Consider the following 115,343-nt stretch of genomic DNA (forward strand, 5'->3'; position numbering starts at 1 on the left):
GGACGTCGAGCACGCGATCGAGCGCGCCGCCGTCGATGATCGACGCTTCGGCGCCTGCGCCTTGCAGCACGAGATCGTCGTCGACGTCGAGGTCGCCGCTCGCCGCCGCATCCTCGTCGCTGCCCGCGCGCGTGAGCGCGTAGGTGCTCGCGTCGAGCACGATCGTATCCTCGCCGGCGAGCGCGTTGCTCTCCTGTATCGCCGCGCGCAGGCTGCAATGGCCGCCCGCGTCGGCGCAGAAGCCGTCGCCGGGCATCGCGTCGACGGTGTCGTCGGTCGTGTCGGGTGCGAAGGTGGCGGCGCAGGCGCCGCCGCTCGCGAGTGCGACCGCGAGCGCGTGGATCAGGTGTCGCTGCTGGATCATGTCCTCCTCCTGGCGCGGCGGCGCCTCGCGTCAGCATGACGGAATCCGGCGCTCGAACCCGTCACGCGTGCAGCCCTCGAGTGGGCTCAGGGGGTTCGTTGCGGCGAGAGGGCCAGAAGGATGCCGACGAGGTGGCCGGCATCGTGCAAGGACCAGGCGAATGCAAGGCCGAGCCGGGAGAATGATGCTGCTCGTGTCGAACGCAGCCTGCGTCAGTGGCCGGGGTCAAAGCAGCCCATGGGATTGGAGCGCGCTCAGGGGGCGGAGTTGTGCACGGACGCGAGCGAAGAAGTCGTCCGGACGAGGTAATGGCAATTGGAGGGTGCCCCGGGTTCCGCCCGCCAATCCGTTCGCGCTGAGCGCAGCCCGCGTCAGCGGGCGGAGTCGAAGCGCCTGCGCGGTCCCTTCGCCAGGTGACGAAGGGCATCCCAGTCGCCGCGGACATAGGCGAGCTTCTTCGCTCGGCTCCAGCCTTTGAGTTTTCGCTCGGCGGCAATGGCTTCGTAGCGGGTCTCGAACGGCTCGGCATGAAGGATGTTCAAGGGGCGGCGCGTTGCCGTATAGGAGCCGTCCGTGCCCGCGTCGTGCTGTTGCATCCGCAGGTCGAAATTGTCGGTATGGCCGACATACAGGCTGTGGTCGGCGCATTCGAGGATGTACACGGTGAAGACCATGGCGCTCCTTCGCACAGTCCGATGTGGTCGTCCGGGGCCATATGATGACGACGAGATTGGCGCTTCGTCGGCGTGGAGGCCCTTCGACTCCGGCCTTCGGCCTGCGCTCAGGGCGAACGGAAAAAATCCTTCGCGCTGATCGCAGCGGTCACAGGTTCTGGTAGTTCGGACCGCTGCCGCCTTCCGGCGTGGTCCAGGTGATGATCTCGTACGGGTCCTTGATGTCGCAGGTCTTGCAGTGCACGCAGTTCGCCGCGTTGATCTGCAGGCGCTTGCCGGCGCCGTCGGCGACGATCTCGTAGACGCCGGCGGGGCAGAAACGCTGGCAGGGATTGCCGTATTCCTCGACGCACTTGGTGATGCAGATGTTCGTGTCGGCGACCTTGAGGTGGACCGGCTGGTCCTCGTCGTGCTCGGTCGCGGCGAAGTAGACGCCGGCGAGGCGGTCGCGCGGCGCGAGCGTGCGCTCGACGTAGTCCGGTTGCGCCGGCGAAGGCGCGTTCGCTCCCGGCTGCGTCGCCGCGGTCGCGGCATCGATCGTGTCGAGCGAACTCCAGTCGGCGTGGTTCTTCAGCGTCCACGGCGACAGGCCCTGCGTCACCGTTTCCCAACCCGCGTTGGCGAGGCCGAACCAGAGGCCCTTGTTGAAGCCGGGGCGGATGTTGCGCACCTTCTTCAGTTCCGTGCCGACCTTCGACGCGCGCAGCTTCGCGTCCCAGCCCGCGCTCGCGTTCGTCGCCGCGACGTGATCCGCCGCGAGCATGCCCGAGCGCAGCGCCTGGTGCGTGCCCTTGATCTTCGGCACGTTCATGAGCCCGGCCGCGTCGCCGACGAGCAATGCCCCCGGCATCTCGACCTTCGGCAGCGACTGCCAGCCGCCTTCGATCAGCGCGCGCGCGCCGGCCGACACGATCGTGCCGCCGTCGAGCAGCGGCTTGACCAACGCATGGTTCTTCAGCTGCTGGAACGCCTCCCACGGCCGGAACAGCGGGTCGGCGTAGTCGAGGCCGGTGACGAAACCGATCGCGACGCGATCCTTGTCGAGGTGGTAGATGAAGCTGCCGCCGTAGGTCGCGGTGTTCAGCGGCCAGCCGAGCGTGTGCATGACCTTGCCGGCTTCGGCGCGGCCCGGCGGCAACTGCCACAGTTCCTTGATGCCGATGCCGTAGGTCTGCGGGTCGCTGTCCTTGTCGAGCGCGTACTTCGCGATGAGCTGCTTGCTGATCGAACCTCGGCAGCCTTCGGCGAGCACGGTCAGCGGCGCGCGGATGTCGATGCCTTGCGTGTAGCCGGGCTTGTGGCTGCCGTCGCGCGCGACGCCCATGTCGCCGACGCGCACGCCGCACACCGCACCGTGCTCGTCGAACAAAGCCTCGGCCGCGGCGAAACCCGGGTAGATCTCGACGCCGAGCGCTTCGGCCTGCGGCGCGAGCCATGCGCAGAGTGCGCCGAGCGAGACGATGAAATTGCCGTGGTTGTGCATCTGCGGCGGCGTCATCGGCGACTTCGTCGCGCGCACCGCGTCGTGCAGGAACCAGAACTCGTCCTTCTCGACCGGCACGCAGATCGGCGGCGGGTTCTTGCCCCATTCGGGCAGCAGTTCGTTGAGCGGTTCGGGCTCGATCACCGCGCCGGAGAGGATCTGCGCGCCGACCGTAGACGCCTTCTCGATCACGCAGACGCGGATGTCGGGCTTGAGCTGCTTGAGCCGGATCGCGAAGGCGAGTCCGGCCGGGCCGGCGCCGACGGTGACGACGTCGTACTCCATGATGTCGCGTTCGCTCATTGGCGGGCTCCGAAGCGCTGGCTGGATGGGCGCGCTATTGTCGGGGTTCGGCACGAGGGCGGCAAACGCGTGTTGCGCGCGGCCTGCGGGGCGCGGGCATAATCGGCTTCCGACCATGGAAGATGCCGATGATGGACGCGCTCACCGACTCGAACCTGCGTGGCGCCGCCGCGTTCCAGCAACTGCACTGGTTCGCCAGCGGGCGCATCGACGCCACGCATCTCACGCACGCCTACGCCGCCGCGATCGCGCGCGAGAACCCGCGCCTGAACGCGTACCTCGCGCTCGATCCGCGCATGGAGGAGCAGGCCGCGGCGAGCGACGCGCGCCGCCGCAGCGGTGGCATGATCGGTCGCCTCGACGGCCTCGCGGTCGCGATCAAGGACAACATCGACGTGTCCGGCCTGCCGACCACCGCCGGCCTGCCGACGCGCCGCGCGCACGTCGCGCCCGCCGACGCGAGCGTGGTCGCGCGCCTGCGCGCCGCCGGCGCGGTCATCCTCGGCAAGACCAACCTCGACGAAGGCGCGCTCGGCACGTTCTCGGCGAACCCGCATTTCGGCGCCGTGCAGAACCCGCGACGCGCGGGCTACACCGCGGGCGGATCGTCGGGCGGTTCGGCCGCCGCGGTCGCGGCCGGCCTGTGCAGTTTCGCGATCGGCAGCGACACGCTCGGCTCGGTGCGCATCCCGGCGAGCCACTGCGGCGTGTTCGCGCTCAAGCCGACGCACGCGGAGATCTCCACGCGCGGGATGGTGCGCGGCGCGCGGCGCCTCGACTGCATCGGCATCCTCGCGCGCGCGATCGAGGATCTCGCGGTCGTCGTGCAGGTGCTCGGCGCGCACGACCCGGCCGACCCGCGCTCGCGCCGCCGGCGCGTGCCGCTCGCGACGCCGGACTGGGAGCCGGGCAACCTGCGCAGTGCGTTCGCGCGCGACCTCGGCGCGCTCGGTGTGTCGACCGAGGTGCACGCGGTGTTCGATGCCGCGGTCGCGCGCATCGGCGACGCGTTCGGTCGCCGCATCGACATCGATTTCAACGACCACGACCTCGGCCGCACGCGCCGCGCGGCGCTGCTCGTGATGGAGAGCGAGCTCGGCGTCGAATTCGCCGACGATCTCGCCGACGCGTCGCATCCGCTGTCGCCGCGGTTGCACGGGATGCTCGACTACGCGCGGCGCAAGTCGGCGGTCGACTACGCCGCGGCCGACCGTGCGCTCGACGCGACCGTGCTGAAGGCGCGGCGCGTGTTCGAGGACATCGACGTGCTCGTGCTGCCGACCGTGTCGCACGGCCCGTATCCGCTGGCGGACGGCGAGCGCGCCAACGACGCCGACCTCACCGCGTTCGCGAGCCTCGCCGGTTGTCCCGCGGTGAGCCTGCCCATGGGCACCTTGCCCGACGGCATGCCGGTCGGCCTGCAGCTCGTCGGGCGACCCGGCGCGGACCTGCGCCTGCTCGAACTCGCGGCGATCTGCGCTGCCACGCTCGACAGCGCCCCGGCCTATCCCGTCGCACCCTGAGATCCGTCGATCGAGGCGGGCCTCCGCCTGGAGGCGGAGCGCCGGCGCGGGTATTCCCGCATCCTTACGATCTTTTTCCATTGGTCACAATCTCAGCTGGCCTGATCTTTGCCTTAGGCCTGTAGACTCGCGAAAAATGTGAGCCAGTCGATGTTCCGGTCCGCCGTCGAGGCGTATTCCGGTCCGGGCGTCGAGTGTCGTCGGCCGACTGAAGGGGATCCAAGATGCTGATTTCGAGCGGCCGCGTCGCGGCGCGGGAACGGTTTTCGTTGTCCGGGGCTACAGCACAGCTTCAAAAGCCGCTTCGGCACTCGATATCACTGAGTAAATCCCTTCGACGCATCGGTATGGGCGGCCTCGCGGCGCTGCTGGTCGGCATCACGTCTTCGGCGAATGCGGCCTATGTGCAGCGCTATTCGACCACGACGCGCGGCGCGATCACGTTCGTCGGCAATTCGCTCGGTCTGAGCCGCGCGGCCGGCAACGGCGGCCTCACGGCACCCGGCACGGCCGACTCGATCGGCGCCCTGAGTACGACCAATACCGCGCTCCAGGTCGGCACCTACCCGGCCGGGACGACCGCTGACTGGCACCTGGACGGTTCCAGTGCGATTCTGACAATTCCTGCGGGCAGCACGATCATCCACGCCGAGTTGATCTGGGGTGGCTCGGAAGTCGGTGGTGCCGACGACGTCACGGCGTCGATCGATACGCCGGTGACCTTCGCGATGCCGGGCGGCACGACGACGACGGTCGGTCCCAATGCGGCGGCATCGCAGGTCGGCGGGGGTCGCTACATCCGTGCGGCCGACGTGACCGACCTGGTGGTCGCCGCCGGGACCGGCACCTACACGGTCTCCGGCGTGCCGGCGACGCGCGGCAACACCGACACCGACAATGCGGCCGGCTGGACGCTCGCGGTCGTCTACAGCAACTCGACGCTCGCCGTGCGCAACATGACGATCTTCGTCGGCGCGGAGATCGGCGGTGCGGGGGCGGCGAGCGTGAGCGGGTTCTGCACGCCGTCGTCCGGCGCGCTCAACGGCCGCGTGCTGGTGACCGCGATCGAAGGCGATGCGAGCCGCACGGGCGACACGTTCCTGTTCGGCACGAGCGCGACGCTCACCAACGCCAATCGCCTGTCGGGTACCAACAACCCGATCGGCAACTTCTTTGCGTCGCAGATCAACGGCGACACCGGGGCGCTGGTCACGACCGGCACCTTCGGCACGCGCAACCACAACGCGGCGGCGGGAACCAACATCAGCGGCGGCCGCCAAGGCTGGGACATTACCAATGTCGACGGCTCGGCGCAGCTCGTCAACAACCAGACCATTGCGTACGCGCAGGGCACGACCACGGGCGACCAGTACACGGTCGCCGGCCTCGGCCTGCAGATCGACGTGTTCGCGCCGTCGTTCCCGGTCACGGTGAAGCAGGTCGACCGCACCTCGACTTACGTCGGCGACACGATCACCTACACCGTCACGCTCAACAACAACGGTGGTTCGACCGCGAACAACATCGTGTTCAACGATCCGGTGCCGGCGAACACGAGCTTCGTCGCGGGCAGCTTCAAGATCGACGGCGTCACGCAGGCCGGCGTGCTCTCGCCGGTCGGTGTCGCGATGGGCTCGATCGCGAACGGCGCGCAGAAGGTCGTCACGTTCCAGGTGCACGTCGATTCGTTGCCGGCGAGCCACGAAATCACCAACTCCGCCAACTGGACCTACAACTACACCGCGTGCAGTTCGACGCTGCCGGGCTCGGTGACCACCAACGAAGTCAGCACGCCGATCCCGGTCGCCGATCTTTCGATCACCAAGACCGACGGCAGCGCGACCGCGACGCTGGGCGGTCCGATCAGCTACACGATCGTCGCGTCCAACGCGGGCACGGCGACCGCGACCGGCGCGATCGTGAGCGACACGATCCCGGCCGCGATCCTCGGTGCCACGTGGACCGCCGCCTACGCGGGTGGCGCGAGCGGCCCCGCGTCGGGCAGCGGCAACATCAATGCGAGCGTGAACCTGCCGACCGGCGGCACGGCGACGTTCACGGTCACCGGTACGGTCGACCCGGCCGCGACCGGCACGCTCGCGAACACGGCCGCGATCGCCGCGCCCGTGGGCATCACCGATCCGAACACCGGCAACAACAGCGCGACCGACACGGACACGCTGTCGGCACAGGCGAACCTCGGCATCACCAAGACCGACGGCGCCACGAATGCGACGCCCGGCGCGCCGATCACCTACACCATCGTCGCCAGCAACGCGGGCCCGAGCACGGCGACCGGCGCGACGGTGGCCGACACGATTCCCGGCAACATCACGGGCGCGACCTGGACCGTCGCCTACGCCGGCGGCGCGAGCGGCCCCGCCTCGGGCAGCGGCAACATCAATGCGAGCGTGAACCTGCCGTCGGGCGGTACCGCGACGTTCACCGTGACGGGTACGATCAGCGCGAGCGCGACCGGCACGTTGAGCAACACGGCGACGGTCACCGTACCCGCCGGCGTGACGGATCCGACGCCGGGCAACAACAGCGCGACCGACAGCGACACACTGAACCCGAGCGCGAACCTGTCGGTCTCCAAGACCGACGGCAGCACGACCTACACGCCCGGCGCGTCGATCACCTACACGATCGTCGCCGGCAACGCGGGCCCGAGCATCGCGAACGGCGCGACCGTCAGCGACACGATCCCGGCGAGCATCACCGGCGCGACGTGGACCGTCGCCTACGCCGGCGGCGCGAGCGGCCCGGCGAGCGGCAGCGGCAACATCAACGCGAGCGTGAACCTGCCGGTCGGCGGCACCGCGACGTTCACCGTGACCGGCACGGTCGGCGCGGGCACCACCGGCTCGCTGTCGAACACCGCGACGATCGCCGTGCCCGCAGGCACGACCGATCCGACGCCAGGCAACAACAGCGCCACCGACCTCGACACGGCCAATCCGCAAGCGAACCTCGGCATCACCAAGACCGACGGCGCGACGAGCGCGACGCCGGGTTCGCCGATCAGCTACACGATCGTCGCGAGCAACGCGGGCCCGAGCACGGCGACCGGCGCCACCGTGACCGACACGATTCCCGCATCGATCACCGGCGCGGCATGGACGGCCGTCTACGCGGGCGGCGCGAGCGGCCCGGCTTCGGGCAGCGGCAACATCAATGCGAGCGTGAACCTGCCGGTCGGCGGCACGGCGACGTTCACGGTCACGGGCACGATCAGTGCGACCGCGACCGGCACGCTCGCCAACACCGCGACGATCGCGGCACCCGCGGGCACGACCGATCCGACCCCGGGCAACAACAGCGCGACCGACTCCGACACCCTCAATCCGTCCGCGGATCTCGCGATCACCAAGACCGACGGCGCCGCGAATGCGACACCCGGCAATACGATCAGCTACACGATCGTCGCGAGCAACGCAGGCCCGAGCACGGCGACCGGCGCGACGGTGTCCGACACGATTCCCGCGAACATCACGGGTGCGACCTGGACGGCCGCCTACGCGGGCGGCGCGAGCGGCCCGGCGAGCGGCAGCGGCAACATCGCCGCGAGCGTGACGCTGCCGAGCGGCGGCACCGCGACGTTCACGGTCACCGGCACGATCAGCCCGACCGCGACCGGCAGCCTCGCCAACACGGCGACGATCGCCGCGCCTGCGGGCGTGACCGATCCGACGCCGGGCAACAACAGCGCGACCGACACCGACACGCTGAACCCGAGCGCGAACCTCGCGATCACGAAGACGGACGGCGCGACGAGCGCGACGCCGGGCAATGCGATCACCTACACGATCGTCGCGAGCAATGCGGGTCCGAGCACGGCGACCGGCGCGACCGTGACCGACACGATTCCGGCGAGCATCACCGGCGCGACCTGGACCGTCGCCTACGCCGGCGGCGCGAGCGGCCCCGCGAGCGGCAGCGGCAACATCAGCGCGAGCGTGACCCTGCCGAGCGGCGGCACGGCGACGTTCACGGTGACGGGCACGATCAGCGCGAGCGCGACGGGCACGCTCGCCAACACCGCGACGATCGCGGCGCCCGCGGGCGTGACCGATCCGACGCCGGCCAACAACAGCGCGACCGACAGCGACACGTTGAACGCGAGCGCCGACATCCGCACGGTCAAGACCGGCCCGGCTGCGGTCGGTTACGGCGGTGCGCTCAACTACTCGGTCGTCGTGACGAACCTCGGTCCGAGCGACGCGAACGGCACGACGTTCAGCGACGTGGTGCCAGCGAGCATCACGGGCGTCAGCGCGAACTGCAATACGCCGACCGGTGGCGCGGCGTGCGGCGCGGTCAACCTCGCGGGCAACACCGTGACGAGCACGATCACGACCTTGCCGAGCGGTGCCAGCGTCACCTTCACGATCGCCGGCACGGCACCGACCAGCGGCGCGTCGGTCACCAACAGCGCGACCGCGAATCCGCCCGCCGGCACGACCGATCCATCGACCGGCAACAACACCGGTTCGGCGACGACGAACCTGCTGCAGCCGCAGCTCACCGTGACGAAGGCGGCGACGCCGACGCCGTTCATCGTCGGCCAGCCGGCGAGCTACACGATCACCGTGTCGAACGGCGGCGCCGGCCCGACCGCGGGCAACATCACGATCGCCGATACGCTACCCGCAGGCATCACGCTCGCGAGCGCGAGCGGCACCAACTGGAGCTGCAGCGGGACGGGCACGCTGAGTTGCACCTACACCGGCACGATCGCCGCCGGTGGCAGCGCGACGCTCACGCTCGACGTCAACGTCGGCGCCGGCGCGGCGAACGGCAACAACAGCGCGACCGCGAGCGGCGGCGGCGACCCGACCTGCCCGGCGCAGTCGCGCTGCACGGGCACGACGACGGTGCCGGTGAACCCGAGCGCGGACATCGCGATCGGCAAGAGCGTGGACAACCCGACGCCGAACGTCGGCGACGCGGTCACGTTCACGGTCACCGCGACCAACAACGGTCCGAACGCGGCGACCGGCGTGGCGGTCAACGACGCGCTGCCCAGTGGTCTCGCATTCGTCTCGGCGACGCCGTCGCAGGGCACCTACGACAACAACACCGGCGTGTGGGCGATCGGTGCGATCGGCAACGGCGCGAGCGTGACGCTCGACATCGTCGCGACGGTGCTCACGCCGGGCGCGATCACCAACACCGCGACGAAGAGCGCGGGTGACCAGTTCGATCCGAACGCGGGCAACAACGCGGGTTCGGCCTCGCTCAACGCGCAGCCGTCGGCCGACCTGCAGGTGAGCAAGACGGTCAACACCGCGACGCCGAACCTCGGCACCAACGTGACTTACACGATCACGGTGGTGAACGCGGGCCCGAACGACGCGACCAACGTCAGCGTCGACGACCTGTTGCCGGCCGGCCTCGTGTTCGTCTCGGCGACGCCGTCGCAGGGCGTCTACGACGACGGCGTCGGCCTCTGGACGATCGGCAGCGTCGCTGCAGGCGACACCGTCACGTTGCAGATCGTCGCGACCGTGACCCTGCCGGGCGACATCACGAACACCGCGACGGTCGATGCGGACGAGCACGATCCGAACACGACGAACAACACCGGCGGCGTGACCCTCAACGGCCAGTCGGCCGATATCCAGGTGCTCAAGGGCGTCGACAACGCGAACCCGGTGCGCGGCGACACGGTCACCTTCACGATCACGGCGACCAACAACGGACCGAGCGCGGCGACCGGCGTCGTGATCAGCGACCTGCTGCCCGCGGGCCTCTCGTTCGTCTCGGCGACGCCGAGCGTGGGCACCTACGACAACCTCACCGGCACATGGACGATCGGCGGCCTCGCCGCGAGCGGTGCGGGTGCGACCGCGACGCTGACCGTCGTCGCCGACGTCGACACCGACAGCGGCTTCACCAACACGGCGAGCCTCACCGCGATCGACCAGACCGATCCGAACCCCGCCAACAACAGCGCGAGCGTCGTCGTCACGCCGATCGCGAGCGCGGACCTGTCGATCACGAAGACCGACGGCAGCGCGAGCGCGACGCCCGGCGCGCCGGTCACGTACACGATCGTCGCGAGCAACGCAGGCCCGAGCCCGGCCAATGGCGCGACGATCATCGACACGTTGCCGGCCCAGATCAGCGGCGCGAGCTGGACCTGCGTCGGCGCCGGCGGCGCGTCGTGTGCGTTCGCGAGCGGCGTCGGCGACATCAACACGCTCGCCGACATCCCGGCGGGCGGCAGCGTCACCTTCACCGTGACCGGCACGATCGCCGCGAACGCGAGCGGCACGCTCGCGAATACCGCGACGGTCGCGCCGCCCGCAGGCACCAGCGATCCCGACAACGGCAACAACAGCGCGACCGACAGCGACACGCTGAATGCGAGCGCCAACCTCGCGATCAGCAAGACCGACGGCAGCGGCACGGCGACGCCGGGCTCGCCGATCACCTACACGATCGTCGCGAGCAATGCGGGCCCGAGCGACGCGAACGGCGTGACCGTCACCGACGCGATCCCTGCGAGCATCACGGGCGCAAGCTGGACCTGCGTCGCGACCGGCGCCGCTGCGTGCACGAGCCCGAGCGGCAGCGGCAGCATCAACACGACGGTCGACCTCCCGGCCGGCGACAGCGTCACGTTCACGGTGATCGGCACGATCGCGCCGACCGCGACGGGTACGCTCGCCAACACGGCGACGATCGTGCCGCCGGTCGGCACGACCGATCCCGATCCGAACGACGACACCTCGACCGACAGCGACAGCCTCACGCCGCAGGCGGACCTCGCGATCAGCAAGACCGACGGCGCCACCAGCGCGACGCCGGGTTCTCCGATCAGCTATACGATCGTCGCGAGCAACGCGGGCCCGAGCACGGCGACCAACGCGACCGTCACGGACGCGGTTCCCGCGGCGATCCTCGGCGCAACCTGGACCTGCGTCGGCGCCGGCGGCGCGACCTGCCCGGCGAGCGGCAGCGGCAACATCAACGCGAGCGTGACGATCCCGTCGGGCGCGAGCGTGACATTCACGGTGACCGGTACGGTCAGCGCGGCCGCGACCGGCACGCTCGCCAACACCGCGTCGGTGGCGGCACCGGCCGGCACGACCGATCCGAACGGAAGCAACAACAGCGCGACCGACAGCGACACGCTGGCAGCGAGCGCGAACCTCGCGATCAGCAAGACCGACGGCGCGGCGAGCGCGACGCCGGGCTCGCCGATCACCTACACGATCGTCGCGACCAACGCGGGACCGAGCAATGCGGTCGGTGCGACCGTTGCCGACACGATCCCGGCGAGCATCGCCGGCGCGACCTGGGCCTGCGTCGGCGCGGGCGGCGCGACGTGCCCGGCGAGCGGCAGCGGCAACATCAACGCGACCGTGAACGTCCCGGTCGGCGGCAGCGTGACCTTCACGGTGAGCGGCACGGTCAGCGCGAGCGCGACCGGCACGCTCGCGAACACGGCGACGATTGCGCCGCCGGCGGGCACGACCGATCCGACCCCGGGCGACAACAGCGCGACCGACAGCGACACGCTGACACCGAGCGCGAACCTCGCGATCAGCAAGACCGACGGCAGCGCGAGCGCGACGCCGGGTTCGCCGATCAGCTACACGATCGTCGCGAGCAATGCGGGTCCGAGCACGGCGACCGCTGCGGTCGTCGCCGACACGATCCCGGCGACCATCACGGGCGCGACCTGGACCGCCGCTTACGCCGGCGGTGCGAGCGGCCCCGCGTCCGGCAGCGGCAACATCAACGCGACGGTGAACATCCCGGTCGGCGGCACGGCGACGTTCACGGTGAGCGGCACGGTCAGCGCGAGCGCGGCCGGTTCGCTGAGCAACACGGCGACGGTGGCGCCGCCCGCGGGCACGACCGATCCGACGCCGGGCGACAACAGCGCGACCGATACCGACACGCTGACGCCGCAAGGCGACCTGTCGATCAGCAAGACCGACGGCAGCGCGAACGCGACCCCGGGTGCGTCGATCACCTACACGATCGTCGCCGGCAACAGCGGCCCGAGCAACGTGACCGGCGCGATCGTCGCCGATGCGATTCCCGCGAGCATCACGGGCGCGACCTGGACCTGCATCGGCGCGGGCGGCGGCACCTGTCCCGCGGGTGGCAGCGGCAACATCAATGCGACGGTCAACCTCCCGGTCGGCGGCACGGCGACGTTCACGGTGAGCGGCACGGTCAGCGCGAGCGCGACGGGCACGCTCGCGAACACGGCGACGATTGCGCCGCCGGCAGGCACGATCGATCCGACCCCGGGCAACGACAGCGCGACCGACAGCGACACGCTGACGCCGAGCGCGAACCTCGCGATCAGCAAGACCGACGGCAGCGCGAGCGCGACGCCGGGTTCGCCGATCAGCTACACGATCGTCGCGAGCAATGCGGGTCCGAGCACGGCGACCGCTGCGGTCGTCGCCGACACGATCCCGGCGACCATCACGGGCGCGACCTGGACCGCCGCCTACGCCGGCGGTGCGAGCGGCCCCGCGTCCGGCAGCGGCAACATCAACGCGACGGTGAACATCCCGGTCGGCGGCACGGCGACGTTCACGGTGAGCGGCACGGTCAGCGCGAGCGCGACCGGTTCGCTGAGCAACACGGCGACGGTGACGCCGCCCGCGGGCACGACCGATCCGACGCCGGGCGACAACAGCGCGACCGATACCGACACGCTGAACCCGAACGCCGACCTCGCGATCAGCAAGACCGACGGTGCCGCGAGCGCGACGCCGGGTTCGCCGATCAGCTACACGATCGTCGCGAGCAACGCAGGCCCGAGCAACGCCACGGGCGCTACGGTCGCCGACACGGTGCCGGCGACCATCACGGGCGCGACCTGGACGGCCGTGTACGCCGGCGGCGCGAGCGGCCCCGCGTCGGGCAGCGGCAACATCGCGGCGACCGTGAACATCCCGGTCGGCGGCACGGCGACGTTCACGCTCGCGGGCACCGTGAGCGCGAGTGCGACCGGCAGCCTGGCCAACACCGCGACGATCGCGGCGCCGGCGGGCACGACCGATCCGACCCCGGGCAACAACAGCGCGACCGACACCGACACGCTGAATCCGCAAGCCGACCTCATGGTCAGCAAGACCGACGGCAGCGCGACGGCGACGCCGGGCAACACGGTCACCTACACGATCGTCGCGAGCAACGCAGGCCCGAGCAACGCCACGGGTGCGACCGTCGCCGACACGATCCCGGCGACCATCACGGGTGCGACCTGGACCTGCGCCGGCACCGGCGGTGCGACCTGTCCGGCGACGGGCAGCGGCAACATCAACGCGACGGTGAACATCCCGGTCGGCGGCAACGCGACCTTCACCGTGACCGGCACGCTCAGCGCGACCGCGACCGGCACCTTGAGCAACACCGCGACGGTCGCCGTGCCCGCCGGCACGACCGATCCGACGCCGGGCAACAACAGCGCGACCGACACGGATACGCTGAGCCCGAATGCCGATCTCGCGATCAGCAAGACCGACGGCAGCGCGAGCGCGACGCCGGGCTCGCCGATCACCTACACGATCGTCGCGAGCAACGCGGGCCCGAGTGCGGTCACCGGTGCGACCGTCGCCGACACGATCCCGGCGACGATCACGGGCGCGACCTGGACTTGCGTCGGCGCGGGCGGTGGCACGTGCCCGGCGAGCGGCAGCGGCCCCATCGCGGCGACGGTGAACCTGCCGGTCGGCGGCACGGCGACGTTCACGCTGAGCGGCACGGTCAGCGCGAGTGCGACCGGCACGCTCACGAACACGGCGACGATCAGCGCGCCCGCGGGCACGACCGATCCGACCCCGGGCAACAACAGCGCGACCGACAGCGACACGCTGTCGGGCAGTGCCGACATCGAAGCGCACAAGACCGGTCCGGCCAGCGTGACCGCCGGCGCGGCGATCGCCTACAGCGTCGTCGTCACCAACCACGGTCCGAGCGACGCGAACGGCACGACCTTCAGCGACGCGGTGCCGGCCGGCATCACGGGTGTCACCGCCAGTTGCGGTACGCCGACCGGCGGTGCCGTCTGCGGAACCGTCAACGTCGCGGGCAACAGCGTGACGAGCACGGTCACGACCCTGCCGAGCGGCGCGAGCGTGACCTTCACGATCGGCGGCACCGCACCGGCGGATCCGGGTTCGCTCGGCAACACGGCGAGCGCGCAGCCGCCCGCGGGTATCACCGATCCGGTGCCCGTGAACAACAGCTCGAGCGTGTCGACGACGGTCGACGCCTCGGCCGATGTCGCGATCGCGAAGACCGGCCCTTCCACGGTCGCTTCGGGTGCGCCGATCAGCTACACGCTCGTGGTCTCGAACGCGGGCCCGAGCGCGGCCGACGGCACGACGTACTCGGATGCGGTGCCTGCCGCGATCACCGGCGTGACCGCGAGTTGCGGCTCGCCGAGCGGTGGCGCGACCTGCGCCGCACCGACGATCGCCGGCAACACCGTCTCCGGCAGCGTGCCGACCCTGCCGGCCGGCGGCTCCGTCACGATCACGATCAGCGGCACCGCATCGTTCGGCGCGCAGTCGTTCACCAACACGGCGACGGTGACGGGACCGGTGGGCGTGCCCGACCCGAACGGCGCGAACAACAGCTCGAGCGTGACCACGTCGATCGGCGCGGCCGCCGACATCGCGCTGACCAAGACGGTCGACAACACCGCGCCGAACGTCGGCCAGACCGTCACGTTCACGATCACCGCGAGCAACTCCGGTCCGAACGACGCGAGCGGCGTCGCGGTCACCGACAGCCTGCCGTTCGGTTTGGGCTTCGTCTCGGCGACGCCGTCGGTCGGCACGTACGTGCCGGCGACCGGCCTGTGGACGATCGGCGCGCTCGCGAACGGCGACAGCGCGACCCTGCTCATCGTCGCGAGCATCGACGTGCCCGGCGCACTGACCAACACGGTCGCGGTGAGCGCTTCCGACCAGCCCGATCCGAACACGAGCAACAACTCGGCAGGCGCGTCGGTGAATGCGGGAGCGAGCGCGGACATCGCGGTCGCGAAGACGGTCGACGACGCGACGCCCAACGTCGGTGCGACGATCACCTACACGATCACCGCGAACAACGGCGGCCCGAACGACGCGACCGGCGTCGAAGTCACCGACAACCTGCCGGCCGGCACGACGTTCGTCTCGGCGACGCCATCTCAGGGCACGTATGCGGGCGGCGTCTGGAGCGTGGGTGCGCTCGCCAACGGCGCGAGCGCGACGCTCGCGATCAGCGCGACCGTCGACGCAGCGGGTTCGATCGTCAACACCGCGACGATCACGCACGAGGATCAGTTCGATCCGGTCGGCGCGAACAACCAGGCCGGCACGACGATCAACGGTCAGCAGGCCGACCTCGGCGTGACCAAGACGGTCGACGATGCGGCGCCGGACGTCGGCGACAGCGTCACGTTCACGGTCACGGTGCACAACAACGGCCCGTCCGACGCGACCGGCGTCGCGCTCTCCGACGCGCTGCCGGCCGGCCTCGTGTTCGTCTCGGCGACGCCGTCGCAGGGTACGTACGACAACCTCGCGGGTGTCTGGACCGTCGGCACGCTGACCGCCGCGGGCTCCAGCTCGGGCGCGACGCTGACGATCGTCGCCGATGTCGCGGCGGCCGGCGCGATGACCAACACGGCGAGCGTGAGCGCGTCCGACCAGCCCGACCCGAACGGCGCGAACAACAGCGCGAGCGCGTCGCTCAACGGCAATCCGCTCGCGGATCTCGTCGTCGCGAAGACGGGCCCGGCCACGGTCACGCCGGGTGACGACATCGCCTACACGATCGTCGTCACCAACGACGGCCCGAGCGACGCGACCAACGTCGTCGTCGCCGATCCGACGCCGGCCGGCCTCGTGTTCGTCGCCAACGCGGGCGCGTGCACGACGACGTATCCGTGCACGCTCGCCTCGCTGGCGAGCGGTGCGAGCGCGACGATCACGACGACCTACACCGTGCCGGCCGACTACGCGGGTGCGAATCCGATCGTCAACACCGCGAGCGCAACGGCGACCGAGCCCGACCCGAACCCCGCGAACAACCAGAGTTCGGCGAGCACGGGTGTCGGTCCCGGCAACGCCGACCTCTCGATCGTCAAGACCGGTCCGTCGGCGGTCGCGTCGGGCGGCACGGTCGCCTACACGCTGCTCATCACCAACAACGGCCCGAGTCCGGCGAACGGCGCGAGCTACAGCGACGTCGTGCCCGCCGGCATCACGGCCATCGTCGCCGCCTGCGGTGGCGAAGCCGGCGGCGCCGCGTGCGGCACGCAACCGGTCGTGAGCGGCAATACGGTGTCGGGCACGATCGGCAACCTGCCGAGCGGCGGCAGCGTGCTCGTGACGATCGACGGCGTCGCGCCGACCGGACCGGTCGCGCTGAGCAACACGGCGACGATCGATCCGCCGGCCGGCGTCAACGATCCGAACCCGGCCGACAACAGCTCGACCGTCGTCACCAACGTGAGCCCGGCGAGCGCCGACCTCGCGATCGTGAAGTCGGGTCCGGCGAATGCGGTCGCGGGCGGCAGCGTGACGTACACGCTGAGCGTGACCAACAACGGCCCGGACGTCGCGACGGCGACGCAGATCACCGACCCGACGCCGGCCGGGCTCACGTTCGTCTCCGCGAGCATCCCGTGCGCGGGCGGCTTCCCGTGCGTGCTCGGTGACCTCGCGCCGGGTGCGAGCACGATCGTCAGCGTGACCTACACGGTCGGCGCGGGCGTCACCGGGTCGGTCACCAACACGGCCACGGTGGGCAGCGCCACGCCGGATCCGGATTCGGCCAACAACACGAGCAGCGCGACCACGCCGGTCGTGCCGGTCGCGACGTCGGCCGACCTCATCCTGGCCAAGACCGGCCCGGCGACCGCGACGCCCGGCGAGAACGTCACGTACGCGCTGCAGGTGCAGAATGCGGGTCCCGACACTGCGGTGAACGTGGTGCTCGCCGATCCGACGCCGGCGAACCTCACGTTCGTCAGCGCGAGCGCACCGTGCGCGAGCGGCTTCCCGTGCAACCTCGGTTCGATCGCGAGTGGGGCGGGCACCATCGTCACGGTCACCTATGCCGTGTCGCCGACGGCGACGGGTGCGGTCACCAACAGCGCGTCGGTGTCGAGCACGACGCCGGATCCCGATCTCGGCAACAACGCGAGCAGCGTGACCACGCCGCTCGTCGTCGCCGTGACGAGCGCGAACCTCGCGATCACCAAGAACGGTCCGGCGACCGCGATGCCGGGCGACACGATCGCCTACACGGTCGTCGTCGGCAACGCCGGTCCCGACGCCGCCGCGAACGTCGTCGTCCAGGACGCGACGCCGCCTGGCCTCGTCTTCGTCGGCAACAGCGGTGCGTGCACGACGCCGTATCCGTGCGCACTCGGCACGCTGGCGAACGGCGCGAGCGCGACGATCACGAGCACCTACCTCGTGCCGACGTCGTACGCGGGTGCGAATCCGATCGTGAACCTCGCCGGCGTCGTCAGCGCGACGCCCGATCCGGACGGCACCGACAATGTCGCGACCGCGAGCACGCAGGTCGTCACGCCGGCGCTGTCGGCGGATCTGCGCATCGCCAAGAGCGGTCCGGCGCGCGCCGCGGCGGGCACCGTGGTGACCTACACGCTCGTCGTGAGCAACGAAGGTCCGGATGCGGTCGCCGACGCAGTGCTGACCGACCCGACCCCGGCCGGGCTCGCGTTCGTGTCGGCGAGCGCGCCGTGCAGCGGCGGCTTCCCGTGCACCTTGCCCGCCCTCGCGAGCGGCGCGAGCACGACACTGACGGTCACCTACCTGGTGCAACCGGCGTTCACCGGCAACATCACGAACGTCGCCTCGGTCGCATCCTCGACCGTGCCGGATCCGACGCCGAACAACAACGCGAGCACCGCGACGACGGTCGTCGCGGGTGCGCCGGTCGCGGCGAACCAGGTGCCGGTCGACTCGCGCTGGATGCTGCTGCTGATGTCGGCGCTGCTGCTGGTCGTCGGTTCGGCGGCTGCGCGCCGGCGTCGCTGATCGATCGCGCCGCCTTGCCCGCGAGCGGGCAGGGCGGCGCGCCACGGCGCTGCGTCCGGGCGTGCGATGATGCGCGCATGGCTGCGTCCGACCTGTTCGACGACGATCGCGCATCGTCTCCCGACGCCTCTCGACTGCGTCCGCTCGACCTGGCCGGTGCGGACCTCCGCTACGCCGAGCGCGCATGGCCGCGTGCGGAGGCCGACGCGCTGTACGTCGCGCTGCGCGACGAGATTCCGTGGGCGCCGCATGTGCTGAACATCTTCGGTCGCGAAGTGGCGGCGCCGCGCCTGTCGTGCTGGATCGGCGATGCCGACGCGGTCTACGTCTACTCCGGCGCGCGGTTCACGCCGCTCGCCTGGACGCCGACGGTCGCGCGCCTGCGCGACATGCTGCGCGAGCGCCACGGCCTCGTCTTCAACAGCGTGCTCGCCAACCTCTATCGCGACGGCCGCGACACGGTCGGCTGGCACAGCGACGACGAATCCGAACTCGGCGCCGAGCCGGTGATCGCCTCGGCGAGCTTCGGCGCGCCGCGCACGTTCCGCCTGCGCTCGCGGCGCACGCGCGAAGCGGCGCTGTCGGTCGAACTCGCGCACGGCAGCCTGCTCGTCATGGCCGGCGCGACGCAACGCCTGTACCAGCACGCACTGCCGCGTCGCGCAGGCGTCGCGGCGCCGCGCATCAACCTCACGTTCCGCCGGATCGACGCGCGCGCCGGTTGAGCGCAATCGCATGCACGCGGCGGCGCGGCGATCCGCGCTAGCATCGGTTCGCTCCTGGCCGCCATGGTGCCCGCATGCCCCGTTTCGTCGCCTTCCTCCGCGGCGTCAGTCCGCAGAACTGCAGGATGCCCGACCTCAAGCGCTGCTTCGAGGCGGCCGGCTTCGACGACGTGAAGACGCTGCTGTCGAGTGGCAACGTCGTCTTCACGACGCGCGCGGCGAGCGCGACCGCGCTCGAACGCAAGGCCGAGCGCGCGATGGAGTCCGGCCTCGGCCGCAGCTTCGGCACGATCGTGCGACCGGTCGACGCGCTGCAGGCGCTGCTCGACGCCGATCCGTTCGCGTCGTTCCGCGTGCCGCCCGCGGCGAAGCGCGTGGTCACGTTCCTGCGCGAGGACGCGCCCGCGGTCGCGTTGCCGATCGAGCGCGACGGTGCGCGCATCCTCGCGCGCGTCGGCGCCGAAGTGTTCACGGCGTACGTGCCGAACGAGAAAGGGCCGGTGTTCATGACCCAGCTCGAGCGCGCGTTCGGCAAGGACATCACGACGCGCACGCTCGACACGGTGAGGAAGTGCGCGGTCGCATGAACGCGCCGGTTCGCCTGGGCGGCGTGGCGGCGTACCATCCCGACTTCGTTGCCAGGCGCGTCCGACGATGACCGACGATTCCGAATACCTCGTGCTGTCGCGTGGCCAATGGGACGCCGACGCGCGACCCGAAGACATCCAGCGGGCGATCGATGCGTTCTACCTCTGGCTCGACGGCCTCGTCGCCGCGGGCAGGATGAAACGCGGCCAGCGGCTCGCGCCGGCACGGCGGCTGGTCACGCGCGGGCACGGCGTCGTCGACGGCCCGTACGGCGAGGCGAAGGAAGTCATCGGCGGCTACTGGTTCGTGATCGCCGCGAGCCTCGACGAGGCGGCCGCGATCGCAGCCGGGAATCCGTGCCTGCGCTACGGCCTGTCCTACGAGATCCGCCCGATCGAGCACGCGCCCGCGCGCGCCGAGGCGATCAGCTGCGAGACGCCCGCGCGCGGCGGTTAGGCACGCCGTTCGGCAACCGTTGCCATCTGCGGTTGTAAACGGCGTAGCATTTGTCGCATCGACGACGAGGCCCCCGTGATGCCTGAACGCGAGCCCGGGATTCGAGCGGATGCGAGCGCGGCGGATGCCGCGCCGGTCGTGTTCGTGGTCGACGACGAGGAACACATGGGTACCGCGTTGCGCCGCCTGTTCGCCTCGGCGGGGCTGTCGGCCGAGGTGTACGCGACCGGCGAGGCGTTCCTCGCGCGGCCGCAGCTCGACGTGGCCGGCTGCGTCGTCCTCGACGTCGGCATGCCGGGCATGGGGGGGCTCGAGGTGCAGGCGCGCCTGCACGCGCGCGCGGCGGACCTCCCGGTGATCTTCCTCACGGGCGCGGCGGAAGTCCCGGTCGCGGTCGCGGCGATGCGCGCGGGCGCCGCCGATTTCGTCGAGAAGCCGTTCGACAACGACGACCTGTTGCGCCGCGTGCGCGGCGCGATCGAGCGCCAGGCCGTGCAGCGGGGCGAGGCGCGCCAGCGCCGCGAATTCGCGCGCCGCCTCGACACTCTGACGCCGCGCGAATGCGAAGTGCTCGAGTGGATCGTCGCCGGCAAGACCAGCAAGGAGATCGCACGCACGCTCGGCGGCAGCCACCGCACGATCGAGATCCACCGCGGCCGCATCATGGAGAAGACCGCGGCCGAAAGCCTCGCCGACCTCATCCGCATGCGCCTGCTCGTCGGTGCGCCGCGGCCTCGGCGGAACGGCGGCGAGGGGTAGGTGAACGTACGTATACGCAGTCGCCCGCATTACGGCCGAGAGAGGCGCGGCCGTAGCATGGCGATCTGTGTCGTGGGCGCGCATCCGGCGCGGCGACGGACCGAGGGCGTGATCCATGTCGACTGCCATTGCTTTGCACGCGCCGATCGAAGCGGCGTCGAGGGCCGCGCGCAGCGCGCCGGCCGCGGACGCGGCGCGCGCTGACGCCATGGAAGCGACCCTGCGCGCACTCGTCGATGCGGTGCCGACGGCGACCCTGCTGTTCGATGCCGACCAGCAGGTCCGCTACGCCAACCCGGCCGCGCGCGTGCTCGCGCGCCTGTGCGCGCCGGACAAGGCCGATCGCCCGCTCGCGGTCGTCGGCGACTGGCACCCCGAGCTGCTGAACAGCGGCGCGCTGCACCTGTGCAGCATGCACGGCAGCTGGAGCGGCGAGGTCATCCTCGGCGTCGGCCGCGGCCAGCACAAGATCCTGCTCCTCCACCTGTCGCGCGTCGGCGCCGACCTGTTCGGCATGACCGTGCGCGACATCACGCAGGACAGCATGCGCGAGTCCGAACTGCACGCGCGCAACGCCGAACTCGAAGTCGCCTACGCCAAGCTGCAGGGGGCGCAGGAGCAGGTGATGCAGTCGGAGAAGCTCGCCTCGATCGGCCAGCTCGCCGCGGGCGTCGCGCACGAGATCAACAACCCGATCGGCTACGTCAACTCGAACCTGAGCACCTTGCAGCGCTACATCTCGCAGCTGTTCTCGGCGATCCAGTCCTACGAAGCGGCGCTCGCCGGCGGTGCCGGTGCGACGGAGGCGGAGTCGATCCGGCGCAAGCTCGATCTCGATTTCCTCGTCGGCGACGTGCCTCAGCTGCTCAGCGAATCGCGCGAGGGCATCGACCGCGTCTGCAAGATCGTGCGCGACCTCAAGGATTTCGCGCGCAAGGAACGTTCCGAGGACTGGATCAAGGCGGACATCCACCGCGGCCTCGATTCCACCCTCAACATCATCTGGAACGAACTCAAGTACAAGGCGCAGATCGTCAAGACGTTCGGCGAGCTGCCGCCGGTCGAGTGCCTGCCGTCGGAACTCAACCAGGTGTTCATGAACGTGCTCATGAACGCGGGCCAGGCGATCCGCGACCAGGGCATCATCACGGTCACGACCTCGGTCGCCGGCGAGCGCGTGCGCGTCGACATCGGCGACGACGGCGAAGGCATCCCGCCCGACGTGCTGCCGCGGGTGTTCGATCCGTTCTTCACGACCAAGCCGGTCGGCAGCGGCACCGGCCTCGGCCTCGCGATCTCCTACGGCATCGTCTCCAAGCATCACGGCACGATCGAGGTCTCGAGCACGCCCGGCCAGGGCACGCTGTTGCGCATCGAGCTGCCGATCGCGCAGCCGCGCTGACCACACCGGAGGCCAACGATGTACCGCATCCTGCTCGTCGACGACGAACCGAACATCCTCAGCGCACTGCGCCGCTGCCTCGCCTCGATCGACGTCGGCGAACTCGACGGCGAAGCGCTCAAGGTGGAAGCGTTCACCTCGCCCGAGCAGGCGCTCGAGCGCAGCGAGGAACAGGACTTCGACCTCGTCGTCAGCGACTACCGCATGCCCGGCATGGACGGCGTCGAGTTCCTGTCGGCGATGATGGAACTGCAGCCGGCCGTGCCGCGCATGATCTGCTCGGGCTATGCCGATCGCGACGCGATCATCGCCGCGGTCAACGAAGTGCAGCTCGCCCGCTTCATCGGCAAGCCGTGGGTCGACGAGGAACTCGCCGCTGCGGTCGTCGCGCTGCTGCGGCCGGGCAGCGCGCGCGCGCGCGCGCCAAAGGCGCTGCGTGCGCAGGCGGCCTCCGCGCGCATCACGCGCGTCGAGCAGGACGACGACGGCGCGATCGTGCTGCGCAGCGACGATCCGGCCTGAAGCGCCGCGCGCGTTCGTCGCATAGGTATTGTTACGCATACGTAGGCGACCGGACTGGATCGTGCCGCGCGCGGGCGTAGCATCGATCCCCGAAGTTCGCGGTCGATCGGGGTTTGCATGAAGGGCGTGCGCAACAGCGGAATCCTGAGCGTCGCAGCGTTGCTGCTGGCGGCGGGGTGGTGCGATGCACGCGCCGGCGCGGTATTCGAGCAGTTGTCGGTGAGCCTGACCCTCGTCGATGCCTGCACGGTTTCCGGCATCGATCGCGAGGTGGCGACCGACGCTTCGCGCGGCCGTGCTTCAGGTCCCGTGCATGTCGCATGCACGGGCGGCGCCGCCCCTTCGGTGACATTCGCGCGCGTGCCGCGCGCGATGGCCTTCGCCGCCGGCATTGCCCCGCCGGCCGGCGAAGGCGCTTCCCACGCGGAGCGCGTGGATGTCGGCGGCGAGGCGGTCGTGCGCGCGACGGTGATGTTCTAGCGGCGCGTCAGGCCGAGGGCGGTGCGCCGTCGCCGGCCGTCGTGCGCGGCCGATAGCGCTGGAACGCGTCGCGCACCTGCTCGCGCAGGAGGTCGTCGTCCCACGGCTTGGTGAGGAAGCGGAACACCGCGCCGCGGTTGACCGATTCGGTGACGACGTCGATCTCGGTGTAGCCCGACAGGATGATGCGCATCGTCTCCGGATAGAGATCCTTCACCTTGCCGAGGAACTCGGTGCCCGACATGCCCGGCATGCGCTGGTCGGAAATGATCACCTGCACCGCGTTGAGCGAAAGCACGTGCAGTCCTTCGTCGCCGCTCGCCGCGGTCAGCACGCGATAGCCGTCGCTGCGCAGCATGCGCGTGAGCGCAGTGCGGATGCCGGGTTCGTCGTCGACGACGAGCACGGTGCGGCGTTCCTCGTCGGCACGCGGCGCCAAACGGATGCTGCGGCCTCCGCGCAGGTAGTCCTCGAACATCTCGGCAGCCACCGCGGGGCTGAAGTAGTAGCCTTGCATCTCATCGCAGCCCTGCATCGACAGGTAGTTGAACTGCCCCTGCGTCTCGACGCCTTCGGCGACGACCTTGAGTCCCATGCGGTGCGCGATCGCGATGATCGCCGAAGCGATCGCCGCGTCCTCCGCGCTGTGCGTGATGTCGGCGATGAACGTGCGGTCGATCTTCACGCGCGTGAACGGGAAGCGCTTGAGGTAGGCGAGCGACGAGTGGCCCGTGCCGAAGTCGTCGAGGGCGAGGCCGACGCCGAGCTCGCGCAGTCCGCGCAACACCTCCGCGGCCGCTTCGGGATCTTTCATGACCGAGCTCTCGGTCAGCTCCAGGTGCAGGTGGCGGGCGAACAGCGAATGGCGCGCGAGCGCGTCGCGCACGGTGCGCACGACGTCGCTGCGGTCGAGCTGTACCGACGAGATGTTCGCGGCGATCGGCACCATGCCCGCGCCCGCCTTCAGCCATGCCGCCTGCTGCGCGCAGATCGCGTCGATGACCCACGCGCCGATCGGCACGATCAGCCCGGTTTCCTCGGCGAGCGTGATGAACTCCTCCGGCGGAACGAGCCCGCGTTCCGGATGCTGCCAGCGGATCAGCGCTTCGGCGCCGACGACGAGCCCACTGACCATGTCCACGCGCGGCTGGTAGTGGAGCACGAACTGCCCTGCGGCGACGGCCGCGTGCAGCGCCGCCTCGGCGTCGAGGCGCGCGGCGATGCGGTGGCTGATCTGCGCCGAGTAGAACATCTGGCGCGCGCCGCTCGACTTGGCCAGCTTGAGCGCGGCCTCGGCGTGCTTGAACAGGCTGTCGTCGTCGTCCGCGTCGTCCGGATAAAGCGCGATGCCGGCCTGCCCGCTCACGGAAATCGACTGCCCGCCGACCTCGAACGGGTCGCGCAGCGCGTCGATCACCTGCTCGAGCAGTCGCGTCGCGACGCGGTCGCCGCTGCCCGGCCGCGCGATCGCGAACGTGTCGGCGCCGATGCGGCCGAGCGCGTACGGCTCCTCGAGGCGCTGTTCGAGTCGTTGCGCGACCGCACGCAGGACTTCGTCGCCGCATTCGCGACCGAGGCTCTCGTTGAGGCGGGTGAAGTGTTCGAGGTCGACGATCACCGCGCACACCTTGCCGTGCACGCTCGGTGCGGCGGAAACGAACTGCGCGAGCCGGTCGCGGAACAGCGCCGCGTTCGCGAGGCCGGTCAGCGCGTCGAAGTAGGCGAGGTGCTGCAGACGCTGCGCGTTGTCGATGTGCTCGAGCGCGTACGACAGGTCACCGGTGATCCAGCCGAGCAGGCCGAGTTCCTCGTCGTCGAAGAAGTCGCGTTCGCGTGCGAACAGGACCAGCGCGGCGACGACTTCGCCGTTGGACGACAGCGGGAACGCGGCGCCGGAGCGGCATTCGTGTGCGACCAGGCGATCGCGCACCGGCGCGAACGTCGCGTCGGTCGAGAAATCGTTGATCACGACCGGCTTGCGCGAGACCAGTGCACGCACCGAGAAATGGTCCGAGCGCAGCGCACGCAGGTTGCCCTCGATGAACCCGCGCGCGCGTTCGTCGGCGACGGCGAGGATCGAGGGCGTCTCGCTGCCGCGTTGCGGGCCGGCCACCCAGGCGATCTCGAAGATGCCTTCGACGGTGGCCATGCGACACGCTTCCTGCAGCAGCGATTCGCGATCGGGCTGGCGCAGCATCGCCGAGTGCAGCGCACCGATGACGGCGCGGATACGCGTGAGGCGCGCGATCTTGCGCTCCTGCTCCTTGCCTTCGGTGACGTCCTCGGCGAGGCCGGCGATCTGCTCCAGCCGGCCGTCCTTGTCGAACACCGGGAAGCTGCGCGAGCGGATCCAGCGGATCGAGCCGTCGGGCCGGGCGATGCGGTACTCGAAATCGAGCTTACCCTTCGGGTCGATCGGCTGGCCGTCGCGCAGCATCGGGTTCGGGTCGCCCGGCACGATCGCCTCGAGCCAGGACGCCGGCGAGCGGTACACGCTCTCGCGGCTGCGCCCCCAGATGCGCTCGTAGGCGGGGCTCACGTACAGGCATTCGCCGGACCGCACGTTTACCAGGAAGAACACCGCGGGGATGTGCTCGGCGATCTGCCGGAAACGCTTCTCGCTCTCCTCGAGCGCGGCATGCAGGCTGCGCCGCTCGGTGATGTCCTCGAGCATGCCGACGAGGAACTGCGGGCTGCCATCCGCGTGGCGCACCAGCGTCGCGGTGAGCAACGCCCAAACCTCGCCGCCGTCGCTGCGCCGGTAGCGCTTCTCGATGCGGTAGCGATCGATCGTGCCGGCGAGCAGGCGTTGCGCGAGCACGTCCTGCAGCAACGCGTCGTCGGGATGGCTCACGTCGGCCACTGCGAGGCGACAGAGCGCCTCCGATGTATAGCCGAGCATGTCGGCGAGAGCGCGGTTGCAGCGCACGAAGCGCCCGCTGTGCACGTCGACGAGTGCGATGCCGACGCCGGCCTGCTCGAAGATCGCGCGGAAGCGGTCCTCGCTGCGGCGCAGTTCCTCTTCCGCGCGGCGTCGCTCCGTCACGTCGCGGATCATGCCGAGCAGGTTGCCGTCCGGCATGAGCGTGGCGATCACTTCCGCGGGGAAGGTCGTGCCGTTCTTGCGCCGGAGCGACCACTCGCGATGGTGCGCGGCACTGCTGCGGATCGCCTCGATCGCCGGTGCGATGTTGCCGATTTCGGCGGGTGCGACGATATCGCTCGCGCCGAGACCGACGAGTTCGTGCCGTTCGTAGCCGAGCATGCGGCACGCGCTCTCGTTGGCCTCGAGGTAGACGCTGTCGGCATCGGCGACGACGATGCCGTCGGGGGCGCAGTCGAACAGCGTGCGATAGCGCTGTTCGCTGACCTCGTGCTCGCGCTCGGCGCGCACGCGTTCGGAGACGTCGATGCCGATGCTGACGAGGCAGCGGTGGCCGTCGAATTCGACGCGCTTGCCGGTGAAGAAGTAGGGGATCTCGCGGCCGTCGCGCGTGAGCAGCGGCGCTTCGAACGAGGACGCGCCGAACGCGAGCACCTCGGCGATGTTCGCTTCCAGCGACAGGCGCTGCGCGGCCGGGAAGAACGCGCGCGGGTGCATGCGCGCGATGTCCGGCGTGGCGTAACCGGTCACCTGCTCGAAGTGGCGGTTCCAGCGCAGGAAGCGGCCGCGCGCGTCGTGCAGGTAGAGGATGCCGGGCATGCTCTCGACGAGCGCTTCGGCGAAACGCCGCTCCAGCCGCGTCGCTTCCGCCTGGCGCGCCGCATCGTCGAGCGGGCGCACGATCGCGGCGAACCGCGGTGCGTCCTCTCTCGCGCGCGCGCCGGCGTCGACGCGCCGGCCGAGGTCGCGGTGCAGCGCGAACTGCCGGCTCGCGAGCTCGCGCAGCGCGGCGAGCGCGCGCGTGGCCGCGGCGTCGCTGCAACGGAGGTCGAGCACGCCGACCAGGCCGACGGGGTCGTATTCACCCGCGGGCAGCATCGCCGCCGCGGCCCGGCGGAACGCGGCCGCGTCCGGCAATGCAGCGACGACGACACCTTCGGTTCCGGCGATCGCGGCCGGGCCGGCCTGCGCGGCCAGCTGGTCGAGCAGCAGTGGGATCACGTCGCGCCACGCCGCATCGGCGACGCCGTCGGCGGTCGCGACGAACAGCCCCTGTTCCGGCCAGGCGACGAATCCGCTCGTGCCGTCGCAGGCGGCCGCGGCGGCCTCCGCGAGCTCGCGCAGCGCCTCGTTCGGTGCCGGCGGCGACCAGCCCCCGCCACGGCGATCGATCGATGTGAACGTCTGGGCCATGGATCGCGTTCGCGCTCCCGGGGTCGGTGTCGAGAGTGCTACGAGATCGCGACGGCGTCCAGCGAGGTCGTGCGCGGGCTTCGGCTTCCCTTCAGATGAGGAACAGCGTGGCCAGGCCGAGGAAGATGAAGAAACCGCCGCTGTCGGTGATCGCGGTGATCATCACGCTCGAGCCCATCGCCGGGTCGCGGTCGAACTTCAGCAGGGTCATCGGGATCAGCACCCCCATCATCGCCGCAAGCAGCAGGTTGAGGGTCATCGCCGCGGTCATGACGAGGCCGAGCGACACGTTGCGGTAAAGCAGCCAGGCCACGACGCCGATCACGCCGCCCCAGATCAGCCCGTTCAGCACGGCCACACCGAGCTCCTTGCGCAGCAGCCTTTTCGCACTCGTGGGGCTGATCTGGTCGAGCGCGAGCGCGCGCACGATCATCGTGATGGTCTGGTTGCCCGAGTTGCCGCCGATGCCGGCGACGATCGGCATCAGGGTCGCGAGCGCGACGAGCTTCTGGATCGAGCCTTCGAACAGGCCGATCACGCGCGAGGCGACGAACGCGGTGACGAGGTTGATCGCGAGCCAGGCCCAGCGGTTGCGCAGCGACTTCCACACCGAGGCGAAGATGTCCTCGTCCTCGCGCAGGCCGAAGCGCTCGCGCACCTCGGCGTCGCTCTCCTCGCGGATGACGTCGACCATCGCGTCGATCGTGACGCGCCCGATCAGCTTGCCGTTGGCGTCGACGACCGGCGCGGTGACGAGGTCGTAGCGCTCGAACGCCTGCGCGGTCTCGGCGACGTCGTCCTCGGGGTGGAACGTATTGGCGTCGCTCGCCATCACCTCCGCGACGTCCTTCGCCGGGTCGTTGACGAGCAGCCAGCGGATCGGCAGCACGCCGGTGAGCACGGTGTCCTGGTTGACCACGAACAGCTTGTCGGTGTGCTCGGGCAGTTCCTTCAGGCGGCGCAGGTAGCGCAGCACGGTCTCGAGCGTGACGTCCTCGCGGATCGTCACCATGTCGAAGTCCATGATCGCGCCGACCTGGTCGTCCTCCCACGACATCGCCGACTGCACGCGCTCGCGCTGCTGCGCGTTGAGGCGGTGCATGAGTTCCTGCAGCACGTCCTCGGGCAGGTCCTCGGCGAGGTCGGCGATCTCCTCGGCGTCGAGCTGTTCGGCGGCGGCGATCAGCTCGGGCTTGTCCATGTCCGCGAGCAGCGACTCGCGCACCGCGTCGGACACCTCGAGCAGGATCTCGCCGTCGCGGTCGGCCTTGACCAGGTTCCAGATCTCGAGGCGCTCCTCCGGCGGCAGCGCTTCGAGGATGTAGGCGAGGTCGGCCGGGTGCAGGCCGTCGATCTCGCGTTGCAGCTCGGCCACGTGCTGGCGGTGGACGAGGCTCTCGACGAGGTCGTGGTGGTCGCCCTGCTGGCGGTGCGCGAGGTTCTCGACCAGGTGCTGGCGGCGCAGCAGCTCGCCGACCCGCGCGAGCTGGCCCTGCAATTGGCTGTGCGGATTGCGGGTTTCGACTTCGCTCATGGCCGGCGCGACAGCAGGTGCGCCCCCGGTCGGAACCGGGCGCGCAGGAGACGGATACGGGTGGGGAGCGCGGCTCCCCGGGCGCTATTGTCGCCGTTGCGGCGCGCGAGGGGAACCGGTGGCTGGCGGCCATCGCGTCGGCGGTGGGCCGGGTCGGCCGGACACGCCCGCGCCCGGCGCATGTCCTCTCGCGCCACCACAGCGGCACCTGCGGTGCACAGCACCGCGCGACGCGGAGGATGTAGGGCGGGTAGAGCCGTGCAGCGGCGAATCCCGCCGTCAGCCCTTGTTCGCGACGTGCGCCGCCTCGCCCGCGCGCAGGCTCCAGTCGACGAGCTGCGGCACGAGCTGGTTCAGCGCGGCCTCGAACGCGGCGAACGCGGCCGCCGCATCGCTGCCTCGCGCCGGGGCTTCGACGCTGAACGCCTGTGCCGCGAGCACGCGGTTGGTCGTGTAGTCGAGCAGGCGCGCCTGCAGGCGGACCACCGCGTGCGCGCCGCCGCCCATCTCGAGCTGGAAGTCGTGCAACGCGATGCCCAGCGCGTAGTCGGCGCGCAAACCCGAGGCCGAGCTGCCGACGCCGGTGATGCGGCGCGAGTTCTCGAAGCCCTGCACGATGAGGTTGCGCAGCAGCGCCGGCGCGCTGTCGCTCCAGCGCGCACCCGGGTAGACCTCGATCACCCCCGGGCTCGGCATCACGACGATGCGCACGGTGTCGAGCGCGTCGCTCGCCAGCGGCGTCTCGACCGCGAGTTGCCAGTCGACGCGTGCGGCGACTGCGTCCGCCGGCGCGGCGAGCTTGGGCGAGTAGATCGTGAACGGGGTGCGCTGCACGTTGAGCAGCGACGAACACGCCGCGAGCGGCAGCGCGAACAGCAGCGCGGGGAAGCGGAGGCGGGCATTCATTTCTGCTGGAACTCCTTGGGCTGGTCGCGGCCGAGCAGCAGGCTGTCCGAGGCGCCGAGCTTGTCGCTCAGCTGCTTGAGCGAGCGCAGCGTCTCGCGCAGCTCGAGCACGGTCGGGCCGATCTGGCGCAGACCCTGGTTGCTGAACGCACCGATCGCGGCGCGGTTGTCCTCGACCAGCAGGCCCGCCGACTCGGCCATCTTGTTGACCGAGGCGAGCGCGGCGTCGGCGGTCTGGATGAGCTTGCGCGCGTCGTCGCGCACGAGCGCATTGGTCGAATTGGCCATCGTGTCGATCGTCGCGAGCGTCTTCTTCATCGCCGCGGTCGCCTCGGCGAGTTGGTGCACCGCTGTGCCGATGTCCCCGCGCTGGTCGGCGAGCGCTCCGCTGAGCTGATCGAGGTGCTCGAGCGTCGCCGATACGCGATCGACGTTCTCCGCCGACAGCATCTCGCTCATGCGCAGCAGCAGGTCGTTGGCGGTGACGACGATGTCCGAACCCGAGGCGAGCAATTTCGACAACGCCGATTCCTCGGACGGGATCACCGGTACCGGCCGCTCGCGCGTCGGCAGCAGCGGCGGACTGCTCGGCGCGCCGCCGGACAGCTGGATGAACGCGAGCCCGGTCACGCCCTGCAAGGCGAGCTTCGCACGCGTGTCCTGCCGCACTGGCGCATTCGCGTCGAGGCGCACGCGCGCGATCACCTTGCGCGGGTCGTCGGTGGCGAGGTGCAGTTCGCGCACTTCGCCGACCTTGATGCCGTTGTACTGCACGAGCCCGCCGACGGACAGGCCGGTGACCGCTTCGCTGAAGACGATGTCGTAGTCGGCGTAGCGCTTGTCGACGCCGCTCTTGGACATCCACAGCACGAACGCGAGCGCGAGCAGGAATGCGCCGATCGTGAAGGCGCCGATGAGGACGTGGTGGGCGCGGGTTTCCATGCGGTGTCTCCGTGCGCGGATCAGCCGGGCGCGGCACGGCCGGGCGGCGCCGGTTCCGTGCCCGACGGGCGAACGTGTTGTGCAGCCGAGCGTTCGCTCGCCTGCATCGCCGCGCGTCCGCGCGGGCCCTGGAAATACTCCTGCACCCAGGCATCGTCGCAGCGTTCGACCTTGTCGAGCGTGTCGGCGATCAGCACGCGCTTCTGCGACAGCACGGCGACGCGGTCGCAGATCGTGTAGAGGGTGTCGAGGTCGTGCGTGATGAGGAACACGGTCAGGCCGAGGCTCTCGCGCAGGGTCAGGATGAGCTGGTCGAACGCGGCCGCGCCGATCGGATCGAGGCCCGCGGTCGGCTCGTCGAGGAACAGGATGTCCGGATCCAGCGCGATGGCCCTGGCGAGCGCGGCGCGCTTGACCATGCCGCCGGACAGCTGCGACGGGAGCTTAGCGCCGGCGTCGGGCGGCAGTCCGGCGAGTGCGATCTTCAGCGCGGCGAAGCGCTGCATCAGCGCGAGCGGCAGGTCGTGGTGCTCGCGCATCGGCACCATCACGTTGTCGGCGACCGACAGCGACGAGAACAGCGCGCCGTTCTGGAACAGCACGCCGCAGCGGCGTTCGACCGCGACGCGCTGTTCGTCGCTCGCGTTCATCATGTCGGTGCCGAGCACCCTCACGCTGCCCGCCGCGGGCCGGTTGAGACCGATGATCGAGCGCAGCAGCACCGACTTGCCGCTGCCGGAGCCGCCGACCACGCCGACGATCTCGCCGCGGCGGATGTCGAGATCGAGACCGTCGTGCACGACCTGCGCGCCGAACTGGTTGCGCAGCCCGCGCACTTCGATGACGCGATCACTCGCCGGTGCCGGCGCCGGCGCGTTCATACGTCGATCTCCATGTAGAAGATCGCGGCGAGCGCGTCGACGAGGATCGCGACGAAGATCGACTGCACCACGCTCGACGTCGTGTGCGTGCCGACCGACTCGGCGCTGCCCGACACCTTCAAGCCCTCGAGGCAGCCGATCGAGGCGATCAGGAACGCGAAGATCGGCGCCTTGCTCATCCCGACCCAGAAGTGGCGCGTCGCGGCGAGGTCGTGGAAGCGGGTGACGAACATCGTCGGCGAGATGTCCATGCTGAACGCGCAGACGAGCGCGCCGCCGACGATGCCGGCGAGCATCGCGATGAACGACAGCGCCGGCAGCGCGACCAGCAGCGCGAGCAGGCGCGGCAGCACGAGCACCTCGACCGGATCGAGGCCGAGCGTGCGGATCGCGTCGATCTCCTCGCGCGACTTCATCGAGCCGATCTGCGCGGTGAACGCGCTGCCTGAGCGGCCGGCGATGAGGATCGCGGTGAGCAGCACGCCGAATTCGCGCAGGAACGAATAGCCGATCAGCTCGACCGTGAAGATCGTCGCGCCGAAGTCCTTCAGCACGGTCGCGCCGAGGAACGCGACGACCGCGCCGACGAGGAAGTTCAGCAGCACGACGATCGGTACCGCGTCGAGGCCGGTCTGCTCGAGGTGGAACGCGAGCGAGGTGACGCGCCAGCGCCGCGGCACGAACACGCAGCGCGCGAGCGTCTCGAGCACGAGGCCGATGAAGCCGAGCAGCTGCCAGGCGTCGCGCGCGACCTGTTCGGCCGCGGAGCCGGTGCGCGCGAGCAGCGCGACCAGGCCGGCGTCGCCCTTTGGCGGGGCCTTCGCCGCGACGTCGGCCTTGGCGACCGCGTCGACCAGCGCGCGGCGCGTCTGGTCGAGGCCGTCGACGCCGCGGTCGCCGGCGAGATCGAGCAGCAGGCGCGCGCCCGCGGTATCGAGCCGGCCGATGCCGCTGGCGTCGACGCGCAGGCGTTCGCCGTGCGTCCGCGCGAGGGCGGCGACCTGCGCGGCGAGCGCGGGCGCGGCCGCGATCGTCCAGTCGCCGGCGGCGGCGACGACGTCGCCGTCCTTGCCGTGGCGGAGTGTGGCGGTCCCTGCGGCGCTCATCGGGCAAGGCTAACAGGCTCGCCCGTGATCGCAAATGCACGGCAGGCGGGAGCGCGGGAGCGCTCGCCAATCGACGCGTTCGCGCGGCATCATTGCGCGATGGACATGGCAGGGTTCACGCAACGCATCGGCGGCGACGCCGAGCTGAAGACGCGCATCGGCTTCGTGGTCGAGCTGTCGCGCCGCCTGCACGAGTACGGCACCACCGCGCCGCGCCTCGAAGACGTCGTCAACCTCGTCAGCGCGCGCCTCGGCCTCGCCTGCAACGTGCTGTCGACGCCGACCTCGATCGTGATGTCGTTCTCCGACCCGTCGCACGGCGACGACCTTGCCGAGACGACTCAAGTCGTGCGCGTGCCGCCGGGCGAGGTGAACCTCAAGCGCCTGTGCCAGGTCGACGAGATCGCCGACCGCGTCATCGCCGGCCAGCTCGACTTCGTCGAGGGGCGGCGCCAACTGCGCGCGGTCGGCGAGCGGCCGGCGAGCCGGATCGGCGACCTCGCGGGCGTGCTCAGCTTCGGCGTGTCGTCGGCGGCGATCGCGACGATCCTGCACACCGGCTGGCACGAGGCCGCGGTCGCCGGACTCAACGGCTTGCTTATCGGCGCGATCTCGCTCGCGCCGCGGCGCTGGCCGTCGTTCGCGCCCGCGCTCGAGGCCGCCGCGGCGTTCCTCTGCACGCTCGTCGCGATCGCGGTCGCGCAATGGCTGCTGCCGATCGCGTTGCGGCCGGTCGTGCTCGCGAGCCTGATCGTGCTGATGCCGGGCATGACCCTGACCACCGCGGTGCGCGAATTGTCGAGCCAGCACCTGATTTCCGGTACGGCGCGCATGATGGGCGCGGCGACGACCCTGCTCAAGCTCATCTTCGGTACCGCGGCGGCGTTGCAGCTCGGCGCACTGCTCGGCATCGCGCCGCCGGCGACCGATTCGATCCCGCTGCCGGCGTGGGCCGGCTGGTGCGGCGTCATCGCCGCGGCATTCTCGTTCGCGGTGCTGTTCAAGAGCCCGCTGCGCTTCTACCCGGTGGTCATCGCCGCGCCGATCCTCGGCTACGCGTGCACGCAGATCGGCGGCGCGCACGTGCCGCCCGCGTTCGGCACCTTCGTCGGCAGCCTCGTCGTCGGCGCCGCGAGCAACCTGTTCGCGCGCATCATGCAGCGTCCCGGCGCGCTCGTGCGGGAGACCGGCATCATCCTGCTCGTGCCCGGCAGCGTCGGCTTCCGCAGCCTCAGCTACGTGCTCGACCGCGAGGTGCTGCTCGGCATCGACACCGCGATCACGATGGCCGCGCTGCTCACGGCGATCGTCGCGGGCCTGCTGTTCGGCGACTTCCTCGTGCCGCCACGGCGCAAGCTGTGATGTTCGCCAGGCTCCCGCGCTGGGTGCTCGGCGGCGGCGCGCTGCTCGCGTTCGTCGCCGGCATCGTCAACGCGTGCGGCTTCCTCGGCGTGCAGCACCAGGGCATCACGCACCTCACCGGCACGACGACCCTGCTCGGCATCGCGTTCGGCGAGCGTGACGCGGCGGGCATCGTGCATTTCACCGCGCTGATCGGCGCGTTCATGGCCGGCTGCGTCGCGAGCGGCGCGATCGTGCAGGATTCGACCCTGCGCCTCGGCCGTCGCTACGGCGTCGTGCTCGTGATCGAGGGCGCGCTGCTCGCGCTCGCGGTGCCGCTGCTCGCGCGCGGCGACGTCGCCGGCGACTACCTCGCCTCGGCCGCCTGCGGCCTGCAGAACGCGATGGCCAGCACCTACAGCGGCGCGGTGCTGCGCACCACGCATTTCTCCGGCACGCTGACCGACCTCGGCATCTTCATCGGCCATCGCCTGCGCGGCCTGCCGGTCGACGCGCGGCGCGTGCGCCTGCTGCTCGCGCTCGTGCTCGCGTTCCTCGGCGGCGCGGTCGCCGGTACCGGGCTGTTCGCGTACCTCGGCTACGCGGCGCTGTACGTGCCGGCCGCGGTGACGGCGACGATCGGGTTCGCCTACGGCATCTACCGGCACCTGCGCCCGCACCGCGTCGACGCGGGCGCGGGCGGTTGACGCGCCGCCGGCCGAAGCCGGCGGCGGCGTGCCTCACTTCAGCAGCGAGCGCAGCATCCAGGCGGTCTTCTCGTGTTCCTGCATGCGCTGCGTCGCGAGGTCGGCGGTCGGCTGGTCGTCGGCCTTGTCGGCGACGCGGAACACGTCGCGTGCAGTGCGCGCCACCGTCTCGTGGCCCTCGACGAGCTGCTGCACCATCGCCTTCCAGTCCGGCACGCCGGTCTCCTCGCCGATCGCGGTGAGCTTGCCGAACTGCGTGTACGAGCCCGGCGCGTAGACATCGAGCGCGCGAATGCGCTCGGCGATCGTGTCGGCCGCGGTCCACAGCGCGTTGTACTGCGTCTCGAACATGAGGTGCAGCGTGTTGAACATCGTACCGGTGACGTTCCAGTGGAAGCTGTGCGTCTTGAGGTACAGCGAATACGTGTCGGCGAGCAGGCGCGACAGGTTCTTCGCGATGCTCTCCCGGTCCTTCTTGGCGATGCCGATGTCGATGGCCATGCGTCGACTCCTGGGATGGGGCGCCTAGGCTAGCGCGTCCGCGCGCCGGCGTGAAATCGAATCGCGCGATCGACGCGATAGCCGCGCGATATCGCGTCGCGCGCCTGATCCCGGACTCGCATCGCGCGCGCGCATCGCCGACAATTCGCGCATGTCCGATATGAAATCCCTGCGCGACGCGCTCGATACGGTGATGGCGCGCGACGTCGGTCGCCTGCTCGCGCGCTGGCGCCGCGTGTCCGCTCGGCCGCAGGAAGGCGAGATCGCCGCCTTGCGCGAGGCGATCGCCGCTTCGGCGACCGAGCGCGCTGCACGCGCCGCGCGCGTGCCCGCGATCGCGCTCGACGCCGCGCTGCCTATCAGCGCGCGCGCCGACGAGATCGTCGCCCTGATCCGCAAGCACCAGGTCGTCGTGCTCGCCGGCGAGACCGGGTCCGGCAAGACGACGCAGTTGCCCAAGCTGTGCCTCGCCGCGGGCCGCGGCAGCGCGGGCCTGGTCGGCTGCACCCAGCCGCGCCGCATCGCCGCGCGCAGCGTCGCGCGCCGCGTCGCCGCCGAACTCGGCAGCGAAGTCGGGCGCCTGGTCGGCTTCCAGGTGCGCTTCGCCGACCACGTGTCGGACGAATCGCTGATCAAGTTCATGACCGACGGCATCCTGCTCGCCGAGACGCAGGGCGATCCCTGGCTCGGCGCGTACGACACGATCATCCTCGACGAGGCGCACGAACGCAGCCTCAACATCGACTTCCTGCTCGGCTACCTCAAGCGCCTGCTCGCCAAGCGACGCGACCTCAAGCTGGTAGTGACCTCGGCGACGATCGACACCGCGCGCTTCGCCAGGCACTTCGGCGATGCGCCCGTGGTCGAGGTCGAAGGGCGCACCTATCCGGTCGAGGTGCGCTGGCGCCCGGGCGGTCGGCGCGGCGAGGAGCGATCCAGCGAAGCGGTCGCCGCGGCCGACGAGCCACGCCGGCGTCGCCGCGACCCCGAAGCGGCCACGGAGGCGGACCCGCTCAGCCTCGCCGAGCAGGTCGTCAGCATCGCCGACGAGATCACGCGCGAGGATCCTCGCGGCGACGTGCTGGTGTTCCTGCCGGGCGAGCGCGAGATCCGCGACGCCCACCTCGCGCTGTCGCGGCGCAAGTACCGCGAGACCGAAGTGCTCGCGCTGTACGCGCGCCTGTCCGCGGCGGAGCAGGATCGCGTGTTCCGGCCCGGGCCGCAGCGGCGCATCGTGCTCGCGACGAACGTCGCCGAGACCTCGCTCACCGTGCCGCGCATCCGCTATGTGATCGACACCGGCACGGCGCGCGTGAAGCGCTACAGCCCGCGCAACCAGCTCGAGCGCCTGCACGTCGAACCGGTCTCGCAGGCGGCGGCGGACCAGCGCAAGGGCCGCTGCGGCCGCGTCGGCCCCGGCGTCTGCTATCGCCTCTACGACGAGCAGGATTACCTGCAGCGCGTGCGCTACACCGATCCGGAGATCCTGCGCTCCTCGCTCGCCGGCGTGATCCTGCGCATGCTCGCGCTCAAGCTCGGTGATCCGGCGCAGTTCCCGTTCGTCGAGGCGCCGTCCGACCGCGCGATCGGCGACGGCTATCGCCGGCTCGCCGAGCTCGGTGCCGTCGAACCCGTGCGCTCGTCCGTGATCGCGCAAGATCAAACAGCGGCCATCCCTGGCCGCACTTCTCCAGGAGAGCAAACGGATCACGGGCCGGCGTGGAGGCTGACGGCGATCGGGCAGGCGCTCGCGAAGCTGCCGATCGACGTTTCGCTCGGCCGCATGCTCGTCGAAGCCGATGCGCGCGGCGTGCGGCGCGAGCTGCTCGTGCTCGCGTCGTTCCTCAGCGTGCAGGATCCGCGGCAACGCCCGGCCGAGGCGCGCCAGCAGGCGGATGCCGCGCACGCGGAGTTCGCCGACCCGAAATCCGACTTCAACGCCGTGCTCAAGCTGTGGGCCGCGTACGGCAGTGCGCACGAGGATCTCACGCAATCGAAGTTGCGCGACTGGTGCGAGGCACGCTTCCTGTCGTTCCTGCGCATGCGCGAATGGCGTGAGCTGCATCGCCAGCTGTTGCTCGCGCACGAAGAATCGGGCGGCAGCGATCGCGTCGCGGACGAAAGCGGTGCAGGCGCGCGCCCGCCGCGTCCGCGCGCCGGCGCAATCGCGCGCCCCTCCGCCCCGACGCCCATCGAAGCGCAGGCGGCTGTCGTCGACAACTACGAAGCCGTGCATCGCTGCCTGCTCTCGGGCTGGCCGACCCAGGTCGGACGCAAGGACGAACGTGGCCAGTATCGCGGCACGCGCGAGCGCAAGTTCGCGATATTCCCGGGTTCGGCGCTCGCGAAATCCGCTCCTCAATGGCTGCTCGCCGGGCAGATCCTCGACCTGCAGAAGGTCTATGCGATGTCCTGCGCGAAGGTCGAGCCCGCGTGGATCGAGCAGCAGGCCGCGCACCTCGTGCGCAAGAGCTGGCGCGACGCGCACTGGTCGCGCAAGCGCGGAGCGGTCGTCGCGCACGAGCAGGCGACCCTGTTCGGGCTCGTGCTCGCCGACCAGCGCACCGTGCTGTTCGGCCGGCAGGATCCCGCGCTCGCCCACGCGATCTTCCTGCGCGAGGCGCTCGCGCGCGGCGAGATCGATGCGCGCGCCGACTTCGTGCGCGCGAACGCGCGCGTGCTCGCCGAGGCGCGCGAGATCGAGGCGAAGCGGCGCCGCGCCGGCCTGCTGCGCAGCGAGGACGACCTCGCCGCGTTCTTCGCCGGCAAGCTGCCCGCGGACGTCAACACGTCCGCCGCGCTCGATGCGTGGTACCGCCGAGCGACACCGGCGGAGCAGGCTGCGCTGCACTGGTCGCTCGCCGACGTGCTCGGCGAAGCGGCCGGCGTGGGCGTGCGCGAATTCCCCGTGCGCCTCGACGTGGCCGGTCACGCGCTGCGCCTCACCTACCGCTTCGTGCCCGGCGATCCCGCCGACGGCGTCACGCTGCACGTGCCGCTCGCGCTCGTCAACGCGGTGCCCGCGGCGCGCTGCGAGTGGCTCGTGCCGGGACTGCTCGCCGAGAAGGTCGCCGAAGCGATCCGCGGCCTGCCCAAGGCGCTGCGTCGCAACTTCGTGCCCGCGCCCGATTTCGCGCGCGCGTTCGTCGAGGCCGAGGCGCCGCGCGACGAACCGCTGCACGGCGTGCTCGCGCGCTACCTGCAGCGCGTCACCGGCGTCGCGATCGGCGCGGCCGAGTTCGCCGGCGCCGAGCTTCCCGCGCACCTGGCGATGAACTTCCGCATCGAGGACGAGCACGGCGGCGTGCTGGTCGAGAGCCGCGACCTCGCGGCGATCCAGGCGCAGTGGACCGGCGCCGCGCGCGTCGCGTTCTCGCGCCGCGCGGACGTCGAGCTCACGCGCGAGGACGTTGCCGACTTCGACTTCGAGGACATTCCCGGCAGCGTCGTGTCGAGTGGCGGGCTGACCGCGTTCCCGGCCCTCGTCGACCTCGGCGAGAGCGTCGCGCTTCGCGTGTTCGAGCGGCGCGACGAGGCGCTCGCGCAACATCGCCGAGGCGTCGAACGGCTGCTGCGCCGCGCGCTCGCCGAGCGCATCAAGCAGGCACAGCGCCAACTCCCCCTCAAGAACGATCTCCTGTTGAGAAGCGCGGCCATGGAAGGCCGCTTTTCCGCACTTGCGACCAAGGACGATCGCAAGGGCCAGCCGGGCGTCGTCGACGCGCTGCGCGCCGATATCGTCGAGGGCGCATTGCGCGAGCAGTTCGCCGCGCTCGACCTCGACGTGCGCACGCGCGCGGCATTCGTCGCGACGCGCGATTCACTCGCGCGCGGCCTGTTCGCGGCCGCGGTCGAACGACTCGCGCTGGCCGAGGCGATCCTCGCCGCGTTCGCGGAACTGCGTCCGTTGCTGCAGCCGCCGCTGCTCGGATTCGCCCGTGCGAACTACGACGACCTCGAGGAGCAGCTCGGCGAATTGCTCGCGCCGGGATTCCTGCGCGACACGGGTTCCACGCGCCTCACGCAGTTCCCGCGCTACCTGAAGGCGATGCGCCTGCGCGCGGAGCGGTTGCGCCAGGATCCCGCGCGCGACCAGGCGCGCATGCTCGCGGTACAGCTGTACTGGCGCGACTACCTCAAGTTGCGCGTCGCGCACGGCGGCGACGCGCAACTGGAGGAACTGCGCTGGCTGGTCGAGGAATTGCGCGTGTCGACGTTCGCGCAGGAGCTGCGCACGGCGGAACCGGTGTCGCCGAAACGGCTCGCGAAGCTCGTGGAAACGCTGCGCGCGCGTTGAAGGCGCGCGCGGTGGTGGCCGCGGTCCGTCTACTTGACGCGCTTGACGCGCACGCTGCAACCGCAGCCGTCCACGTACATGAGCCAGCTGCCGAGCAGCATCGGCTTGATCTTGACCTTCGGATTGCTGAACTTGCCGGTGTCGCGCGCGCCCGACTCGGCCTGCGCCCATTCCTGGCCGTTCTCGAGCGTGAAGACCGTGTGTCCACGCCAGCCTTCGAACGTCCCGACGATGTTCGATTCGATGTTCTCGCGCGCACCTTCGTCCGGGTAGAACACCGGCGCACCGCTCGACGATACGTACTTCACGTTGCCGCCGCCGTGTGCCTCGATCCAGGCGTTGAGCTGGGCGAGTTCCTGCGGCGAGAGCTTGTCGAGACCCGCGGCATGGAATTCCGCCTGCGACATGCGCTCCTCGAGGGTGGGCGCCTGGGTCTGCGCGCCGGCCACGGAGGCAGCAACGATTAAGGTGAGTGCGAGGCAGGGGATCAGGCGCATAGTTTCGTCGGCAGGTGGGCAGTCTGTGACCGCAACCGCAAAAATCCTTGACTTACGGGAACTTAACACGTGCACTTGAGCTCGCATCGGGATACAATGCGGCGGGCCCAAGTGTAGCATGAGCCGTCCGGATTTGGTCCGGCGACTCCAGCTGGGTGCGGTCGAACGAAGCCGTTCATGGTTCGTATAAGCGACGCGGTGGCAAGCGGATTGCGCAAACAGAACCAGAACTCCGTTCCAGGTGAGAGTAATCGAGAGATGTCCGTAAAGAACGTGTACCCCGCAACGATCGTCGCTGCACTGCTCCTGTCGACCACCGCGGCCGCTTCGCCGGCCCTCATCATCAACGATGGTCAATCCATCGACGTCCTGACCCCGCCGGGCTTCACCTACGTGGCCAGTGCGGGCGGTGCCTCGAGCGTGCTCGACGTGACCACCGAGGGTTACGCGATCTGCGCGAACGTCGGCCAGTCGGTGGCGACGCCGGTGTCGATGCAGGCGCACCACCCGCGCTGGACGATGCCGATCGCGAACGACGTGCGCAACGTCAGCTACACGGGCGGCGTGCTGCGCGTGAACAAGGGCATCGGCGCGTTTTCACCCGAGGGTTCGCTCGGCTGCCAGGTGCGCGGCGCCAAGGGCGAGCTCTCCTCGCCGTTCAGCGGCTTCGGCGACGGGCTCTTCCGCGACAGCTGGGAAGGCTTCGCGTCGGTGCAATTCGGCAACCTCGTCAACTGGCTGGCGGTCGACGGCTTCTCCTGGTCCACGCCCGACTGGCGCGTGGTGCCGAACGATTCGTGCACGTGGGACATGGACCCGAACGCGCCGCAGACCGCGGAGAATTCGCTCTGCGCGGCCGCGGCGGGCGTGCGACCCGTCGCAGGCGGGTCGCAGAACGACGCCCGCTACGGCGATCGCGCGCCGACGATGTGGACCGCCACGACGACCAGCAATTTCATCTATCTCGCGCGCATCGACGCACGCTTCGGTGCGCAGAGCGGGGCACCGAACAGCCACTTCCCGATCGGCACGCCGCAGCGGCCGGACCAGGGCCAGTCGAGTTCGGTCGACGTCGCGATCCGCGACGCCTACGACTCGAACTACCTCTCCGCGAACGGCACGTACTGCCTGTTGCGCCAGTTGCCCGCGGTGCTCGACGACAATGTCTGTTCGGGCGGCGACGTCTACTACGCGCAGGGGCTCGTCGACCAGGACAACCCGGGTGGTTTCGTCAACGAACGCATCCCGCTCGTCGCCGGCTTCAACACCGCGGCGTCGCTGTACGTCGCCGTGGTGCGCCAGAAACTCGCGGGCGGCACGTCGGCAGCCAGCTGTCAGCCGTACGCCGCGATCGCCGCGATCAGCGATCCGGGCGTGGCACGCAACGAGAACGGCGACGAGTTCATCGGTGACGACGTCGTGTTCGGTTTCCGCAACGCCGACAGCTTCGAATGGATGGGTTGCATTCCCTGACCCGAAGCGTTCGCACACCCTTGCATCGGCGCCTGCGGGCGCCGATGTCTTTTCCGAGGTTCGTGACACGCGGGGTGTGGCGCCGAGACCGTGAATATGTCCGTTGAAGCCGCCATGTCGCTGGCGACGTGGGCGGCGCAGCTCGAACGCAGTGGCAACGACGGTGTCGCCGCGCGTGCGTGCCGCCTCGCCGCGTCGCGCACGCCGCCGACGGCCGCATGGCTCGCCGTGCAGCCGGAGCTGCTCGCGACGATCGCGCTGCTCGGCGAGCTCGGCGTCGGCGAGGAGGCGCAGGCGGCATGCCTGCTGCACGCGCTGATGCTCGCCGATCCCGCGGTGGACGTGGCCGCGCTCGCCGGCTTTCCCGACGGCACGCGCGCGCTCGTCGAAGGGCAGCAGGCGGCCGAACGCGTCTGGGCGCTGTACGCGGCGCACGGCACGGTCGGCGGCAGCGAAGGCCTGCGTCGCCTGCTGCTGGCGATCATCCGCGATCTGCGCGTCGTGTTCATCCTGCTCGCGCGCCAGCTCGTGCGCATGCGCGGAGCCACGCGCGCGCCCGAAGCCGAACAGCGCGCGCTCGCGCGCCTCAGCGCCGACATCCACGCGCCGCTCGCCAACCGGCTCGGCATCTGGCAGATCAAGTGGGAGCTCGAGGATCTCGCGTTCCGCTTCCTCCAGCCGGACGTGTACCGGCGCATCGCCGGCCTGCTCGACGAACGCCGCGGCGACCGCGAGGCGTGGATCGGCGACGCGAAGACCAGGCTCGGCGACGCGCTGCGCAGCGCAGGCATCGATGCCGAGATCGCCGGGCGGCCGAAACACATCTATTCGATCTGGCGCAAGATGCAGCGCAAGGGCGTCGAGTTCTCCGAACTCTACGACGTGCGCGCGCTGCGCCTGCTCGTCACCGACGTCGCCGCCTGCTACGCGGCGCTCGGCGTCGTGCACACGCTGTGGCCGTACATCCCGGGCGAGTTCGACGACTACATCGCGAACCCGAAGGGCAACCACTACCAGTCGCTGCACACCGCGGTGATCGGGCCGGGTGGCCGCACGCTCGAGGTGCAGATCCGCTCGCACGACATGCACCGGCACGCCGAGCTCGGCGTCGCCGCGCACTGGCGCTACAAGGAAGGCGGCGGCGCCGACGCGAGCTTCGAGCGCAAGATCGCCTGGATGCGCCAGCTGCTCGAGGCGCGCGACGCGTCCGACGACGACGCGGCGCTGCTCGCGGGCTTCCGCACCGAAGTGGTCGAGGACCGCGTCTACCTGCTCACGCCGAAGGGACAGGTGATCGACCTGCCGCGCGGCGCGACCGTGCTCGACTTCGCCTACTCGATCCACACCGACGTCGGCCATCGATGCCGCGGCGCGAAGGTGAACGGGCGCATCGTGCCGCTGCCATTCCAGCCCTCGAGCGGCGACCGCATCGAGATCCTCACCGGCAAGACGATCGAGCCGAAGCGCGACTGGCTCGCGCCACAGCACGGTTACCTCAATACGCATCGCGCGCGAGAGAAGGTGCGTGCCTGGTTCAAGCGCGTCGACCTCGCGCAGAACCTCGCCGCCGGCCGAACGCTGCTCGAGCGCGAGCTCAAACGCCTCGCACTGCAGCCGCCGAACCTCGACGACCTGCCCGAACGCTTCCACGTGCGCACCCATGACGAGTTGCTCGAGGCGCTCGCGCTCGGTGACGTCAGCACCGGCCAGCTCGCTCGCGCGCTGCACGAACTCAGCGCGCCGCCGCCGGAGCCGGTGCCGGTGCAGGCGCCGCACCCGGCGCAGCGGCCCGTCGCGGACAGCGGCGCGATCGTGATCGAAGGCATCGGCAACCTGCTCAACCAGCTCGCGCGCTGCTGCCAGCCGCTGCCGGGTGACGCCATCGCCGGCTACATCACGCGCGGGCGCGGCGTGTCGGTGCATCGCGCCGACTGTGCCCAGCTCGCCAAGCTGCGCGAACGCGATGCGAGCCGCGTCATCGCGGTCGAATGGGGACGCCGGCGCGAAGCGAGCTACGAGGTCGACGTCATCGTCAAGGGCTACGACCGCAAGTGGCTGCACAAGGACGTCACCAACGTGATCGCCGCCGCGAACGCGCACGTGATCGCGGTCGACGCGCGCGTCGACGAGCGGCGCGGCACGGTCGAGATGAACTACGCGCTCAAGGTGTCCGGGTTCGACCAGCTCAGCGCCTTGCTCAGCCAGCTGCTGGCGATCCCCAACGTGATTGAGGCGCGCCGGATTGCGTGAGGGGTTTCTCGTCCGGGTGGAGGCCTGGCCGGCGCAGCCGGCATGCGCGCCGACGCGCCTGCTGATATGCTCGGGCGCCCGCCTGATGCGCGTTTGCGAGCCCCGCCAGCGTGGCCGGGCGCCGCAGCGGAAGTGACGCGACCGTGATCGAGATCTCCGGATACCGCATCCTGCGCCAGCTCGGCCGCGGTGGCATGGCCACGGTCTACCTGGCGACGCAGGAATCGGTCGAGCGCGACGTCGCACTCAAGGTGATGTCGCCCGCGCTGCTCGTCGATCCGAACTTCGGCGAGCGCTTCCTGCGCGAGGCGCGCATTGCCGCCAAGCTGCATCATCGCCACGTCGTCGGCGTCCACGACGTCGGCCATGCCGGCGACTGCCATTACATCGCGATGGAATACCTCGCCGGCGGCGCCGTTCTCGCGAAGGACGGCAGCACGCGCGACGCCGCGTTCGCGCTGCGCGTCGCGCGCGAGATCGCCGGCGCGCTGAACTACGCGCACGAGAAGGGCTTCGTCCACCGCGACGTCAAGCCGGACAACATCCTGCTGCGCGACGACGGCTCGGCCGTGCTGACCGATTTCGGCATCGCGCGCGCGTTCGATTCCAGCCTGCGCATGACCAAGACCGGCGCGATCGTCGGCACGCCGCACTACATGAGCCCGGAGCAGGCGCGCGGCCGCACGATCGACGGTCGCGCGGACCTGTACAGCCTCGGCATCGTGCTCTACGAGATGCTCGTCGGCCGCGTGCCGTACCACGCCGACGACTCGCTCGCGGTCGGCATCAAGCACATCACCGAGCCCGTGCCGCAGCTGCCGCGTTCGCTCGAGTCCTTGCAGCCGCTGCTCGACCGCCTGCTCGCGAAGGAGCCGGAGGACCGCTACCAGACCGGCACCGGCGTCGCCGCGGCGATCGCCGAGTTCGAGCGGCGCGTGCCGGCCGCCGCGTCGTTCCATGCCGAACGGTCCGCTGCCGGCGAGGACGGCGCGCTGCCGTCGATGCGTCCTTATAGCGATACGCCAGCCATGCCGATGCCGGCGATGGCCGCGGATGCGCACGAGCGTGGCGAACGCAACGAGCGAAACGAGCGCGCTGAGCGAAGCGAGCGCAGTGAGCGCAATGAACGGGTCGAGCGCAACGAGCCGGCGATCGGTCGCATCGACCAGATCGTCGCCGCGCTCGACGCCGAACCGATGCGCGCCGACCGCGATGCGCCGGCCGCGCGCGCGGCACGCCTGCCGCGTCGCCGGCGCGGCGTCGGTGCGCTCGTGGTACTCGCGCTGCTCGTCGCAGGCGGCCTCGCGGCCTGGCACTGGCAGGATGCGCTGCGCCGGCTGCTGCCACGCACGGAATTCAACGACACGCTCACGCGCGCGCAGCGCGCGCTCGACGCCGGTCGCCTCACCGGCAACCAGGGCGACAGCGCGCGCGAGCTGTTCCTCGCCGCGCGTGCGCAGGATCCCGACAACGACACCGCGCGCCGCGGCCTCGACACGGTCGGTCGCAAGCTGCTCGAACAGGGCGAAGCCGCGCTCGCGCGCGGCGACGTCGCCGCAGCACAGGCCTCGCTGGACGCCGCGCGCGACCTGCTCGGCGGTGGCGCCGGCGTCGACCGCCTCGCGCAGGCGCTCAAGGAGCGCGACGCGAAGGGCGACGAGACCGCCCAGGCGCTGGAAGGCGCGGCTGCCGCGCTCGATGCAGGCCGCCTGCTCGGCGCGGACGGCGCCGCCGGGCTGTACCAGCGCGTGCTCGACGGCGATCCCGGCAATGCGCTCGCCCAGGCCGGCTTGCGCAAGGTCGCCGATGCGCTCGCCGCGCAGGCGCGCGCCGCGCTCGCGGCTAAGGATCCCGCCACGGCCGCCGCACGCAGTGCGGAGATTTCCCGCGTGCTGCCGTCATGGCCGGGCCTGCCGCAACTCAACGGTGACCTCGCGCAGGCGCGCGACGCCGCACGCATCGCGCTCGAAGCGACGCTCGACCGCGCCGACGCGCAGGTGCGTGCCGGCGACCTTGCCGGCGGCGACGGTTCCGCACTCGAGCTGTACCGCGCAGTGCTCAAGGAGGACCCGGCCAGCGCGCGCGCGAAGCAGGGCCTGCGCAACGTCGCGCAGGCGTTCATCGTGCAGGCGAACGCCGCGATCGACGACGACAACGCGGGCGAGGCCGGCCGCCTGCTCGACGAGGCGACCCGGCTGGCGCCCGATTCAGCCGACCTGCGCGCCGCTCGCGTGAACCTGCGCGAGCTGCGCGAGCGGCTTGACATCGCTGCGCAACGCGTGCCGATCACGCCCGCGCAGAGCGCGCAGGTGCAGCGTCTGCTCGGCGACGCCACGCGCGCGGCCGCGGCCGGCAACCTGATCCTGCCGCCGGGCGACAGCGCCTACGACAAGTACCGCGCCGCGCTCGCGATCGACCGCGACAACCGCGACGCGCAAGCCGGCCTCGCGCGCCTGCCGATCCACGCCAAGGAACTGTTCGCGCAGGCGCTCTCCGACGGCGCGCCGCAGCGTGCGCGCGCGCAGCTCGACGCCGTGCGGCAGATCGCGCCGGAAGACGCCGCGATCGCCGGCATGAGCGAGAAGCTCGCCAACGCGTTCATCGACCAGGCCGACGCACGCATCGGCGAAGGCCGCCGCGCCGAGGCCACGCGCGCGCTCGACGCCGCGCGCGAACTCAGCCCGGCCAACCCGCGCATCGCGCCGCTCGACGCGCGCCTGCGTGCGATGGACACGCGCGGGTAACGCGTGTGGCCCGGCCGCGCGAGCTCGTTCCCGGCAATTGCTATTTCGCGGTGTTCTACTACGACACCGACCGGCTGCTGCCCTACGTGCAGACGCTTGTCTATCGACGCGTCGACGAACTCGAAGACGGCGAGCGGACCTGGATGTTCGAGGAAGCAGATGACTCCATCCCCTGCGGTTTCCGGGACGACCAGCTCTACCAGGTGCTCGACCTCGATGGTTTGCGTCGAGCGCTGGCGGGATTGGCGCCGGATCATCCATTGAGCGCGCCGTCGGAAGCAGCTTCGCCGGTCGGGATGGACGAGGCGGTAGGTCGCGAACTGCGTGCAAGGGCCGAGGCCTTCATGGCGGATCCGGACGCGCGTGCACTGACGGTGACCGTCCTGTTCACGGACGATGCGTTGTCGCTCAAAAAGCGCCGTGACGGTGGTCTCGAAATCGGCTTCTTCACGCACCCTCGATGCGACGACGAAGACGAACGGCTCCTCCGCCTGTTCGCCGAAGACCATGTAGCGCCGCATGTCGACTACCTCGCGGACAGGGGTAGGACGCGCGTGCTCGAATTCGCGCTTCGGTTCGCCGCGCTCGACGACGTCGTCGACCTGTGCGGAAGGGTTTTCACGGACATCCATGCAATGCGTGAGGACGACACCTTGACCTTTCACATGATCGGCGAGGAATCGTCGTCGAAGGAGGCGTGACATGTGCCTGCTGCTCGTCGCCATCGACGCCGCCCCCGGATTGCCGCTGCTCGTGCTCGGCAATCGCGACGAATTCCATGGCCGCGACAGCGCGGCGGCTGCGCGCTGGGACGAGGACAAGCGCGTCGTCGGTGGGCGGGACCTCGTCGCCGGCGGCTCCTGGCTCGCGCTGCGCAACGACGGCCGCTTCGCTGCGGTCACCAACCTGCGCACCGGCGTGCCGGCGACGGCGCCGAAATCACGCGGCGCGCTCGTGCGCAATTTCCTGCTCGGCGAGGCGACGCCGGTCGTCTACCTCGACCTGCTGCGCACGCAGCTCGCCGACTACGGCCCGTTCAACCTCGTCGTCGGCAACCGCGACGGCGTGTACGCACTCGGCAGCTCCGAGGGGCTCATGCGTCCATTGCGGCGCGGCGTGCACGTGATCAGCAACGGCGCGCTCGGCGTACATTGGCCCAAGACCGAACGCCTGCAGCGGCGCTTCGGCGAACTCGTGCGCAGCGGCCACGTCAATGACGAGGCGAGCGTGCTCGACCTGCTGCTCGACGAGACGCAGCCGGCCGACGAGGAACTGCCCGACACCGGCGTCGGCCTCGACCTCGAACGGCGCCTCGCGCCGGTGTTCATCCGCGGCGAGCGCTACGGCACGCGCGCGGGCAGCCTGCTCGTGCGCCACCACGACGGTTCGGTCGCGCTGCGCGAGCGCCGCTTCGGGCCGAACGGCCAGGCGCAAGGCGAGGATCGCTGGGCGGCGCTGGCGAATGCCGCGTTCGAGCAGACCGCGGCGTTCTGAGCGCGTGCGTCAGCCGGCTTCCTGCGCGCGCAGGTCGGCGTAGTGTTCGAGCAGCAGGCGGCGCAGGCTTTCGTGTGCGCGGCGCGAGGCGACGTCGAGATAGATCGGCGCGCCGTCCGTGCATCGCACGAGCACGATCGTCGCGCGCGTGGCGGCGTCGCGCAGGCCGGGTCCGCGCCACGCACCGATCAGCGTCGCCGTCGATGCCGCTTCTTCGGCGCCGAAGCGCCCGCGCGCGATACCGTCGTCGCCGATGCGGACCCAATCCGCGCCCGCGGTGACGCGCGCGAGCTGCACGTCGTCGAGCGTGGTGACTTCCGCCAGTGGCAGCAACGTCGCGGCGGCGAGGCCGTCGCGCAGCGCGACGACCGCACGATAGTCGTCCGGTAGCGTACCGACGCGCCTCACGGTGTCGTCGACCGCTGCCGGGGATGGCGCGGTCGCATCGACGTCGCGCCAGCGCGGAATGCCCAATTGCAGAGCGGCGAGGCCGTCGACGAGCGTGCGCAGGTCGGACGTCGCCGACTCGGCGAGCACGCGCTCGCGCGCGGCCGCGACGCTGCGTTGTCGCGCTACTTCCATCGCCGCCTCCACGTGGCGCTCGACGAGCCAGGCATGCAGGTCGGGATAGGCAGTCGCTCCTTCGTCGAGGAATTCGATCACGCGGCAGCACGCGGCTCCCGCAGTGTCGTAGAGCACCCAGCCGTCGTCGGCGGACCCGGCGATCACCATCGCGCGCGCGAGCTGCGCGCGCGAGACCGCGTGCTCGCCGCCATCGACATCGGACAGCTGCACCGGCGTGGTGCCGTTGCCGGACATCGCGTCGAGCCACTCTGCGGCCAACTCTCCGCCGCTCACCAGCGCCACCGGTTCGCGCCAGGCGAGCTGCGTGCGCTGCGGTGCGCGCGCGAGGTCGCGAAAGTCGGCCGGCAGCGCGACACCGAGCCGCTGCGCGGCTGCTTCGAACGCATCGTCGGTCGGGATCGGCGGCACCTCGGTCGCCGTCGACGGCGAGCGCGTCGCGTCGAGTTCGCGTGTCGAAGCGGCGATGCCGTCGAGCAGCGCCGGCGTCGCCAGTCGCGACGACGCGAGCTGCTGTGCTTCACGTCGCGCCGCGTAGGCGCGATAACGCGCTTCCGCCGCGCTGTCGACCACCGTCGGTGCCGCCCGCGTGCGCACGAGCGTCGCCGCGAGGTCGCGCACCGCAGGGCTCGCGAACGGCAGTGCGAATGCGGCGACGTAGATCGTGACCAGCCATGTGCGCGTGCGCGGCTGCGGCGGCCGGAGCGCGAGCAGCGTACGCAGGCGGAGCACGCGCACGAAGCGCTGCGCGAGCTTCGCGTGCGGCGTGTCCGCGTCGATCGCGGCGAGCAACCGTTCGTCGAGCGCGCGTCCGGCGCGCGCATCGAAGCCCGCGTCGGCGCGCAGGCCGCGCAGCAGGCGCGCGTCACGCCAATGGTTGCGCAGCGCGAACAGCTGCAGGCCGACCAGCGCGAGCAGCAGCCACCAGTGCAGCGCGACCGCGAGTGCGATGCCGGCGAGCGCGAGGCATGCGACGACCGCCGCCTCGAGGCGCTCCCATCCCCGCGGCAGCAGCGACTGCACGAAATGGCCGCCGTCGAGCGGCGGGATCGGCAACAGGTTGAGGTAGTTGAGGACGAGCAGCAGAGCCGCGGCGAACGTGAGCGTGCCGGGCGCACCCGCGTGGGTGATGGCGACGAGCAGCAGCCAGCCGAGCACGATCCCCGGCAGCGGGCCCATCAGGCTCACCAGCGCGCGGTGGCTGCCGCGCGGATCGGTTTCGACGCCCGTGGTGACGCCGCCGAGCAGGGGCAGCAGCACCATCTGCACGTGGCGGTAGCCGAGCGCGCGCATCGCCAGGTAGTGGCCGGCTTCATGCAGCACGAGGACGGCGGCGATCAGCATGGCGGTCGCCGCGCCCCACAGCGCGCCGCCGAGCAGCGCGAACAGCGCCGTGGTCGCCGCGAGCAGGCCGAACTGCATCGCCGGCGTCGGTGCGCGTTCGCGCCCGCGCTCGAACAGCGCGAACAGCGCGAGCTGGCGCCCGAGCTCGACCGGCGTCGCATCGGGCCGCTGCTTCGACGCGCGCAGCAGACGCAAGTAGAGACGCAGCATCGCGAGCAGGCGCAGGCGCAGCCGGCCGTCGTGATCGCGACGCAGTACGCCGCGAGTTTCGAGGTCGGTGACGAGCGCCTCGAAGCGCGCCGTGCTCGCCGCGGCGATGGTCGCGGCATCGGCATCGGCGTCGTCCGGCGCGCGCTCGGCCGGATCTGCGTCACGCCACGCGCGATGGGCGCGGTACAGGGCGTCGAGGCCGTCGACGGCGAAACTGCGCCGTCGGGAGCGCGCCGTGTCGAAGAACTCGTCGACGACGCTGTAGCGGAAGCTCGACAGCGAACGACCATCCTCGAGCAGCGACGAGAACGTCGGGACGAGGCGATTCGGCTGCGCGAGGTCGACCGGCGGCTGCAGGCTCGCGATCGTGCCGGTCGCGCGGTCGACGAACGTGCGCAGGAGCGTCGGCGGGCCGTGCCCGGAAGCATCCTCGAGCAGCATCCATGCTTGCGGCTCGAAACCGAGCGCGGCGAGCGCGCGCTCGTCCTGTTCGAACAGGTCCGCGTACGGACGCGGGGCCGAGGCGACCGGCGCCGCGCGCCAGCGCCACTGCGGGACGCTGATCGAGGCGAGCTGGCGCAGCACGAGGATCAGCTGCAGGCAGAGCAGCCCGACGACGAGGCCGACGATCTCGATCACGGACGTGCGCGGCCGGTGTCGACGAACAGGCGTTCCACCGCGGCGCGCGCCGCAGCGAACGAGAAGTGGCGCTCGACGTTGGCGAGGCCGTTCGCGGACAGCGTGTTCCACAGCGTTTCGTCGCGGTACAGGCGCACGACGTCGGCCGCGAAAGCGACGGGGTCGTCGGCGACGAGCACGTCCTCACCTACGCGCACGTGCATGCCTTCGACCGCGGCCGACGTCGCCACGACCGGCAGGCCGCAGCTCATCGCCATGTTCACCTTGCCCTTCACGCCGGCGCCGTAGCGCAGCGGCGCGATCGAGACGCGGCAGCCGTCCATGTACGGCAGGATGTCCTCGACGTAGCCGTGCACGATCACGCGATCGTCGGCGAGCGCGCGGATCGCCTCCGGCACGCGGCTGCCGATCACGTGCACGCGCACGTCCGGCAATTCGGTGCGCACGTGCGGGAACACCTCGCCGACGAACCAGGCGACCGCGTCGGTGTTCGGCGGGTGCTGGAACCCGCCGACGAAGACGAGGTCGCTGCGCTCGCCGAACGGACGGCGGCAGCCGTACACCTCGTGCACGTTCGACAGCACCTCGACGCGCGCACCCGGCGCGTCCTGCACGAGCAGCGCCTGCTCGACCGGACTGACGACGAGGGTGACGTCGCACTCGCGGATCAGGCGCAGTTCCTGCGCGCGCGTCGCGGCGGCGTGGCGCGCGAGGGCCGCGTCGCCGGCGAGTTCGGCCGCACGCTGCTCGCGCAGGTAGTGCAGGTCGACCGTGTCGAACACGACGCGCGCCTGCGGCGCGTGCAGGCGCACGAGGCCGAGGTAGGGCGCCGCGACGTAGTGGCGCGACAGGATCACGAGATCGAACTCGCGGCCGCGCTCGCGCAGCAGCTTGAGCGGATCCTGCGCGTACGGCGCGTACAGCGCCTCGACGCCGAGCTCCTGCAGCGCGGCCGTGTAGCGCTCGACGTACAGGCGGTTCTCGGGCAGGAAGCTCGTCTGACAGCCGAGGTCGGCGAGCACGCGCATGAGGTTGACCATGCGCAACGAGCCGGAGTCGTGGTCGGGCATCGGTGTCGTCGCGTCGACGATCAGCACGCGGTGCTTCGCGCGATGGGTCGCGGCGACCGTGATCGGCGTACCCGGCTTCGGCTGGCGCGCGAGCGCGTCCTTCCACTTCCCGACGAACTTGTCGCGGTTGACGACCTGGTAACGCTTGGTTCCGCTCGCGGTGTCGGTGCCGGAGGTGATGCCTTCGAAGTGCACGACGACCGACGCGGGCTCGACGTGCACCTCGAGTCCGGCCGCGCGCACCGCGAAGGCGAGATCGGTGTCCTCGTAGTAGGCCGGCGTGTAGCGCGCGTCGAAGCGGCCGAGCCGCTCGAACAGCGCGCGCCGCAGCAGGATCGCCGCGCCCGAGCAGTAGTCGACTTCGCGGCGGAACGAATAGCGCGGATCATCGGGATCGCCGAAGCGGCCGACGTTCCAGCCCGAGCCGTCGTCGAACACGATGCCGCCCGCTTCCTGCAGGCGCCCGTCCGGATAGACGAGCTTGGAGCCGACCAGCCCCGCGCGCGGCGTGCGTTCGATGCAGCGCACGAGCGCATCGAGCCAGCCCGCGGTGACGACCGTGTCGTTATTGAGGAACAGCACGTATTCCCCGCGCGCTTCGGCCGCGCCGGTATTGCACGAGCCGATGAAGCCGAGGTTCTTCGCGTTGCGGATCGCGCGGATGCCACCGACGCCGGCGAGGCGCTGCGGCGTCGCGTCGCTGGAGCCGTCGTCGACGACGATGACTTCGAACGACGTCTCGCCCGCGTGTTCGCCGAGCGAACGCAGGCAGGCGAGCGTGTAGGCGATCTTGTTGTAGACCGGGATCACGATCGACACGCGTGGCGCGTCGCTGGTCGGCAGCGCGAACGGCGTCGCGTCGTCCTTCGGCTCCGCGTACGTCGTGCGCGGCCTGGCCGGGCCGCGGCCGCGCAGTTCCTGCAGGACGCGCGCGAGCGTGCCGGCGAGGCCGCGCTGGGCGAGGCTGCCGCGCGTGCGTGCGAAGACGCTGCGCAGGCGCGCGCCGCGGAACGCGAGCGACTCGCGCAGCCCGCGCACGCGCGCGTTCGCGCGGCGCAGCGGCGCCGTGACGCGCCACGACGTGCTCGCGAGCATCTGCTCGTGGATCGGCTTGACGTGCTGCAGTTCGGTGTCGAGCGCGAGCGCCCAGCGCGTGCGCGCATCGAACTCGCGGCGCAACTGCGCGAGCTCGCGGTCGAGCGCGTGGCCCCAGTCGCCGCGACGCTCGCTCTCCTTCGTCGCCACGGCGAGCCGGGCCGACAGGTCGTCGCCGCGCGCGCGCGCGCGGCGCGCCGCATCGACCGCGACGGCTGCTTCGAGCAGCGCGGCGTCGGCGTTCGCGAGCGGGTAGCGCAGCGGCGCGCGCGACGGCAGGTGCAATACGCGCCGGTACGCCGCCGCCATCGCATCGGTCGAGTCGGCGACCGCGGTATGCGCGCGCACGCGCGCGAGCGCCGTGCGGTCGGCCGCGAGCGCGGCGACGCGCGCGACGAGCGCGCCGGCGTGCGCATCGACGAGGAAACCGTCGCGACCCTCGTCGATGCGTTCGGCGAGCGCACCGACGCGCGTCGCGACGACCGGGATGCCGAGGCTGCGCAGTTCCGACAGCGTGTAGCTGAAGGTTTCGGCGACGGTCGGCAGCAGCAGTGCCGCGTCAGGCCGGAGGCGTGCGAGCAGCGTCGGCAGCTCGTCGCGGCGGTAGTCGAGCAGCACGTGCACGTCGCGCTCGCCGAACAGCGCGTGCGCGTCGGCGCCCGCGCCGAGGAGGAACAGTTCCGCGTGCTCGCGCAACGCGGGCAGCGCGGCGGCGAGCAGCTGCGCGCCCTTGCCCTTGCGCACGCGGCCGGTCATGACCAGGCGCAAGCGCGCGCGCGCGGGCGGCTCGTCCACGCGCGCGCTGCCGTGCGGCCATGCGGCGAGGCCGTGCGCGACGACGTGCGCGGGTAGTGCGCCGAGTTCCGGTGCGAGGCGCAATTGGTTCGCGAGCGCGGAACGGCTCGGCGCGACGAATGTCGCGCGCGCATCGAGCGCGGCGGCGACGAAACCGTCGCGCAGGCGGCGCCAGTGCGCGGCGTCGCGATTCGCGAACTCGGCGTCGTCGCCCTGCGCGGCGAGATCGGCAGCGCGCTGCGCATCGTCGAAGCGCAGCGCGGTGTCGCCGAAGTCGCGATGCAGGGTCGGCCACAGCGGGTAGTGGTCGTGCACGACGCAGGTCGTCGGCAGGCCCGTGCGCAGCGCATCGAGGCTGTGGCCGATCAGCGAGGAGACGATCACGGCGTCAACGCAGTACGTGCGCGTCACGTCGGCGAGCAGGTCGCGATACGTGCGGTCGGCGAGCGCGGTGTCGGCGATCGTTCGCGGCAGTGGCCAGCGGCGCAGCGGCGGCCCGGCCAGCGCGCCGTCGAGCAGTTCGAGCCACTCGCCGTGGCGGCGGCGCACGAAGCTGCCGCGCGCGACCAGCACGAGATGATGCGCGTGCATGTCGGCGGCGGCGAAGTCGCGCACCCAGCGCTCGGCACCGCCACCCCAGCCATGCAGCACGTGCAGGATCACGGGTTTCGCGTCCAGGCCCGGCTTCCCCGGCGCGATCGTCGTCGCGAGCGCGGCCCCGATGCGCTGCCGCAGCGGGTCGAGCGGTGACGGCGGCGGGGGATCGCGCGGATCGCGTTCGTTCGGATGCGTGCGATGCGATGCGACGCCGCCACCGACGAACAGATGATCGAGCACGACGATGCGCAGGCCGGCCGCATCGAGGGCATCGCGGTCGATGGCATTCCTGGCGCCGAGCCGGGCCAGGCGTTCGCCGTGCCACGCGGAGAGCGGGCTGTCGGCGGACGGCATCGGATCGTCGACCAGCACCCGCTGCGAATGCGCGAAGCACAGCGCATCGATGCGGGCGATCGTCGCGTCGGCTTGCGCTGCTTCAGGGAGCGCGCGGAGCCGGGTGTCGTCGAGCGATCGCGCGCCGACGACGTCGGCGACGTCGAGCGCGCGCAACAGGCGTTCGCAGGCGAATTCGGGCAGCACGGCGTCGGCGCGCACGAGCACGAGGTGTTCACCGGGGAAGCGCCGCGTGGCCGCGTCGAGCAGCGCGGCATCGGTCGAACCCGGGTCGATGTCGGGGATGCGCTCGACGTCGTCCCAGGCGGCCGTCGCGGCACCGCCGCCGAGCAACGCGATGCGCGCCGGCACGGGCAGGCGGGAGCGCAGCGCGTCGAGTTGCGCCGGCGACGCGCCATCGACGGCGTGGATGCACACGCGCACGCGGGCGTCGCGCAGGACCGTGCCGTCGCCGTCGGACGGTGGGGCGGCGAACGGGCTGGCGTGCATCAAGGCTCCGGGGCGCGGGCGTGCGGGGCGCGATTATCGCCTATTCGCCCGTCGCGCCGCGCCCGCGGCCCTTCGCGTTCGACCGGCACGGCCGCCTGCCGCTACACTCGCGCCGCCCTCGGCATGCCCCACCGGAACCGCGCTTGTCCTTCCTGTCCCGTTCGCTCGACGTCCTGCGCGTGACCTGGCGCGTGCTGCGCATCCCGTTCCTGGTCGGCTGCGGTTTCGCGATCGGCTTCCTCGTTCCGTACGCGTGCTACCTCGACAGCGAGGTGCGCAGCCGCTTCGACGACCTGTCGTGGGACTTGCCGAGCCGCGTCTACGCACGGCCGCTGCTGCTCGCGCCCGACCTGCCGATGAACGCGGACATGCTCGGCGCCGAGCTCGCCGCCGCGCGATACGACGAGGACGCGCAGGCGCAGGTGCCCGGCACGTTCCATCGCGACGGCGCGCGCTGGACGATCGCGCGACGCGCCTTCATCTACCTCGACGGCCGCGAGCGCGAGAAGCGCATCGCGCTGACCCTCGCCAATGGTCGCGTCGCCGGGCTTGCCGACGCCGACAACGGTGCCGCGCTCGAGCGCGTGCGGCTCGACCCCGCGCGCATCGCCACGCTCTACGGCGCGCAGCAGGAGGACCGCCGCTACGTCGCGCTCGGCGAGATCCCGCCGCTGCTGCTGTCCGGGCTGCAGGCGGTCGAGGACCGCGAGTTCAAGCATCATCACGGCATCAATGTCGGCGCGATCGTGCGCGCGGCCTGGACCAACCTCGTCGCCGGGCACGTCGTGCAGGGCGGTTCGACCCTGACCCAGCAGCTGGTCAAGAACCTGTTCCTCGATCGCGGCCAGACGTTCTCGCGCAAGTTCAACGAGGCATTGCTGTCGCTGCTCATCGAGGCGCGCTACGACAAGAAGCGCATCCTCGAGGCGTACGTCAACGAGGTGTTCCTCGGCCAGCAGGGCGCGCAGGCGGTGCACGGCTTCGCCGCCGCGAGCGAGTTCTATTTCGGCCGCGACCTGCGTTCGCTCGGCGCCGCCGACATCGCGCTGCTCGTCGGCATGGTGCAGGGGCCGAGCCTGTACGACCCGCGCCGCAACCCGGAGCGCGCGCTCGGCCGGCGCAACGTCGTGCTCGGCGTGTTCCGCGACACCGGCCTGCTCGACGACGCCGCGTTCGCCGCGGCGAGCAGGCAGCCGATCGGCACCGCCGCGAACGCGACCTTGCCGCGCGACCGCTATCCCGCGTTCCTCGAGCTCGTGCGCCGGCAGATTCGCGAAGGCTTTCCCAACGCCGAGCTCAACAGCGCGGGCCTGTCGATCCACACCACGCTCGCGCCGTCGGTGCAGTCGCTCGGCGAGGATGCGATCGACAAGGCGCTCGCGAGCCTCGGCAAGCGCGGCGACGCGGTCGAAGCGGCGCTCGTCGTCACCGGCGCGCACGACGGCGAAGTGCAGGCGGTGATCGGCAGTCGCGACGTCGACGAACCCGGCTTCAACCGCGCGCTCGACGCGCTGCGCCCGATCGGTTCGCTGGTCAAGCCCTTCGTCAACCTCGTCGCGCTCGCGCAGCCGCAGCGCTACTCGCTCGCGACCCTGCTCGACGACGGCCCGATCGACCTGCCGCAGCCCGGTGGCGGCCGCTGGCGGCCGGAGAACGACGACCACCAGAGCCACGGCCAGGTATTGCTCGTCGACGCGCTGATGCAGAGCTGGAACCTCGCGACGATCAACCTCGGCCAGCGCATCGGCATCGATCGCGTGCGCGGCTTCCTCGATTCGTTCCGCCTCGGCCGCGCGATCAACCCGAACCCGTCGATGCTGCTCGGCGCGATCGACCTCAGTCCGTTCGACGTCGCGCGCCTGTACCAGTACCTCGCCGCGGACGGCCATGCATTGCCGCTGCGCGCGGTGCGCGGCGTGCTCGACGCGAAGGGACGACCGCTGTCGCGCTACGAGGTCAAGCCGGGCGGCGGCGACTACACGACCGCGACGCGCCTCGTCACGTACGCGATGCAGCAGGTCGCCATCGGCGGCACCGCGCACGCGATCAGCGACGCCGGCCTCGGCTGGCTGCACGCGGCGGGCAAGACCGGCACCAGCGACACGCAGCGCGATTCGTGGTTCGCCGGCTTCACCGGCGACACGCTAGCGGTCGCGTGGGTCGGTCGCGACGACAACAAGCCGACCGGCCTGTTCGGCGCGACCGGCGGCCTGCGTGTCTGGATCGAGCTCATGAAGCGCCTGCCGAGCGTGCCGCTCGTGGTGCCGCAGGACGGCATCGAACGCGCGTACATCGCGCCGGCGTCGGGCAAGCGCACGGACTCCGCGTGCGCGGGGGCGCGCGAGCTGCCGTTCGCGACCGGCTACGCGCCGACCGAGGAAGAACATTGCCCGATGGACCAGTTGCGCAACTTCTTCGGCAGCGGCGGTTAAGGCGGGCGTGCGAGAATAGGCGGTCTCCTTGGTACCGACCGGCACGCCCGGTCCCGATCGCATGAAATCGCATTGCCTCGTTCCCGCCACGCTCGCCCTCGTCCTCGCCGCCTGCGCCCAACCGGGCCCGCCACCACCGCCACCGCCGCCGCCGGTCGACACCGCCGCCGCCGTGAAGGCGATCCGCGCCGCCGGCGACGGGCTCGATTCCGCGGTGCAGGTGCAACCGCTGCGTGATGCGGCGATCGACGGCTTCATGAAGCGCGCGCGCGAAGCGGAGACGCGCCAGGACTACGCCGCCGCCGCGAGTGCGGCCGACGACGCGCTCAAGCTCGCGCCGGATGCACCGGACCTGCTGCAGTACCGGGCCGAGATCGACGTCGCGCGCGCGCAGTGGAACGAAGCCGAGCGCCTCGCCTTGAAGAGCCACTCGCTCGGTCCGAAGTCCGGCAGTCTGTGCGCGCGCAATTGGCAGACCGTGGTCGAGGCACGCACCGCGCTCAACGACGGCCCGACCGTCGCCGCGGCGCGCCAGCGCCTGCAGGAATGCCGCATCAAGCCGTTGCTGCGCATGTGATCGCGCGACGGCCTTCCGCGGATCGGGATTGGGGGTCGGTCTGAAGCGCTCGCCGCGTCGTTTTCCAAGCGCGCCTCGCGCGTCGACGACGCGCGCGTGGGCGCGCGCGCGCACCCGTGCGGCGCGGCCGATCGCGAGCGCGCCTGCATGTTGAGCGCCGCCGAACTGCTCGGCCCGGAAGGGCCGTTCGCGCGCGAAGTACCCGGCTTCGCGCCGCGCGAGGCGCAGCAGACGATGGCGGCCGCAGTCGAGGAAGCGATCGCCGAGCGGCAGATGCTCGTCGCCGAGGCAGGCACCGGCACCGGCAAGACCTACGCCTATCTCGTGCCCGCGCTGATGTCGGGCAAGCGCGTGATCGTCTCGACCGGCACGAAGGCGCTGCAGGACCAACTATTCCATCGCGACCTGCCTCGTGTGCGTGCGGTGCTCGGCGCGCGCCTGTCGGCGGCGCTGCTGAAGGGGCGCGCGAATTACCTCTGCCTGCACCGCCTCGATCAGGCGCACAAGGAAGGCCGCTTCGCGAGTCGCGAGCAGGCCGCTCAGTTGCAGGCGATCCATGCGTGGTCGCGCCGCACGCTCGCGGGCGACCGCGCCGAACTCGCCGAGATCGCCGAGGATTCGCCGCTGTGGCCGCGCGTGACGTCGACCACCGAGACTTGCCTCGGCGCCGACTGTCCGATGTTCAACGACTGCTTCGTCGTGAAGGCGCGCCGCGCCGCGCAGGAAGCCGACCTCGTCGTCGTCAACCATCATCTGCTGTTCGCCGACCTCGCGATCAAGCAGGAAGGCTTCGGTGAAATCCTGCCCGGTGCGCACGCGTTCGTGCTCGACGAGGCGCACCAGATCCCCGAACTCGCCGGCCAGTTCTTTTCGGTCACGCTGTCGGCGCGCCAGCTGACCGAACTCGTCGGTGACGTGCAAGCCGAGTGCGCGAACGTGAGCGGCGCCTTCGCGGTGCTGCAACCCGTGCTCGAGCCGCTGGCTGCGGCGATCAAGCGCCTGCGCCTCGCACTCGACCGTTTCCCGGCGAAGGGCGCGTTCACGCAGATCGAGCGCGATGCCGACGTCGAGCACGAGCTCGCCGAACTCGCCGGCGCGCTCGGTGCGCTCGCCGAAGCGCTCGACAAGCATTCGGCGCGCAGCCGCGGACTCGCGAGCGTGGCCGAACGCGCGGCCGAGCAGACCGCGCGCCTCGCCCATCTCACCGACAGCGGCGCGCGCGATGCGGTGCACTGGTACGAACTGAGCGCGCACGGCTTCGCATTCCACGCGACCCCGCTCGACATCGCCGGCCCGCTGCGCGAGCTGCGCGCGCAGAGCCACGCGGCGTGGATCTTCACCTCGGCGACGCTCGCGGTGGGTGGCCGCTTCACGCATTTCGCGCGCCAGGTCGGCCTGTACGATCCGGTCGAACTGCGCGTGGACAGTCCGTTCGACTACGCGCGGCAGGCGCTCGCGTACCTGCCGAAGGGCTTGCCGGACCCGGCCGCCGACGACTACGTCGAGCGCGTCGTCGACGCCGCGGTGCCGGTGCTGGAAGCATCGAACGGGCGTGCCTTCCTGCTGTTCACCTCGCATCGCGCGCTGCGGCGCGCGGCCGAGCTGCTGCCGCCGCGCGTGCCGTTCCCGCTGTTCGTGCAGGGCAGCGCGCCGCGCAACCTGTTGCTCGAGGCGTTCCGCGCCTCGGGCAACGGCGTCCTGCTCGGCGCGGCGAGCTTCTGGGAAGGCGTCGACGTCGCCGGCGACGCGCTCAGCCTCGTCGTCATCGACAAGCTGCCGTTCGCGGCGCCCGACGATCCCGTGCTCGTCGCGCGTCTCGATGCGCTGCGCGAGGCCGGCGGCAATCCGTTCGCCGACTGGCAGGTGCCGAACGCGGTCATCGCGTTGCGCCAGGGAGCCGGGCGGCTGATCCGCGACGTGCACGACCGCGGCGTGCTGATGCTGTGCGATCCACGCCTCACCACGCGCGGCTACGGCCGCCTGTTCCTCGCCAGCCTGCCGCCGTTGCCGCGCAGCAGCGATCCGGGCGACGTGCGGCGGTTCTTCGGCGCCGCCGACTGAGCGCGCGCGCGCTCGTTTCCATGCGATTTTCGTGCCTTCCGCACGGCGGCGCCGATCCACGCGCGGATGCAAGCAATGCGCCATCCGCATTCGCTGCGCCGCACAAATCCTTTCCACGAAAGTCGATGTAGTCTCTGGCGTTGGAGTCTCCGCTGCCGGGACAGACACCCTACGGCCGTGATGGCCCGAAGGGAGTGGAAAAGGGGTGGCGATCCAGTCGAAGGTTCCTTAGCGAATCGCATTGCGATGCGGTCGGTCGCGATGGTCGCTTTTGTAGTCATGTACGAAATCCGGAGAGCACACATGGGGAATTCGCTTCGTCTCAAGACGCTCGCTTCCGCGGTCAGCGTCGCCCTCGTCGGCGGCGTGGTCGCATTGCCGGCACATACCGCGTTCGCGGCAGGGCTTGTCGTCGACAAGGTCGCGAACAGCGCGCAGGACCGCCAGACGCTCGCTGAGCGCAAGGTCTACATCATCCGCTTCGCCGAAGAAGGCTTGATGCACTACGCGGGCGGCGTCAACGGCCTCGCCCCGACGGCTCAGGACGGCAGCAAGCGCAAGGTCGACGCGAAGTCCTCCGCGTCGGTCGCCTACCTCGACTACCTCTCGGCGCAGCGCAACGCGCACGTCGATGCGATCAACGCGGCGATCGGCCGCACGATCAGCGTGCCGCACAGCTACGCGGTCACCATGAACGGCATCGCGTCGGAGCTGAGCCTCGCCGAAGCGATCAAGGTGAAGAGCCTGCCGGGCGTGAAGAGCGTGAAGGCGGCCGGCGAGTACCGCACGACGACGTTCCGCGGGCCGGAATTCATCGGCGCCGACACGATCTGGAACGGCACCAACGTGCCGGGCGGCGTCGGCACGCGCGGCCAGGGCGTGGTCGTCGGCGTCATCGACACCGGCTCGTTCGCGGCGCATCCGTCGTTCGCCGACGATGCGGCCTGCGGCTTCAGCGCAGCCAACCACAAGCTGCTCAGCACCGCGGACTGCCTCACGAGCTCGGGTGGCCTGTGCACGGGCACGACGCCGGAAGCGAATTCCGGAAACGGTCACGGCGTGCACACGGCGAGCACCGCCGCGGGCAACACGCTGACCAGCAGCGCGGTGCCGCCGCCGGTGATCCCCGCTCCGTTCACGCAGATGTCGGGCGTCGCGCCGTGCGCGAGCCTGCGCACGTACAAGGTCTGCGCGACCAACAACTGCGACGGCGCCGCGATCGATGCGGCGATCGAGAACGCGATCACCGACGGCGTCGACGTGATCAACTTCTCGATCTCGGGCGGTTCGGATCCCTGGAACGACACCGACCGTCTGTTCCTCGATGCGGTCAACGCCGACATCTTCGTCGCGGCCTCGGCCGGCAACACGCGCGCCGAAACGCCCGATCCGGTCGGCCAGGTGAACCATCTCGGAGCGTGGGTGACTACGGTCGCGGCGTCGACCCATGACGGCAACGTCGCACGTGACGGCGAGCTCACGATCACGGGGCCGGGCACCGTGCCGCCGGCGCTGCAGAATATCTCGCTGAACCCGGGTTCGGGTCCGAACACCGGTGCGGCGGCGACCAACAAGCCGATCGCCACGAGCGCCGCGAACCCGCTCGGCTGTACCGCGAACGGCGGATTCCCGGCCGGCTTCTTCACGGGCAAGATCGCGCTCATCTCGCGCGGTACCTGCACGTTCGAAGAAAAGATCAACAATGCAGCCGCGGCCGGTGCCGATGTCGCGGTGATCTACAACAACGCGGCGGGCGTGATCAACATGAGCGTCGGCGGCGCCTCGCTGCCGGCGTACAGCATCCTGCAGACCGAAGGCCAGGCGATCGTCGCATTCCTCGCGGGCGACTCCGTGTTCGCCGACGGTTTCGACGGACCGGTGACGCCGCCTGATGCGACGGCCGATTTCACGCCGGGCGTGAAGCAGGGCGACGTGCTCGCGGGCTTCAGCCTGCGCGGCCCGAGCGCGCTGACCTCGGTGACCAAGCCGGACGTGACCGGTCCGGGCGTGAACATCTACGCCGCCGTCGATGCGGGATCGGGCAACTACGGCTACCTCAGCGGCACGTCGATGTCCTCGCCGCATACCGCGGGCGCGGGTGCGCTGCTGCGCGCCGCGCATCCGACCTGGACCAACCAGGAAGTGAAGTCGGCGCTGATGCTCACCGCGTTCACCGGTGGCCACAAGGAAGACCTCACCACGCCGTGGGATCCGGATGATGTCGGCAGCGGCCGCATCGACCTGACCAAGGCGGCGAAGACGGGCCTCGTGATGAACGAGACCTACGCGAACTTCCTCGCCGCGAATCCGGCCACGTCGGGCGATCCGAAGACGCTGAACATCCCGAGTGCGCGCAACCTCGCGTGCGACAACGGTTGCGACTTCACGCGCACGTTCCGCAACACGCTGGCGACCGCGTCGAACTGGACCGCCTCGGTGGTCAACCCGGCCGAACTCGACGTCACGGTGAGCCCGACCACGTTCAGCTTCGCTGCCGGCAACACGGCCGCGACGCAGGCGCTGACGATCCACGGTGCGACGACCTCGGACATCACGGTCCCGGCGTTCGCCGAAGTCGTGCTGCACGAGAACGGCGGCCAGTCGCCGGACCTGCACATGTACGTCGCGATCGCGGGCACCGCACCGGTCGGCAATCCGAACATCATCGACAGCGGTCAGCTCGACCTCGCCGTGCCGGCAACGGTCGACGGCCTGTACGTGAACTGGATTTCGCATGCAACCTGTGCGACGAACTGCACGGGCACGGCCTTCAACTTCGACCCGTGGCTTTCGAGCGGCAACCTGTCGTTCTTCTGGCCGAACAATGCCACGAGCAACGAAGCGGGTGTCGTGAGTTCCGGTACGACGTACGCCGTGCTCGCGTCGGGTGCGACCATCGGTCCGGCGTCGACCTTCACGGCCGGTACCGCGACCGCGAACACCTCGGCCTGGCGCGCCGGCGTCACCAACGGGTTCCTCGGCTTCAAGTTCAATTGTCCCGCGGGCGTCTGCTTCGGCTACGCGCAGCTGACCACGACTTCGCCGAACGGCTTCCCGATGACGGTCAACCGCTGGTGGTACGACAACTCGGGTGCGGCGATCACGATTCCGTAGTCGCGGCATCGCATGCTGTCTTCGGAGGCGGGGGAAACCCCGCCTCTTTTTTTTGAGCGGGTGGGTTGCGCGCTCGCCGCTCGCATTCAGAAAGCGCTCATGCGCGCGCATGCCATCATGCGCGCCATGGAGACGCCGGCCGGGTGCTTACGGGGTATCGGTATCGCGCTGTTCGCCGCGATGCTCGGCGCGTGCGCGACATTGCGCACGGACGTTCAGAAGCCGTCGTCGACCGCGCTGCCGGCCGTCGCCGACACGGCGTCGACGCGCTACATCGCCGGCGAAGTCGCCGCGCATCCGGGGCAGTCGGGGTTCCGTCCGCTGCTCGGCAACGCGAACGCGCTGATGAGTCGCGTCGTGCTCGCCGACGCCGCGCGCCATTCGATCGACCTGCAGTACTACATCTTCAAGAACGACTTGACCGGTCGCCTGCTCGCGCAGCGCCTGCTCGCGGCCGCGGACCGCGGCGTGCGCGTGCGGATCCTGCTCGACGACCTCGACATCTCGAAGGAAGACCGCATGCTCGACGCGCTCGACGCGCACCCGAACGTCGAGGTGCGCCTGTTCAACCCGTTCCGCTTCCGCCAGCGCTCGATCGTCTCGAAGGCGGGCCAGTTCCTGCTCGAAGGGCCACGCCTGAACCGGCGCATGCACAACAAGGCGTTCATCGTCGACGGCATGCAGGCGATCGTCGGCGGGCGCAACATCGGCGACGCGTACTTCGACGCCGGCGACGACGTGCATTTCCGCGACCTCGACGTGCTCGCGATCGGCCCGGTGGTGCCGCAGGTCGCCGCGATGTTCGATCGCTACTGGAACAGCGACGCGGCGTTCCCGGTGACTGCCTACAGCGACAACGAGGTCAGCGACGCGAACCTGGCGACCTTGCGCGATCGCCTGCTGCGCGACGCGCGCGCCTTCAAGCAGAGCGACTACGCCGACGTCGTCGCCGAGGACCTGCCGAACGGGCCGAGCGCCGAGCGCAAGGGCGCGTGGTTCTGGGGCGAGGCGCACCTCGCCGCGGACGATCCGGACAAGGTCGATCCCGCGCCCGGCGTCGACGAGCGCCGCCTGCGCCACATCGCGCCCGCGTTGCGGCGCGTGCTCGACGCGACGCGATCGCAGGCGTTGCTCGTGTCACCGTACTTCATCCCCGGCGACGAAGGCGTCGCGCTGCTCACCGGGCTCGTCGCGCGCGGTGCCTCGGTGAAGGTGCTCACCAACGCGCTCGCGGCGACCGACGAGCCCGAAGTGCACGCGGGCTACGCGAAGTATCGCGAAGCCCTGCTCAAGGGCGGCGTCCAGCTGTACGAGCTCAAGGGATTGCGCGGCGTCACCGACCAGCGCGCCTACGGCACCTCGTCGGGCGTGAGCCTGCACGCGAAGACGATGGTGATCGACCATCGCCGCGTGTTCGTCGGCTCGATGAACTTCGATCCGCGCTCGGTCGCATTGAACACCGAGATGGGCGTGATCGTCGACAGTCCCGGCCTCGCCGACGCGATCGAGCAGTTCTTCGCGCACGCGACCGCGCCGGACAACGCCTACCGCGTCGAACTCGACCACGGCCACCTGCGCTGGACCGGCCAGGACGACGGCAAGGCGGTCGAGTTCGACCACGACCCCGGCGCGTCACGCTTGCAGCGCGCGAAGCTGCGCATGCTGCGCCTGTTGCCGATCGAAGGGCTGCTCTAGCGTGCGCAAGCGCCTGCTCGCGTTCGCCGGCGCGCTCGCGCTCGTCGCGGCGGCCGCCGCCGCGTGGCAGCTCGCACCGCGCTTCACCGACGCGACGGTCGCCGACGTGTTCGACACGGCGCAGGCCTGGCGCGGATCGGCGTGGGCGATCCCCGTGCTGCTCGGTGCGTTCGTCGTCGGCGGCCTCGTCGCGTTCCCGGTCAACCTGCTCGTCGCGCTCGCGATCGTCGTGCTCGGTACGCGGATCGGTGCGCCATGTGCGCTCGTCGGCGTGCTGCTCAGCGCGGTCGTGCTGCACGAGATCGGTCGCGCGCTGCCCGAGCGGTTCCACGCGCGGCTCGCCGATCCGCGCTGGCGTCGCCTGCGCGACCGCATCCTCGCGCACGGCATGCTCGCGGTCGCCACGGTGCGACTCGTGCCGGTCGCTCCCTACAGCGTGGTCAGCCTTGCTGCGGGCATGCTGCGCGTGCGGCGCGTCGACTACGTCGCCGGCACCGCGCTCGGCATGGCGCCGGGCATCGCCCTGTACGCGGCGTTCGCCGACCGCGCCGAGGCCGCATTGCGCGATCCCCATCCGCTCGCGTGGCTGTCGTTGTTCGGCGTCGTCGTGGTGATCGTCGCGCTCGCCTGGTTCGCGCGCGCGCGCCACCGCGCGCACGACGGCCGTTGATGCGCATCGCGACCTGGAACGTGCACGAAGCCGTCGGGGTCGACGGCCGCTGCCTGCCCGCGCGCATCGCGCGCGTGCTGGCGGAACTCGACGCCGACGTCGTCGCGTTGCAGGAGTTCTCGCCGCGCCGCGGCACCGTCGATGAACTCACGAAGCAGCTCGAGGACGCCGCGAAGGCGACGCTCGTCGTGATGCCGACGTTCCTCAAGCGCGGCCGCGTGTTCGGCAACGCGCTGCTGTGCCGCCTGCCGATCGTTTCGGTCGACGCGCGCGACCTCGCACTCGAGCGGCGCGAGCCGCGCAACCTCATCGACGCGCGCATCGACTGGGACGGCCGGCCGTTGCGCGTGCTCGCCACGCACCTCGGCCTGCGCCGTGCCGAGCGCATCCGCCAGGTCGAACGCGTCGACGCGTGGCTCGACGACGACGACGCGCCGATCGTGCTGCTCGGCGACTTCAACGAATGGCGCCTGCACGGCTGCCTCGCGCCGATCGAGCGCCGCCTCGCGCGCGTGCCCGCGCCGCCGACATTCCCGTCGCCGGCCCCGATCGCACGACTCGATCGCATGTTCGCCTCGTCCGCCGTGCGCGTCTCGCACGTGCACACGCACCGCAGCCGCAGCGCGAGCATCGCCTCGGACCACCTGCCGCTCGTCGCGACGCTCGAGCGTGGCTGAACGCGGGGCGGTGCGGACAGCCGCCGCTCAGCCTCGCGCGCCTAGCGTGGCACTCCCGATGCCATGGAGTTTCGCGATGATCCGCAAGCTCAAATCCGGCGAATACCGCCTCTATTCGCGCAAGCTCGACCCGCGCACGGGCCGGCGCCGCAACCTCGGCACGTTCCGCACGCGCGCGGCGGCGGAGAAGCACGAGCGCGAGGTGCAGTACTTCAAGCGCCATTCCGCGTAGCAGGCCGGACGCAAGGTAGTACGCGCCTGCGGCTAGGCGGCGTGCGACGCGCTCAGCACTCGATCACGTTCACCGCGAGGCCGCCGCGGCTCGTTTCCTTGTACTTGTCCTGCATGTCGCGACCGGTGTCGCGCATGGTCTTGATCACCTTGTCGAGGCTCACCTTGTGCTTGCCGTCGCCGCGCATCGCCATGCGCGAGGCGTTGATCGCCTTGACCGAGCCCATCGCGTTGCGCTCGATGCACGGGATCTGCACGAGGCCGCCGATCGGGTCGCAAGTGAGGCCGAGGTTGTGTTCCATGCCGATTTCGGCCGCGTTCTCGATCTGCCCCGGCGTGCCGCCGAGCGCGGCGGTGAGGCCGGCCGCGGCCATCGAGCAGGCGACGCCGACTTCGCCCTGGCAGCCGACTTCGGCGCCGGAGATCGACGCGTTCTCCTTGTAGAGGATGCCGACCGCCGCTGCGGTCATGAGGAAGCAGCGCACGCCCTGGATCGTCGCACCGGGGCAGAAGCGGTCGTAGTAGTGCAGCACGGCCGGGATGATGCCCGCCGCACCATTGGTCGGTGCGGTGACGACGCGGCCGCCGGCGGCGTTCTCCTCGTTGACCGCGAGCGCATACAGGTTGACCCAGTCGAGCGTGGTCAGCGGGTCGCGCATCGCCGCCTCGGGTTTGGACGAGAGTTCCGCGTGCAACGCCGGTGCGCGCCGCGCGACGTGCAGGCCGCCGGGCAACGTGCCCGCTTCGCGGATGCCGCGCGCGACGCAGGCCTGCATCGCGCGCCAGATCTCGTCGAGGCCGGCGTCGATCTGCTCGCGCGTGCGCCACGCCAGCTCGTTCGCGTACATGAGCTCGCTCATGCTGAGTCCGCTTTCCGTGCAGCGCGCCAGCAGTTCGTCGCCGGAATGGAACGGGTAGGTCAGCGGCGTCTCGTCGGCGACGATGCGGTCTTCCGCGGCTTCGTCCTGGTTGACGACGAAACCGCCGCCGACCGAGTAGTAGTCGCGCGTCGCGATCACGGCGCCGTCGGCGTCGTACGCGGCGAAGCGCATGCCGTTGGTGTGGAACGGCAGCTTCTGCCGCTTGTTCATGATGAGATCGGTCTTCTCGTCGAACGCGATCTCGTGCGCGCCGTGCAGGCGGATGCGCTTGGTCTTGCGGATGCGCTCGAGCGCAGGCGGGATGAGGTCGGGATCGATCTCGTTCGGCCAGTGGCCTTCCAGGCCCATGAGCACGGCCTTGTCGGTGCCGTGGCCGCGGCCGGTCAGCGCGAGCGAGCCGAACACTTCCGCGCGCACGCGCGCGGTGCGCGCGAGGTCGCCGCCTTCGACGAGCCAGCGCTCGACGAAGCGCGCGGCGGCGCGCATCGGCCCGACCGTGTGCGAGGACGACGGCCCGATGCCGATCTTGAAGAGGTCGAAGACGCTGACGGCCATGGCGATGGGGGGCGGCGATGGAAAACGCGCAGTGTACTCCGACGCCGCGCAGCGCGAGGCGGCGGCCGCCGCGCCGCGTCCGCTACACTGCGCGCGCGGCGTGTCGCCGCAGGCGCGACGGTGCGATACCCGCCATGCATTTCGTCCTCTACCAGCGCGACGATTGCGCCCTGTGCGACCACGCGCTCGCGCTGCTCGCGGCGGCGCGTGCACCCGAATTCGCCAGCGTATGGATCGACGAAGACGCCGCGCTCGAAGCGCGCTACGGCGCGCGCGTACCCGTGCTGCGCGACGAACGCGACGGGCGCGAACTCGATTGGCCGTTCGACGGCGACAGGCTCGCGGCGTTCCTGCGCGGTTGATGTCCGCGGCACCGCCGCTGCGGCGACCACGTCGCGGGATTCCCGTGGGAGCGCGCCCTGTGCGCTACCGCGGCTGCGGGCGCGACGCGACGCTGCGGTCGCCCACAGGGTGGGCTCCTACAACGGCCATGGACGTCGCGGTATTTCCGCATGGACGGCGTGGGATGCCGCTCGACGCCACTGCGTTCCACGGCAACGCCGCGGGATTCCCGTAGGAGCGCACCCTGTGCGCGACCGCTTCGCCGCGCTATTCGAACGAGTCCGCGAAGATGAGGTCGTCGGTGATGCGCGCGACGATGAAGTCGATGTGCGTGATATCGACCGAATTGAGCGCGCCGCCGAGCACGATCTTCGATCCCTGCATCGCGATCGAGTGGAACAGCTGCCCCGACGGCGTGCTCTGTTCGAAGTCGTAGAGGCGCTTGCCGACCGTGCCGAAGCTCGTGTCGGGTGAGCCGTCCGGCAACAGGCGCACGAGCGTCGCGTATTCGTACGCGGGCGGCGCCTGCAGGCCGATCGCGGTGCCTGCGACGTAGAGGCGGCCATTGCCCTGTTCGTGCACCGCGATGCCGTAGTCGGGGCCGTTCGGCGCGAGGTCGAAGGCAATGACCGTCTTGCCGCCGATGCCGAACGTCGCGTCGGGGGAGCCGTCGGGCAGCAGGCGTGCGACGGCGACATCCAGGTTCGCGGTATTCGGATCGGTGTGCGAGGTCGTGCTCGAATCGGCCGCGCCGGTCAGCACGATGCGTTCCTGCCGGTCGATCATCATGCCGACCGCCTGGTCGGTGTTGCCGCCGTTCGCGCCGCCGAGGTCGAACGCGAGCGTGGCGCGCCCGTCGGCATTGAAGTCGGGGTCGGGCTGGCCGTTCGGCAGCAGGCGCAGCACGGCCATGTCGAGGCCGCCGGGCAGGCCATGGTCGGCGAAGCCTGCGGCGACGATGCGACCGCTCGCGTCGATCAGGACCCGCTGCGCCGCATCGCTCTTGTTCGAACTGCCGGCGAGGTCGAAGCCGACCGTGACGCGGCCGGTGAGGTTGAAGCCGGTGTCGCGCGAACCGTCCGTGTTGAGCTGCAGGATCGCGAAATCGAGCCCGTTCGACGCGGTCGCGGCCGAGCCGGCGACGACGATCCGGCCGTCCGCGCGCAGCGCGACGCCCGTGGCGGCGTCGGCGTTGTTGCCGCCGAGATCGAACGCGACGACGGTCTTGCCGGTGCCGTTGCCGAAACCGGCGGTGTCGAGCGTGCCGTCGCTGTTGAGGCGTGCGACCGCGAAGTCCGAATTGGCGCTCTGGTCCGGCGTGGTCGTGCCGGCGACGACGATCTTGCCGTCCGGCTGCACGACGATGCCGCTGCAGGTGTCGCTGTTGCCGCCGAAATCGATCGTCGTGTGGCCGTCGAAGCTGAAGCTCGTGTCGACCGCGCCGTCGGCGGTGAAGCGCGCGATGAAGAAGTCGTAACTCGTGGGGCTCGTGCTCTCGCCCTCGCACAGCAGGATCTTGCCGTCCGGCTGCACGGCCATGCCCGAGGTGAGGCTGGCGTAACCGTCGAGGATCCCGGACAGGCGGAAACCGCCGGCGCCGAAGGTCGTGTCGAGGTCGCCCTCGGCGGCGACGGCGGAACTCGCCATCGCCGCGGCGATGAAGGATGCGCAGAGCCTGCGCCTGGCGTGGACTTGCATGCTGGTTCTCCCTGGTGTGCCTTCGGGCCAGCCGCAAGCCGCGCTGCGGCTAGTCGGTCGGCACGTTGCCGTGGGCGGCTTCCACCGCCGGCGTGCGCCAGCCCGAATGCACGCCCCACACGTAGAACGCAAAACCGACCACGGCCACGACAACGAGATCCCAGCCGTACGGCAGGTAGCCCTGGCCGCCGAAGCGGTCGCTGCCGCCCCAGGAGATCAGCGCGATCACCGGCAGGTAGACGATCAGCCACCACGCGCCTTGCAGCTGGCGGCCGAAATCGCGCCAGCCCGCGCGGGCCTGGTAGTAGAAATAGACCGGCAGCGCGACCACCATGAGCAGGATGATCTCGCCGGTTAGCGGCCATTTCGCCCAGTACAGCAGTTCGGTCGCGAAGATGAACGCGAGCGCGGCGAGCACGGGCAGGCCGGACAGGCGGAACGGACGATGCAGGTCCGGCGCGGTGCGGCGCAGGCTCATCGCGCTGACCGGGCCGGTCATGTAGGAGATGATCGTCGCCACCGAGATCACCGCGGCGAGCGTGCCCCAGCCGCGGAAGAAGAACAGGAAGACGTACGAGACGAGCAGGTTCAACCACATCGCCGGGCGCGGCACGCCCCACACCGGATGCAGGCGGCCGAGCACGCGCGGCATCGTGCCGTTGCGCTCCATGCCGTAGATCATGCGCGCGGTCGTCGCGGTGTAGGTGATGCCGGTGCCGCTCGGGCTCACGAACGCATCGGCGTAGAGCAGGATCGCGAGCCAGTTGAGGTTGACGAGGATCGCGAGCTCGGCGAACGGCGAGCGGAAGTCGATGCCCTTCCAGCCGGCCTTCGCGAGCATCTCCGTCGGCACCGCGCCGATGTAGGCGACCTGCAGGATCAGGTACACGACCGTCGCGAGCGCGATCGAACCGAGCACCGCGAACGGGATGCTGCGGCCGGGATTGCGCGCCTCGCCGGCGAGGTTCACCGGACTCTGGAAGCCGTTGTAGCTGAACACGATGCCGGCGGTCGCGACCGCAGTGAGCACGGCGGCCCAGTCGATCGTGTGTTCGGAACCCGGATGGATGCCGACCGAGAAGTTCTCCGCGTGGAAACCGCTCGCGATCAGCGCGATGCCGGTCGCCGCGGGCACGACGAGCTTGAACACGGTGATCGCGGTGTTCGAGTGCGCGAACAGCTTCACGCTCCAGAAGTTGATCAGGAAGTAGACGATCACCAGCACCGCCGCGATCCATAGGCCGGGCACGGTCAATTCACCGTGCGCGGCGCCTGCGGTGTGCACGTACAGGTCTTGCGCCCACTGCCATGGCCACGACGCCATGTACTGCACCGACGCCTCGGCCTCGACCGGGATCACCGAGACGATCGCGATCCAGTTCGCCCATGCGCCGATGAAACCGACCAGCGAGCCGTGCGAGTAGTGGCTGTAGCGGACCATGCCGCCCGATTCGGGGAACATCGCACCGAGCTCGGCGTAGGTGAGCGCGATCGTCGTGATCACGGCGGCGCCGATGACCCACGCCCAGATCGCGCCGGGACCGGCGAGGCCGGCGGCTTTCCAGGCGCCGAAGAGCCAGCCCGAGCCGATGATCGAGCCGAGGCCCGTGAGCATGAGCGCGAAGGGGCCGACGTCGCGGCGGAGGGAGGAATGGTCGGACATGCAGACACCCCAGTGGGCCGCGGGTGCGGCACGAAGCGGCGATGGTCGCAGGTCGGCCGCCGAAAGTCAGCGCTGGCGGGTCGGAAGCCGCGCCGGCGGCAGGTGCGATGCTTCACGCAAGGCGGCCATCGCCCCGCGCATCCGTCGGCGTGCGGAAGGCTGCGGACCGCCCGCGCGGATCCATCGACGGACCCGCGCACCCTGCGATCAGAGCGTCGTCTCGAAGCCGTCGTCGAAGACCGTGTCGATCACGATGCGGGCGGCGAGGAACTGCGTGTAGCCACCCGCACCGGTGGTGACGCCGCCGATCACCAAATAGCCGTCCTCGATGCGTGCACGCACGGCGGCGTCGAACAGGTTGCCGCCGAGGTCGAGCGGGATCACCTGCTTGCCGGCGAAGCCGAACGTCGGGTCGAGCTGGCCATCGGCGGTGAGGCGCGCGAGCGCGATGTCGGAATTGCCGGGGGCGACCGCGGCGAAACCGACCAGCACGAGCTTGCCGTCCGCCTGCAGCGCCGCGCCGTAGGCAGGGTCGCTGTTCGTGTCGCCGAGGTCGAACGGCACCGTCACCTTGCCGCCGTTGCCGAATGTCGGGTCCGGCGTGCCGTCCGGCAGCAGTTTCAGCGCGGCGAAATCGTAGCCGTTGTCGGTGACGGCACCGGTGAGATAGATCGAGCCGTCGGGGCCGATCGAGAGTTCGAGCGGTTCGTCGTCGAGATTGCCGCCGATGTCGAACGCCACGGTGACGCGACCGTCGCCGCCGAAGTTCGGGTCGAGCGCGCCGCTCGGGGTGAGCCGTGCGATCGCGAAATCGTAGTTGGACTGGCTGCCGTGCGGCGCGATGCCGGCGACAAGGATATTGCCGGATGCGTCGATCGCGACGCTCGAAGCGACTTCGTCCTTGAACGTGGGGTCGAGGTCGAAATGCAGCGTGACGCGGCCGTCGCCGTCGAAGCTCGTGTCGCGGCTGCCGTCGGCATTGAGGCGCACGATCGCGAAGTCGGTGCCTTGTCCCGTGACTTCCGCGTTGCCGACGAGGATGAGCTTGCCGTTGGCCAGTTGTACGCCGTCGAGCGCGCGATCGTTGTTCGTGCCGCCCGCATCGATGTTGATGAACGCCTTGCCGTCGCCGCTGAACGAGGTGTCGAGCGAGCCGTCGAGGTTGAAGCGCACGACTTCCATGTCGCTGTCGTCGCCATTGACCGCGGTATCGGGTCCGTCGCCGATCGTGACGATCTTGCCGTCCGCCTGCACGATCGTGTTGAACGACGTGTCGGTCGCTGCGCCGGCGCCGACCGCGACCGTGGTCTTGCCGTCGAAGCTGAAGCTCGTGTCGGGATGGCCGTCGCGAGAGAGGCGGGCGACCGCGACGTCGGTGCCGGTGGCGGCGCCGCCATCGACGGTGCCGCCGAGGACGATCTTGCCGTCGGGCGCAAGGGCGAGGCCGTAGGCGATGGCGGTGGCGCCGAAGTCGATGATCGTGTAGCCGCCGGTACCGAAGGTGGGGTCGAGGTCGCCGTCGTGGGCGAGTGCGGCGGTGGCGAAGAACGCGGACAGGACGACGGTGAAGCGGGAACGGACATGGGTCATGGTGATCTCCTTTGCACAGGAGAAACGCCAAATCATCCGTTTCCAGTCATGCCGATGGCGGATGTCCTTCGGCATCCCCGTGGTCGCCGGGGCCGTCGGCAAAGCCGCGCACGGCACGGTGGGCCGGGACGGGTTCTCCGTCGGCAACCCTGCGATCGCCTGTCGCAACCCCTGAGACCGCCTCCTGTTGCAATCCCTCCATGCCGCAAGGCATCCGGTCGGCAAGCACAGGGCTTGGCCGGTCGGTCAATGGGAAAGACAGACAGGAGAGCACCACCATGACGCAGAACCTCGTTTCGCTCAGCTTCGACGACGCCCAGCTCCAGGCCGTGGACGCGGCCCTTTCGGAACTGGAAAGCCACCTCGCCGGATTGATCGCGCTGAGTCCCGCCCAGAAGCGCACGATGCGCCGCATGGGCGAGAAGTCCGAGGCGTTCTGCCGGCAGGCCTTGCGCGTGCTGGAGCAGAACCCGCAGATGGTCCCTGCCAACGTCGGCCTCGCCGACGCGCAGGCGGATCTCGCCACGATGGACCACCTGCGCCCGCGCCTGGTGCGCCTGTCCCGCCTGAGCGAACGCGCGAGCGACACGGATGCCGCGCTCGGCAGCGACGTGATGGACGTCGCGCTGCAGGCCTACAGCCTGCTCAAGGTCACCGGCCGCACCGAAGGCCTGACTGCACTGCGCAAGGAACTCGGCATCCGCTTCGCCAAGTCGCCGCGCAAGCCGAAGGAGGTGAAGACCGCGTAGCACCGTCGCACCGGAACACCGATGTGCAAGCCCTTCGAGCCGCAGCGATGCGGCTTTTTTTCGTGCGCGAGTTCCGGTAACGCCGAGCGTAACCGTGCCGCAGCCCTGCAAGACGCGACGGTGCGGGTCGACCGCGTGAATGTCCCGACACGAAGCAGCGCCGCAGTCCTCCGGAATCCCCGCGACCTGCTCGACGAAGCGGCCGAGCTGACACGAAACGGGTTTCCACCGACACGCCATGCGCCGGACCTGATCGCGAGCAGGTTTTTCCCGACACGAAGCGGGTCCGATCGCTATCAGCAATGCCGCCGACCTGCTCGACCGGGCGCGTGAGCTGACACGAAGCGGGTGTTCGCTGATGCGAAGCACGGAAAACCGATTCACCGTCAGGACGAACCCGCTCGCAGTCAGGTCGGATGCATTGCGTTGATGCTTTTTTGATCATCGGAAGCGTGTTGCGACGGGCGTGGCCAGCAAAGCAGGCCACGGATAAACTGCCAAGCCAGCAGCGGGTGCTCACGCGCAAGTTCGTCATCGGTTTCGACCGCTGCCGCCGCCTGATCATTCAAGCCATGCCGCTGCGCGGGCCTCCGGCAGCGGCCACTTGCCCCACTGTCGTGCCGCCATCGGCTCGGCGCGGGTGTCGAACGAGGAAGCACGCATGACTGCCCAACCCACCGCAAAGCTCGTCGATGGTGCCCGCTGCAGCGTCGTCGGCGGCACCCACGCGGGAAAGTCCGGCACCGTCACGGACATCAAGACCAGCAAGACGGGTCACGTCACGATCACCGTCGTCCAGAAGGACGGCACTCGCTTCAAGACGCTTGCGAGGAACGTCGTCGTCGCGGGTTCGGCATGAGCTGGGCGTCAGGCAGCGCGACGAAAGAATGCCATGAGCGATCCCGTGCTTACCTTTGCGAACCAGGCCGAGTGGGAGTCCTGGCTCGAGCTCAACGCAAACGCGACGACCGGCGTCTGGCTTCGATTGGCCAAGAAGGCCGCCGGTCAAGCCACCCTCACCTACGCGGAAGCGATCGAAAGCGCGCTCTGCCACGGCTGGATCGACGGCCAGAAGAAGGCGGAGAACGAACACTACTGGCTGCAGCGCTTCACGACGAGGACAGCCAGGAGCCTCTGGTCGAAGATCAACAAGGCGAAGGCCGAGGCGCTGATCTCCGCGGGAAGAATGCATCCCGCTGGAATACGGGAAATCGAACGGGCCAAGCAGGACGGTCGATGGGACGCGGCGTATTCCTCGGCGAGGACGTCGACCGTTCCCGACGATCTGCAGAAGGCGCTCGATGCGAACAAGAAGGCGAAAGCCTTCTTCGCGACGCTCGACGGCAGCAATCGTTACGCCGTTCTCTTCAGGATTCACAACGTGAAGAAGGCGGAAACGCGCGCGAGGAAGATCGCCCGGTTCGTCGAGATGCTGGCCAATGGCGAAAAGCTGCATCCCTAGCCCGCAGCCATTCATCGTCGCTTCGCGGCGCAACGCGATCGAGGTTCCCACCCGATGATCCCACCCGACGTCCGAACCGAAATCCTTCGCCGGATCCGCGCAGCGGAGGAAGAGCACGGCGTCTGCGTGCTGCTCGCGGTGGAGTCCGGCAGTCGTGCGTGGGGGTTCGAGTCGCCCAACAGCGACTACGATGCACGCTTCATCTACGCGAACTCCCGCGACTGGTACCTGTCGGTCGGGCTCGAGGAGCAACGCGACGTGATCGAGTATCCGATCGTCGACGAGATCGACCTCAACGGCTGGGACGTGCGCAAGGCGCTGCGCCTGTTCTGGAAGTCGAACCCGGCGTTCGTCGAGTGGATCCAGTCGCCGTACGTCTACGCCGAACACACCGCGTTCGCGAGTGACGTTCGCGGGCTCCTTCCGCAGGTCTACAATTGCGAGAAAGGTATCCATCACTATCGAAGCATGGCCAAGACGAACTTCCGCGGCTACCTGAAGGCGGATCTCGTTCCGTTGAAGAAATACTTCTACGTCCTTCGCCCGCTGCTGTCGGTTCGCTGGCTGGAACGCTACGGCGTCGCCGCGCCGATCGAGTTCGACAAGCTGCTCCAACTCGTCGAAGGCGAGCACGCCCTGGTGTCGGATATCCGGGCGCTGCTCGAACGAAAGCGCGCAGCGCCGGAAATGGGCCTGGAAGCCCCCGTCGCGAGCATCCACGCGTTCATCGAGGCGGAGCTCGAGCGGCTGGACGGTGTCACTTCGTCGCCTCCGAATCGCCGCGAAGCGTTACCTGAGTTGAATCGTGTGTTTCGATCCAGCCTCCGGCAGGCGTGGGCCTGACCGCGCTTCGCGCGACTGCACATGGCGCACATGGCGTCGTTACGCTCGCATGGCGGCGAAACGCTTGCGCTAGACTGGGCCTCATGGCGTCCGCGTCAGCTTGGCGGCGCGGCCTTATCCGAGGGTCGGCTCATGGACAGAAGCATCCCTTTCGGCATCGGTGTTCTCTTCGGTGGAATCGCGTGGATCGAGATCACGACGCGCTTCGGACGTGTCTCGATCGCCGCTCTCGTCATCCTGTTCGGGTACGCCTTGCTCGGGTGGTTCTGCTATGCATTGAGTTCGCGAAAGTCCCCGCGAAGCGCCTCGAGAATCCTCGCGTTCGTTCTCGGCTGCACGGCGATGACCATCCAGGTACTGGCCATCAGGTACGTCGTCGCGAACGCGACCGACATCCAAGGCTTCAAGTCGGCACAGGAATTCAGTGCCTTCGTGCCGACAGGCCGGTTGCTGGAGTTGATGGCCTGGTTTTTCGTCCCCCTCATTCTTTGCAGCGTGACGGCGGGGCTCATCGCGCGACGCATGGGCGGCTGACGATCACCCGGAGTCGCCAGCTGGCCCAAGGCGTGTCTTCGAGTGCGTCAATACGCGGCGCGCGCCTGCGCGTGGCCCAAGCGAACCGCCGTGGCGCTTGCGTTAAGCTGGTTGCCGTCGAGTCGCCTGGCTCGAGCATCAGGTGAGGGCCATGAGTCGCATCTTGGGCATCGTTCTCGTCGTGGCGGGCATCTTGGTCATCCTTTTCGGTAGCAAGTGGATCACGACGAACGGCGGCGTCGTGCTCAGGATGTTCGCCATGCCGCGCCTTCACGCTGCTTTCCTCAGGTGGGCGGGCGGACTTTTGTGTGTCTGGTTTGGCCTGGCGTTGCTCTTCGGTGCCCTGGATGCGTAGCCGATGAACAGGCATCGCACATGACGCGGAGATGATCGATGGCGGAAGAAGCGGTTCCGGAAGACCTCGGTCGTTGGCAACGGCGGCTGGCCTCCCAGGCCAACAACCGCGCGTGGACGCTCGCGGAGATGCCGCAGCGATCGACCGATGAAGATGCGCAGATGCTGCATGCCGCGCACGCGGCGATGTACTTCTGGACGATCGTGGGCACGCCGGACAATCATGCCCATGCTGCGCTTCTGCTCGCGCACGTGTACGCGCTGCTGAAGCGTCCCGAGTCGGCGGCGCAGTGCCTCGGCGAAGCGTGGCCGCACTTCACGCAGCCCGATCTCGCGCCCTGGGAACTCGCGTTCGCGCATGCGGTGGCCGCCAATGTCGCTGCCGCGAAAGGTGATGCCGCGACGCACGCGAGGCACTACGCGGAGGCCAAGGTCTTCGCCGCACGCATGATCGACGCGAAGGCGCGCGACCTGTTCGATGCGACGTTGCGCGTCGTGCCGATGCCATGACGCAGTTTGAAGCGGTCATCGAGCTGGCGGAGTACTTCGATGGCCCGCACCGGCGTGTCGCGCTTTTCGAGGGGCGGCCACACTCCTTCGAGTCGCGCTGGTTGGACGTGTACGGCCCCGAGGACTCGACGGACCTGTTCGAACTGACGCCTGCAGGAGCCGAGTTTCCTGCCGCGGTCGCGCGCGCGGAATTTCGTTGCGTCGGTTCTGGCCAGACCCGCGACGGTGGGTGGCCCACGCTGGAAGCGCACTGGACTCCGGTGCAGCCAGCGGCTACATCGTGCCGGGCCAACACCGACGGATGAGTCGTCCTCGAGAGATGGCAGAACTCCAGGAGTCCACATGACCACCTCCGTGCTCTTCATGTCCATGTCGCTCGACGGCTACATCGCGGGTCCGAACGACGACGTCGATCACCCGGGCGGCGCAGGGTTCGACCGCTTGCACGAATGGTTCGGCGATTTCTCGCGGCCATCCGGTGCGCTGGGCGAAGTGTGGGACGAGTGGAATCCGCCGGGCGCGATACTCGCGGGGCGGCGCACGGTGGAGCAGGTCGATCACTGGGGTGGCGACAACCAGGGCGTGCCGATTTTCGTTCCCAGCCATCGGCCGCCGGGCCCTTCGGTCGCGAATTATCCGCGCGTGACGTATGTGCTGGACGGCATCGCGAGCGCCATGGCGCAGGCGAAAGCGGCCGCGGGAAACCGGATCGTCCTCGTGCACGGCGCGTACATCGCGCAGACCGCGCTCGCGGCCGGCGTGCTGGACGAGCTGCAGATCCACCAGGTGCCGGTGTTGTTCGGTGCCGGTCGTCGCCTGTTCGACGTGTTGCCGTCGCGCATCGAACTGGAGATCGTCCGCGTGATCGATACGCCCGAGGCGACGCACCTGCGCTATCGCATTCGCCGCTGAGCCGATCGCGCTGCGGCAGACTCCGGGGAAAATCCTGCGCCGACGCCGCCGCCCCGAGGGAGGTGGGAACGGCGACGCGACGCAGGCCGGCAGCGGTCGACGCGCCGCGAACCGCGGCGCGGGGAGTGACCGGTCCGCTCAGTCGGTGGTGACGTTGACGGCTTCGATGACGTGCATGTCCGGATAGCCGATGTCGGCGGTCGCGACCGGGTCGGCGATGTTGCACGAGGCCGAGCTGATGAAGCTCGGGTGCGTCTCGGGCGACGTGGTCGAGCCGATGTAGAAAACCGTGTTGTCGACGGCACCGTCGTCGGTGGAGACCTCGACGACGAGGTCGCTGCTGCGCGGGTCGGCGATCGTGCCGGTGACCGGCACGTTGACCGAGGTCATCACCGCGTTCGCAGGCGTCGTGACCACGGCCTGGCCGATCTGCGCGAGCTGGCCGACGTCGATCGTGTCGACGGTGACCGAATGCGGGATCGTGTACAGCGTGACGGTCATGTTCGGTGCTCCGGTGGTCTGTTCGATCGACACGTCGACGCTGCCGACATGGGTGGTGCTGGTGATCGCGTACTCGCTGAAGTAGTAGCGGCGCCAGTACTGGTTCTCCGTCGTCGTGCCGGTGTCGTTGTGGCCGCAGGCGACCGAGTTCTGCGCGACCGGCGTGCTGTCGGTGGTCTGCGCCAGCGTGGCCGGTCCGGTCGCGCCGCCTTCGAAGCCGTCGGCGAAGATCGCGTCGGGGATATCGGTCGTGCACGTCACGGCCACGTCTTCGACGTTCGCGCCGGCGACGGTGCCGCTGCCGTTCGCGACGGTGCAGGTCTGCGCGGGATTGCCCGGTTGCGCGGACACCGTGACCGCGTAGGCGGCGCCGTCGTGGATCGGCGTCGCGAACGTGAAGCTGCCGTCGGCGGTGATCGGGAGCGAATCGCCGCCGCTTTGCTGCAGCACGAGGCCGTTGCCTTCGAGGCCGCTGACGGTGCCGCCGATCGTGTAGGTCGGCGGCGGCGTGCCGCCGCGCTGGAAGAAGTACGCCGAGCCCGGCATCGAGCTGTCCGGTGCGCGCCACAGCCACGAACCGACCAGCGCGGTATCGCCGTCGAGCGTCACCGGCAGGCCGAACTGGTAGCTCGGCGCGCCGTCGCTCGCGACGAACCGCTGCGTCTCGACGAACGTGCCCGAGCTGCCGTCGAATTCGTAAACGGCGCCTTGCGCGGTCGCTGCGCTCCAGCCGTCCGCACCGATCAGCGCGGTCGTGCCTTGCAGTGCGACCGAGTGGCCGAACTTGTCCTGGATCGCGCCGTCGCTCGCACCGAGCTGCTGCGTCTGCGTCCACGTGCCGTTCGACTCGGTGAAGATGTAGGCCGAGCCCTTCATGTCGATGCCGCCGGGTTGCGCACCCCACGCGCCGATCAGCAAGGTCGAACCCGACAGCGCCGTCGCGTAGCCGAAGTAGGCATTCGGCGCGCCGTCGGCGGCGACGAGCTTCTGCGTCTCGGCCCATGTGCCGCCGCTCTCGCCGTACACGTACACCGCGCCCTGGTAGCCGTTGTTCGCGTACGCGCCGATCATCGCGCGGGTGCCGTCGAACGCGATCGAGTAGCCGTAGATGTCGCCGATGCCGCCGTCGCTCGCGGTGAGCTTCTGCGTGTTGGTCCAGGTGCCGGACGAACCGTCGTAGACGTACGCCGCGCCCTGGAAGCCGTTCGTCCCGACCGTCGCGCCGTCGGCGCCGATCATCGCCTTGGTGCCGCTCAACGCGAGCGAATAGCCGAAGTTGTCGAACGCCTGGCCGTCCACGGCGGTGATCTTCTGCGTCTGCATCCACGTGCCGTTCACGCGCGTGAACACGTAGACCGCACCCTGCGAGAAGTTGTCGTTGACCATCGCGCCGTAGGCGCCGATCAACGCGGTGTCGCCTTCGAACACGATCGAGTGGCCGAACGTGTCGAACGCCTGGCCGTCGTCGGAGACGAGCTTCTGAGTCCGCGTCCAGACGCCGTTCGACCGCTCGAACACGTACACCGCGCCTTGGCCGTCGTTGCCATTGATCCTGGCCTGCTGCGCGCCGACCATCGCGACGTCGCCGTGCAGCGCGACCGCGTAGCCGAACTCCGGATCGAACGCCGGATCGGCCTCGGTGACTTCCTGCACCTGCACCCAGGCGTCGGCACCGAGTGTGTCGTTCACGGCCGCGCGCAAGCCGGCGGGAACGGAGGAACGGGAGAACGCGGTTTTCCCCGAAGGGGTCGCGTGCAGCGGGATCGCGCACGCGAGCAGCGCCATGCAGACCACGGACCCGATCGTCCGCGAGGCGCGCGGACGCGAAGCGAAAGCAAAGCCATTCATACTCGATCTTTCCCTCATGGTTGCGCGGCCACGCGAGGGGCGAAGCGCCGCTGGCGATCCCCGAACCTCGTCGCGGGCAGCACGGTCGGCACCGATGCTGCGGTGAAGTGGAGCGTCCTGCCGTCCCGGATGGTGCAGTGCCCTAAGATCCGCCCGGGCGCCCTCTGCACCGTCGCGCACGCCACCGTCCCGGCGGCGTGGTCTCCGGCCGTCGGAGACACCACACCATCGCGCAACGGCGGCGTCGGTTCCCGCATCGGCAGTGAAAATGGACGCAGAAAGGGAGTAGCGCGGATGTAGATGGCGCTGATTTCCCTGGATTTCATCCGCGGACGCCGCGTCGCGGCGCCGGATCGACGCCGGGCTAGCGCACCGGGGCGGTCAGCGACCGCTCGCCCGCGAGTTCGCGCGCGCGCCGCAACGCGCGCTGCGCGGCGTCCGGATTGTGCATGGCGTCATACACGTGCGCTTCGATGAGGGCGCTGCGCAGGTCGCGTTCGGACCAAGGCGCGACGCGCCCGGCGAGGGCCGAGGCTTCGTCGATCCTGCCGGCGTCGACGAGCGCCTGGGCGTACGGACTCGCGGTGGCGAGGATGTCCTCGGGAATGCCCGAGCGTTCGGCGCGCGCCAGCGCATCGGCGAAGGCCGCGAGCGCCGCGTCGCTGCGTTGCTCGCCCCGCGCCTGCTGGGCTTCGAGCAGGCGCAGGTAGAGGGTGCGACGGTCGTTCGGCGACTTGGCGACCCAGTCCTTCAGGCGCGACGATTCGGCGGCCGCGCCGGCGACGTCGCCGGTGGCCTGCAAGGCGCGGATACGCGTGAACCAGGCGCCGAAATAGTCCTGGTCGTTCGCGCTCTCGAGCGCGGGCGTGAGCGCCGCGCGGCTGCTGCGTCCGGCTTCGGCGTAGTCTGCGCGCACGAACGCGATGTCGGCGAGCGCGGCGTCGGCTTCGCTGCGGACGGCCGCGTCGGCGGCGGGGTCGCTGTCCTTGCGGATGCGTTGCAGCAGCACGACCGCTTCGTCGAGACGACCGACGCCGGCGAGCGAGACCGCCCGGCTCAACGTGTTCCACCAGCGCTCGCGCGCGTTGGGCGCCTGCGTGCCCTCGCGCACGAGCCGCTCGGTGGCGGCGAGCGCCTTGTCGTGTTCCAGCAGCATCGCGTACGCCTCCGCGAGCGAGCGCAGCGCGGAATCGCGCGCCTCGCGCACGGCCAGCATTTCGAACCGCTCGGCGGTCTGCTCGAACAGCGGCACCGCGACGAGCGGCTGCCCGCGATACATCGCGATCGCGCCGAGGTTGAGGTCGACCCGCGCCATTCCGTACGCATCGTTGCTCATCTCGTGCAGCAGGCGCGCCTGGCCCATTTCGGCGGTCGCGGCATCGAGGCGCCCGGCCAGCACGTCGACGCCGCCGCGACCCGTGTACGCGGCCGCCTTCGCCTTCGGATCATTGACGAAGCGCAGGAGTTCGAGCGCCTTGTCGAAGCGGGCGCCGGCGTCGGCGAATTTCTGCTCGCGGAAATCGATCACCGCCAACTGGTTGATCACGAGTGCGCGCATGTGCGGGTCGCGCTCCGCCGACACCTGTTCGAGCAAGGCTTCGCAGCGCGCGCGACTCGCCTGATAGTCGCCCTTGTAGAAGTCCACGTAGGAGAGGGCGAGGCCGATCTCGGGACGGGCCAGCTGCTCGGGCGTCGCGTGCTCGGCGATCGTGCGCGCGACATCGAGCTGGCCGGCGAGGCCGGCGGCGGCGATGCGCTGCGCCAGTTCCTCCACGCCTTGCGGCGCGCCGGGCCGCATCGGCGGCGTGTGGCCGAGCCGGACCAGCAACGTGTCGGCCGCGCGGCGTGCTGCGACGAGCACGTCCGCGTCCTGCGCCTCCGCGACGCGTTTCATCGCGCCCGGTCCGTTCGCGCTGAGCTGGATGTTCCACACACCCCCCGCTTGCGCGACCTGCGGCTTGACCAGCAGGGTGGTGACCTTCGCGAACGACGGATCGACTTCGAGCGTGTCGGCGTCGAGCCGCTTGGCGTTGATGAGGCCGACCGTCGTCTCGCTCGGCGTCGTCGTCAAGCCGCCGTCCCGCAGCTGGTTCGCGATGAGGTCCATGAGGCCGAACCGCAGCCACGCCCATTCACCCGCGGCATCGACACCCGCGGGCAGGACCATCACGGCCACGGGCCCTGCCGTGGATGAATCGGGCGGCACGGCGGGCCGATCGGTGGTGGTGCGGGTGGAGAACCACCACGCTGCCGATGCGGCGATCGCGAGGACGAACATCGATACGCCCGCCATCCACGCAATGCGCGTGTTGCGCGTGGCGGATGGAGCCGGAGCCGGAGCGGCCGCGGTGTGGTGCGAGTCGATCGCAGGTGGGGGTTCGGACGACTGCTCGCGGGTCGGTTCGAACGCCCATCGGTAGCCGAGGCGCGGCGTCGTCCGGATGCACGACGCATCGCCGACGACGCGACGCAGGCGCATGATCGCCTGCGTCAGCGACGCCTCGCTCACATCCATGCGCCCCCACACCGCCGAGGCGAGCTCGTCGCGTCCGACCGAACGGTTGCGGTGCTGGACGAGATAGATGAGGCAGTCGACCGTGCTGACGGGGAGGTTCTCGACGACGCTTCCCCGGCGCAGCTCGCGCGTGAGCGGGTCGAGCAGGAAGTCGCCGAAGGCATAGACAACGTGGGTCATCCGCCTAGCTTACCCGGCACCCTTCGGCAACGGGGCCGCCGGGCCGCGGCGTGGGAATTCCGGCGGGCGTTCGTGGTCAGCGGTATCGATCTCCTCGAGCATCCCCGCCGATGAATAAGCCTGCAACGCATACGCCCAACGTGGATGCCTTGGTCGAAGCCAGGCGGATCGCGATCGTCGCCGCGCTGAGCACATTCGTCGTGTCGGTGGCGTTCCTGTCGGGCTTTCGCACGCCTGCGGCCCTGCTCGCGGCCATCGGATTCGCCGCCGTCCTCGAGCGGTTGCATCGCCTGTTCCATCGTTTCCGCAGGCAGGGCCGTCGGGCGGCGCTGTTCCGCGTCGTGGTCGTCGGCGTTCTCGCGGCGGGCGCCGTCGGCGCAGTGCTTCTTGCCGCGGTGCCGATGCATTCGCACAGGTCATGACGGCTCGCCTGGCGAGCACTAGACTGCAGGCATCTCCGCGGCCCGGCGCGACACTTCATGAATCGCATTGCACGCCTCAGCTTCGGAGTTTCCGTGGCCTTCGCGCTCGGTGGCGATCTTTGGCTCGCGTCGCTGCGTTGTCCATCGAGCCCTCCGGTAGACGGTTCCCGCTTGGGGTTGGCCCTTGCCCTGCAGGTCGTACTCGTCGCCGCCGGCCTGTTCGTCGCGCGCCTCCGGCCAAGCCAAGGGCGCTCGTTCCAGTGGCAGTTCGCCGGCGTCGCGTTCATGGCGGCGTTGGGGACGCTGGTGCTGGTTCGCCAGCCGCTCCTGCTCAGCGATACCACTTACGACAAGTTCTATCGCTCGGGTAGTTATGCCTGCCCGGGCTTCCCAAGCCTGTTTCTCCCCGGGCTGTTTCAGTGAGGATCAGTGGCTCGCTGCTTCGCGCGACCCGCACGACACCCTACCGCGCGTCCGCCGCGTCGCGCCAGTATCAAGGTGAGCAGCGCCGCATCACCATCGGTCATCCCAATTCATGTTCGCTTATCTGTTTTTCTCAACGATCGTAGCAGCGGCCGGCGTCATGCTGGTCGCGGGTGCGCATCGTCGCTGGGCGTGGCTCGTCGATCCCCCGACCGCCCTGTGGTTCTGCTATTCGCAGTCCTTCCTCAAGGCCATCGGTGGCACGGAGTTCTGCCGATCGGCCACCTTCGCGATGGGATATCTACTTTTCGCTGCCGCGCTGTTCGTCGTTGGCGTCATCGTGTTCGTCCCCTTGCCTGCGCACTGACCGACGCGAGCGCGCGAGGGGCGCTGCAGCCTGATCATTCGCTGCGTTAAGCTGCACCGGACGAGGGCACGGGCGGCATGGCGCGAATCCTGACCATCGAAGACGACGCGGTCACCGCGCGCGAAATCGCCGCGGAACTGCAGGCGGCGGGGAACGACGTCGATTGCGTCGGCGACGGCCGCACGGGGTTCGAGCGCGCGCTCGCGGGCGGCTACGACGCGATCACGCTGGATCGCATGCTGCCGGGCATGGACGGGCTCGAGCTCGTGTCGGAGCTGCGTCGCGCGGGCGTCGACACGCCGGTGCTGATGATCAGCGCGCTCAGCGACGTCGACGCGCGCGTGCGCGGCCTGCGCGCGGGCGGCGACGACTACCTGACCAAGCCGTTCGCGCCGGAAGAGATGGCCGCGCGCATCGAGGTACTGCTGCGCCGGGGTGCGGGCGTGCGCGAGACGAGCCTGCGCGTCGGCGACCTCGAGCTCGACCTCATCGCGCGCGATGCGCGCCGCGGCGGCGTCGCGCTCGACCTGCTGCCGCTCGAATTCCGCCTGCTCGAATACCTCATGCGCCATGCGGGGCAGGTGCTCACGCGTACGATGATCTTCGAGGCCGTGTGGGGCTACCACTTCGACCCGGGCACGAACGTCATCGACGTGCACATCGGGCGCTTGCGCCGCAAGGTCGATGCTCCAGGTTTCGAGCCGCTGATCCATACCGTGCGCGGCTGCGGCTACGCGATGCGCGCGCCATGAGTGCCGGCGAGGCGGCGGCGCGGCAGGACGGGCTCAGTGGCCGCTGGCGTTCGAGCACGAAGCGCCTGATCCTCGTCTACGGTGCGTTCTTCGTCGCCTGGACGGTCGTGCTGATCGGCGCGATCCGCTGGCAGACCGCGAACTACCTCGACGGCATCGTCGACAGCATCCTCGAACAACGCCTGCGATACCTGTCGTCGGTCGAACGCGCGCACCTGCCCGCGCTGCTCGCGGCGACGACCCAGCTCGACCTGCGCGGCCTCATGGCGTCCGGCCTGTTCGACGCGCAAGGGCACTACATCGCCGGCGACGTCGACCACCTGCCGGACGGACTCGCGATCGACGGTGTCGTGCACCCGCTGCCCGAAGGCGTGCAGCGCATCAGCGGCGAGCGCGCGGGACGCATGCACGCGGTCGCGCTGCGCCTCGGCGACGGCAGCGTGATGCTGCTCGCGCGCGACTACCGCGTCGTCGACCAGGTCGGCGCGATCATCCGCAGCGGCCTGCTGTGGGCGCTGTCGCTCACGCTCGTGCCCGGCCTGCTCGGCGGCTACCTGCTCAGCCGCGGGCCGCTGCGCCGCGTGCGCGACATCGAGACGGCGATCCAGCCGGTCATGCGCGGCGACCTCGGCGCGCGCCTGCCGGTGTCGGAGCGCCGCGACGAACTGGACATGCTCGCGGCGATCGTCAATCGCATGCTCGAACAGATCGAGCGCCTGCTCGGCGAGGTCAAGGGGGTGTCCGACAGCATCGCGCACGACCTGCGCACGCCGCTGACGCGCCTGCGCACGCAGCTGCACCGCGTGCAGCAGCTCGGCGGCGACGGCGATCCGCGCAACCAGCTCGTCGAGCGCTGCATCGTCGAGGCGGATGCATTGCTCGACCGCTTCCGCGCGTTGCTGCGCATCTCCGAGCTCGAGGACATCGGCCGCCGCGCGGGCTTCGGCACGGTCGACGTCGGCGAGACGCTGCGGCGCGTGCACGAGCTGTACGCGCCCCTCGCGGAAGAGAAGGAGATCGCGTTCGCGCTCGAGGCGGACGCGGTGCCGGCGCTGCGCGCGGACGGCCACCTGCTGTTCGAGGCGATCGGCAACCTCGTCGACAACGCGATCAAGTTCGCGCCACGCAGCGGCCACGTCGTGCTGCGCGCGGCGAGCGAAGGCGGCCGCGTCGTGATCGACGTCGTCGACGACGGTCGCGGCATTCCGGTGGACGAACGCGACGCGGTGTTGCACCGGTTCTATCGCAGCGCCGCGTCCGGCGCCGGAGATGCAGTGGGCCACGGGCTCGGCCTGCCGCTGGTCGCGGCGATCGCGCGCCTGCACGGCTACGAATTCTCGATCGGCGACAACCCGCCGCGCGGCACGCGCATGCGCCTATGGTGCTGACGACCTCGTAGGCCGGACGACCGCAGGTCGGCCGGCGCCGTCGAGCCAACGGTCCGCCCGTAACAGCGCGGCCTCTTGTGGGAGCGGCGGAAGCCGCGATGCTCCTGCGTCAAAGGCATCGCGGCTCCCGCCGCTCCCACAGGTAGCGATCGCGCACGGGGTGCGCTCCTGCCTTGATCCCTTGCGAGACGGCAACATGAAGATTTCTTCATGCGCGCCGGGGTTGGGAACGCGCGGGCGGCACCGATAATGTGCGGCTGCAGCACCAATGGCCTGACCATGATCGGTATCGTCCGCATTGCGCTTTCGCGCCCGTACACGTTCGTCGTACTCGCGCTGCTGATCCTCATTACCGGCGTGCTCGCCGGCCTGCGCACGCCGGTCGACATCTTCCCGGACATCCGCATCCCGGTCATCGGCGTCGCCTGGCAATACACCGGCCTGTCGCCGGACGAGATGTCGGGCCGCATCGTCACGCCGTACCAGCGCGTGCTGACGACGACCGTCAACGACATCGAGCACATCGAAGCCAACTCGTACAACGGCTTCGGCATCGTCAAGATCTACTTCCAGCCGAACGTCGACATCCGCACCGCGAACGCGCAGGTGACCGCGGTATCGCAGACCGTGATCAAGCAGATGCCGGCGGGCACGACGCCGCCGCTGATCCTCAACTACAGCGCGGCGACGGTGCCGATCATCCAGCTCGCGCTGTCCGGCCAGGGCTTGACCGAGCAGAACCTCGCCGACCTCGGCATGAACACGATCCGCACGCGCCTCGTCACGGTGCCGGGCGCCGCGATCCCGTATCCGTTCGGCGGCAAGACGCGCCAGGTGCAGATCGACCTCGACCCGGCCGCGCTGCAGGCGCGCGGGCTGTCCGGCCAGGACGTCGCCAACGCGCTCGCCGCGCAGAACCTCATCACGCCGGTCGGCACGCAGAAGATCGGCGACTTCGAATACAACGTGCTGCTCAACAACGCGCCGAAGGACATCGACGCGCTCAACGACCTGCCGATCAAGGCGGTCAACGGCACGACCGTGTACATGCGCGACGTCGCGCACGCCCACGACGGCAATCCGCCGCAGACCAACATCGTGCACGTGAACGGCGGCCGCTCCGTACTCATGTCGGTGCTGAAGAGCGGCGCGATCTCGACCCTCTCGATCATCTCCGGCATCAAGCAGAAGGTCGCGGAGCTCGCGCCGAGCCTGCCCGAGGGCCTCAAGATCGCCCCGGTCGGCGACCAGTCGCTGTTCGTCAGCGCGGCGATCAGTGGCGTCGCCAAGGAAGGCGTGATCGCGGCGGTGCTGACCAGCCTCATGATCCTGCTGTTCCTCGGCAGCTGGCGCTCGACCGTGATCATCGCGATCTCGATCCCGCTGTCGGTGCTCGGCGCGATCGCCATGCTCGCGGCCGCCGGCGAGACGCTCAACATCATGACCCTCGGCGGCCTCGCGCTCGCGGTCGGCATCCTCGTCGACGACGCGACCGTGACGATCGAGAACATCAACTGGCACCTCGAGCATGGCAAGGACGTCGAAACGGCGATCCTCGACGGCGCCGACCAGATCGTCACGCCCGCGTTCGTCTCGCTGCTGTGCATCTGCATCGTGTTCGTGCCGATGTTCTTCCTCGAGGGCGTCGCGCGCTTCCTGTTCGTGCCGATGGCCGAAGCGGTGATGTTCGCGATGACGTGCTCGTTCATCCTCTCGCGCACGCTCGTGCCGACCATGGCGAAGTACATGCTCAAGCCGCACGCGTCGCACACCGACGGCGCCGACGCGGCGCCGCCGCCGTCGCCGTCGCGCAATCCCCTCGTGCGCTTCCAGCGCGCGTTCGAGGCGCGCTTCGAGCGCGTGCGCGCGGGCTACCATGGCGTGCTCGAACTCGCGCTCGGCCATCGCCGTGCGTTCGTGCTCGGCTTCATGGCGTTCGTGCTCGCGTCGTTCGCGTTGCTGCCGTTCCTCGGTCGCAACTTCTTTCCGGCGGTCGACGGCGGGCAGATCCTCATGCACGTGCGCACCCAGGTCGGCACCCGCGTGGAGGAGACCGCCAACACGTTCGGCCGCATCGAGCAGGCCGTGCGCAGCATCATCCCGCCGGACGAGCTCGCGGCGATGGCCGACAACATCGGCATGCCGATCAGCAGCATCAACATGACCTACAACAACACCGGCCTGATCGGTTCGCAGGACGGCGACATCCAGATCGCGCTCAAGGAAGGCCACGCGCCGACCGAGGAGTACGTCCGGCGCATGCGCGAGGAACTGCCGCGCCGTTTCCCGGGCGCGACGTTCTCGTTCCTGCCGGCCGACATCGTCAGCCAGATCCTCAACTTCGGCGCGCCGGCGCCGATCGACCTGCAGATCCGCGGCCCGCGCGTCGCCGAGAACTTCGCCTACGCGCAGAAGCTGCTCGCACAGGTGCGCCACGTGCCCGGCGTCGTCGACGCGCGCATCCAGCAGTCGCTCGCGAGCCCCGGCTTCAAGGTCGACGTCGACCGCAGCCGCGCGCAGTACGCGGGCGTGACCGAGCGCGACGTCACCAACAGCATGGTCGTCAACCTCGCCGGTTCCAGCCAGGTCGCGCCGACGTTCTGGCTCAACCCGCAGAACGGCGTGTCCTACTCGATCGTGATGCAGACGCCGCAGTACGCGGTCGATTCGCTCGCCGACCTGCGCAACCTGCCGGTGACGCCGTCGTCGGGCGGCTCGCCGCAGGTGCTCGGCGGCATCGCCGACATCGACCGCACGACCTCGAGCGCGGTCGTTTCGCAGTACGACATCCAGTCGATGGTGCAGGTCTACGCGACTACCCAGGGGCGCGACCTCGGCGCGGTCGCCGCGGACCTGCAGAAGATCATCGACGCGACCAAGGCCGACCTGCCGAAGGCCGCGAGCGTGTCGATGCTCGGCCAGGTGAAGACGATGAACAGCGCGTTCTCCGGCCTGTCGTTCGGCCTGCTCGGTGCGATCGTGCTGATCTACCTGCTCATCGTCGTCAACTTCCAGTCGTGGAGCGATCCGTTCGTGATCATCACGGCGCTGCCGGCCGCGCTCGCCGGCATCGTCTGGATGCTGTTCGCGACGCACACGACCCTGTCCGTGCCCGCATTGACCGGCGCGATCATGTGCATGGGCGTCGCGACCGCGAACAGCGTGCTGGTGATCAGTTTCGCGCGCGAGAAACTCGACGAGCTCGGCGACGCGACCGCCGCCGCGCTCGAGGCCGGCTTCGTGCGCTTCCGCCCCGTGCTGATGACCGCGCTCGCGATGGTCATCGGCATGGCGCCGATGGCGCTCGGCCTCGGCGAAGGCGGCGAGCAGAACGCGCCGCTCGGCCGCGCGGTGATCGGCGGCCTCGTGTTCGCGACGATCGCGACCCTGCTGTTCGTGCCGGTCGTCTTCAGCATCATCCATTCGCGCCACGGCAAGAAGGCCGCGACGCCCGTCATCGGAGCTCCCCATGTCGCCGTCTGAAACCCATAGCACGAAGCGCGGCCTGCGCATCGCCGGCGTCGTCGGCGCGGTCGTCGCGATCGCCATCGTCGCCACCGGCGTTCTCGCGCGCAGCCGCGGCGACACGAAGCTGCGCGAATGGACCGAAGCGCAGGCGATCCCGACCGTCGCGGTCGCGGCGCCGGCCGCGAGCGGCGACGGCGACGAGCTGAAGCTGCCGGGTCGGCTCGAGGCGTACGCGCGCGCGCCGCTGTACGCGCGCACGAGCGGTTACCTCAAGAGCTGGACCGCCGACATCGGCACGCCGGTCAAGGCCGGCCAGCTGCTCGCCGAGATCGAGACACCCGACCTCGACCAGCAGCTGCAGCAGGCGCGCGCCGACCTCGCCACCGCGCAGGCGAACGAGAAGCTCGCCGGCATCACCGCCGAGCGCTGGCAGAAGATCCTGCAGTCGAACGCAGTGTCGAAACAGGACGTCGACGAGAAGACCGGCGATCTCGCCGCCAAGCGCGCGCTGGTCGCCTCGGCGAAGGCGAACGTCGACCGCTACGTCGCGATGAAGGGCTTCACGCGCATCGTCGCGCCGTTCGACGGCATCGTCACCGCGCGCAACACCGACGTCGGCGCGCTCGTCAACGCGGGCAGCGCGGCGGGACAGGAGCTGTTCGTCGTCTCCGACACGCGCAAGCTGCGCGTCTACGTGAACGTGCCGCAGAACTCCGTGCCCGACGTGCCGTCCGGTACGAAGGCGACCCTGACCGTGCCGGAGCACGCGGACAAGAGCTACACCGCGACCGTCGAGGCGTCCGCGCAGTCGGTCAATGCGCAGTCCGGCACGACCCTCATGCAGCTCGCGGTCGACAACAGCGCCGGGGAACTGTTGCCGGGTGCCTACGCCAACGTGAGCCTCGCGCTGCCGCACGATGCGCTCGCGCTGAGCGTGCCCGCGAGCGCGCTGATCTTCGACGCGGCGGGCCTGCGCGTCGCCACCGTCGGCGCCGACAACCGCGTCGTGATGAAGCCGGTCACGATCGCGCGCGACTACGGCAAGACGATCCAGATCGGTTCCGGCCTCGACGCGAACGACCGCGTGATCCAGAACCCGCCCGACGGCGTCGTGGCGGGCAGCGAGGTGCGCATCGCCGGCAGCGCGGCGCCGGCAGCGCCGGCGGCGAAAGGGTAGTCGCGGATCACTCTGCCGTGTCGAGCCCGTCGCGGAACAGGCCGTCGCCGTCGCGCCAGGCGCCCGCGTAGAGCGCGAGGTCGCCGCTCGTGCCGTAGGCGCCGGCGAGCAGAAGGCGATCGTGTGCGAGCAGCACCGTCCCGAACGACAGGCCACCGATCGACTGCAGCAGGGTTTGTTTGCCGCCACCCGGGAACGTCGTGTCGAGCGCGCCGTTCGGCAGCAGGCGCGCGACATGCACCGCGGATGCTTCCGACGTCGCACGCGCGATCACGATCTTGCCGTCCGCACCGAGTGCCGCGTGCAGGTCCGGGAAGCCGAGGCCGTTTTCCTCGCCACCGAAATCGACGACGCGAATGCCCGCATCGCCGAATCCGGCATCGAGCGCGCCGGTCGATGTGAGCTTGAACGCGGTGACGCGGCCTTTCGCCGAGCTGCCGCCCGGAGTCGAACTGCTGTTGCCGATCGCGACGACGCCGCCGTCGCGCGTCGGCAGCAGGCGCTGCACGGTCGAGTTCTCGTCGACCGGTACGACGGTCGTACCGCCTTCGCCGAAGGTCGCATCGAGGTCGCCGTTGGCGAGGCGCCGCTGCACCGCCATCGTCAGCGTGTTCGTGTTCGCACTGCCGCCGAGCAGGATGCGGCCCTGTGCGTCGAACGCGAGCGCGAGCGGCGAATAGCAGCATGGAGTGGACAGCGTGAGCACGCCGCCGTCACCGAAGCCGGCGTCAGGCATGCCGTTGTCGGCGAGCCGGACGAGCTTGCTCGACGGCACCGTGCCGACCAGCGCCCAGGTCCGGGATTCGGCGTCGCTCGCGAGTGCGTAGACGAGGTTGTTGCCGCTGCCGTTGCCGAGCGCGAAGTGCACGCGGCCGCTGTCGCCGAACGCGGGATCGGGCGCGCCGTTCGCGAGCAGGCGCACGATGCCGGTGTCGTTGCCGCTGCCGATGCGCCCGGCGACGACGGTCTTGCCGCCCGGCGCCGTGGCGATCACTTCCGCATAAGCGGGATAGTCGGCCGCACCCTCGCTGAAATCGACTCGCGCGACGCCCGCGTCGCCGTAGCCGCCGTCGACCGCTCCGTCGGTGCTGAAGCGCGTGACGACGTAGTGCGTCGCGCGACTGCCGCTGCTCGCGCCTTCGGTCGACGCGACGAGCACGCCGCCGTCGGCATCGAGCGCGGCATCGGCGCTCACGACGTAGAACGGCGACGTGACGATGCGCGTGGCGAGGCCTCCGCCGGCGAAGCTGGCATCCGGGTCGCCATCGGCAGCAATCGCCGTGGCCGAGGCAAATAGAATGGAGGAGACGAACCATCGAAGCGACATGGAAACCTCACGGAGGCGGTGCATGTCGATTCATACGTTCGATCGCGAAGAAAGCTATCGCGCCCGCTGGCATGCAGGCGGCGTCGCGGGCCGGGTTCGTCGAAAGGGGCGACGCAGACCGGCGTGCGCGTCACGCCGTGCGCGTGCGCAGGCGCCGCAGGATCTCCTCGCGCGCCTCGCGCAGGATCGAATCGCGGTCGAGGCTGGCGACGATGTCGGCGACGACGCGCTTGGGGCCGAGCTCGCCCCACGACTTGCCGGCGACGAGGTACCTCTCCGCGGCGCGGCCGACGAGTTCGGTCGCATACCAGGCGAGCGCGCCCTGCGCGCCCGCGGTGACGACCGTGGAGACGCCGGCGCTGAGGCCCTTCAGGGCCGAGGCAACGAGGTGCACGCCCCAGATCGCGCCCATGAGCGCGGCGAGTTGCGCGGTGATCACCGCGATCAGCGTGCCGGCCTCGGTCTTCGTGAGCGGCAGGCCGTAGACGCGGCCGAGGTGCATGACGAGCGCGGCGTCGAGCGCGCCCGCAGCGAGCAGGTCGGCGACAGGGATCGGGTTCAAGGCGACCGCGAGCGCCTTCGCGACGCAGTACTGGCGGATCACCGTCGCCGCGAGTTCGCGCCGTGCCTCGGCGATGCGCGCGCCGACCTGGTCGGCGACGCGGCCGGCGAACAGGCTCGCGTTGAGCGCGGCGAGCGTGCGTCCTTCGCGTTCGAGCACGGCGAGCAGGCGCGTGCGCAGCGCGGCGAGATCGGGTGGCTGCTCGACGAGTTCGGCCTGCTCGCTGCCGTCGGCGGCGACGCGCACGCGCTTCTGCGCGGCCGGTTGCGCCGCGATCGCGACGACGTCGTCGGTGCGCACGAGCCCGGCCGCGCGTTCGCGCAGGCGTTCGAGCAGGCGTTCGCGTTCGTCTTCGCCGTAGCGGTCGGCCTTGTTGAGCGCGAGCAGCAGCGGCCGTTCGGTGCGCGCGAGCGTCGCCAGCGCGTCGCGTTCGCGCTGCGTCATGTCGCCGTCGACGACGAACACGACGAGGTCGCTGACGCCGGCGACGTCGTAGGCGAGGCGTTCGCGCGCCTCGCCGTCGAGTTCGTCGATGCCCGGCGTGTCGATGAGGTGCACGCCGCCGCCGGCGACTTCCTGCCAGCGCCGCTGGCCCGCCTCGCGCGTCGTGCCGTGCAGCACGCCGACCGTGAACGCATCCTCGCCGAGCAGCGCGTTGGCGAGGGCGGACTTGCCGACGCTGACGCGGCCGAACACGGCGATGTGCAGCTCGCCGCGTTCGAGCTTGCCGAGCATCGATTCGAGACGCGCGAAGTCCGCGGCGAGCCCGCTGCGTACCGCCGTGGGAATCTGCGGATCGTCGAGCAGCGCGCGCAGGCTCTGCGCCGCCTGGTCACTGTGCGCGCCGCCGTCGTCCGTGCGCGCGGGTTCGCGCGCGAAGCGCGATCGCAGGCGCTGCCAGATCGACGTGGGTTTCATGGACGGATTATTTGGGGCAAAAGCAGTTTCACGAAGGACACGAAAAAGAGCGCACGAAGGACACGAGAAAAGCACTTGTTACAAAGCAATACCACCGCGCGCGCTCATCGAGGGGATCGCGCACGACCGTCGCGCTGATCGGACCCGCGGCCGCCTCTTCAATTCTTGGTTCGATCTTCGCTCTACTTCGTGTCCTTCGTGTCCTTCGTGTTTCAATCTTTTGCCTGTCGTGCCTTCACTTCGCCGTCAGCACGAGGTGGCCGTGCACGGACACGTCGGCGCCGACGTCGGTCCAGTCGCTGCCTGCGCCGAGGCCGAAGTCGGCGCGCTTGAGCACGCTGTCGACGTCGAGCGTGGCGGCGTTGCCGTTCTCGGTGAACACGACCTTGAGCGTGACGGGTTTCGTCTGGTCGCGGATCGTCAGCTTGCCCTGCGCGGTGACGCTGCCGTCGGCAGCCTTGGCGAACGAGTCGGTGACGAAGTGCGCCTTCGGGAACTTCGACACGGCGAAGAAGTCACTGCCCTTGAGCGAGTCGTCACGCTCGGCGCTGCCGGTGTCGGCGCTCGCGAGGTCGACCGTGACGTCGAACTTGGCCTTGGAAGGATCGGCCGCGTCGTAGGCGATCGTCGCCTCGAACGTCTTGAACGCGCCGTTGAACGCTTCCTTCTGGTAGCTGCCCTTGAAGCCGAGCGTGCTCTTCGAGGCGTCGACGTTCCAGTCGCGCGCGAACGCGGCGACCGGCAGCAGCAGGAGGGCGAGGGGCAGGGTGCGCAGCATGGGGTTCTCCAGCAGTGGACGGGTCAAGTGGCGTCGCCGGCGCGCCGTCGCGGCAGCATACGACGCAGCACCTCGTCGCGATGGACGAAATGATGAACGAGCGCGGCGGCCGCGTGCCCGGCGGCGACGAAAACGAGCGTCCAGAACAGCCACTCGTGCGCTTCCTTGGCGATGTCCTTGAGGTCCGGCGCGGCGCCGCCGGTCAGGCTCGGCATCGGCACGACGCCCCACCAGACCAGCGGGCGCAGCGCGGTCGCCGAATCGAACAGCCAGCCCGACAGCGGCACCGCGAACAGCAGGACGTAGAGCAGCGCGTGGCCGACGCGTGCGCCGGTCACCTGCCAGCGCGGCATCGACGCGGGTTCTTCCGGGCGTCGATCGAACAGGCGCCAGCCGAGGCGCAGCAGCGCGAGCAGCAGGATCGTCAGGCCGAGCGATTTGTGAAACGTGAAGTACGTGATCACGCTCGGCTTCTTCGGCAACTCGACCATGACGAGGCCGAGCGTGCCCTGCACGAGCAGCAGCGCCACGATCGCCCAATGGAAGGTCTTGGCGAGGGTGCCCCAGTGCATCGCGTTGCTCTTCAACGGCATCGTCATTCGTCCTTCTTCGATCGGGCGGCGTCGCCGTCGCGCAGGCCTTCGACCTCGATGCGCAGTTCGATGTCGGCACCGATCACGTCCTTGTAGCGCGTGATGCCGAAGTCGAAGCGCGGCAAGCGCGCGGTCGCCGAGAAACCCGCCTTTTGCTTGAGCGCGTACGGATCGTTGCCGACGCGGTTGAGGGTGAAGGCGAGGTCGAGCGCGCGCGTCTCGCCGCGGAAGGTGAGGTCGCCGTGGATGACGCCGTGGGTGGCGTCCTTCCGTTCGACGCTGCGGCTGGCGTAGCGCGCGGTGGGCCAGCGCGCGACGTCGAGCAACTGGCCGGAGGTCGCGGTGTCGTTCCATTTCGCGTCGCCGAGGTCGAGCGAGGCGAGGTCGACGACGACGTCGACGCGCGCGCTGCTCCAGTCCTTCGGATCGAACTGGAACCAGCCTTCCTTGACGCGCAGGCGACCTTGGGGGCGCGAGAAGCGCTGGTGATCGGCGGCGAACCAGACCTGCGTGTGGACGAGGTCGAAGCGATAGGTGTCCGGCGCGGCCCTCGCCGGCGTCGCCGCGGCGAGCGCGACGGCCGCGCAAGCAGCGACGGGACGCAGCGGGCGGTACCTGGACGACGGTTTGGACATGCGGGCAGCTTGGCAAAAACGCCTTGCGCCCGCCACCCTCGCGCGGTGAACGCTGCGTTGCCGGAACGCGGCCTTCGCGATGTCGGCGCGGCGGAAGCCGCGATGCTCCCACCGCTCGGTTGCACAGGCCGGGCGCGGGCTTGGGAGGCCGGTGGCCGCCGCTCGGTCGGCCATGTCCGGCGGATCGCCGGCGAGTAGCGGTCCCGCTGTGCGCGTCCGGCCTGCCGGTGGAGGAGCCTGCCCCCGGTGGGTGCCCCCTGTCCAGGAACCGCCGGACGCCGCGGTCGCGCACAGGGTGCGCTCCTACGGGCGCGTCGAAGCGGTGCAGTCGGGGTGTTCAGCCGTCGGACTTCGACTCGCGTGCGGCATCGAGCGCGAGTCGCGCGACGCGTTCGAGCCGCTCGCGCGCGGGTTCGGCGAGCAGCGCGCGCACGCGTGTTTCGACGTCGGCGACGTCGAGCGACGCACGGTCGGCGAGCGTGTCGGCGATCGCATGGCCGAGGCTGTCGAACACGAGGCCGTAGGCGATCGCGTGCAGCACGCCGCCGCCGAGCGTGCCGAGGCCGGGGAAGGCCTTCATCGCGTTGCCGGCGATCGCGAGCACGAGCGCAGTGGTATTGCGCACGGTGAGGCCGACCCGCGCGAGCAGCGCCTCGACGTCGAGTTCGCGCACGGCGACGCCGTGGATGCGCGCGAGCTCGCGCACTAGCGCGGTGCCGAGCGCGCCCTGGATCAGCAGGTCGCTGCCCGGCGCGACCGCGGCGAGTGCACCGACGACCGCGCGGCGCGTGTACTTGGTGACCGCGAGTTCCGCCTCGCGGCGCGCGGTCGCGCGCGCGAGTTCGTCGCCGCGCCGGCCGACTTCGGCGAGCACGGCCGCCTCGCGCGCGGGTTCGAGCGCGTCGGTGCCGCGGGCGGCGAGCGCGCCGAGTGCGTCGAGCAGCGGCGCGAGTTCGGCCGCGCGGTCGCGCTCGACCTTCTCGCGGCGGCCGTCGGCGAGCGTGCGCTCGTAACGTTCGCTGCCGCCCGCGCTGATCGCGACGATCGCGCGCGCCTGCGCGAGGTAGCGCTGGCGCAAGCGATCGAGCAGCGCGCCGCGTTGCGCGTCGTCGTAGAGATCGGCCTTGTTCAGCGCGAGCAGCAGCGGCTTGCCGAAACCGGCGAGCCAGCGCAGTTCGGCGTCCTGCGCACGCGTGAGGTCGGACGCGGCGAGGTAGACCACCGCGTGCGCACGCAGCGCTTCGTCGCGCGCGAGCTGCTCGTGCACGACACCGTCGACTTCGCCCGTGCCCGGCACGTCGGCGAGGATCAGCTCGCGGCCGTCGGAGAGGCGGCCGCGATGGTGGCCGACCTGGCGCGTGGTGCCGCCGCGCACGTCGATCTCCGGCGCGGCCTCCGGTGCGAGCGCGCGGATCAGGCTCGATTTGCCGGTCGAGATTTCGCCGAACAGCGCGACGTACAGCTCGCCGCTCGCGCGGCGCCGGTCGAGCTCGGCGAGTTCGGCCTCGAGCGCGGCGGTTTCGACCGCACGCTGGCGCAGGTGGTCGATGCGCGTGTCGACGTCGGCGCGCGACACCGGCGGTGCGACGGGCGCGGCGGCCGGATGGCGCGCCGGCCGCGCGAGCCGCCACAGCAGCCAGCCGAGGCCGCCGGCGAACGCCGCCGTCGCGACGAGCAGCGGGACGCGCAGCCACAGCGGCAATTCGACCAGTCGCTGGTAGAACTCGAGCAAGCCGTTGAGCGTCATGACGACGAGGCCGAGCAGCAATGCCGCGCCGATCGCGAGGGCGGCGAACAGCACGAATCTCAGGGGCAGGCGAGGGCGCGGCATCGGCGCATCCTACCCGCGGGTCCTGCGCGCAGCCATCGTGCGCGCGAAGCGGGCGCGTTCGGCGAAGCGCGAAAAACGCGCGTCCACTTTGGGATTTGGCCGCCGCGCATGGCAGTATCGGCGAGGGAGGGTCCATGCGCCGTTCGTTTCGCCGGTTGACCGCATTGTTGCTCGGGTTCGCGTGGCTGGTCGCCGCCGCGCGCGCGGCGCCGCCGCCGGCGCCGCCGCAGTTCGTGTCGCTCGGCGTCGCCGACGGCGTGCCGTCCAGTCTCGTCTACAAGATCGTGCAGGACCACGAGGGCTTCCTCTGGATCGGCACGCAGGACGGCCTCGCGCGCTACGACGGCGTCGGCTTCCGCGTCTACCGCCACGATCCGGGCGATCCCGCGTCGCTCGCGTCGAACGACGTGTCGACCCTGCTGGTCGACCGCGACGGCCGCATCTGGTGCGGCGGCGAGGCGTCCGGCCTGAACCGGCTCGAGCCCGACGGCCGCACGTTCACGCACTGGATCCACCGGCCGAACGACCTGTCCACGCTCGGCAGCAATGACCTGTTCTCGATCGAACAGGACGCGACCGGCGCGATCTGGGTCGGTACCTACCTCGGCGGCCTCAACCGCCTCGAGCCCGACGGCACGTTCACCCACGTCGACCACGATACGGAAGACGCGGCGAGCCTGCGCTCGAGCAACGTCTACGCGCTGCTCGGCGACACGCGCGGACGCTTGTGGATCGGCACCGACGAGGGGCTCGACGTGCGCGACGCGCAAGGCCGCCTCGTCCATGTCGAGCTGCCGCCGATGGCCGGCCGGCCGGGGCCGCCGATCATCATGAGTTTCCTGCCCGAGGCGGACGGCAGCATGCTCGTCGGCACGCGCAAGGGCCTGTTCCGCGTCGACGGCGACCTGCGCTATCGCGAGGAAGTCGCGCCCTCGACGCCGGCGCTGATGGTCTCGGCGCTCGCGCGCGACGCCGATGGCGCGCTTTGGCTCGGCCAGCTCACCGGGCTCGCGCGCCTCGACGCGCGCGGACTCACGCGCTACAGCACGGAAGAAGCAGCACCCGGCGCCTATCCGGGCACGCGCACGATGGACATCTTCCGCGACCGTGAAGGCGGCCTCTGGTTCGCGGTGCACGATGGCGGCATCGCACGGCTGCCACCGCACTGGAGCAACTTCGCCTCGTTCCGCCACGCGCCGGGCGACGCCAGCACGCTCACGCGCGCGCGCGTGAAGGCGATCGCGCTCGACGGCGCGCGTGCCGCCTGGGTCGCGAGCGGCAGCGACGGCATCGACCGCGTCGATCGCGCCAGCGGCGTGCTCGAGCGCTGGGGCAGCCGCCTGCACCTGCCGAACAAGCGCATCGAGGCATTGCTCGCCGACGACCGCCACCTGTGGATCGGCCAGCGCACCGAGTTGCGCCGCTACGCGCTCGACACGCTCGCAGTGAACGAATTCCCGGTCGACGTCGCGCGAGCCGACGCGTTGCCGCAAGGTACGGTCGACCATCTCGCGCGCAGCGTCGACGGCAGCGTATGGGTGGGCGTGCTCGGCGGCGGCGTCGCGCGCATCGCAGGCGAACCGCCGCGCGTCGTGCGTCGCTACACGCTGGCGACGCACGACCTCGGCGACGCCGACATCACCGCGCTCGTGCTCGATCCGCACGGCAATCCCTGGGTCGCCACCGCGAGCGGCGTCGAGCGACACGTGCCCGAGCGCGATGTGTTCGAATCCGTCGCGGGCGGACCGAAGGAGCGCATCCACGCGCTCGCGTTCGCGCCGGACGGCACGCTGTGGCTGCATCGCCTCGGCATGCTCGAGAGCTACGTCGTCGATGGCGGCACGATGCTCGTGCGGCAGCGTTTCGACGCCGCCAAGGGGTGGCCGACCCTGCAGGCGCATGCGCTCGCGGTGGCGGCGGACGGCACGGTGTGGGTGACCTCGCCGCGCGGCCTCTGGCGCGTCGATCCGCTCGGCAAGACGGTGCGCCGCTTCGACGCGCGCGACGGCCTGCCGAGCCAGGAGTTCATCGCCGGCGCGCTGGCCAAGGCCACCGACGGCACGCTGTTCGGCGGCACGCTCGGCGGGCTCGTCGCGTTCGATCCGTCGACGCTGCGCTTCGACGCGCCGCCGCCGCACCTGCTCGTCACGGCGCTCGACGTGCAGCGCGACGGTGCGACCGTGGCGCTGGACCCGGCGCAGCCGATCGAGCTGCAGCGCGGCGACGTCGACCTGCACGTGGTCGCGCGCGCGCTCAGCTATGCGAACTCGTCGGCGAACCGCTACCGCTTCCAGCTCGCCGGATTCGACCAGGACTGGATCGACACCGATCGCGGCGAACGCATCTGGTCGCAGCTGCCCGCGGGCGAATACCTGCTGCGCGTGGGCGCGACCAGCGCGGCGGGCGCGAGCACGGAACTCGCGCCGCCGCTCACCGTGCGCGTCGCGCGCGCGCCGTGGGCGACGCCGGCGGCGTACTTCGTCTACCTGCTCGTCGCGCTGGCCGCCGCGCTGCTCGCGCTGCGCGCCTATCGCCAGCGCGTGCGACGCCGGCATGCGCTCGCGCTCGGCGAGGAACGTCGCCGCGCGGCCGAGCAGGTCGCGGAGGCGAAGTCGACCTTCCTCGCGACGATGGGCCACGAGATCCGCACGCCGATGACCGGCGTGCTCGGCATGAGCGAGCTGCTGCTCGGCACGCAACTCGACGGGCGCCAGCGCGGCTACGCGCAGGCGATCCACCAGTCGGGGCAGATGCTGTTGCGCCTCGTCAACGACAGCCTCGACATCGCGCGCATCGACGCCGGCAAGTTCGTGCTCGAGGACCAGCCGTTCGATCCGGTCGCGCTCGGCCGCGAGGTGGTCGAACTCGAGCAGCCGGTCGCGCAGGGCAAGCGCATCGCGCTCAGCCTGCGCGTCGCCGAAGCCGTGCCGGAGAAGGTCTGGGGCGACGCCTTGCGCATCCGCCAGATCCTCCTCAACCTGCTCAGCAACGCGCTCAAGTTCACCGAGCAGGGGCGGGTCGAACTCGCGCTCATGCGCTATGGCGACCGCCTGCGCTTCCGCGTGTCCGACACCGGCCCGGGCATGGCGCAGGAGCTGCAGGCGCGCCTGTTCAACCGCTTCGAACAGGCCGCCGGGGTCACGCGACGGCACGGCGGCAGCGGCCTCGGCCTCGCGATCTGCCGCGAGTTGACCGTGCTCATGGGCGGCACGATCTCGGTCGCGAGCCGCCTCGGTGAAGGCACGACGTTCGATGTCGACCTGCCGATCTACGAGGTACCGCCCGAACCGGCGGGCACCATCGCGCCGGCCGCGGCCGCGGCCGCGCCGACGCCGGTCGCGCTCGACGTGCTGCTGGTGGAGGACGACGAGACCGTGGCCGAGGTCGTCACCGGCCTGCTCGCCCGCCTCGGCCATCGCGCCGTGCACGTCGTCAACGGGCTCGCCGCGCTGGCCGCGCTCGAGACGCAGCGCTACGACCTCGCCCTCGTCGATCTCGACCTGCCCGGCATCGACGGCCTGCAGCTCGCCCGCCTGTTGCGCTCGCGCGGTCAGGCGGCGTTGCCGCTCGTCGCGGTGACTGCGCGCTCGGTCGGTGACGAGGAAGCGAAGGTGCGCGCCGCGGGCATGGACGCGCTGCTGCGCAAGCCGCTGACCAGCGCGATGCTCGCCGATGCGATCGCGGTGGCCGGGGCCGCCCGTCGCTGACCGTCCGTTCGCCGGCGTATCGATGCGCTGTCGCGGGCTCGTCCGCGCGCTCCCTCTTGCCCGGCTCAGCGGACCAGAATAGAGTCATTCTCTGGACGGATGTGAAGTTGAATCTCTGGGACCAGTTTCGCCGGGTTCGGACGACCGGCTGCTGCCGCTACTGGGGGAACAAACTCACCGGTTCAACGCGCGGCGCGCGATATCGCCGCGCATGCCTGCGCGTTGCAGGTACGAGGGTGCCGGGCTTCGGCCCGGCCGGGCGACGACGATCCGCATCGGCTGCTGCCGGTGTCATTCGGGGAGAGATCCATGACGTTGTTGAAGCGCTGTCGTTTGGCGAGTACGACACTGGTCGTGCTCGGGCTGGCGTGGTCGGCCAGCGTGTTGGCCGCGGGGCCGCGGACGAAGGAAGAACAGGCCGCGGGCCAGATGCAGGTCGGAGTGTCGTACCACAGCGACGTCTCGCTGCCGCTCTACATCATGACCACGACCTGGCAGGAGCACAACATGGAGGAGGCCGCGAACGAAGCGGCCGAGAATCCTTCGTGGGGCTTCCCGGTGCACCATGTCGACAGCGTCGACCCGGTCGTGCAGAACCTGACGTCGCCGGTATCGATGATGCCGTTGCCGATCCTCAACTTCGACGGTCAGCCGAACGGCTGCGGTTGCGCGCCGCCGGACACCGACGGTGAAGTCGGCGCGACGCAGTACGTGCAGATGACGAACGGCGGCGTGCAGATCTTCAACAAGACCACCGGCGCTTCGGTGCTCGGACCGGTCAGCACCGCGTCGTTCTGGACCGGCTTCGGCGGCGTCTGCGAGAACAACGGCCACGGCGACCCGGTCGTGCTGTACGACCAGATCGCGCAGCGCTGGGTGATCAGCCAGTTCGCAGCCGCGACCTCGAACATCACCGACGAGTGCATCGCGGTGTCGACCACGCCGGACGCGACCGGCACGTACAACCGCTACGGTTTCCACCTCGGCTCGAACTTCTACGACTATCCGCATCTGGGCGTGTGGCCTGACGGCTACTACATGAGCATGAACGTGTTCAACGCGGCGGGCACGGCCTACCTCGGCCCGCAGCCGTTCGCGTTCGACCGCACGAAGATGCTCGCCGGCACGCCGGTGACGACGTTCATCTCGACGGCCGCACCGCTCGGCGCCACGTTCGCGCCGTTCCTGCCGGCTGACCTCGACGGCTCCGCGCTGCCGCCCGCCGGCGCGCCGAATCCGTTCGTGCTGTTCCCGGATACCGGCAACTACGACATGTATCGCTTCCACGTCGACTTCACGACGCCGGCGAACTCCACCTTCACGGCGGTCGCGGGCAGCCCGGCAGCCGCCGGCTTCACCGCAGCGTGCACCGCGGGTCGCGCCTGCGTGCCGCAGATCGGCAACGTCGCCGCCGACCGTCTCGACGGCATCGCCGACCGCCTGATGTTCCGCCTGGCCTACCGCAACATCAACGGCCACGAATCGCTGCTCGGCAACTACACCGTGCAGTCGAACAGCGTGACGGGCGTGCGCTGGTTCGAACTGCGCAGCGTCACGAGCGGCACGCCGACCGTGTTCCAGGAAGGCACCTACCAGCCCGATACCGACTGGCGCTGGATGGGCAGCATCGCGATGGACACGAACGGCAACATCGCGCTCGGCTACAGCGCGTCGAGCCCGACGATCAACCCGCAGCTGCGTTACGCGGGTCGCCTCTCCGGTGATCCGATCGGCACGCTGCCGCAGGCCGAAGCGCACCTGTTCGACGGCGCGGGCCACCAGACCGGCACCGGCAACCGCTGGGGCGACTACAGCGACCTCACGGTCGACCCGGTCGACGACTGCACGTTCTGGTTCACCAGCGAGTACTACGCCACGACCGGCACGTTCGGCTGGAAGACGCGCATCGGCAGCTTCAAGTTCCCGAGCTGCAGCCAGGCGCCCGGCTTCAGCCTGAGCCCGACGCCGGCGAGCGTGTCCGTCTGCGCGGGCACGCCGGCCAACTACAGCGTCGGCGTCGGTTCCGTGTCCGGCTTCAGCGGCTCGGTCACGCTCGCTCTCGCGGGCAACCCGGCGCCGAGCAGCGGCACGTTCACGCCGAATCCGGTCACTGCGGGCGGTTCCAGCGCGCTCGCGATCAATACCACCGGTGTCGCATCGGGCACGTACCCGATGACGATCAACGGCACGGCCGCCGGCGCGTCGAACCAGTCGGCGAGCATCAACATGACGGTGTTCGCGGCGGTGCCGGGTGCACCGACGCTGACCGCGCCGGCGAACGGCGTGAACGGCGTGGCGCTGCGCCCGACCTTCACCTGGACCGGCAGCAACACCGAGTCGTACAAGATCGACGTCGCCACCGACGCCGGCTTCGGTTCGATCGTGCTGACCCAGACGGTCACCGGCACGACGTTCACGCCGACGGTGGACCTGACCGGCAACACGACGTACTTCTGGCGCGTGACCCCGACCAATGCCTGCGGTGCGGGCGCGGTGTCGTCGACCTTCAGCTTCACGACGGCGAACCTGATCTGCCGCAGCCCGGCGCTCGCGATCCCGGACAACAACCCCACGGGCGTCAACGACAATCTGGTCGTGACCGATCCGTCCGGTGCGACGCTGACCGACCTCAAGCTCGTCATCAAGGCGACGCACACGTGGGTCGGTGACCTCAAGTTCACCTTGAGCAAGGCGCCGGGCAGCTCGATCGTCATCGATCGCCCGGGCTACACCGGCAGCGGCTTCGGCTGCGGCAGCGACAACATCGACGTCATCATCGACGACACCTCGGCCACGCTCGTCGAGAACCAGTGCAACACGACGCCGCCGGCGCTGTCGGGCAACGTCAAGCCGAACAACCCGCTCGCGACGCCGTTCATCGGCCAGACCCTGGCCGGCACGTGGACGCTCAACGTGTCCGACAACGCGAGTGGCGATACCGGCACGGTCGACCAGTGGTGCCTCGTGCCCGCGACCAGCGGCGGCCCGACCACGTACACCGTCGGCGGCACCGTCGGCGGCCTGACCGGCAGCGGCCTCGTGCTCTCGCTCAACGCGGGCGCGCAGACGCTGCCCGTCGCGGCGAACGGTGCGTTCACGTTCCCGACCGGCCTCGCCAACGGCGCGGCGTACGCGGTCACGGTCGGCACGCAGCCGAGCGGCCAGACCTGCTCGGTCGCCAACGGCAGCGGCACGATCAGCGGCGCGAACGTCACCAACGTCGCGGTGACCTGCGCGGCCAACCCGACCTACACGATCGGCGGCACGGTCAGCGGCCTGTCCGGCTCGGGCCTCGTGCTCTCGCTCAACGCAGGCGCGCAGACGCTGCCGGTGTCGACCAACGGTACGTTCACGTTCCCGACCGCGGTCGCCGACGGCACGGCGTACGCGGTCACCATCGGCACGCAGCCGGCCGGCCAGGCCTGTTCGGTCACGAACGGCAGCGGCACGGTATCGGGTGCGAACGTGACGAACGTGGCGGTGACGTGCGCGAACAACACGTACTCGGTCGGCGGCACGGTGAGCGGCCTGGTCGGCAACAGCGTCACGCTGTCGTTGAACGGCACCGAGAGCCTGCCGGTCGCGAGCAACGGTTCGTTCACCTTCTCGACGATGCTCGCCGGCGGAGCCGCCTATGCGGTCACCGTGCAGACGCAGCCGACCTCGCCGCCGGAAGTGTGCACGGTCACCAATGGCAGCGGCACGATCGCCGGTGCGAACGTCACGTCGGTGCAGGTGACCTGCCTCGACCAGATCTTCGCGGACGGCTTCGAGCTTCCCTGATAGCACTATGAGGTCGCTCCCCGCTTCGGCGGAGGAGCGACCCGTCTCCGGATCTGCGGCCCCGTGTCCCGGGGCCGTTTTTTTTTTGCGTGTGAACACTCGCGTGTTCGCGCGTATCACCCTGCATCCGGCGCCCGGTCATCGTGCGTGCGCCGCTCTTCGACCGATGCGGGGGTGACATGAAGAAGTGGCTGAAACGGGCGGCGTTCGCCGTGGCGGGCGCGTTCGCGACCTGGGTGCTCGTCGCACTCGTCCTCGTCGCGACGCCGGCGCCAGCATTCCGCTCGAAACCGTTCGCGATCGGCGCGCGCGCGAACGTGGCCTGCATGGCGTCGCCGGACACGGCCTGCTACACGGCTCGCGACGGCACCGTGCTGCACGCGCTGCGCGATGGTGCGCCGGGCGACACGATCGTGCTGCTGCTGCACGGCGTGATGAGCGATGCGGACGAGATGCGGCCCGCGGCGCATGCGCTGCAGGCGAAGGCCGGCGCGACCGTCATCAGCCTCGACCTGCGCGGACACGGCGCCTCGGGCGGGACGTTCGGTGACATCGCCTATGCCGGCCAGTACGAAGACGACGTTGGCGACGTCGTCGCCGCCCTGCGGCGGCAGGCCCCGCGCGCTCGCGTGCTGCTCGCGGGACACTCGATGGGTGGCGGTATCGCGGTGCGCTACGCGGCGCGCGCGGGCGTGCCCGCGGTCGACGGCTACCTGCTCTACGCGCCGCACCTCGGCGAGAGCGCGCCGAGCACCAAGCACGACGAAGGCGCCGCTGCCGGGACGGAAGCGCCGATCAAGCTGCATTTGCGCCGCACGATCGGCTTGCTCATGCTCGGCGCCGTCGGCGTGCACGCGTTCGACGGGCTCGGCACCTTGTACTTCAACGCCACGCGTGGCGACGATCGGGCGCGCTACAGCTTCCGCGCGATGACCGCCTGCGCGCCGGACGACTACGCCGCGGCACTGCGCGCCGACGACAAGCCGCTGCTGATCGTCGCGGGCAGTGCGGACGAAGCATTCGACGCCTCGGCCTATCCGGCCGCGGCACGCCTGCACGTGCACGGCGATGCGCTCGTCGTGCCCGGCGTCGGCCATGACGGCATCCTCACCGACGCCGCCGCGCTTGCCGCAATCGATGACTGGCTGCACGCGCCGGCCGGCCACGCCGGTGCAGGAAGCTGACCATCACGCCGCGGCGTCGTCGAGTTCGACGATGCGGGCGGTGACGTCCTCGCCGTCGATCGCGAGTTCGCCGACGGCGATCGGCAAGCGGAACCGGCGTCGCCCTGCGCTGCCCGGGTTCACGTACAGGATGCCGTCGCACCGCGCGATCGACGGGCGATGCGAATGGCCACTGACGACGACACCGGCGCCGCTCGCGCGCGGATCGATCGCGAGCGTGGCGACGTCGTGCAGCACGTGGATGCGCACGCGCTCCAACACGATGTCGGCACTCGCGGGCAGCGCGTCGGCCCAGTCGCCGTGATCGTTGTTGCCGCGCACCGCAGTGAGCGGCGCGATGCGCGCGAGCGCCGCGAGGATCGCCGGATCGCCGATGTCGCCCGCGTGCAGCACGTGGTCGCAGCCGTGCAGGAACGCGAGCGCCTGCGGCCGCAGCAGGCCGTGCGTGTCGGAAATGAGGCCGATGCGTTTCATCGCGGCGCGGCGTCGAGCGCGACGACCCGCACGGTCGACTCGCGGTGGATGCGGAAGCCCATGCGTTCGTACAGTCGCACCGCGCCCGTGTTGGTGCCGGCGACGTGCAGGAACGGTCGTTCGCCGCGCAGCAGCTCGCGCCGCAGCAGCTTGTGCATGAGGCGGCGGGCGAGCCCGCGTCCCTGCTGGTCCGGCTGGGTGCAGACGCCGCTGATCTCGCGCCAGCCGCCGGCGAACACGCGTTCGCCCGCCATCGCGACGAGGCGCTCGTCGTCGAACAGGCCGAAGTAGTCGCCGAGTTCGATCGTCTTCGGTCCGAACGGACCGGGCCGCGTCAGGCGCGCGAGCTCGAGCGCCTGCGTCGCGTGGCGCGCGTCGAGTGGCTGCGCTTCGGGCGCGTCGTCGTCGGGGATCGGCCCCTCCCACACCATCTTGTACATCGTCGCGTCGACGTCGACGCGCCAGCCCGCCGGCACGCGGCCGCTCCAGCCGTCGCAATAGAAGCGCTCGCCGGCGTCGCAGTACGGCGCGAGCGCGGCGAAGTCCGGCGACCGTGCGTCGGCGAACGCGACGATCGGCGAGTAGTCGCGCGCGAAGCGTCGCGCGACCGCGGTGCCGCGTGCGAACCGCGCCTGCGGGCCTGCGAGCGCGTGCCAGAAGATGTTGTCGAGCAGGCGCGGATCAGTCACGCCGAGCGCTCCATCGTGAGATGCCGGCGATTCGCTTGCGACGGGGCGTTCGTTTGCGGCGCGGCGCGGCGGTAGTCACGTTCGCGGCGACCGCGTCGCGGCCTTCCTGCGCGCGGCCGGCGCGGCCGTCGTCGCGCGTGTGGATCGGCCGCGCGCCGACTTCGGCGCCTGCGCGGCGCACGCCTGCTGCAGCAGGCCGCGCAGTGCGGTGCGCGTGACACGCCCGAGCCGCACGAGCACGGCCGGGTAGCCGTCGTAGTGCGGCTCGGTGAAGAACGTGTCGGGATCGGAGAGCAAGAGCAGCTCCTTCGCGTCGAGATCGGCCACGCGCACCGCGAGCACGTCGTGGTTGACGACGCGCGGCTTGCGCGGATGCACGCGTTCGCGCCACGGCCAGGCGATGCCCTTGTACTTGTCGCCGTTGCGCACGGAGAACACGAGCGGACCGTCCTCGCGCGTGTCCGGCAGCGCGAGGGCGAGCGTGCGGACGTCCTCGTGCGTGACCATCGGCGCCGACTCTCTTCGCGGGACGAGAGTCGAGTCTACGCCGTCCGGCGCGCGGCGGGAGCGGTTGCAGGTATGACTGCGGCTCCGGTCGTGCGAAGAGCATCGCGGCTTGCGCCGCTCCCACAAAGGCCCGCGTTCGAATGCACGCCGCTGGCGCCACGCTTCCCTGCGGGAGCGGCGCAAGCCGCGATGCTCTTCCCGCTACCGCGAACGCGCATCGCGCGTTCGCGGCGCCGCTCAGCCGACCGCGTCACCCGAACGATGCGCGACCCACGCGCCGACGAGCGCCGAGGCATACGGGATCGCCTGTGCGGCGAGGATCGCGATCCACAGGCGGCCCTCGACGTAGTTGATGCCCGAGGAATTGATCATGCCGACCACGCAGGCGACGAGCGCGAGGAACAGCAGCATCTCCTCGCTGACCGCGGTGAACGGATTGGGTTTCTTGCCGATGCGGCGGCTCTTCGCGGTGCGGATGAATTCGCCCTTCTTGCGCCACAGCCCTTCGAAGATGCCGCGCGCGATCGCGTGCGACAGGCTCATGCTGGCGACCGACGCGGCGATCGTGTCCTTCCACGAGCACGGCACGCGCACGCGGTAGAGGATGATGCCGAACGCAGCCTTGAACACGAAGAAGCCGATCAGCGGCACGAGGAACAGGTACATCGGCAGCGTGAACCAGCGTGGCGCGAGCACCATGCCGAGCGTCCACAGCATCGCCATCAGGGTGAACACGAGGTGCAACGCGTCGCCGAACCAGGAGAACCAGCCGGTGAGGAAATGGAAGCGCTGGCCGCGCGAGAGCGTCGACGCCTTCGAGGTCATCCAGTCCCAGCGCGCCTTCATGATCTGCATCGCGCCGAACGCCCAGCGGTAGCGCTGCGACTTGTACGCCTTGAAGTCGGCCGGCGTGAGGCCCTTGCCCATGAGCTCGTCGACGTAGACGAGTTCGTAGCCGGCCTTCATGAGGCGCAGGCCGAGCTCGGCGTCCTCGCAGATCGTCCATTCCGACCATGCGCCGGTGTTCGCCAGCACGTCCTTGCGCACCATCGTCATCGTGCCGTGCTGGATGATCGCGTTGCGCTCGTTGCGGTGGTGCATGCCGATGCGGAAGAAGCCGTCGTATTCCCAGTTCGTCATGCGGCGGAACGGGTTGTGCTCCCATTCGCGGTGCGCCTGCGGGCACTGCACGACGGCGACCTTGGGGTCGGCGAAGTAACCGGTCAGCGCGCGCAGCCAGTCGCTGCGCACCTCGTAGTCGGCGTCGACGACCGCGACGACGTCCGCGCGCGGATCGGTGACTTCGAGCCCGTAGTTGAGCGCGCCGGCCTTGAAGCCGGGCCACGGTTCGAGGTGGTAGAAGCGGAACTTCGCGCCGAGCTTCGCGCAATGCGCCTCGACCGGCTTCCACACTTCCGGGTTCTTCGTGTTGTTGTCGAGGACGATGACCTCGTAGTTCTCGTAGTCGAGCGCCGCGAGCGAGTCGAGCGTGAGGATCACCATCTCGGGCGGCTCGTTGTAGCAGGCGAGATGGATCGAGACGAACGGTTGCGGATCGCCCGGCTGCGGCTTCAACGGCAGGAACTCGCGCAGCCAGCGCGGCCGCCACAGCACTTCGGTGAATTCGAAGCCGTTGATGAGCAGGATCAGGATGATCGCCAGCTGCGCCGGGAACAGCAGCAACAGCATCGCCCAGTCGAACGGGTCGAGGTAGAAGTCGTACGGCAGCGTCGCCATCCAGACGAGGATCGACGCGCTGAGCTGGATCAGCGCGAGGAAGAACGCGAGGCCCATGGCGCGGAAGCGGATGAAATGGCGCGCGAACCAGAACATCGGCAGCAGCGCGATCAGCGAGGCGACCCCGGCCTTCCACGGCCAGATCGGGTCCTCGATCACCGTTCCCGTGAACGAGAACTTCGGCTGGCGGCTCGCGTTGAACACGCCCCAGTAGGCTTCGACGCGGCCGCCGATGCCTTCCTTCCACGGCTGGTCGATCGCTTCCATCACGTAGTAGTCGATCTTCTCGCGCGCAGCGACGTTGAACCAGTCGCGCAGGAAGTGCGCCTCGTCGGCGAGCGACGGCTGCGCGTACTCGCGGCGGTTGCCGTTCGACGGCCAGCCGATCTCGCCGATCACGATCGGCTTGCCGGGGAACAGCTTCTGCAGTTCGTGGTACTGGCCGAGCGTGAACGCGATCGAATCCTTGCGCGGCTTCTTTTCCCAATACGGCAGGATATGCACGGTGATGAAATCGACGTGCTGCGCGAGTTCGGGGTGGCGCTGCCAGGTGTCGAGCGGCTCGGCCGTCGACACCGGCACTTTCAGCTGCGCGCGCGCGCGGTCGAGGTAGCCGATCAGGGACTTCACGCTGGTGTCGCCGCGCAGGATCACCTCGTTGCCGACCATCACGCGGTCGATGTTGTCGTTCTTGCGCACGACGGCGATCAGCGCGGCGAGCTCGCGTTCGTTGCGCTCGGCGCGACCTTCGATCCACGCGCCCGCCATCACGCGAAGCCCATAGAACTTGGCGATGCGCGGGATCTGCGGATTCTCCGCGGTGGAATAGGTGCGGATGCGCTTGGTGTATTGCGACAGCATGCGCAGGTCGCTGTCGAGTTCCGCATCGCTCGGGAAGACCAGCTTGGTCGGGTCCTGGTAGCGCTGCGACGGGTTGTAGGCGAAGCCGGCGACGTCGCCGTGCCAGTCGGCGATGTGCACCGGCCGGTTCAGGTAGCCCCACAGCCCGATGTTGAGCGCCGCGACGACGAGGGTCAGGGCGAGCGCGCGCCAGAACGACTTGCGCACGACGGGAGGCGGGGTGGCGTTCAAAGAGGGTCTCGACTAGGGCGAAAACGGGCGCAAAACGCGTTGCAGCATAGCGGAACGCCGCGCGGCGCCTCAATGTCCGGAGCAGGTGGGAGGGTGGCCTTCGGGGCCGATTTCCGGGGTGGGCATCGGCGCCGGTCCGTCGCCGTTGCGGAAGGGTTGGGCGAGGGCACCTTTCGTGGTGTGCCGCAGGTCGACCTGCCCGGGGGCCGCTCGGCGAGGTGCGGCGGCATTCGCCGCGCCTTGCCGTGTCGCTCATTTTCGTGGAGGCGGCATCAGCGGCGATGCACGTGCGCGGCGGCCCTTTGCGAAAAGCGGACGGACCCTCACGCCTTCGGTGGCTTGCGCCGCAGCTGCGCCAGCACGATCGGTGCGAGCGCGAGCACCGCCATGCCGAGCAGCGGCAGCAGCACGCTGCGATGGGCGAACAGGCTCAGCGAAACGGCGCCTTCGCGCGCGATCGTTTCGGTGAGGCCGGCGCCGAGCGCGGTTTCGAACGCGATCATCACGCTGCCGCCGGTCGCCGTCGCGAGCAGGAACAGCCAGAGCGGGCAGCCGAGCCCGGCGAGCGCGATCGTCACGCCACCGAACGGGAAGAACGGCACGAGCCGCATGAACATCGCGTAGCTGACCGGATAGGCGCGATAGCCGCTGCGCACGCGCTCGACCCACGCCGGCGCGGTGCCGTTGCCGGAGGCGAACGCGGAGCGGCTCGCGAAGAACAGGATCAGCGCACCGAGCGTCGTGCCGAGCGCGGACAGCAGGGTGCCCTCGACGATGCCGAACAGCATGCCGCCGGCGAGCACGATGACGACTGCGCCGGGGATGCCGGTGGCGATCGCGAGCATCATGAGGCCGACTTGGCTGAACGCGGCGAGCCACGGATGGGTCGTGATCGCCGTGCGCAACTCCGCCTCTTCCTGCGCGATCCGATGCGGATCGAAACGGTCGAGTGCGCCACCGAAGAACAGCGCGACGCCGATCGCGATCAGCACGAGCAGCGGCAGGAGGGCGCGCAGGCGTTTCATCGTCGTCCGTGAATGAAACCGCTGAAACGCAGCGGCGGCGTGGCAACGGCAAGGATAGCGGCAGGGCCGCGCGACCGGTACCCGGTGCGACGTCTCATCCCGGTACGCGCGCGTAGACGGTGACTTCCTCGCGGTCGTGGTAGAGCTGCTTCGCACGCAGTTCGACGCGCCGGCCCTTCGCCGCGAGCGCGTCGGCGACGAGGTCCAGGCACAGGCGCACTTCGTCGTGGCGCTTCTTCATCGGCAGCTTGAGGTTGAAGATCGCGTGGCGGCACAGGCCTTCGGCGAGCCATTGCGCCATCAGCCCGGCGACCCGGCGCGGTTGCTCGACCATGTCGCAGACGAGCCAGTCGACCGCACGCGGCGGGCGGTAGCGGAAGCCGTCCGCGCGCAGGTGGTCGACGAGGCCGGAAGCGAGCAGGGCCGCGTCCATCGGTCCGTTGTCGACCGCGGTCACGTGCAGCGAGCGTGCGACGAGCTGCCAGGTCCAGCCGCCCGGCGACGCGCCGAGGTCGACCGCGCGCATGCCCGGCTTGAGCCAGCGTTCGCGCTCACCCTCGTCGAGCAGCACGAGCAGCGCCTCCTCGAGCTTGAGGGTCGAGCGGCTCGGCGCGCTGCGCGGGAATTTCAGGCGCGGGATGCCGCCCGGCCACGGTGCCGTCGTCGCGCGGTCGGCGACGGCGACGTAGGCGGCGTCGGTCGCGGTCATGCACAGGTGCAGGCGCCAACGCGAGTCGCGGTCGATGAGCTTGCGCTGCTTGAGCGCGGCGACCAGCGCCGCCTCCAGCCCGCGGCAGAGCGGCGCGAGTTCGCGCGCGGCGTCGCTGTCGGGGGACTCGACCCAGGCGTCGCACCAGCGGCGCCGACCGTGGAGCGGGTCCTGTGCTTCGACGATCGGCAGCAGCACCGCGAGGCGGTCCTTCGGCGGCAGGTCGCGGGCGTCGCCGAGCACCGCGAGCAGCTGGCGCGCGAACACGAGTTCGCGCCAGCGGCCGGCCAGCGCTGGCGCGTCGTCGCTGACGAATTCGACGTAGCCGCTGCCGCGCGCGGCGCGCGCATAGCCGGCGCCGGACAGGCGCGCGTCGAGCGCCGCGAGTTCCTGCGCGCATTCCCCCTCGAAGCCGGGACGGCAGTAGGCGAGCAGGCGGCGGAGGGCAGGTGCGGACATGGGCGCGACGGCGGGGCGGGTGCGCATGATGCCGGGGTCACGCCGTGCTGGCGAGTGTGACCGCGTGAGGGGAATGTCCGCGCCGGTCCGTATAGCGTTTGGCCGCCGGAGCTCCCCGGCCGCGGCCCAGGCCGCAGGAGGACCGCATGAGGGAAGAACCGATGAAGAACGTATCCCGCCTTCGGCCCGCGCTGGCGGCGGCGCTCGTGGCCGTCGCCGCGCCGATCGCGGTCGCGCACGCGGCCGGGTCTGCCACGACGGCGACCGCGGTCAGCGTCGACACCGGTGCCGACGTGCGCCCGGTCAACCCGCTCATCTTCGGCATCGCCTACGGCGACGGCGCGCGCAACGCGACGATCGGCTATCCGCTGCGGCGCTGGGGCGGCAATTCGGCGACGCGCTACAACTGGAAGGTCGACGTGCACAGCACCGCGTCCGACTGGTATTTCGAGAACATCCCCGGCGCGTCCGACCGCAGCCACGTGCCGCCGCAGGGCAACGACGCCGACGCGTTCATCACCGAGGCGCGCAGCTACGGCGCCGACGTGCTCATCACGATCCCGACGATCGGCTGGACGCCGCGCGCGGACAGCCCGCTGCAGCATCCGTACTTCGCCGGCTTCTCGGTCGCGAAGTACGGCGTGCAGGAGCCGCCGAACCCGTGGACCGCGGCGACCGACCCGTGGGACAGCGACGCCGGCAGCGGCGAATGCCTGCCTGCGCACAACCCGTCGCCGAACTGCGTCGCGTACGGCAACCAGGGCGGCCACCACCTCGTCAACAACGATCCGCACGACACCTCGAGCGAAGTCGCGCCCGCGTTCTGGAAGGAATGGATCGCCCACCTGCAGGCGACGTTCGGCAACGCCGCCGGCGGCGGCGTGCGCTACTACTCGCTCGACAACGAAGTGATGCTGTGGAACTCCACCCATCGCGACGTGCATCCGGCGCCGACGACCTACGACGAGACGTGGGCCAAGGCGTTCGCCTACGGCGGCGCGATCAAGCAGCAGGATCCGGCGGCGAAGGTGAACGGCCCGGTGACCTGGGGCTACTGCGACCTGTTCGGTTCCGCCGCGGACAATTGCGCCGAGGGCGACGACCGCGCCGCGCACGGCGGCCTGCCCTTCGTCGCGTGGTACCTGCAGCAGGTGTGCACGCATCCGCTCGCGGGCGGTGCGCACGCGGTCGACTACCTGGACCTGCACTACTACCCGCAAGGCAACGTCGCGCTCAACGACGACGATTCGCCCACGACGGCGGCGCGCCGCCTGCGC

Annotated in this window: 78 protein-coding genes and 1 pseudogene (2 of these 79 running past the window's edge); 47 read left to right on the forward strand and 32 right to left on the reverse strand. The window is 70.2% G+C overall.

Annotation, left to right across the window (positions count from 1 at the left end; all coding sequences use genetic code 11):
• The 3 genes from FHW12_RS20215 to FHW12_RS20225 form a co-directional block, all read right to left on the reverse strand.
• On the reverse strand, positions 1-364 hold the 5' end (the start) of the coding sequence (locus tag FHW12_RS20215; RefSeq protein WP_182532873.1) for a choice-of-anchor Q domain-containing protein. 1,100 nt of this gene lie to the left of the window's left edge; the window shows 364 of its 1,464 coding nt (coding positions 1-364); the start codon lies at positions 362-364; the stop codon falls past the left edge of the window.
• A gap of 371 nt (positions 365-735) precedes the next feature.
• A complete protein-coding gene (locus FHW12_RS20220) occupies positions 736-1,038 on the reverse strand; it encodes a GIY-YIG nuclease family protein (protein WP_182532874.1) in 303 nt (100 codons plus the stop codon).
• A gap of 148 nt (positions 1,039-1,186) precedes the next feature.
• Positions 1,187-2,824: an electron transfer flavoprotein-ubiquinone oxidoreductase gene (locus FHW12_RS20225; RefSeq protein WP_182532875.1), complete on the reverse strand. Its 1,638-nt coding sequence runs from the start codon at positions 2,822-2,824 to the stop codon at positions 1,187-1,189.
• Between the two features lie 128 nt (positions 2,825-2,952).
• On the opposite strand from FHW12_RS20225, the gene FHW12_RS20230 reads away from it, so the two are divergent.
• The 9 genes from FHW12_RS20230 to FHW12_RS20270 all read left to right on the forward strand — a co-directional run bounded on the left by FHW12_RS20230 (position 2,953) and on the right by FHW12_RS20270 (position 23,321).
• Positions 2,953-4,347, forward strand: a complete 1,395-nt coding sequence (locus FHW12_RS20230) for an amidase (protein ID WP_259393175.1) — start codon at positions 2,953-2,955, stop codon at positions 4,345-4,347.
• A 347-nt stretch (positions 4,348-4,694) separates the two neighbouring features.
• Complete coding sequence (locus tag FHW12_RS20235; protein ID WP_182532877.1) at positions 4,695-18,389, forward strand: DUF7507 domain-containing protein; 13,695 nt, start codon at positions 4,695-4,697, stop codon at positions 18,387-18,389.
• Positions 18,390-18,466: 77 nt separating this feature from the next.
• Entirely contained in the window at positions 18,467-19,114 is a 648-nt protein-coding gene (locus FHW12_RS20240) for an alpha-ketoglutarate-dependent dioxygenase AlkB family protein (protein WP_182532878.1), read from the forward strand.
• 74 nt (positions 19,115-19,188) lie between these two features.
• On the forward strand, positions 19,189-19,701 hold the full coding sequence (locus tag FHW12_RS20245) for a DUF1697 domain-containing protein (RefSeq protein ID WP_182532879.1): 513 nt from the start codon (positions 19,189-19,191) through the stop codon (positions 19,699-19,701).
• 67 nt (positions 19,702-19,768) lie between these two features.
• Positions 19,769-20,158, forward strand: a complete 390-nt coding sequence (locus tag FHW12_RS20250) for a YciI family protein (RefSeq protein WP_182532880.1) — start codon at positions 19,769-19,771, stop codon at positions 20,156-20,158.
• Positions 20,159-20,236: 78 nt separating this feature from the next.
• Positions 20,237-20,917 carry a response regulator transcription factor gene (locus tag FHW12_RS20255; RefSeq protein ID WP_182532963.1) on the forward strand — a complete coding sequence of 227 codons (681 nt, stop codon included), beginning with the start codon at positions 20,237-20,239 and terminating at the stop codon, positions 20,915-20,917.
• A 208-nt stretch (positions 20,918-21,125) separates the two neighbouring features.
• Positions 21,126-22,319: an ATP-binding protein gene (locus FHW12_RS20260; protein WP_182532964.1), complete on the forward strand. Its 1,194-nt coding sequence runs from the start codon at positions 21,126-21,128 to the stop codon at positions 22,317-22,319.
• Positions 22,320-22,337: 18 nt separating this feature from the next.
• Positions 22,338-22,841 carry a response regulator gene (locus FHW12_RS20265; RefSeq protein ID WP_182532881.1) on the forward strand — a complete coding sequence of 168 codons (504 nt, stop codon included), beginning with the start codon at positions 22,338-22,340 and terminating at the stop codon, positions 22,839-22,841.
• A 117-nt stretch (positions 22,842-22,958) separates the two neighbouring features.
• Positions 22,959-23,321, forward strand: coding sequence for a hypothetical protein (locus tag FHW12_RS20270; protein WP_182532882.1), 363 nt, complete (start codon positions 22,959-22,961; stop codon positions 23,319-23,321).
• A gap of 7 nt (positions 23,322-23,328) precedes the next feature.
• Here FHW12_RS20270 and FHW12_RS20275 read toward each other — a convergent pair whose 3' ends face one another.
• The 6 genes from FHW12_RS20275 to FHW12_RS20300 all read right to left on the reverse strand — a co-directional run bounded on the left by FHW12_RS20275 (position 23,329) and on the right by FHW12_RS20300 (position 32,986).
• A complete protein-coding gene (locus tag FHW12_RS20275; protein ID WP_182532883.1) occupies positions 23,329-27,618 on the reverse strand; it encodes a PAS domain S-box protein in 4,290 nt (1,429 codons plus the stop codon).
• Between the two features lie 91 nt (positions 27,619-27,709).
• Positions 27,710-29,152: a magnesium transporter gene (gene mgtE, locus FHW12_RS20280; protein ID WP_182532884.1), complete on the reverse strand. Its 1,443-nt coding sequence runs from the start codon at positions 29,150-29,152 to the stop codon at positions 27,710-27,712.
• Between the two features lie 279 nt (positions 29,153-29,431).
• On the reverse strand, positions 29,432-30,058 hold the full coding sequence (locus FHW12_RS20285) for an ABC-type transport auxiliary lipoprotein family protein (protein WP_182532885.1): 627 nt from the start codon (positions 30,056-30,058) through the stop codon (positions 29,432-29,434).
• On the reverse strand, positions 30,055-30,999 hold the full coding sequence (locus tag FHW12_RS20290; protein ID WP_182532886.1) for an MlaD family protein: 945 nt from the start codon (positions 30,997-30,999) through the stop codon (positions 30,055-30,057). Before FHW12_RS20290 ends, FHW12_RS20285 begins: the two co-directional genes overlap by 4 nt.
• A gap of 20 nt (positions 31,000-31,019) precedes the next feature.
• Positions 31,020-31,880 (reverse strand): ABC transporter ATP-binding protein, encoded by an 861-nt coding sequence (locus tag FHW12_RS20295; protein ID WP_182532887.1) that lies wholly within the window; start codon positions 31,878-31,880, stop codon positions 31,020-31,022.
• On the reverse strand, positions 31,877-32,986 hold the full coding sequence (locus FHW12_RS20300) for an MlaE family ABC transporter permease (RefSeq protein ID WP_182532888.1): 1,110 nt from the start codon (positions 32,984-32,986) through the stop codon (positions 31,877-31,879). Before FHW12_RS20300 ends, FHW12_RS20295 begins: the two co-directional genes overlap by 4 nt.
• A gap of 105 nt (positions 32,987-33,091) precedes the next feature.
• Here FHW12_RS20300 and FHW12_RS20305 point away from each other — a divergent pair, with 105 nt between their 5' ends.
• The gene (locus FHW12_RS20305; RefSeq protein ID WP_182532889.1) at positions 33,092-34,348 is read left to right on the forward strand and encodes a threonine/serine ThrE exporter family protein; all 1,257 of its coding nucleotides are present in this window, start codon (positions 33,092-33,094) and stop codon (positions 34,346-34,348) included.
• Positions 34,348-35,034 carry a YoaK family protein gene (locus tag FHW12_RS20310; RefSeq protein ID WP_182532890.1) on the forward strand — a complete coding sequence of 229 codons (687 nt, stop codon included), beginning with the start codon at positions 34,348-34,350 and terminating at the stop codon, positions 35,032-35,034. The genes FHW12_RS20305 and FHW12_RS20310 overlap by 1 nt, the downstream gene beginning before the upstream one ends.
• 33 nt (positions 35,035-35,067) lie before the next feature.
• Here the strand turns inward: FHW12_RS20310 and FHW12_RS20315 are convergent, their stop codons facing one another.
• Positions 35,068-35,535, reverse strand: a complete 468-nt coding sequence (locus tag FHW12_RS20315) for a Dps family protein (RefSeq protein WP_182532891.1) — start codon at positions 35,533-35,535, stop codon at positions 35,068-35,070.
• Between the two features lie 151 nt (positions 35,536-35,686).
• On the opposite strand from FHW12_RS20315, the gene hrpA reads away from it, so the two are divergent.
• Positions 35,687-39,832 (forward strand): ATP-dependent RNA helicase HrpA, encoded by a 4,146-nt coding sequence (gene hrpA / locus FHW12_RS20320; RefSeq protein WP_182532892.1) that lies wholly within the window; start codon positions 35,687-35,689, stop codon positions 39,830-39,832.
• A 29-nt stretch (positions 39,833-39,861) separates the two neighbouring features.
• Here hrpA and FHW12_RS20325 read toward each other — a convergent pair whose 3' ends face one another.
• On the reverse strand, positions 39,862-40,239 hold the full coding sequence (locus FHW12_RS20325) for a hypothetical protein (RefSeq protein ID WP_259393176.1): 378 nt from the start codon (positions 40,237-40,239) through the stop codon (positions 39,862-39,864).
• 348 nt (positions 40,240-40,587) lie between these two features.
• On the opposite strand from FHW12_RS20325, the gene FHW12_RS20330 reads away from it, so the two are divergent.
• The 5 genes from FHW12_RS20330 (at position 40,588) to FHW12_RS20350 (ending at position 48,290) form a co-directional block, all read left to right on the forward strand.
• On the forward strand, positions 40,588-41,802 hold the full coding sequence (locus FHW12_RS20330) for a hypothetical protein (protein WP_182532894.1): 1,215 nt from the start codon (positions 40,588-40,590) through the stop codon (positions 41,800-41,802).
• Between the two features lie 114 nt (positions 41,803-41,916).
• Entirely contained in the window at positions 41,917-44,052 is a 2,136-nt protein-coding gene (locus FHW12_RS20335) for a RelA/SpoT family protein (RefSeq protein ID WP_182532895.1), read from the forward strand.
• A gap of 143 nt (positions 44,053-44,195) precedes the next feature.
• Positions 44,196-46,796, forward strand: coding sequence for a serine/threonine-protein kinase (locus FHW12_RS20340; RefSeq protein ID WP_182532896.1), 2,601 nt, complete (start codon positions 44,196-44,198; stop codon positions 46,794-46,796).
• A gap of 5 nt (positions 46,797-46,801) precedes the next feature.
• Positions 46,802-47,497: a hypothetical protein gene (locus FHW12_RS20345; protein ID WP_182532897.1), complete on the forward strand. Its 696-nt coding sequence runs from the start codon at positions 46,802-46,804 to the stop codon at positions 47,495-47,497.
• Between the two features lies 1 nt (position 47,498).
• Positions 47,499-48,290, forward strand: a complete 792-nt coding sequence (locus FHW12_RS20350) for an NRDE family protein (protein WP_182532898.1) — start codon at positions 47,499-47,501, stop codon at positions 48,288-48,290.
• A 9-nt stretch (positions 48,291-48,299) separates the two neighbouring features.
• On the opposite strand, the gene FHW12_RS21715 is transcribed toward FHW12_RS20350, so the two are convergent.
• From FHW12_RS21715 to FHW12_RS21870, 3 genes and pseudogenes are all read right to left on the reverse strand, one after another.
• Positions 48,300-51,065: a site-2 protease family protein gene (locus FHW12_RS21715; protein ID WP_182532899.1), complete on the reverse strand. Its 2,766-nt coding sequence runs from the start codon at positions 51,063-51,065 to the stop codon at positions 48,300-48,302.
• Positions 51,062-53,173 (reverse strand): glycosyltransferase, encoded by a 2,112-nt coding sequence (locus tag FHW12_RS21865; protein WP_428993638.1) that lies wholly within the window; start codon positions 53,171-53,173, stop codon positions 51,062-51,064. Before FHW12_RS21865 ends, FHW12_RS21715 begins: the two co-directional genes overlap by 4 nt.
• Positions 53,174-53,590: 417 nt before the next feature.
• Positions 53,591-55,465: pseudogene (locus tag FHW12_RS21870) on the reverse strand (glycosyltransferase); the annotation flags it as partial.
• A 143-nt stretch (positions 55,466-55,608) separates the two neighbouring features.
• Between FHW12_RS21870 and mrcB the strand changes: the two are divergent.
• The 8 genes from mrcB to FHW12_RS20400 all read left to right on the forward strand — a co-directional run bounded on the left by mrcB (position 55,609) and on the right by FHW12_RS20400 (position 66,923).
• Positions 55,609-57,897 (forward strand): penicillin-binding protein 1B, encoded by a 2,289-nt coding sequence (gene mrcB / locus FHW12_RS20365; RefSeq protein WP_182532972.1) that lies wholly within the window; start codon positions 55,609-55,611, stop codon positions 57,895-57,897.
• A gap of 61 nt (positions 57,898-57,958) precedes the next feature.
• Positions 57,959-58,474: a tetratricopeptide repeat protein gene (locus tag FHW12_RS20370; RefSeq protein ID WP_182532901.1), complete on the forward strand. Its 516-nt coding sequence runs from the start codon at positions 57,959-57,961 to the stop codon at positions 58,472-58,474.
• 147 nt (positions 58,475-58,621) lie between these two features.
• Positions 58,622-60,535: an ATP-dependent DNA helicase gene (locus FHW12_RS20375; protein ID WP_182532902.1), complete on the forward strand. Its 1,914-nt coding sequence runs from the start codon at positions 58,622-58,624 to the stop codon at positions 60,533-60,535.
• Between the two features lie 303 nt (positions 60,536-60,838).
• On the forward strand, positions 60,839-63,649 hold the full coding sequence (locus FHW12_RS20380; RefSeq protein WP_182532903.1) for a S8 family serine peptidase: 2,811 nt from the start codon (positions 60,839-60,841) through the stop codon (positions 63,647-63,649).
• A 99-nt stretch (positions 63,650-63,748) separates the two neighbouring features.
• Complete coding sequence (locus FHW12_RS20385) at positions 63,749-65,344, forward strand: phospholipase D family protein (protein WP_259393178.1); 1,596 nt, start codon at positions 63,749-63,751, stop codon at positions 65,342-65,344.
• Position 65,345: 1 nt separating this feature from the next.
• Complete coding sequence (locus FHW12_RS20390) at positions 65,346-66,014, forward strand: VTT domain-containing protein (RefSeq protein WP_182532904.1); 669 nt, start codon at positions 65,346-65,348, stop codon at positions 66,012-66,014.
• Positions 66,014-66,691, forward strand: coding sequence for an endonuclease/exonuclease/phosphatase family protein (locus tag FHW12_RS20395; protein WP_182532905.1), 678 nt, complete (start codon positions 66,014-66,016; stop codon positions 66,689-66,691). Before FHW12_RS20390 ends, FHW12_RS20395 begins: the two co-directional genes overlap by 1 nt.
• 76 nt (positions 66,692-66,767) lie before the next feature.
• Positions 66,768-66,923 carry a hypothetical protein gene (locus tag FHW12_RS20400; protein WP_182532906.1) on the forward strand — a complete coding sequence of 52 codons (156 nt, stop codon included), beginning with the start codon at positions 66,768-66,770 and terminating at the stop codon, positions 66,921-66,923.
• Positions 66,924-66,975: 52 nt separating this feature from the next.
• On the opposite strand, the gene FHW12_RS20405 is transcribed toward FHW12_RS20400, so the two are convergent.
• Entirely contained in the window at positions 66,976-68,358 is a 1,383-nt protein-coding gene (locus FHW12_RS20405) for an L-serine ammonia-lyase (RefSeq protein ID WP_182532907.1), read from the reverse strand.
• Positions 68,359-68,492: 134 nt separating this feature from the next.
• Between FHW12_RS20405 and FHW12_RS20410 the strand changes: the two genes are divergently transcribed.
• Positions 68,493-68,720 (forward strand): glutaredoxin family protein, encoded by a 228-nt coding sequence (locus FHW12_RS20410; RefSeq protein WP_182532908.1) that lies wholly within the window; start codon positions 68,493-68,495, stop codon positions 68,718-68,720.
• A 247-nt stretch (positions 68,721-68,967) separates the two neighbouring features.
• Here FHW12_RS20410 and FHW12_RS20415 read toward each other — a convergent pair whose 3' ends face one another.
• The 3 genes from FHW12_RS20415 to FHW12_RS20425 form a co-directional block, all read right to left on the reverse strand.
• On the reverse strand, positions 68,968-70,398 hold the full coding sequence (locus tag FHW12_RS20415) for a delta-60 repeat domain-containing protein (RefSeq protein ID WP_182532909.1): 1,431 nt from the start codon (positions 70,396-70,398) through the stop codon (positions 68,968-68,970).
• Positions 70,399-70,447: 49 nt separating this feature from the next.
• Entirely contained in the window at positions 70,448-72,061 is a 1,614-nt protein-coding gene (locus FHW12_RS20420) for an APC family permease (protein WP_182532910.1), read from the reverse strand.
• 207 nt (positions 72,062-72,268) lie between these two features.
• Positions 72,269-73,651, reverse strand: a complete 1,383-nt coding sequence (locus FHW12_RS20425) for a hypothetical protein (protein ID WP_182532911.1) — start codon at positions 73,649-73,651, stop codon at positions 72,269-72,271.
• On the opposite strand from FHW12_RS20425, the gene FHW12_RS20430 reads away from it, so the two are divergent.
• From FHW12_RS20430 to FHW12_RS20475, 10 genes are all read left to right on the forward strand, one after another.
• On the forward strand, positions 73,650-73,826 hold the full coding sequence (locus FHW12_RS20430; RefSeq protein ID WP_182532912.1) for a hypothetical protein: 177 nt from the start codon (positions 73,650-73,652) through the stop codon (positions 73,824-73,826). The genes FHW12_RS20425 and FHW12_RS20430 overlap by 2 nt on opposite strands.
• Positions 73,827-73,929: 103 nt before the next feature.
• On the forward strand, positions 73,930-74,400 hold the full coding sequence (locus FHW12_RS20435; protein ID WP_182532913.1) for a hypothetical protein: 471 nt from the start codon (positions 73,930-73,932) through the stop codon (positions 74,398-74,400).
• A 661-nt stretch (positions 74,401-75,061) separates the two neighbouring features.
• Positions 75,062-75,259, forward strand: coding sequence for an RNA-binding protein (locus FHW12_RS20440; protein ID WP_182532914.1), 198 nt, complete (start codon positions 75,062-75,064; stop codon positions 75,257-75,259).
• Positions 75,260-75,292: 33 nt separating this feature from the next.
• Positions 75,293-75,862, forward strand: coding sequence for a YdeI/OmpD-associated family protein (locus FHW12_RS20445; protein WP_182532915.1), 570 nt, complete (start codon positions 75,293-75,295; stop codon positions 75,860-75,862).
• 54 nt (positions 75,863-75,916) lie between these two features.
• Positions 75,917-76,705, forward strand: a complete 789-nt coding sequence (locus tag FHW12_RS20450; RefSeq protein WP_182532916.1) for a nucleotidyltransferase domain-containing protein — start codon at positions 75,917-75,919, stop codon at positions 76,703-76,705.
• Positions 76,706-76,837: 132 nt separating this feature from the next.
• Positions 76,838-77,239, forward strand: a complete 402-nt coding sequence (locus FHW12_RS20455) for a hypothetical protein (protein ID WP_182532917.1) — start codon at positions 76,838-76,840, stop codon at positions 77,237-77,239.
• 151 nt (positions 77,240-77,390) lie between these two features.
• Positions 77,391-77,594, forward strand: a complete 204-nt coding sequence (locus FHW12_RS20460) for a DUF3185 family protein (RefSeq protein ID WP_182532918.1) — start codon at positions 77,391-77,393, stop codon at positions 77,592-77,594.
• A gap of 38 nt (positions 77,595-77,632) precedes the next feature.
• Positions 77,633-78,103: a hypothetical protein gene (locus FHW12_RS20465; RefSeq protein ID WP_182532919.1), complete on the forward strand. Its 471-nt coding sequence runs from the start codon at positions 77,633-77,635 to the stop codon at positions 78,101-78,103.
• Positions 78,100-78,408: a hypothetical protein gene (locus FHW12_RS20470; RefSeq protein ID WP_182532920.1), complete on the forward strand. Its 309-nt coding sequence runs from the start codon at positions 78,100-78,102 to the stop codon at positions 78,406-78,408. The genes FHW12_RS20465 and FHW12_RS20470 overlap by 4 nt, the downstream gene beginning before the upstream one ends.
• 37 nt (positions 78,409-78,445) lie before the next feature.
• A complete protein-coding gene (locus FHW12_RS20475) occupies positions 78,446-79,015 on the forward strand; it encodes a dihydrofolate reductase family protein (protein WP_182532921.1) in 570 nt (189 codons plus the stop codon).
• A 138-nt stretch (positions 79,016-79,153) separates the two neighbouring features.
• Here the strand turns inward: FHW12_RS20475 and FHW12_RS20480 are convergent, their stop codons facing one another.
• Both FHW12_RS20480 and FHW12_RS20485 read right to left on the reverse strand, forming a co-directional pair.
• Positions 79,154-81,205 carry an FG-GAP repeat protein gene (locus tag FHW12_RS20480; RefSeq protein WP_182532922.1) on the reverse strand — a complete coding sequence of 684 codons (2,052 nt, stop codon included), beginning with the start codon at positions 81,203-81,205 and terminating at the stop codon, positions 79,154-79,156.
• Between the two features lie 523 nt (positions 81,206-81,728).
• On the reverse strand, positions 81,729-84,059 hold the full coding sequence (locus FHW12_RS20485; RefSeq protein ID WP_182532923.1) for a winged helix-turn-helix domain-containing protein: 2,331 nt from the start codon (positions 84,057-84,059) through the stop codon (positions 81,729-81,731).
• 110 nt (positions 84,060-84,169) lie between these two features.
• Between FHW12_RS20485 and FHW12_RS20490 the strand changes: the two genes are divergently transcribed.
• The 7 genes from FHW12_RS20490 to FHW12_RS20520 all read left to right on the forward strand — a co-directional run bounded on the left by FHW12_RS20490 (position 84,170) and on the right by FHW12_RS20520 (position 92,056).
• Positions 84,170-84,481: a hypothetical protein gene (locus tag FHW12_RS20490; protein WP_182532924.1), complete on the forward strand. Its 312-nt coding sequence runs from the start codon at positions 84,170-84,172 to the stop codon at positions 84,479-84,481.
• Positions 84,482-84,574: 93 nt separating this feature from the next.
• A complete protein-coding gene (locus FHW12_RS20495) occupies positions 84,575-84,904 on the forward strand; it encodes a hypothetical protein (RefSeq protein WP_182532925.1) in 330 nt (109 codons plus the stop codon).
• A 112-nt stretch (positions 84,905-85,016) separates the two neighbouring features.
• A complete protein-coding gene (locus FHW12_RS20500) occupies positions 85,017-85,271 on the forward strand; it encodes a hypothetical protein (protein WP_182532926.1) in 255 nt (84 codons plus the stop codon).
• A gap of 77 nt (positions 85,272-85,348) precedes the next feature.
• On the forward strand, positions 85,349-86,023 hold the full coding sequence (locus FHW12_RS20505; protein WP_182532927.1) for a response regulator transcription factor: 675 nt from the start codon (positions 85,349-85,351) through the stop codon (positions 86,021-86,023).
• The gene (locus tag FHW12_RS20510) at positions 86,020-87,411 is read left to right on the forward strand and encodes a sensor histidine kinase (protein WP_182532928.1); all 1,392 of its coding nucleotides are present in this window, start codon (positions 86,020-86,022) and stop codon (positions 87,409-87,411) included. The genes FHW12_RS20505 and FHW12_RS20510 overlap by 4 nt, the downstream gene beginning before the upstream one ends.
• A gap of 279 nt (positions 87,412-87,690) precedes the next feature.
• Entirely contained in the window at positions 87,691-90,894 is a 3,204-nt protein-coding gene (locus FHW12_RS20515) for an efflux RND transporter permease subunit (RefSeq protein WP_182532929.1), read from the forward strand.
• Entirely contained in the window at positions 90,881-92,056 is a 1,176-nt protein-coding gene (locus FHW12_RS20520) for an efflux RND transporter periplasmic adaptor subunit (protein ID WP_182532930.1), read from the forward strand. The genes FHW12_RS20515 and FHW12_RS20520 overlap by 14 nt, the downstream gene beginning before the upstream one ends.
• Before the next feature lie 7 nt (positions 92,057-92,063).
• Here FHW12_RS20520 and FHW12_RS20525 read toward each other — a convergent pair whose 3' ends face one another.
• From FHW12_RS20525 to FHW12_RS20550, 6 genes are all read right to left on the reverse strand, one after another.
• Positions 92,064-93,383, reverse strand: a complete 1,320-nt coding sequence (locus FHW12_RS20525) for a delta-60 repeat domain-containing protein (RefSeq protein WP_182532931.1) — start codon at positions 93,381-93,383, stop codon at positions 92,064-92,066.
• Positions 93,384-93,513: 130 nt separating this feature from the next.
• The gene (locus tag FHW12_RS20530) at positions 93,514-94,863 is read right to left on the reverse strand and encodes a GTP-binding protein (protein ID WP_182532932.1); all 1,350 of its coding nucleotides are present in this window, start codon (positions 94,861-94,863) and stop codon (positions 93,514-93,516) included.
• Positions 94,864-95,098: 235 nt separating this feature from the next.
• A complete protein-coding gene (locus FHW12_RS20535) occupies positions 95,099-95,641 on the reverse strand; it encodes a YceI family protein (RefSeq protein ID WP_182532933.1) in 543 nt (180 codons plus the stop codon).
• Between the two features lie 23 nt (positions 95,642-95,664).
• Positions 95,665-96,240 carry a cytochrome b gene (locus FHW12_RS20540; RefSeq protein ID WP_428993636.1) on the reverse strand — a complete coding sequence of 192 codons (576 nt, stop codon included), beginning with the start codon at positions 96,238-96,240 and terminating at the stop codon, positions 95,665-95,667.
• A complete protein-coding gene (locus tag FHW12_RS20545; RefSeq protein WP_182532934.1) occupies positions 96,237-96,869 on the reverse strand; it encodes a YceI family protein in 633 nt (210 codons plus the stop codon). Before FHW12_RS20545 ends, FHW12_RS20540 begins: the two co-directional genes overlap by 4 nt.
• 337 nt (positions 96,870-97,206) lie before the next feature.
• Entirely contained in the window at positions 97,207-98,700 is a 1,494-nt protein-coding gene (locus FHW12_RS20550) for a GTPase (protein WP_182532935.1), read from the reverse strand.
• Between the two features lie 134 nt (positions 98,701-98,834).
• On the opposite strand from FHW12_RS20550, the gene FHW12_RS20555 reads away from it, so the two are divergent.
• From FHW12_RS20555 to FHW12_RS20565, 3 genes are all read left to right on the forward strand, one after another.
• A complete protein-coding gene (locus FHW12_RS20555; RefSeq protein WP_182532936.1) occupies positions 98,835-102,407 on the forward strand; it encodes a hybrid sensor histidine kinase/response regulator in 3,573 nt (1,190 codons plus the stop codon).
• Between the two features lie 309 nt (positions 102,408-102,716).
• Positions 102,717-106,190, forward strand: a complete 3,474-nt coding sequence (locus FHW12_RS20560) for a proprotein convertase P-domain-containing protein (RefSeq protein ID WP_182532937.1) — start codon at positions 102,717-102,719, stop codon at positions 106,188-106,190.
• A 179-nt stretch (positions 106,191-106,369) separates the two neighbouring features.
• On the forward strand, positions 106,370-107,374 hold the full coding sequence (locus tag FHW12_RS20565) for an alpha/beta hydrolase (protein ID WP_182532938.1): 1,005 nt from the start codon (positions 106,370-106,372) through the stop codon (positions 107,372-107,374).
• Positions 107,375-107,377: 3 nt separating this feature from the next.
• On the opposite strand, the gene FHW12_RS20570 is transcribed toward FHW12_RS20565, so the two are convergent.
• From FHW12_RS20570 to rlmM, 6 genes are all read right to left on the reverse strand, one after another.
• A complete protein-coding gene (locus FHW12_RS20570) occupies positions 107,378-107,848 on the reverse strand; it encodes a metallophosphoesterase family protein (RefSeq protein WP_182532939.1) in 471 nt (156 codons plus the stop codon).
• The gene (locus FHW12_RS21720; RefSeq protein ID WP_182532940.1) at positions 107,845-108,537 is read right to left on the reverse strand and encodes a GNAT family N-acetyltransferase; all 693 of its coding nucleotides are present in this window, start codon (positions 108,535-108,537) and stop codon (positions 107,845-107,847) included. The genes FHW12_RS20570 and FHW12_RS21720 overlap by 4 nt, the downstream gene beginning before the upstream one ends.
• A 75-nt stretch (positions 108,538-108,612) precedes the next feature.
• Positions 108,613-109,044 (reverse strand): hypothetical protein, encoded by a 432-nt coding sequence (locus FHW12_RS20580; RefSeq protein ID WP_182532941.1) that lies wholly within the window; start codon positions 109,042-109,044, stop codon positions 108,613-108,615.
• A 237-nt stretch (positions 109,045-109,281) separates the two neighbouring features.
• On the reverse strand, positions 109,282-111,873 hold the full coding sequence (locus tag FHW12_RS20585; RefSeq protein ID WP_182532942.1) for a glycosyltransferase: 2,592 nt from the start codon (positions 111,871-111,873) through the stop codon (positions 109,282-109,284).
• Positions 111,874-112,196: 323 nt separating this feature from the next.
• Positions 112,197-112,898, reverse strand: coding sequence for a TVP38/TMEM64 family protein (locus FHW12_RS20590; protein ID WP_182532943.1), 702 nt, complete (start codon positions 112,896-112,898; stop codon positions 112,197-112,199).
• Between the two features lie 94 nt (positions 112,899-112,992).
• A complete protein-coding gene (rlmM, locus tag FHW12_RS20595) occupies positions 112,993-114,066 on the reverse strand; it encodes a 23S rRNA (cytidine(2498)-2'-O)-methyltransferase RlmM (RefSeq protein ID WP_259393180.1) in 1,074 nt (357 codons plus the stop codon).
• A 161-nt stretch (positions 114,067-114,227) separates the two neighbouring features.
• Between rlmM and FHW12_RS20600 the strand changes: the two genes are divergently transcribed.
• Positions 114,228-115,343 carry the 5' portion of a glycoside hydrolase family 44 protein gene (locus FHW12_RS20600; RefSeq protein WP_182532945.1) on the forward strand. The gene runs 648 nt beyond the window's last position, so only the first 1,116 of its 1,764 coding nucleotides appear in the window; the start codon lies at positions 114,228-114,230; the stop codon falls past the right edge of the window.

Origin of the sequence: Dokdonella fugitiva, from assembly GCF_014138265.1 — a bacterium.
GTDB lineage: Bacteria > Pseudomonadota > Gammaproteobacteria > Xanthomonadales > Rhodanobacteraceae > Dokdonella_A > Dokdonella_A fugitiva_A.

Coding starts and splice junctions, on each gene's coding strand:
- FHW12_RS20540 (WP_428993636.1), bottom strand. CDS start 96,240: ATGACGATGCCGTTGAAGAGCAACGCGATGCACTGGGGCACCCTCGCC.
- FHW12_RS20445 (WP_182532915.1), top strand. CDS start 75,293: ATGAGCGATCCCGTGCTTACCTTTGCGAACCAGGCCGAGTGGGAGTCC.
- FHW12_RS20335 (WP_182532895.1), top strand. CDS start 41,917: ATGTCGCTGGCGACGTGGGCGGCGCAGCTCGAACGCAGTGGCAACGAC.
- FHW12_RS20250 (WP_182532880.1), top strand. CDS start 19,769: ATGACCGACGATTCCGAATACCTCGTGCTGTCGCGTGGCCAATGGGAC.
- FHW12_RS20515 (WP_182532929.1), top strand. CDS start 87,691: ATGATCGGTATCGTCCGCATTGCGCTTTCGCGCCCGTACACGTTCGTC.
- FHW12_RS20455 (WP_182532917.1), top strand. CDS start 76,838: ATGGACAGAAGCATCCCTTTCGGCATCGGTGTTCTCTTCGGTGGAATC.
- FHW12_RS20220 (WP_182532874.1), bottom strand. CDS start 1,038: ATGGTCTTCACCGTGTACATCCTCGAATGCGCCGACCACAGCCTGTAT.
- FHW12_RS20530 (WP_182532932.1), bottom strand. CDS start 94,863: ATGAAACCCACGTCGATCTGGCAGCGCCTGCGATCGCGCTTCGCGCGC.
- FHW12_RS20505 (WP_182532927.1), top strand. CDS start 85,349: ATGGCGCGAATCCTGACCATCGAAGACGACGCGGTCACCGCGCGCGAA.
- FHW12_RS20525 (WP_182532931.1), bottom strand. CDS start 93,383: ATGTCGCTTCGATGGTTCGTCTCCTCCATTCTATTTGCCTCGGCCACG.
- FHW12_RS20440 (WP_182532914.1), top strand. CDS start 75,062: ATGACTGCCCAACCCACCGCAAAGCTCGTCGATGGTGCCCGCTGCAGC.
- FHW12_RS20305 (WP_182532889.1), top strand. CDS start 33,092: ATGGCAGGGTTCACGCAACGCATCGGCGGCGACGCCGAGCTGAAGACG.
- FHW12_RS20565 (WP_182532938.1), top strand. CDS start 106,370: ATGAAGAAGTGGCTGAAACGGGCGGCGTTCGCCGTGGCGGGCGCGTTC.
- FHW12_RS20260 (WP_182532964.1), top strand. CDS start 21,126: ATGGAAGCGACCCTGCGCGCACTCGTCGATGCGGTGCCGACGGCGACC.
- FHW12_RS20510 (WP_182532928.1), top strand. CDS start 86,020: ATGAGTGCCGGCGAGGCGGCGGCGCGGCAGGACGGGCTCAGTGGCCGC.
- rlmM (WP_259393180.1), bottom strand. CDS start 114,066: ATGTCCGCACCTGCCCTCCGCCGCCTGCTCGCCTACTGCCGTCCCGGC.
- FHW12_RS20285 (WP_182532885.1), bottom strand. CDS start 30,058: ATGAATGCCCGCCTCCGCTTCCCCGCGCTGCTGTTCGCGCTGCCGCTC.
- FHW12_RS20315 (WP_182532891.1), bottom strand. CDS start 35,535: ATGGCCATCGACATCGGCATCGCCAAGAAGGACCGGGAGAGCATCGCG.
- FHW12_RS20590 (WP_182532943.1), bottom strand. CDS start 112,898: ATGAAACGCCTGCGCGCCCTCCTGCCGCTGCTCGTGCTGATCGCGATC.
- FHW12_RS20475 (WP_182532921.1), top strand. CDS start 78,446: ATGACCACCTCCGTGCTCTTCATGTCCATGTCGCTCGACGGCTACATC.
- FHW12_RS20570 (WP_182532939.1), bottom strand. CDS start 107,848: ATGAAACGCATCGGCCTCATTTCCGACACGCACGGCCTGCTGCGGCCG.
- mgtE (WP_182532884.1), bottom strand. CDS start 29,152: ATGAGCGAAGTCGAAACCCGCAATCCGCACAGCCAATTGCAGGGCCAG.
- FHW12_RS20500 (WP_182532926.1), top strand. CDS start 85,017: ATGTTCGCTTATCTGTTTTTCTCAACGATCGTAGCAGCGGCCGGCGTC.
- FHW12_RS20230 (WP_259393175.1), top strand. CDS start 2,953: ATGATGGACGCGCTCACCGACTCGAACCTGCGTGGCGCCGCCGCGTTC.
- FHW12_RS20535 (WP_182532933.1), bottom strand. CDS start 95,641: ATGCTGCGCACCCTGCCCCTCGCCCTCCTGCTGCTGCCGGTCGCCGCG.
- FHW12_RS20520 (WP_182532930.1), top strand. CDS start 90,881: ATGTCGCCGTCTGAAACCCATAGCACGAAGCGCGGCCTGCGCATCGCC.
- FHW12_RS20420 (WP_182532910.1), bottom strand. CDS start 72,061: ATGTCCGACCATTCCTCCCTCCGCCGCGACGTCGGCCCCTTCGCGCTC.
- FHW12_RS20485 (WP_182532923.1), bottom strand. CDS start 84,059: ATGACCCACGTTGTCTATGCCTTCGGCGACTTCCTGCTCGACCCGCTC.
- FHW12_RS20545 (WP_182532934.1), bottom strand. CDS start 96,869: ATGTCCAAACCGTCGTCCAGGTACCGCCCGCTGCGTCCCGTCGCTGCT.
- FHW12_RS20400 (WP_182532906.1), top strand. CDS start 66,768: ATGATCCGCAAGCTCAAATCCGGCGAATACCGCCTCTATTCGCGCAAG.
- FHW12_RS20430 (WP_182532912.1), top strand. CDS start 73,650: ATGGTGATCTCCTTTGCACAGGAGAAACGCCAAATCATCCGTTTCCAG.
- FHW12_RS20465 (WP_182532919.1), top strand. CDS start 77,633: ATGGCGGAAGAAGCGGTTCCGGAAGACCTCGGTCGTTGGCAACGGCGG.
- FHW12_RS20395 (WP_182532905.1), top strand. CDS start 66,014: ATGCGCATCGCGACCTGGAACGTGCACGAAGCCGTCGGGGTCGACGGC.
- FHW12_RS20555 (WP_182532936.1), top strand. CDS start 98,835: ATGCGCCGTTCGTTTCGCCGGTTGACCGCATTGTTGCTCGGGTTCGCG.
- FHW12_RS20245 (WP_182532879.1), top strand. CDS start 19,189: ATGCCCCGTTTCGTCGCCTTCCTCCGCGGCGTCAGTCCGCAGAACTGC.
- FHW12_RS20350 (WP_182532898.1), top strand. CDS start 47,499: ATGTGCCTGCTGCTCGTCGCCATCGACGCCGCCCCCGGATTGCCGCTG.
- FHW12_RS20550 (WP_182532935.1), bottom strand. CDS start 98,700: ATGCCGCGCCCTCGCCTGCCCCTGAGATTCGTGCTGTTCGCCGCCCTC.
- FHW12_RS20270 (WP_182532882.1), top strand. CDS start 22,959: ATGAAGGGCGTGCGCAACAGCGGAATCCTGAGCGTCGCAGCGTTGCTG.
- FHW12_RS20410 (WP_182532908.1), top strand. CDS start 68,493: ATGCATTTCGTCCTCTACCAGCGCGACGATTGCGCCCTGTGCGACCAC.
- FHW12_RS20325 (WP_259393176.1), bottom strand. CDS start 40,239: ATGTCGCAGGCGGAATTCCATGCCGCGGGTCTCGACAAGCTCTCGCCG.
- FHW12_RS20275 (WP_182532883.1), bottom strand. CDS start 27,618: ATGGCCCAGACGTTCACATCGATCGATCGCCGTGGCGGGGGCTGGTCG.
- FHW12_RS20300 (WP_182532888.1), bottom strand. CDS start 32,986: ATGAGCGCCGCAGGGACCGCCACACTCCGCCACGGCAAGGACGGCGAC.
- FHW12_RS20450 (WP_182532916.1), top strand. CDS start 75,917: ATGATCCCACCCGACGTCCGAACCGAAATCCTTCGCCGGATCCGCGCA.
- FHW12_RS20310 (WP_182532890.1), top strand. CDS start 34,348: ATGTTCGCCAGGCTCCCGCGCTGGGTGCTCGGCGGCGGCGCGCTGCTC.
- FHW12_RS20560 (WP_182532937.1), top strand. CDS start 102,717: ATGACGTTGTTGAAGCGCTGTCGTTTGGCGAGTACGACACTGGTCGTG.
- FHW12_RS20385 (WP_259393178.1), top strand. CDS start 63,749: ATGCGCGCGCATGCCATCATGCGCGCCATGGAGACGCCGGCCGGGTGC.
- FHW12_RS20490 (WP_182532924.1), top strand. CDS start 84,170: ATGAATAAGCCTGCAACGCATACGCCCAACGTGGATGCCTTGGTCGAA.
- FHW12_RS20225 (WP_182532875.1), bottom strand. CDS start 2,824: ATGAGCGAACGCGACATCATGGAGTACGACGTCGTCACCGTCGGCGCC.
- FHW12_RS20240 (WP_182532878.1), top strand. CDS start 18,467: ATGGCTGCGTCCGACCTGTTCGACGACGATCGCGCATCGTCTCCCGAC.
- hrpA (WP_182532892.1), top strand. CDS start 35,687: ATGTCCGATATGAAATCCCTGCGCGACGCGCTCGATACGGTGATGGCG.
- FHW12_RS20415 (WP_182532909.1), bottom strand. CDS start 70,398: ATGCAAGTCCACGCCAGGCGCAGGCTCTGCGCATCCTTCATCGCCGCG.
- FHW12_RS20375 (WP_182532902.1), top strand. CDS start 58,622: ATGTTGAGCGCCGCCGAACTGCTCGGCCCGGAAGGGCCGTTCGCGCGC.
- FHW12_RS20425 (WP_182532911.1), bottom strand. CDS start 73,651: ATGACCCATGTCCGTTCCCGCTTCACCGTCGTCCTGTCCGCGTTCTTC.
- FHW12_RS20370 (WP_182532901.1), top strand. CDS start 57,959: ATGAAATCGCATTGCCTCGTTCCCGCCACGCTCGCCCTCGTCCTCGCC.
- FHW12_RS20460 (WP_182532918.1), top strand. CDS start 77,391: ATGAGTCGCATCTTGGGCATCGTTCTCGTCGTGGCGGGCATCTTGGTC.
- FHW12_RS20405 (WP_182532907.1), bottom strand. CDS start 68,358: ATGGCCGTCAGCGTCTTCGACCTCTTCAAGATCGGCATCGGGCCGTCG.
- FHW12_RS20265 (WP_182532881.1), top strand. CDS start 22,338: ATGTACCGCATCCTGCTCGTCGACGACGAACCGAACATCCTCAGCGCA.
- FHW12_RS20330 (WP_182532894.1), top strand. CDS start 40,588: ATGTCCGTAAAGAACGTGTACCCCGCAACGATCGTCGCTGCACTGCTC.
- FHW12_RS20380 (WP_182532903.1), top strand. CDS start 60,839: ATGGGGAATTCGCTTCGTCTCAAGACGCTCGCTTCCGCGGTCAGCGTC.
- FHW12_RS20470 (WP_182532920.1), top strand. CDS start 78,100: ATGACGCAGTTTGAAGCGGTCATCGAGCTGGCGGAGTACTTCGATGGC.
- FHW12_RS20235 (WP_182532877.1), top strand. CDS start 4,695: ATGGGCGGCCTCGCGGCGCTGCTGGTCGGCATCACGTCTTCGGCGAAT.
- FHW12_RS20295 (WP_182532887.1), bottom strand. CDS start 31,880: ATGAACGCGCCGGCGCCGGCACCGGCGAGTGATCGCGTCATCGAAGTG.
- FHW12_RS20435 (WP_182532913.1), top strand. CDS start 73,930: ATGACGCAGAACCTCGTTTCGCTCAGCTTCGACGACGCCCAGCTCCAG.
- FHW12_RS20580 (WP_182532941.1), bottom strand. CDS start 109,044: ATGGTCACGCACGAGGACGTCCGCACGCTCGCCCTCGCGCTGCCGGAC.
- FHW12_RS20290 (WP_182532886.1), bottom strand. CDS start 30,999: ATGGAAACCCGCGCCCACCACGTCCTCATCGGCGCCTTCACGATCGGC.
- FHW12_RS20255 (WP_182532963.1), top strand. CDS start 20,237: ATGCCTGAACGCGAGCCCGGGATTCGAGCGGATGCGAGCGCGGCGGAT.